This window comes from Burkholderia sp. A9, assembly GCF_000801975.1.
This window is the reverse complement of record NZ_JSZN01000016.1, coordinates 1-115,343: the sequence shown is the minus strand read 5'-3', so window position 1 is coordinate 115,343 and position 115,343 is coordinate 1. Positions and strand designations below refer to the sequence as shown.

The window sequence follows — 115,343 nt, the reverse complement described above, 5'->3', positions numbered from 1 at the left end:
GGGCGGCGGATGCCGGTCGTGAACAGGGTCCGGCTATTGTACTGAGGAACCTGTTCACGACCGCCGCGTCGCGCGGGCGCCGGCCATGCGAAAGAACAGGGCGGGCGGGAATTACCCGCGTGCCAGCCGTTTCGCGAGATCGGCGCTGAGGATCGCCATGCGCGCGGGTTTTTCGTAGCAGACGACGTCGAACGCGCGGATCACTTCGCTGATGTCGGCTTCGCTCGCGCGGCCGGTGAGCAGGTCGCCCGTCAGCACGAAGATCGGCGCGCCCGGATTGTCGGACGTGCGCACGGCCTTGATCGCCGTGGCGGCCGAGCTGTCGTCGAACAGCCATTCGGTGACGACCGCGTCGAACGCCTGGCCCTGCAGTGCATCGACGAACGGCGCGAGGCCGTCGAACGCGGCCGTCGCGAAACCCTGCCCTTCGAGATAGCGGCACAGCTCGGTCGCACTGACGCGATCGGGATCGATCACCGCGACGACGAGCTTGTCGCTCTCCGCGCGGCGCGGATAGATCTCGATCTTGTGCACGTCGTACGCGTTTTGATACAGCACGCCCGTGTGGCGCAGTACGCGCCAGCGGCCGTTCTGTTCATACGCGACGAACTCGGGACGCGCGCCGGCTTCGAGCGGCGCACCGATCCATGCGGTGCACGGAATTTCGGCGACGCCGGCATACAGGACGGCCTCCTGGGAATAGGCGCCGACCATGCCGGGGTCGAGCGTCTGCGCGCCGAACAGTTGAGCGGCGGGCTCGCCGTACGCTTCGGCGACCTTCTTGATCTGCGCGAGCGTCCAGGGGCTGCTGCCACGCAGTTTGCGGTGACCTTGCGAAAAGCTCAGGTCGAGGATGCGGCACAGCTCGGTGGTCTGCTGGCGCTTGCCGATGCCGTTGCGAGTCATTAGCTCGCGCACGCGCTCGGCAACCGCGAGGGAATCCGTGGTGATTGCTTCAGTGGTCATGCTACGGGAACGGATCGTGACGTTCAGAACGACGCCTTGCGGCAGTCTCGGCGGACAGTCTTGACGACGTCCAGTGGCGAGCCGACCGGCCACGCGCGGAAAAGATAACTTTACCGCAAAACGGCGGTCATTCCATGATGCGCAAGGTGCGATTGTGTGAAAAGGTGTGTCACGACGTAACGCTCGCCCGTGCGGTAGCCCGGCGCGAAAACGGGCGTTGAAAACCTTCAGGCGCGGATTCCGATGACAGGGAGGCGATTCCGTTCCGAGCGGCATGTAATCGCGCTGCGCGGCCGACGCGATGCACCAGACAAGGGCGCATCGTCGTTCCACGACGGCGGCATCGTGCCACCGCGCCAGTGACAAATATTCACAGGAACATCGAGCAACGACCGGACGAAGGTCTCGATCTTGTACACGGAGGATTCGACGTTTTCTTCTAGCGTAACTAACGCAGGTACATTTATTGACGGATAGCCGCCAATTCGCACCTGTGAGTTGCGAATGTTGGCGGAAGTTTGTAGATTGATGCGTCACGTTGTGCGGTATCGATCGTTCAGGCAACGCAACCGGAGACCGCGAATGTCCACCTTGTTCATGCAGACCGTCGTTCACGGCAAGACTGTTCAGGTCATGTTGTCGCCCGAGAGTCGTACAGCCAGGATTGACATCGTCGACGACGAATCGGGCGGCTATCCGCCCCGCACGATGCGCATCGATCAGTACGTCAACGCCGGCATGGCGGACGACGAAATCGTCCGGCATGTTCTCGAGGTCGCCGCGATGTCGGTCGAACAGCTCGCGAGGCTCCGGTCATTCGAGCGTTCGACACGCGCTCAAACGCGCTATTCGTACTGATCGTACTGCTTCCGGGTGTGCTTGGATCGCCCCGTCGTCGACCACGAATTCCGGCTATCCGGATCGGACTGCGATTCAGTAGTCCGAAGTTCATTCGCCCGCGCCGGGACACCGGCGCCATTTCCTGTCCTTCGATCAGGTATCAATGGGTGGAGCAACGTAACGTCGTCGAATACATCGCGAGCAGCATGTTTTTATGCGTTGGCACGTAGAAATGCTAACAATACCCGACGAACTCCACCGTGAATGTCGCGATGATCGAGAAGACGTGCGGCGCGGAAGTGCGCGATGTTGCTGCCGACGGACCACGGCCTTTGTCGCGATCGACAAGCGTCGCGGCCGGCGCGCAATCGCCTTAAGCCGGCATGTACGTGAACGGCTCGCCGTCCTCGCGCTCGACCGACAGGAGCCGCTTGAGCTGATCGAGCGCGAACAGCTGCTTCCCATCTGCCGCCGCTTCCGCGATCGCTGCATCGACCAGTTTCCTCGCGCGCGCGAGGATCACGGACCGCTGGCGCGCAATCTCGAGCACCATCCGTTGCTCGACATTCTGCCGAATCGATGGCTTGTCGCTCAGGTGGCGCCAGCGATCGCGAAGCTCGGCCCACGTGACGCGCTGAAATTCCGGGATCGTGCGCGGGAGCGTTCCCGCTTCGGCCGGCTCGGGCTGCGCGCGCAGTGCACGGCGCAGTGCCTCGCGGGCGCGCCACTCGTCTGAAAACGGCGCATAGACGTCACGCGAGCGCCCGATCGGATTCGCGCGTTCGATTTCCTTGTCGAGCAGGTAGGCGAGCCGCCGAAGCGCGGAGCCATGCGCGAGCATGTCCGGATCGAGCATGCGGATCCGGCGCGACGCATCCGCGACGTGGGACTTCAGCTCCCACAGCGTTAACCGGAGGTGCTGCACTTCGAGGATCAGGCGCTGCACGTCCGCATAGGTGCACTTCGTCCACCATTCGGTGAGGTCGTTCAGCTTCGGAGGATCGAATGGGGGGAGGATCATTTTGCCGCAGCAACACTGTATGGATATACAGTTTATCGCGCGGTAACATAGCGCCGTCAAGGCGAAAAAATGGGGCCGGCCGGTGGGCAAGAATGACCGGCGGCGGGGCCCGCGGGCAGCGGACCGGATCGTGCATCGATTCTCCCGCGCGTTCGCCATCGAGCGCCCGAACCTGACAGCATGATCCGGTGCCCGCCATCGCGAACGTCGATGGATGTGCCGGATGTATCGACGCCAACATAGAACAATGACGACAACCTATCCGCTTCACGACACATTGACGCGCGCCGGCACGGCGTTGCCTGACGAAGCCGACGTCGTGATCGCCGGCGCCGGCATCATGGGCTGCGCGGCCGCGTATTACCTCGGCCTGCGCGGGCTGAAAGCCGTCGTGCTCGACAAGTCGCGCATCGCCGGCCAGCAATCGACCCGCGCCTGGGGCTTCGTGCGGCAGCAGGGCCGCGAATCCGCCGAGGTGCCGCTGATGATGGCCGGCATGCGGATCTGGGAAGGGCTCGAGCAGGCGCTCGGCTTCGATCTCGAATGGCGGCAGGGCGGCTGCCTCTACATGGCGGACAACGAAGACGACTGGGCCTCGTTCCAGGCGTGGCTCGCCGTCGCGCGCGAACACGGGCTTGACACCCGTACGCTGACGCGCGCGCAGATCGACGAGCGCGTGAGCGGCCTGTCGACGCAGGCGCGCACGCTCGGCGGGCTGTATACCGCGACCGACGGGCAGGCCGAGCCGCGTCGTGTGGCGGCCGCGTTCGCGGCGCGCGCGACCGAAGCCGGCGCGCGTTTCTTCGAAGGCTGCGGCGTGAGCGCGATCGAGACGGCCGGCGGCGCGGTCGTCGGCGTCGCGACCGAGCGCGGCACGATCCGCACGCGGCGCGTGATCTGCGCGGCCGGCGCGACCAGTTTCAGGCTGCTCGACGGGGTTGGCATCCGGCTGCCGCAGCAGGCCGTGCGCGGCACCTGCATGCGCACCAACGTGCTGCCCGACGTGTCCGCGTCGACGATCTGGGGGCATGGCCTCGGCATTCGGCAACGCAAGAACGGTGCGATCAATCTTGCTGACGACATGCAGGTCGACGTCGACCTGACGCTCGGCCACTTGCGCGGGTTGAGCGTGTTCTGGCCGGCGTTCTGGTCGCAGCGCGAGAAATTCCGGCTGCATTTGAATGCGGCGGCGTGGCGCGACGCATGGGCTCGCATCGGTGGCGGAAGCGGGCCGATCGAGCCGCGCGATCCGCAGCCGCAGCCGAATCGCGCGCATGCGCCGCGTGCGCTCGCGAAGCTCAAGGCGATCTTCCCCGTGCTGAAGGACGCGCAGATCGTCGAGGCGTGGGCCGGCCTGATCGACGTGCTGCCCGACGGGATCCCGGTGATCGATGCGCCCGGCACGCCGTCCGGGCTCGCGATCGCGACCGGGTTCTGCGGACATGGCTTCGCGATGGGGCCGATCGTCGGCCGGCTGCTGGCCGAGTGGGTCGACACGGGCGAGCCGTCGCTCGACCTGTCGGCGTTTCGTGCGCAGCGTTTCGTCGACGGGACGATGGTGCGGCCGCGCAGCATGCTGTGACGGACAGGCTCGCGTGTTCCCGTCGTAGAATCGGGCCCGCATCCTTCAGGAGATTCACCGTTGGCAACGCCTTCCGACCAGCGCCGCTCGTTGCGCTCACGCCTGCGCCGTGCCCGCGATCCATGGCAGGCGCCGCGTGCGCGCACGCTGTTCACGCGTCCCGCGACGTCGCCGCGGCGCACGCTGCTGTTCCGCCTCGGCGCGGTCGTGCTGTTGTGCGTGCTCGCGTTCCTCGTGCTGTATCTCGATCGCGACGGCCTGCGCGATTCGACCAAGAGCACGCCGATGAACGTCGCCGATCTCGTGTACTTCACGATGGTGACGGTCGCGACGGTCGGCTACGGTGACATCGTGCCGGTCACGGCGCGCGCGCGCCTGATCGATGCGTTCTTCATCGTGCCGATCCGCATCGGCATCTGGTTCATTTTCCTGGGCACGGCGTATCAGTTCGTGATCCAGCGCGTCATCGAGGAATTCCGCATGAAACGCCTGCAGAAGCAACTGTCCGATCACATCGTCGTGTGCGGCTACGGCCTGTCAGGGTCGATCGCCGTGCGCGAGCTGCTCGAAAGCGGTGTCGATCCGTCGACGGTCATCGTGATCGATGCGCAGCAGCAGGCGCTTGAAGCCGCGACGTCGCTCGGCGTGACGGGGCTGCTCGGCGATCCCGCGCACGAGGATCTGTTGCAGCAGGCGCAGGTGCGCGCGGCGAAGGCCGTGATCATCTCGGTGACCGACGATCCGACCGCGATCCTGCTGACGTTGTCGGTGCGCAGCATCGCGCCCGAGACGAAGATCGTCGTGCGGATCCAGGAGAACCTGTATCAGCGGCAGTTGCGGCAGGCGGGGGCGGACGTGATCGTGTCGTCGACGAAGATCGGCGCGCTGCTGCTCGCGGATGCGGTGCATAGCCGCTACATCGTGCCGTTCGTGAACGACATGCTGTCGACGCGCGGGCGCGCGACGCTGCTGGAGCGCGAGGCGATGCCGCACGAGATCGGCTGCATGACGAACGTCGTGCCGGGCGCGATCGTCATCGGGCTCGATCGCTGCGGGAAGATTCATTCGTTCTACGAGGATCCGCCGTGCCGGATCGAGGCGGGGGATACGCTGGTCGTGATTCAGTCGGCGAGGATTCCGGATCCGGATGTTTGAGGGTGTTTTGTTTTCGGAAAGTGCAAGTAATTCAATCGGTTGTGTCTGAGCGTTTCAGTTGAATCGTTGTCTCTTTCTCGACGTGCAGGCGCCATGCAGGGGCCTGGAAGCAACCTCGATCCACGTCGATCGTCGTTGGAAATTCTAGCGGCGTCGTTGCGATATTCAGAAGCGGCTGCCGTTTTGGAGCGGCACTTGCTGGTCATGTGAATGTGTTCGCGCAGAACGTTCGAAGCGGCGATGGCCTGGCCGATCGCCGCTTCGTCGTCGTACGCGGCCGCGGTTTCGATATGCCGATAACCCGGCGCGAGCGCGTGCCGCGCCGGCGCGTTCGTCAGCGGTGGGCGCTGTCGCAGGTCGAGCGGTGGATCGCGTCCGAGGACGATGTGCCTGTCGACGCCACATCGCGTTGTGCGACGAACTTCGCGATGCGCCAGCCGAATACGATGGCGGGGCCGAGCGTCGTTCCGGGGCCCGGATAGGTACCGCGGAAGATCGACGCGAGATCGTTGCCGCACGCGAACAGGCCCGGGATCACGCGCCCTTCGACATCGACCACCTCGCCGTTCGCCGTGCCGCTCAGCCCCGCGCTGCACGCGAGATCGGCGGGCCATACGGTCACAGCATAGTAGGGGCCGGCGCCGATGGGCCGGATGCACGGATTCGGTTGTTGCGCCGGATCGCCGTTGAAGCGGCTCATCGGGCTGCTGCCGCGCTGGAACGCCGGATCCTTGCCCTCGGCGGCATCGCGGTTGTAGGTCGCGACGGTGCGCTCCAGACCGTTCGCATCCACCTGCAACTTCGCGGCCAGCTCGGCCAGCGTCGTCCCCCTGGCCAGATAGCCGGCACGCTCGAACGCCGCGATGCGCGCAGCGCTGCGCGCCGGCATCAGCAGGCCGAGGCCATAGGTCCGGATGAACGCCGCATCGACGATCAGATGGGCCGGCACGCTCGGTCCGTTGCCGCTGTCGTGCAGCATCCCCATCACGAAGTCGTGGTACGAGTTCGACTCGTTGACGAAGCGCTCACCGCGGCCGTTGACCGCGATGAGGCCGGGCTTCGCGCGATCGAGAATGATGTGCGGCCAGACGCTGTCGCCGTCGCTGCCCGCGGCTGCGCCCGATGCGCGACGGATCGAGCACGGCATCCACAGCCCCGGGCTATCGCCGCCGTTTTCAACCCGCGCATTGACGCGCTGCGCGCGATCGACGCCGTCGCCGGTATGCGTATCAGGTGACAGCGACAGCGGCCGGGCCGCGGCAGGAAAGAACTGCGGGCGCAGCGACGGATGGCGCGTGATGCCGCCGGTCGCGAGGACCACGCCGCGCCGCGCGCCGATCCGCTTGCGGCCGCCGTCAGGCGTCGTGACGACGGCGCCGGTGACGCGGCCCTGGTCGCGCACCAGTTCGAGCAGCGGCGTGTCGAAGCGAATCTCGACCTGGCGTTTGAGCAGGCTGTAATAGAGCCGGGCGGCGAGCGCATTACCCATTACGAGCTGCGTGCCGCGCGGAAAACGCAGGCGGTCGATCGCATAGCGACCCACGACCGCGATCGTGCGTTTGAAGTTCGCGACCGACGCGAACGGTGCGAGCAGCGCATTGAGGTCGGCGCGTGCGACCATCATCCCGCCGAGGCCCATGAACTCCTTGCGCGGCGGGCGCACGCGCGCGAACGCGCGGCCGAGCACGTGCGCATCGAACGGCGCGGGCACGAGCGCCCGCCCGCCGTACGCCGCGCCTGGGCCGTTCACGTAATCGGGATGCGCGGTGGCGGCGACGAACTTCACGTCGCTGATGCGCGCGAGCTCGTCGATCGCGTCCGGGCCGCTTTGGAGGAATGCTTCGCGTGCGTCGTCGCCGCCGCGCGCGCCGACCACCGACTGCAGGAAGCGGCGCGCATCGTCGACGCTGTCGGGCACGCCTGCGTCGACGCTCAAGCGTGTGCCCGGCACCCACGTCGTGCCGCCCGACGTGGACGTGATGCCGCCCACCGAAGCGGTTTTTTCACATACGAGGACGGCGAGCCCCTCGTGATGCGCGACGAGCGCGGCGGTCATGCCCGCCGCACCCGCGCCGAATACCAGCAGGTCCACTTCTTCGTCCCAGCCCTGTTGCACCGCACTCATGTCCACGTCTCCTCCGTTTCGTTCCGCCGCACGTCCGAATTCGACGTGCGGTGGAAGATGCTCCGATGATTGTGGAATGTTATTCCAATAAATAACAAAGTGGAACAGTGTTCTACAAATTGTGGCGAGACGAACCGCGAGGGTGTTCGGAAGCGGTGCACGATGCCGACGCCGGCCGCGAACGGGCTGCGCGTGGACGACGGCGCCGAATTGAAGCCGTCGCCGCGCATGACGATCGCGACCCGCGAGCGCGCTCAGGCGGCGCTATCGATCAGGAACGCGACCATGCGATCGCAGACTCGCGCGAACATCTGCGTGCCCGTGACGGTTCGGCAGCCGCGGGCGCGCGCGGCTTCGATGAACGGCGTGAGCGGCGGCTTCGTGACGACGTCGCCGACGAACGTGGTGGCCGGCACGCGCGAGACGTCGACGGGCAGCGGATCGTTTGCCCGCATGCCCATCGGCGACGCATTGACGATCACGTCGAACGACTCGGGTGCGACATCCGCGTCGGCGACGCGCACCGTGCCGCGCTGCAGCGTCGCCAGCCGCTCGACCAACGAGGCGGTGCGGGCGGCATCGTTGTCGCGCACGTCGAGCGACGCGACGCCCGCGGTGACCAGCGCATGGCCGATCGCGGAGCCTGCGCCGCCGGCGCCGACCAGCAGCGCGCGCTTGCCGCGCAGGTCGCAGCCTTCGTCGCCGAGCGCGGCAACGAAGCCGGTGCCGTCGAACATGCCCCCGTGCCAGCCGCCGTCTGCGGTGCGGCGCAGGGTATTTGCCGCGCCGAGGAACGCGGCTTCATCGGACAGGCTCGTGCAGAACGCGGCGGCGCTGAATTTGTGCGGCACGGTGATGATCACGCCGTCGACGTTGCGCATCGGCGTCACGCCCGCGAAGAACGCCGCGAGATCGTCCGGTGCGACGTGAGCGGGGACGACCAGCGCGTCGAGTCCGGCCTCGCGCAGCGCGGCCGTCACGCCTTTCGGCGAACGGACCTGCGCGATCGGATCGCCGACGATGAAGTGGATGCGGGTCGCACCGCTCAGGCCTTCGTCGAGCGAAATCGGGGTGGTTGGGGTCAAGTGGGCAGTCATGCTGTTTTCATCTCCTGGGTGGAACCGGCCTCGTTGGGTACGATGCCGAGCAATTTCGCCTGGGTGGCGGTATCTCGTTCGAGCGCGACCGCGCTGCTTTCATGCGCAACGCGTCCGTTGACGAGCACGTACGCGCGATCGGCGATCGGCAGCACCATGTCGGCCTGGTGCTCGACGATCACGACGCTCGCACGCTCGCGCAGCTTGACGACCGCGTCGAGCACTTCCTGCACGACGGCGGGCGCGAGTCCCTCGAACGGTTCGTCGAGCAGGATTGCCTTCGCTGGCGCCATGAGCGCGCGCGCGATTGCCACCATCTGCCGTTCGCCGCCGGACAGATGTTCGGCGCGCGCATCCTTGCGCGTCGCGAGGCGCGGGAACAGCGCGAACATCTCGTCGACGCTCGCGCCGCCCTTGCGTGTGGCGAGCCGCAGGTTCTCGGCGACCGTGAGGTTGGGGAACAGGCGGCGGCCCTCGGGCACCATCGCGAGGCCGAGACGATTGATCTCGTGTGCGGGGCGCCCGGTGATGTCGTGGCCGTCGAACACGATGCGCCCGGTCGTGACGTCGGCGACCCCGGTCGCGGCGCGCAACGTCGTGGTCTTGCCGACGCCGTTGCGGCCGAGGATCGCGATCACTTCGCCTTCGTGGAGCGTGAGGTCGATGCCGTCGAGGATCGTGTTGCCGGTGTAACCGGCCTTCACGCCTTCGAGGCGCAGCAGCGGGCGTCGCGTCGGCGCGGCATCTTCGTGCTGCGCGCCACGCCGTGCGGCCAGCCGCGCATCGACCGGCCGCTCGCCCTTCGCGTGGCCCAGGTAGGCTTCGACCACTTCGGGATGGCGCGCGACGTCGGCCGGCGAGCCGTCCGCGATCAGCCTGCCGCGATGCAGCACGCTGACGCGATCCGAAATCGTCAGCACGCGATCGATGTCGTGCTCGATCAGCAATACTGCATGATGGTTCGCCAGCTCGCGGATGATCGCCGCCACGCGCACGCGATCGGCTTCGGCGAGACCCGCGAGCGGCTCGTCGAGCAGCAGCAGGCGCGCGCGGGTCGCGAGCGACAGCGCGATTTCGAGCAGGCGCTGCTCGCCGTGCGACAGGCTTTCGCATCCGTGCGCCGCGCGGTCTTCCAGCCCGACCGCCGCGAGCAGCGACCAGGTCAGCGCATTCTGTTCGCCGAGCGTATGCGCGTCGCGCCAGAGGCCGAGGCGATCGTGCTGCGCGGCCTGCACCGCGACGCGCACGTTCTCGAACACGGTGAGATTGCGAAACACGCTGAGGATCTGGAACGAGCGGCTCATGCCGAGCCGCACGCGGCGGAACATGGCGAGTTTCGTCACGTCCTTGCCGTCGAACGTGATCGTGCCGGCCGTCGGCGACAGCACGCCCGTCAGCATGTTGAAGAACGTCGTCTTGCCCGCACCGTTCGGGCCGATGAAGCTGTGCAGCCGGCACGGATGGACGTCGAGGTCGATCTGTTCGGCGGTCACGAGCGAGCCGAAGCGCTTCGACAACCCGCGTACGCTCAGCACGGGCGTATCGGGATCGGTGTCGATGCCGCCTGCGCGATACGGCGCGATCGCGTCGGGGCGCGCGGGAATCGTGTCGCGCACGAGGGTCCAGCGCGGGCGTCGCAGCAACCGCTGCACGATGCCATGTATACCTTCGGGCGAGAAGAACGCGAACCCGATGATGACCGGTGCGAAGATCAGCCACCAGTGCTCGGTCAGGCTGCTGAGCTTGTCCTCGAGCAGGATGAACGCAATTGCGCCCCACAGCGGCCCGAGAAACTGGTGGACGCCGCCGAGTACGGTCATCAGCAGGCTGTCGCCCGCGTGCTCCCAGCTCAGGTTGTTCGCATACGCGCCTTGCAGCATCAGGCACAGCAGGCCGCCCGCGTAGCCGATCACGGCAGCCGAGATCACGAACGCGCGCAGCTTGAGCCGATACGTGTCGTAGCCGAGGCTCGCCGCGCGCTGCTCGTTGTCGCGCAGCGCCTGCAGCGCCCGCCCGAACGGCGCGTGCACGAGGCGCCACAGCAGATAGGCAATGCCGATCACCGTCACGCACGCGAACACGTGGAAGCTGACGGTCGTCGGGAAGGTCGGGCGCGGCACGTTCTGCAGGCCGTTTTCACCGCCGGTCACATCGGTCCACTTGAACGCGATCTCGAATGCGATCTGCGAACAGGCGAGGGTGAGCAGCGAGAAGTACAGCCCGCGCCGGCGCAACACGATCGCGCCGATCAGCGCGGCCAGCACGGCCGTCACGATCACGCTGGCCGCCAGCGCGAGCAATTCGTTGCCCAGCACGCGCAGCAGCGACACGGCGACCAGGTACGTGGCCGTGCCGAAGAACACCGATGCGCCGAACGGCACGAGCCCGGTATAGGCGACCAGCAGGTTCACGCCCATCCCGTAGAGCGTGTAGATCGCGATCTGGGTCGCGCGCTCGAGCGGCGTGCCGGTCGCGGTGAGCGCGAGCGATACGAGGACGAGGGCGGTGGTCAGCACCGCAACGGGGTGGCGGGTCAGATAGTCGAGTTTCATTCGAAGCGCTCCCAGTGTTCACCAAACAGCCCGCGAGGGCGCACGAGAAGGACGAGTGCCATCAGCACGTACATCGCGACCGACGAGCCCGCCGGAAAGAACTGGACGGCCAGCGCGGTCACGATGCCGACCAGCAGGCCTGCGACCACGGCGCCGGCGAACGAGCCGAGGCCGCCGATCGTCACGATCACGAACGCGGGCATCACGGCGGTCGTCGCCATCCCGGGCGTGACCGTGACGAGCGGCGCCGCGAGCACGCCGGCGGCGCCCGCGAGCAGCGCACCGAGCGCGAAGGCGCCGGTCAGCACGCGCGGCAGGTTGATGCCGAGCAGGCCCACCATTTCCGGATCGCGGCTGCCGGCGCGCAGGATCCGCCCGTACGGCGTGTAGTTCATGAACCACCACAGCACGCCGAGGATCGCGACCGTTGCGGCGAGCACGAACAGCCGGTACTTCGTGATCAGCAACGGCCCATACACGAGAAAGCCGTTGAGCGTCCCGGGCGGACTGAACGGCAGGCCGCCCGCACCCCACACGAGGCGAACCAGCGCGGTGAGCAGCAGCGACAGCGCGAACGTGACGATCAGGCTGAGCAACGGCTCCTTGCCGTACAGGCGCCGGATGAACACCACTTCGATCAGCACGCCCACCGCCGCGACGAACGCCGGTGCAAGCACGACGGCGGCCCATCCGAACTGCGTCGACAGCGCGATCGCGAAATACGCACCGAGCGCGAAGAGCGCGCCATGCGCGAAATTCACGATGCCGAGCAGCCCGCAAATGATCGACAGTCCAATCGCGAGCAATACATAGAGGAATCCCAGCACCAGTCCGTTGGCGACCTGGGACAACAACATTTCAGCCATGCCCTTACTCCAGAGTGCGGCCCGCCGCCGCTGCGCCGCGGCCCGTCGTGACGGGCGAACGGCGGGCGGCGATGCGCGCGGGATACGCTTTCGTGTCGGTTCGTGCGCCGCCGCAGCGGCGACGCACGGCGTCAGCGCGCGGCCATCTTGCAGCCGATCTCCTGGCGCGTGCCGAAGAGATGGTCGAGGTCGGCGGGGTTCTGCGGCACGGCGGAGATCGGGTCGAGCCAGTCCCATTTGTCGGTGATCCGGTCCTTCACCTTGAACACGCTCCAGCGCCGCAACAGCTGGTGGTCCCACGGGCGGAAGTAGGCGGCGCCGCTGCCGTCGGTGAGTTGAATGGTCTCCAGGCTCTGCACGATGTCCGCGCCGGACGTGCTCTTTGCGTGGTCGATCGCCTGCAGCAGTGCACGCGCCGTAAACCAGCCGATCCAGGCCTTGTCGGCCGGCGGCTTGCCGTGCTTCGCCGTGTATTTCCTGACGAACGCGACTTCTTCCGGCGAATGGCCTGGCGAGCTGAAATGCCAGGGCTTGCCGTAGTAGCCGGTCGCGGCATCGGCGTTGATCGACCACAGGTCCGAGTCGCCGATGATCGGGCACGCCACCGGGATCCGGCCTTTCATGCCCATTTCCGCGTATTGCTTCAGGAACGTCGACAGGTCGCCGCCGGGCAGCCCGAGCAGCACGACGTCAGGTTTCGACTGGCGGATCTTCAGGATGAACGAGCTGAAGTCGGTGGTGTTGAGCGGCGTGACGTCGGCGCCGGTAATCGAGCCGCCCGACTGCTTCAGCAAGTCGGACATCGCCCGCTGGATGTCCTGCCCGTACGCATAGTTCGCGACGAGAAAGTGCCATTTCTTGCCGATCGCGAGCATCGACGGCGCGAGCGCGCGGCATGCCACGGGCGTCGGGCTCAGCACGCGGAACGTGTACGGGTTGCAACTGCTGCCGGTCAGTTCGCGCGCGGCGGCGTTCGGCGCGATGTACGGCGTTCTGGTGCGCCACGCGACCGACGACATCGCCAGCGACGTGCCGCTGTTCGTGCCGCCGATCACCGCGATCGCCTTGTCCTGCTCGACGAGCTTCTGCATGTTCTGCTGCGCCGACTGCGGATTGGGTTCGTCGTACCAGACGAGATCGACACGCCGGCCGCGCGCCTGGTTGCCCGCATCGTCGAGCGCGAGCTTGACGCCGTTCGCGATCACTTCGCCCTGTTCGGTCCACACGCCCTGCTTGGCCATCAGCAGGCCCAGCTTCAGCGGTTGCTCGCCTTGCGCGCGCACGATCGCCGGCGCGGCGAGCGCTGCCGCACCGCCCGCGAGCGCCTTGCCCGCGGTGACGAGCCACGCGCGGCGCGACAACGCCGGGCTGTCGGGCGCGTCTGCCGGGTGGCTGGAAAGGTTGTCGTCCTGCTCGTGCTGGTCAGTCATGTGTCTGGGCTCCTGTTTCCGGTCAAGGGGCGATTCCGCGTGGTCCGGGGGCGGACCGCGCGACACGTGTCGAAATTTTCGTGAATTCTAGTTAGAAGTGGAATAGCATTCAACATTCAAAGATGGTTTCAATAAATCGGGGTATTCACTTGGTCGGTCCGGAATACGAGCGACTCGACTCGACGTGTACGCCCCGAACACCGGAGATGAAGAAATGGCGAGAAAACGGCTGGCAGTGATCGGTGCAGGCGCAATCGGGCGGATGCACGTGGAGCGCGCACGCACGCATGCGCAGGCGGAAGTCGTGGCGATCGCGGACCCATCGCCCGCGGCCGGGCAGTTCGCGCGTGCCGAGGGGCTGCGCTGGTTCGCCGATTACGCGACGATGCTCGACGCGATGCGCCCGGATGGCGCAATCGTCGCGACGCCGAATGCGACGCATGTCGAGGTCGGCCTTGCATGCATCGCGCGCGGGGTGCCGGCGCTGATCGAGAAGCCGGTCTCGGACAGCGTCGCAGCGGCGGCCGGCCTCAGTCGGGCCGCGTGCGAAGCCGGCGTGCCGCTGCTGGTCGGCCACCATCGCCGTCACAATCCGATCCTGCGGCGCGCGCGCGAGATCGTGCAGTCGGGGCGGCTCGGCCAGCCGGTCGCGGCCAATGCGCTCGCGACGTTCTACAAGCCCGACGCGTATTTCGACGTCGAATGGCGCCGTCGTGCGGGCGGCGGCCCCGTGTTGATCAACCTGATTCACGACATCGACATCATGCGGTTCCTGCTCGGCGAGATCGTCGAGGTGCAGGCACAGGCGTCGAATCGCGTGCGCGGCTTCGACGTGGAAGACACGGCTGCCGTGCTGCTGCGTTTCGACAGCGGCGCGCTCGGCACGCTGGCCGTGTCCGACTGCGCAGCATCGCCGTGGAACTGGGATCTCGCGGCGGGCGAAGCCGCGCACTATCCGCGCCAGCAGGTGAACACGCATTTCCTGATCGGCACGGATGCATCGCTCACGCTGCCGCAACTCGACCTGTGGGAATACCGCAGCGGGAAGGGCTGGCACGATCCGTTGACGGTCGAGCGTTGCACGCCGCATGGCGCCGATCCGTATCACGAGCAGTTGCGCCACTTCGCGGCCGTGATCGCGGGCGACGAGGCGCCGCTGTGTTCGGCCGACGATGCCGCGCGCACACTCGCGGCGACGCTCGCCGTGCATCGCGCGGCCGCGACGCGCACGGGCGTGGCGCCCGCGGACGTCGAGGCGTAGCCGCAGGGGTGGGGCGCCGGCCTAGCGCTGGCGCCGGTAGAACGCCACCGTCTGCCGCAGGCCGTCGTCGAGCGCGGTCCGCGGCAGGCCGGGCAGCAGGCGCTCGAGCGCGGGGTCGTCGGGAAAGGCCGTCGCGATCGGCAGCGGTGGCCCGCCGGCGTCGAGGTGCGCGCCCGGCACGATGGCCGCGATCCGCTCGATCAGCGTGTTCACCGCGGTGATCTCGCCAGCCAGCGTGAATGCGTGCGCGCCGTCGATGTCGGCCAGCAGCGCGGCCTCGTAGGCGGCGGCGACGTCGTCGGCGAACACCAGGCCCGTCGTGCCGGTAAACGGAATCGTGTAGCGCTCGCCGCGCGCGGCCGCCCGGCATGCCAGGCTCGGCCCCGCGCTCGATCCCGTCTCGCGCCCGGCACCGTAGACCACGAGCGGACGGAAGCCGACGCTCGCGATCCCGTGGTCGTGCCAGTACGCGCGCGCCGATCCTTCGCACGCCAGCTTGAACGCACCGTAGTGGGTTTGCGGCAGCGGCACGACGCCGTCGTCGGGGCCGAACACGCCGGCGCTGCTCGAATAGAGCACGCGTCGCAGCCCGGCCGAGCGGGCGGCCTCGAATACGTTCAGCGTGCCGATCAGGTTGACCTGCGCGCCGCGCACGGGATCGGCCGCGCAGTCCGTCGTGAGGATGCCCGCGAGATGGATCGCCGCGTCGCAGCCGTCAAATGCGCGCGCCGTGGCGACCGCGTCGGCGATGTCGCCGGTGCGCCAGTGCACGGCCGCGGCCCGTTCGGGCGCAAGCGCCTCGACGAGGCGCGGGTTCGTGCGCACGTCGAAGCTCACGCATTCCATGCCGCGCGCCAGCAGCCTCCTGATGATCCATGTGCCGAGAAAACCGCTGCCGCCCGTTACCAGTACTCGCATTGCGTTGCCTCCCTGTCGTCACAAAGTCTTTGCTAAACCAGATATTGTGGAATAGTATTCCACATCGAAAGAACATTCCATAGGCGTCGCGATCGTGTCGCATCCGGCGTTGGAGACACTGAACGGGCAAGACTGAACATGAAGCGTGAACCGATACTCGATTGCGACGTGCTGGTACTGGGCTCCGGCGCGGGCGGCCTCGCGGCGGCGGTCACGGCGGCGGCGCAGGGGCTGCGCGTGATCGTCGCCGAGAAGGAGGCCGTGTTTGGCGGCACGACCGCGTGGTCGGGCGGATGGATGTGGATTCCGCGTAATCCGCTCGCGACGCGTGCCGGTATTCGCGAAGACATCGATGCGCCGCGCGCGTATCTGAAGAACGAACTGGGCGCACAGTTCGATGCGGTGAAGGCCGATGCGCTGCTCGAACGCGGTCCGGAAATGGTCGAATTCTTCGAGCGGAACACGGCGGTACGCTTCGTCGACGGCAACCGCATTCCCGATTTCCACACTACGCCGGGCGCCGGCACGGGCGGGCGCTCGGTCTGCGCGATGCCGTTCGACGGCCGCGAACTGGGTCCGCTGATCGACAGGTTGCGCGAGCCGCTGTCGGTGACGACGCTCAAGGGGATGGCGCTCGCGTCCGGGCAGGATCTCGCGCATTTCTATCGCGCGACACGCTCGCTGACATCCGCCCTGCATGTCGGCCGCCGGCTGGCCGCGTTCGCGTGGCACAAGCTGCGTTACGGGCGCTCGATGCATCTCGTCAACGGCAATGCGCTCGTCGCACGCCTGCTGAAGTCGGCCGCCGATCGCGGGGTCGACTTGCGTACGAATGCGAAGGCGATCGGCCTGCTGCGCGACGACACCCGCGTGACCGGCGCACGCGTGGCGATCGACGGCATCGTGCACGAGGTGCGCGCGGCGCGCGGCGTCGTGCTGGCCTGCGGCGGGTTCCCGCACGACCAGGCGCGGCGCGCGCAGACGTTCGCCTATACGCCGTCGGGCCGCGAACACTGGTCGGCGGCGCCGCTCTGCAATACCGGCGACGGGATCCGGCTCGGCGAATCGATCGGCGCGCATTTCGATCGGTCGCTCGATGCGCCGGCCGCGTGGGCGCCCGTTTCGCTGGTGCCGCAACCGGGTGGCGGCGCCGTCGCGTTTCCGCATCTGATCGAGCGTGCGAAGCCGGGCGTGATTGCGGTGACGCGCACGGGCAAGCGCTTCGTGAACGAGGCATCGTCGTATCACGACTTCATTTCCGCACTGCTCGACACGACGCCGGCCGGCGAAGAAGTGTGCGCGTGGCTCGTCTGCGACCATCGCTTTCAGCGGCGCTACGGGCTCGGTTTCTCGAAGCCGTTTCCGTTCCCGACCGGCCCGTACCTGCGCTCGGCCTATCTGAAGCGCGGCGCGACGCTCGACGCACTCGCGCGCGAATGCGGGATCGATGCGGCCAGGCTGGTGGACACGGTATCCGCCTACAACCAGTACGCGAAGCAAGGCTGCGATCCGGCGTTTCACAAGGGCTCGACACCGTATAACCGCGTGCAGGGCGATGCCGATCGGCAGCCGAACCCGTGTCTCGCGCCGATCGAAGCGGGGCCGTTCTATGCGGTGAAGCTGTTGCCGGGCAGCCTCGGCACGTTCGCGGGCCTGGCCACCGACGCCGACGCACGCGTGCTCGACCACGCCGGCCGTGCGATCGCCGGCCTCTACGCGGTCGGCAACGATTCGGCCAGCATGATGGGTGGTTGTTATCCCAGCGGCGGCATCACACTCGGCCCGGCGATGACGTTCGGTTATCTCGCCGGCCTTTCTCTCGCCGACGCCGCGCCTGAACCCGCGCGTGCCGGTATCGATTCATCCTCGAGGACAATGCAATGACACTGTATGACGTAGTGACGCTCACGGTGAAGATCGGCGCGAACGCGCAGGTCTTCGAAGGGATTCAGGCCAGCGGCGATCCGCAAGGCGGCAAGCTGCTCGGCGCGTGGTACTCGGATATCGGCACGCTCGGCCAGGTGCTGGTACTGCGCGGCTATGACTCGGAGGGCGCGCTCGTCGCCGAGCGCAAGCGGATGCTGCTCGAAGGCAACCCGTTCGGCTGCGGCGAATGCATCATCGACGTGAAGACGGCCAGCTATGCGCTGTTCCCGTTCCTGCCGCCGATCGAACCGGCCGTGCATGGCGGCATCTACGAGATGCGCGTGTACGGCACGAAGCTCGGCAGCCTGCAGCACACGATCGACGTGTGGGAACAGGCGGTGCCGGAACGCACCAAGCGCTCACCGCTGGTCGGCGCGATGTATGCGCTCGACGGCGACACGCCGCGGTTCCTGAACATCTGGCCGTATGCGAGCGTGGACGAGCGTTCGCGCATTCGCGCCGAAGCGGTCAAGGACGGCATCTGGCCGCCGAAGGGCGGCCCGGCCCATCTCACGACCATGGAATCGACGATCTGCGTGCCCGCGCCGTTCTCGCCGTTGCGCTGAGCGGGCCGCGTGTTGCGCCATGACGCTCAAGGAGACGATATGACCCAGCCTCAATCCCGCGCGCTGTCGCTGTCGGCGCTGACCGTGCTCGAACTGAATCCGCCGCAGATGGTGCAATGCGCCGTCGACGCGGGCTACGACTACGTCGGCCTGCGACTGCTCCCGGCCACCGACACAGAGGTTCGCCACGAGATCGTCGGCGATACGCCGCTCAAGCGCGAAACGCTGGCGATCCTGCGCGATACGGGCATGCGCGTGCTCGACGTCGAGATCGCGCGCCTGAAGCCCGATACCGACGTGACGCACTACCTGCCGATGCTCGAAACGGCGGCGGAGCTCGGCGCGCGCTACGTCCTCGTGGCCGGCAACGATCCCGACGAGGCGCGCACCGTCGACCGGCTCGGCCGGCTGTGCGACCTGGCCGCGCCGCTCGGCCTGTCGCCGTCGCTGGAGCCGATGCCGTGGACCGACGTGAAGGACATCGGCGCCGGCGCGCGCATCGTCGATGCGTGCGGCCGGCGCAACACCGGGCTGATCGTCGACCCGATCCACTTCGATCGTGCAGGCTCGTCGCTCGACTCGTTGCGTGCGTTGCCGCACACGTACTTCGGCTACGTGCAGTTCTGCGATGCGCCGGCCGAGCGGCCGACCGACGTCGACACGCTGCTGTTCCAGGCACGCTGCGCGCGGATGGTGCCGGGCGATGGCGGTCTCGACCTCGCGGGCATCCTGCGCGCGCTGCCCGCTCACTTGCCGGTGAGCGTCGAGGTGCCGAACGAAGCGTGGGCGACGACGACGTCCGCCGTCGAGCGGGCGCACCGCCTGCGCGAGGCTACGCTTGCCGTGATCGACGCGGCGGCCGTGCCGGCCTGATCGCGCGGCGGCCGCCTTCGCGACCCAACGGCCCGATCGGCGCCAGGCATCGCGCCGGCACGCGAATCGGGCATTCAACAAGACAACAAGAACAAAACTCTCGGAGACATCAGCATGACTTCCTCGCAGACGGCCCGACGGCCGAAGCATCATATTCAGGATCGCGAATCGAAAGACGCGCGCTCGCTCGACGTTCAACAGTTTCTCGATACGCGGCCGGTAGGTCGGTTCCAGTGGTTCGTGCTGTTGTTGTGCATGCTGATCGTGATGCTCGACGGGCTCGACACGGTGATGATCGGCTTCATCGCGCCGTCGATTTCCAGCGCCTGGTCGATTCCGCGTGACGCGCTGGGCCCGGTGATGAGCGGTGGCCTGCTCGGTCTCGCATTCGGCGCGCTCACGGCCGGCCCGATGTCCGATCGCTTCGGCCGCAAGACGGTGATGGTCAGCGCGGTGATGTTCTTCGGTCTGTGGAGCATTGCGTCGGCATTCGCGACCGGGGTGGTGTCGCTGACGGTGCTGCGCTTCCTGACCGGAATCGGCCTGGGCGCGTCGATGCCGAATGCGGCCACCCTGATGGCGGAGTATGCGCCGCCGCGGCGGCGCGCGTTGATGGTGACGGCCGTGTTCTGCGGCTTCACGTTCGGTGCGGCAGGCGGCGGCTTCGTGAGCGCGTGGCTGATCGAAACGTGGGGCTGGCATTCGGTCCTGCTGCTCGGCGGCGTGCTGCCGATCGCGTATGTGCCCGTCCTCGTCAAATGGCTGCCCGAATCCGCGCGGTATCTCGCGCTGTCGGAGCGGCGCCGCGCACGGCTCATCGGCGTGCTGAATCGCGTGCAACCTGCGGTCGCTGACGAACGGACGCGTTTCGTGTCGGCCGAACCGGCACGCGACGCGCGCAGCCCCGTCCGCGCCATTCTGTCGCGCGAACACGTGTTCGGCACGGTGATGCTGTGGATCTGCTACTTCGCGGGGTTGCTGACCGTCTATCTGCTCGGCAACTGGCTGCCGACGCTGATTCGCGGCCTCGGGTTTTCGCTGGCCGAAGCGGCGATCGTCGGCGCGTTGTTCCAGGCGGGCGGGACGGTCGGCTCGCTGCTGATCGGCTGGCAGATGGACCGGTTCAACCCGCACGCCGCGCTCGGCGCGACCGTGCTGGCCGGCGGTGCGCTGGCCTGGTACATGGGCGTGTCGGCGCACCCGTTCAGCGTGATCTGCGTGCTGGCGTTCGGCATCGGTTACTGCATGAACGGTTCGAATACGGGCTTCTGCGCGCTGGCGGCTGGCTCCTATCCGACCGAGATGCGGGCCACCGGGACGAGCTGGATGCTCGGGATCGGCCGCTTCGGCGGCATTGCGGGCGCGATGTTGGGCGCGGCCATGCTCCATGCGAACTGGAGCTTCGGCCAGGTCTTCGCGGCGCTTGCGGTGCCCGCGGCCGTGGGCGGAGCAGCGGTGCTGCTCAAGGGCGCGCGCCATCGTGGGACGTTCGTGGCCGTGAGCGGGGCGGCCGGCCATTGACGGCGAGCGTGGCGCGCAAATTCGCTTGAATTCCAGTGTGGAATTATGTTCTTATTTGACATTCACCATACGGACGAGAAGGCGCCATGGCAGGAAATCTCGAGCGTGCGCTCGCAGTGCTGGAATTGCTGGCAAAGAACGGCGGACGCATGCCGTTGGCCACCATTGCCGATACGCTGAACATTCCCCGCAGCGGCACGCATCGCCTGCTGTCGATGCTGATCGACGAGGGGTTCGTGCGTCAGGACGAGGAACACGGCGAGTATATGCTGGCGCTGAAGCTGGTGTCGCTTGCGCTGATCTACTTGTCGACGAGCGGGGTGTTCGACATATCCCAGCCGGTGCTCGATCGCCTGGCCGAGTCGTCCGGCGAACTTGCACGGCTCGGCGTGGTCGAGGGCGATCACATCACGTTCGTCGGCAAGGCGCAGGGCGCGAAGTCCGGGCTGCGTTACGACCCGGACATGGGAAGCCAGCCGCCGCTGCATTGCACCGCGAGCGGCCAGGCGTGGCTTGCGACACTGCCCGACGAACGCGCGATCGAACTGGTGTCGAGGCAGGGTGGACTCAGTGCGAAGGCACAGAGTGTGCCTCGCGCGCCGAAGACGATCCAGCAGTTCCTGAAAGATCTGAGCGGCGCGCGCACGCGCGGTTACGGGATGGCGATCGAGACGTACGAGGTCGGCATGACATCGATCGCGGCAGCGGTGCGCAATCCGGTCACGAACGAAGTGGTCGGTATCGTGAGCCTCGCCGGCCCGACGAGCCGCTTGCCGGAATCGCGACTGAAGGAACTCGCGCCGCTATTGCTCGCGGCCGCGTCGGACATGAGCGCGGCCACGCTGGGTTCGCCGTGGTTCAAGCGGACGGCCGTGGCAGGCGTGTCGGCGCAAGCGGAGCCGATTCCAGCAGCGAAAGCGGCGACACGCGGGCGCTCGTCGAAGCGATAGGGCTTCGCACGACAACGTTGAGGTGGCGGGTTGGGTGTGAAGGGCTGCCAGGGCGCTCGACCGAATAGGCTCCCCGTCGGCGTATCAATGTGGCGCGGGTAAAGGTACGCGTGAGCTGGTTGGAAACGCAATGGTCCAGCCAGGTCCGTCGCACTCGCTATTCGCTTTCGCCATTCGAATCGCCTCGTCGAAGGTGCGTTGGGTAGCGACGTGCCGATTATCGACGCTCACCAGCCAATTTCCGGTGGTTTGGCACCAGCGGATGCGCCGCTCATCCAGTAACGCGGAGAGCCATCGCCACAACGCCGCATCGACCGCATTTGCTGCTGCTGCCGCCTCAGCTCGTACCAATTGCATTTGGTTCATAAGAATGTACCCGGCATGTCGGCGCCGGCACCTCGCAACACGAGTGCGCAGGACCGATTTCTTCCCTGCGCACGCGAAATGCCATCTGCGAAATCGGCGCCGACCAGAGAACACCGTAAGCGCCGGGCATGACCGGCGCTCGCACTTTGCGACCTTTCCCGCCATCAGCTTCGTGGGATTCGGCTACTTCCTGTACGCGATGATCGGCAACGTCTCGCTGATGGCCGGCACGTCTTCGGTCGTCGTGTCGATCCTGCCATGGTCGACGCCGGCGATTGCCGTCGCCGGTGCGATATTCGCGGCGTGGCTGCGGCATGTGCGGCCGGCAGTCTATGCGCGGCTCGGGCGGTTCCTGAGCGATAGCTGACCATGCGAAATACTTCCGAAATTGGCCTGCTTAGCTTGATTAGGTATACGTATCAATTGGGTGGGTTGGAAGATTCTTGGGCTGACAGGTTTCTGGGGGGGCGCTGCCGCGTTGTTGACGTGTGACGCGGCGGCACCAGATCGCGTCACCCGGTTGGCAATGGGGGTATGGCGAAATAGGTGAGGCTCGATGACGCGGCCTCCTGCTTCAGCCTGACGGGCTTCAAGGGTAACGAAGGTCTTGGGGTGGCCCGACCAACGAGTTGGTCTACCAGTGCGACGTTCCGTACAGGATGGAGCAGGGTACACCTTCACGCCGGCGCTGATCCTTGACGGCGGCGCTCGGCATACGCGCTTCGAAGGACGCTCGGATTGCGAGTCCGGTCGCGGAATCTCGCGGCCACTCGAATAATCGTTCGAGAGCGTACGGATTCAACATACTGTTCGGTTTGATAGGTCGGGTCGATCTCGAACGCGTCGGCTTGGGTTAACCACGGCAAATGAAGAAAAACGAAAAAATGCCTCGGTTGGAGTGAATAGAGAATCAGAACGATTCGCGGATACGGACTGTTGCCTCAATACGGCACTGCTCGCAGCGGACGAAAACCTCGCGCTCGAGGAAAGCTGGAACGGAATCTTTCAATTTTATTTCAGTAGTTGCTTCCATCATGTCGCGCGTCCTGACAGGTTGTAAGAATCCTTCCAAAAGCGACACCAAGGATGTACTACATTGAGAAAGCACTGCATGCCGTGCCGGCGGAACAGGGCCGAGTTTGCCGGTCCGGCGCGGATCGAAATGCAAGCTTTCTGCTGCACGTGTCGGATGAAAAGTCCCTTGGAAGCTCAAATCCGCAAGAGCCTTTATACTCGCGTCCGAGCGCTATAGCCGTGATGTCGGCAGCTCAGGACAGCATGAAGCGAGCCAGATTCCGCATCGGAGATGAGAGATCTGATTCATGGAACGCCCGGGTTTTTCGCGGGCGCTGGTACGTACTTCCGCTTCGCTCGAATTCGATCCTGACTCAATCCGGTATCACAGGGCAGGGTGTCAAAGCCGAAGCCTGTCATGCCAAAAAATCATCGATATAACCATGAACGTGAACCCCCACGCCCCAACCGAAACTTCGGACGTCAAGCGAAGATCGGTATTGAAAACGATGGTGGCCGTCCTGGCGCAAGCCGGCCTGCTCGCTGTGTTTCCAACGCACTCGATTGCCGAGCAATCGATCAATGCCTCCGACTTCCTGGCGTTGTCGAAGGCGCTGACCGGGCATCCGGGCCTGAACGACACGATGGCCACGCGCCTGTACGACGCGTTGCGCAAGGCCGACAGCGGCTTCATCGCGCGTGCGTTCGCGCTTGCGAAGCTCGTGCACGCAGGCCAGACCCCGCAGCAACTTCTCGCCGACGCCGACAAGGCCGGCCTGCAGGACACGGTCCATGCGATCGTTGCCGCGTGGTACACCGGCACCGTCGGTCACGGGCAGCATGCCGTGATGGTCGCGTACGCCGATGCGTTGATGTACGGCACGGTTGGCGACGGGATGAGCCCGCCGACCTACTGCGCAAACGGGCCGCTCTGGTGGGTTGCCGAGCCGCCACCTGCGAACGTGGCGCCGCCGCGCGCGCGAACCGCATCCGAAGCCCGTCCTCACCAGCAAGCCTAAGTCATGAAAACTCCTGTATTTGAATCGAATGGCGACGTGTCGGCCGACGCGGTGATCGTCGGCTCCGGCGTGGTCGGCGGCTTGATCGCCGATCAACTGGTGAGCCAGGGTTACTCGGTGCTGATTCTCGAAGCCGGGCTGCGCATCGAGCGTGGCCAAGCCGTCGAAAACTGGCGCAACATGCCGTTCGACAATCGTGTCGGCTCGGACTTCCAGGGCCTCTATCCGCAAGCGCCGAATGCCCCGGCGCCGCTTTACTTCCCGAAGAACGACTACGTCGGGCTGAGCGGCCCGGATGGCCAGAGCTTCCAGCAAGGCTATCTGCGCACGGTGGGCGGCACGACGTGGCACTGGGCGGCGTCGAGCTGGCGGCACCTGCCGGTGGACTTCAAGATGAAGTCGACCTATGGCGTCGGCCGCGACTGGCCGATCTCGTATGAGGATCTCGAGCCGTACTATTGCCGCGCCGAGGAGGAAATGGGCGTCGCGGGTCCGAGCGATCCGGCGATGCAGTCGCCTTCGCAGCGCAGCCGTCCGTATCCGATGGACATGGTGCCGTGGGGTCACGGCGACAAGTACTTCGCCGAAGTCGTGAACGCGCACGGCTACCGGTCGATTCCGATTCCGCAGGCACGCAGCACGCGGCCGTGGAACGGCCGCCCGACCTGCTGCGGCAACAACAACTGCCAGCCGATCTGCCCGATCGGCGCGATGTACAACGGCATTCACCACATCGAGCGCGCCGAGCGCAAGGGTGCGAAGGTGCTCGCCGAGTCCGTCGTCTACAAGATCGACACTGACGAGAACAACCGCGTGACCGCGGTGCACTGGTACGACTCGAACCGCAAGTCGCACAAGGCGAGCGGCAAGGTATTCGTGCTCGCATGCAACGGCATCGAGACGCCGCGCCTGTTGCTGCTCGCCGCGAACTCGCGCAACCCGAACGGCATCGCGAACGCGTCCGATCAGGTCGGCCGCAACATGATGGATCACTCGGGCTTCCACTGTACGTTCCTCGCGGACAAGCCGATGTGGCTCGGCCGCGGCCCCGCGCAGAGCAGCTGCATCGTCGGCCCGCGCGACGGCGAGTTCCGCTCGAAGTACTCGGCGAACAAGATGATCCTGAACAACATTTCGCGCGTCGGTCCCGCGACCAAGCAGGCACTGGCCCTTGGTCTCGTCGGTCAGGAGCTCGACGAGGAAATCCGCCGCCGCTCGATCTACGGCGTCGATCTGTCGATCAGTCTCGAGCCGCTGCCGGAGGCGAGCAACCGGCTGACGCTCAGCAAGACGCGCGTCGACCCGCTCGGCCTCGCATGCCCGGACATCCACTACGACGTGGGCGACTATGTGCGTGACGGCTATGTCGCCGCGCACAAGCAGCTCGAGCACATCGCCAGCCTGTTCAACGCGGTCGAGCTCGATATCACGAAGACGCTGAACGCGAACAACCACATCATGGGCGGCACGATCATGGGTTCGAATCCGAAGGACTCGGTCGTCGACGGCGATTGCCGCACGCACGACCACCCGAACCTGTGGCTGCCCGGCGGTGGCGCGATGCCGTCTGCCTCCGTCGTCAACACGACGCTGTCGATGGCCGCGCTCGGCGTGAAGGCGGCGGATTCGATTTCTGCGAGCCTCGCGAAGGGTTAAACCGATGAAAGACCGAGTTCAACGGCAGCGCCACGGCGTGCGCAGCGGGTGGCGTCGTATCGCGACAGCATTGCTGGCGGTGGGGATCCTCGGCACCGGCCAGCTTGCGTTCGCGCAAGCGGGGCAGGGTGCAGGCGCGGCGCCGACGGCGTCCGGATCGGCCGATGCCGCACTGATCGAGAAGGGCCACCAGCTTGCGGTGGCGGCCGACTGCATGGCATGCCACACCGCAGTGGGCAGCGGCGAGCCATTCGCGGGCGGCTACGGGATCGCGTCCCCGATGGGCACGATTTATTCGAGCAACATCACGCCGTCGAAGACGGCGGGGATCGGCGACTACACGGAAGCGCAGTTCGGCAAGGCGCTGCGCGAGGGTATCCGCGCGGATGGCCAGCACCTGTACCCGGCGATGCCGTATACGTCGTACAGCGGCCTGACCGACGCAGACGTGCACGCGCTCTACGCGTACTTCATGCAGGGCGTGAAGCCCGTCGACAAGCGTGCGCCGGTCACGGATCTGCCGTTCCCGTTCGGCATCCGCACGTCGATGTCGGTGTGGAACATGATGTTCCTGAAGGACACCCGCTTCGTGCCGGATCCGGCGCATGACGCAGAGTGGAACCACGGTGCGTATCTGTCGAACGTGCTCGCGCACTGCAGCGCGTGCCACACGCCGCGCAACTTCCTGATGGCCGAGGATTTCAGCCGTAACCTGGGCGGGGCGCAGCTCGGCTCGTGGTACGCGCCGAACATCACGTCCGATCCGGTGAGCGGGATCGGCGCGTGGACCGACGCGGAGCTGGTTTCGTATCTGAAGACGGGCCGCGCGCCCGGCAAGAACCAGGCCGCTGGCCCGATGGCGGAAGCGGTGCAGAACAGCCTGCAGTATCTGCCGGACGCGGATCTGAAGGCGATCGTCACCTATCTGCGCAGCACGAAGCCGATTCGCGACGCAGCGGAGCAGAAGCCGGCGTTCAGCCATGGCACGGCGGTCAGCGCCGAGGAGACGCTGCGCGGCACGTCGGCGCTCAATTCGAACGGCACGCTGACGTCCGGCGAAGCGCTCTTCAGCGGCTACTGCGCGAGCTGTCACCGCGTCGACGGCTCGGGCAGCCCGAGCCAGGCGTATCCGTCGCTGTCGAGCAACACCGCAACGGGCGCGCGCAATCCGTCGAACCTGATCTCGGCGATCCTGTACGGCGTCGATCGCGAAGCCGGCGGTGAGCACGTGCTGATGCCGAGCTTTGGCGAGGGCTCGTACGTGCAGTCGCTGAAGGACGACCAGATCGCCGCGATCGCGAACTACGTGCTCACGCAGTACGGTAACGCGGATGCGAAGGTGACGGCCGACGACGTGGCGGTCGCGCGCCGCGGCGGTCCGCAGCCGCTGCTCGCGCGGATGCAGCCGCTGATGCTGCCGGGCATCGTGATCGGCGTGCTCGTGGTCGTGCTGCTGATCGTGTTCGGCCTGTCGCGGCGTCGCGCCGGCGGCAACGCGAAGCGCGCATGACGATGGTGACGGCGGGTGGGGAGCGCGTGCCTGTTGGCGGCACGCGCGTCCGAAGGGCGCTTCATGCGCTTTCTTCGACGCCCGCCAGCCGTCGCCATGTTCCGAACAAGCTTTACGTTTTCAGGATTGCTATCGTGCTAGTGCGATCGTTCAAACTCATTCTGCTCAGTGCAACGATGGCCGTTGCAGCGGGCGCGCAAGCCCAATCAAGCGCTCCGCCCAACGTCCCGGAAAATCTTCCTTACAGCACGCCCTATGGCGCGCCGATCACCCTGGCTCAGGCGCGCCGGGCCATCGATGCTGCCGAGGCGGAAGCACGGCGGCGAAACTGGCAGTACGCCGTTGCTGTCGTCGATAGCGGCGGCAACCTTGTATCGTGCGACAAGATGGACGATACACAACTGGCGTCGCTTCAAATTGCAGAGGCGAAGGCGCAGGCTTCAGTGCGGTTTCGACGGGCAACCAAGGCCATGCAGGATGCCGTCAACGGTGGTTCACCCGGGACGCTGAGCATTCCGGGCATCCTCGCCGGCGAAGGGGGCGTGCCGATTATCGTTGGCGGGAAACTGATCGGCGCAATCGGCACGAGTGGCGGTGCAGGCGTCCAGGATAGCGTTATCGCGGCAGCAGGCGCGGCAGCGATAAAGTGAGCGGGTGTCGTATCGCAGTGGAAAGGCGGTAACGATAAGCCTGACCTGGTACGACCGTGTCGTGCAGCGCGGTGCTGTACGACTTTGGCGGCAGGGCGGCCGCGCTGCGCAACGCAAGCTGACTGTTGACTGCTGTACCGGTCAATCAGCAGGCAACGCCGCAAACGTTTGCGGATTGGTTGCCGAGAACTTTGATATGTCCCCGTCCATATTTTAGTATTCGGTAATCGCGCCGCGCACGTGCGCCCAAGCTTGGATACCAAGGAGACACATGCAACCCAGGTCGGCTGCTCCCTATACCATCGTGGTGATCGGCATCGCGATCGCCTGCGCACTAGTGGGTCTGTGCGTGCTGCAGCTGTTCCAGAGCCGCCACGACGCGCTCGAGCGCGCCAGCGAAGCCTCCCGCAATCTCGGCCTGATTGCCGAGCGCGACATCGAACGCAATTTCGAGCTGTACGACCTGTCCTTGCAGGCGGTAATCAAAGGTCTGCAACGCCATGACGTCATGGCTGCCGAGCCGGCCATGCGGCGCGCCGTGCTGTTCGACAATGCGATGACGGCGCAATTTCTCGGCTCGATGCTGGTGCTCGATGCCGACGGCAATATCATCCTGGATTCGGCCAGCGACGTGCCGCGCCACGGCAATTTCGGCGATCGCAAGTACTTCACCGTCCACCGCGACAATCCGGATGCGGGGCTCTATATGAGTGCCCCGTTCCCGTCGCGCCTGCGCGGCGGTTCGCTGAGCATCGCGCTCACCCGGCGCCTCTCGAACCCGGACGGTTCGTTTGCCGGCATCGCGCTTTTTGCGATCAACCTCGAGTATTTCCATCAGCTGTTTGCCGGCCTGTCACTGGGGCAGCACGGTTCGATTTCGCTGATCGGCAACGACGGCATCATGGTGATGCGCCAGCCGTACGATATCCACACCATTAGTCGCGACATCAGCCGGGCCGCGACCTTCCGGCGCTTCCAGGCCGCGCCGGAGGGGACGTTCTCGGAAACGGCGTCGATCGACGGGGTGCGCCGTCTCTATTACTTCAGGCACCTGCCGAAGCTGCCGCTGATCATCATGGTCGCCAAAGCGGAGGAGGACATCTATGCCGCGTGGCGGCACCGCGCCGTGACGATCGGCGCGCTGGTGGCGACGTTCGGCGCCGCGTTCATTGCGGTGTCCGTCATGCTTGGCTCGCAACTCCGGCGTCGGATGCGCGCCGAGTCGGAACTGGAGTTGCTGGCACGCACCGACGGTCTCACTGGCCTGAACAATCGCCGCAGCTTCGGCGAAGTGCTGGATCGAGAATGGCGTCGTGCACGGCGCGCGCGATCGGTTTTCTCGTTGTTGTTCGTCGATGTCGATCGCTTCAAGGCCTACAACGATACCTACGGTCACCAGGCCGGAGACGACGCGCTGACCGCGGTCGCACGCTGCATCGGCGAGAACATCCGCCGGCCGGTCGATACCGCGGCCCGTTACGGCGGCGAGGAGTTCGTCGTGCTGCTTCCCGACACACCGCAGACCGGAGCCGCCCAGATCGCCGAGCGAATTCGCGCGGCGATCGACGAACTCGCGCTTGAGCACGCCGGCAGCGAGTACGGGCGTGTGACAGCCAGTATCGGCCTGGCGAGCTGGACGCCCGACCAGGATGGAGAGGCGGGCGCCGTGATCAAGGCTGCCGACGAGGCGCTGTACTACGCGAAGGCGACCGGCCGGAACAAGGTCGCCACCGTTCAGGCCCCGGCGTGACGCCGGTCACAGAACGTCATCGCAGGTCGCGCGCCTGGCCCGGGGCTCCGATGGGGACGTGTCGCGAACAGACAGGTTGACCGTCCGCTGTACCGAGGCGCCGGTGAATCGACAACGCAGAAATCCGCGATTGCCATGCGCGCTGCTGTCAAGCGAATGCGGCCGGCAACTTTATGACGCACAACGCATAATTTGTCGATTTATATCGTTTGGGATAACCGGATCGAGAGAACAGAACGATCGCATTTTTCCTGCCGTCGATCCTGTCGCAGTTTCTCGGCGCGGGCGTGTTCGAGACGATCGCGGCGTCGCTCGCGCTGAACGTGCTGTTCGCGTTCCGCGGCGGTCTGCTCGGCATGCGTCGCGCGTATCGATACCCGTCGCGCCATGTCGCGATCGCCGGTTTCGCGCTGCAATTCGTCGCGCTCGTCGCACTCGCGCTGGCGGGGCATCCGCACGGTGCGCTCGCGGTCGGCGTCGTGCTGTTGATGCTCGGCACCTGGTTGTTCGCTGAAGGCTTCGGACCGGGCGCGCAGATGATGATCTATCCGACGTTGTCTTACCCGGCGGCAATCCGCGGCACCGGCGTCGGCTTCGGGCGCTCGCTGTGCGGCATCGGCCAGGCGCTTGCGCTGTTCGTGCTGCCGATCCTGCAAGCGCGCCTCGGCACCGGCATGTTCTGGGTCGTCGCGGTCAGTGCGGCCACGCCGATCGTGTTTCTGTTGATCGTGCGTCATGAACCGACGGCGCGCGATATCGATGACGAGGCGGCCGCGTGAGCGTGGGTCCAGCCGGAACCCGCAAACAAGTTCGCCGCGATGCCGGCCTTCGCGCTACAGTGGTCGACATCCGCCTTCAGACGAAGGCCGACCCGAGGCCGAACCATGCAACTGCAAACCGGCAACCTGTTCAGTATCGAAGGCGCGCGCGGCGCCGACGAGCGAATCGACGTGCTCGTTGCGGGGGCGCACCTGAACGTCGAGCGGATCGTGTCGCTGGGGCACACGAGTCCCGACGGGTTCTGGTATGACGACTCGCGCGCCGAATGGGTGGTGCTGCTGTCTGGCGCGGCGGTGCTCGAGTTCGAAGCGGACGCGACGCTGCACGACATGCGTCCCGGCGACTACGTTCTGATCGAACGGCATTGCCGGCATCGTGTCGCGTGGACGCATCCCGACGAGCCGAGCGTCTGGCTCGCGATCTATTACGATCGCTGAATTGCGCGGGGCACCGGTCTATCCACGCCCCACGCAAGGCATCGTGGTCGCCATGGCGTAGCAGGGGGCGGAGGTGGCGCTCGCCGATCTGGCCGTTACCGCCGCGTCGTCGCGGCGGTCCGCGCGGCGCGCTTGCCCGACTCGTGCCGCTGTCGACGGTCCGTGCAGGCCGGTTGCGCGCAATCCGGCCCCATCGCAGAGCCGCTCAATCCTTTCGCACCCGCGACCTCACCGGTCAACGCACGGGCTTCGCCGAGGCCAGCAAGCTGCGCAGGAACACCATGATCATGTGCCCGATCGGCACCTCGGACAGGATCGACTGTTGCAGCGACAGCCCTTGCGAGAGCCCCATGAACGACACGGCCAGGACGGTCGGCGATTCGGGCGGCGCTTTCTTGCATCGGGCGAAAATCTGTTCGATGCAATAGGCGAGGCCGTCGCGGTGGGTGTCCAGCAACGCCTGCGATGCACGCGCAAAAGCGGGATTGCGACGCCCCTGAAGCTTGAACTCGACGCCTAGCACCGACCACTCGGGCTCGGCATCGACCGTCCGCGACCACGCTTCCAGCGCATCCAGTATGTCGTCCCCGGACGCGGACGGGTCGCTCAGCGCCCGGGCGATGTCGGCCACCTGCGTCGTCGAGCGCTCCCGCATCAGTTCGACGAACAACGCTTCCTTGCTCGCGAAATTCGAATAGAACGCGCCCTGCGTGTAGCCGGCCTCGGCCGCGATATCCCTGAGCGACGTGGCGCCGAAACCGCGCTCGACAAACAGCCGCTTCGCCGCGGCAAGCAAATGTGCGCGGGTCTGCAGTCGACTTTCTTCGCGGGTCAGCCGCGGGGGACGGGGCGCCATGTTCATGGGTGGAAGGATATCAGTTGATATTTGAGATGGATACCATTACGATTGCGTTTCAAATATCACTTGATATGTGAAACGTGTCCGCGATTGTGCCGCTGAATGCCCGCAATGGGCGGGCGCCGGGCAGGCGATCGTATTCGCGCGGGGTCGTCGTTTCGGCGTCGATGTGCCGCGCATGAATGGCATCCGGTACACCGGGTTGACCGCGTGCCGATCAAGTGAATGTGCCCGCATGGGGCGTGGTGAAACAGTCTATTAGTCATGCGAATCATGTCGATTCGCATGCGGGTGCGTGGCGGGAAGCAGAAGATGAGCGTGAGCAAGACCTACGCGCAGCTCGTTGTGGAGCTGGCCGAACTGGACGAGGAAATCGAGCGTGCCCGCGCACGCGAACGCATCGAAGCGATCGCGAAGGTTCACGCGCTGATGGACACCTATGCGATCAAGCATCGCGACCTGGTCGGCCGCAACGGCCGCCGGGGCTCGTACGTCGTGAAAGCCCTGCCGGTGCGCTATCGCGATCCGGCGAGCGGCAAGGAATGGAGCGGGCGCGGCAACGCGCCGCTCTGGATCCGGGGCAAGGACCGCCGTCAGTTCGTCGTATGCAAGCCCCCGTCGATCGGCAAGAAGACCAGAAGGGGTTGACGGAGCATGGGGCGCGCGGCGCGCGGCGCGCGGCGCCGCCAGGTGCGCGGGTTTATCCACGCCCGACGAACGGCATCGTGGTCGCCATGATCGTCATGTTCAGGATGTTGGTATCCAGCGGAAGATTCGCCATCTGCACGACCGCGTTCGCGACATGCGTGACGTCCATGCGTGCCTCGGGGGCCATCCGCCCGTCGGCCTGCAGCACGCCGTCCGTCATCCGGTCCGTCAGCGAGGTCGCCGCATTGCCGATGTCGATCTGGCTGCACGCGATGTTGTAGGTACGGCCGTCGAGCGCGAGCGACTTGGTAATGCCGGCCACCGCATGCTTGGTGGCCGTGTACGCGATCGTATTCGGGCGCGGCGTATAGGCGGAGATCGAGCCGTTGTTGATGATGCGGCCACCTTGCGGCGTTTGCGCTTTCATCAGGCGCCACGCTGCCCGCGCACACAGAAAGACGCCCGTCAGGTTCGTCGCGACGACGTCGTTCCACACGCCGAATTCGTATTCGTCGAGCGGAACGGCCGGCGCATTGCGGCCGGCATTGTTGAAGAGGACATCCAGCCGGCCGAACTGCTCGGCGATCCGCGAGAATGCGTGTTCGACCGACGCTTCGTCGGTGACGTCAGCCCGGAACGTGTGCGCGTCGCCGTGGGCCGTGGTGATCGCCTCGCGGGTTTCACGCAACGATGCTTCGTTGCGCCCGATCAGCGCGACGGTAAATCCCGCGTTGGCGAGTGCGATGGCCGCGGCACGACCGATGCCGGAGCCGGCGCCCGTGACGGCTGCGAATTTCTGCGAGACAGACATGGCTTGATTCCCTGCTGGTTGGATGAGGGGATGAGGCAAGAGGACGGGTTCGACGTACGTCGTGCGCCGGTTCACGCGACATCGTACCGCGCCCCCCGGGCTTGGCGACGCGCGCGACTATTTCTTCCGCCCGGGCGCGGGCTTCCGTCCGCGTGTCTCCGTCTCCGCGAACAGGTCGACCACGACCTCCCGCAACCATCGATTCCCTTCGTCCTGGTTGACCCGCGTATGCCACAGCATATGAATCGGCGCGCCCGGCAGCGTGACCGGCAACGCCCGCCAGCTCAGTGAAAACGGCGCGGCAAGTTGCAGCGCGAGATGCTCCGGCACGGTCGCGATCAGGTCGGTGCGCTGCAGGATATAGCCGACGCTGATGAAATGCGGCACCGTCAGCCGCACCCGGCGCTTCACGCGGCGCCGCTTCAGCCACTCGTCCACCTGCCCGTGACCGGTGCCGGCCGACACCACGACCAGGTGTTCGGCCTCCCGCCATGCGTCGACCGTCAGCGGCGCCTCCTCGAGCGGATGCCCGCGCCGGAACAGGCACACGTAGCGCTGATCGAACAGCCGGCGTTGATAGAACCCGCCCTGCAGCTGCGGCAGCAGCCCGATCGCGAGATCGACGCGGCCGCCGGCCATCTCGTCGGCGAGGTTGACGCTCGTGTTGCGCACCGTGTTGAGCGCGATGCCCGGCGCCGCGCGCGACAGGTGTTCGAGCAGCGCGGGCAGGAACACGACTTCGCCGATATCGGTCATCCCGATCGTCATCGTGCGGGTGGCGCGCAGCGGATCGAAACCGGTCGCGGGATTGAGCGCGGCATGCAGCGTCGACAGCGCCTGCGCAACCGGTTCGGCCAGCCGCAATGCGAACGGCGTCGGGACCACGCCGCCCGGCCCGCGCACGAACAGCGGATCGCCGAGCCGGCGGCGCAGCTTCGCCAGCGCGTTGCTGACGCCCGGCTGGCTCATGTTCATCTGCTCGGCGACGGTCGACACGCGCCGCTCCTGCATCAGCCGCTGGAACAGCAGCAACAGGTTGAGGTCGATTTCGCTCAGTTCCATGGTTCGGCGGTGCCTCCGATCATTCCATTCCGTGATGAAGCAGATTCCACTCATTTTATTGTGGGATGACGGTCCGCTGCTGACAATACCGATACGGCGCAGGCATTCGACAGGCGCGCTGAGCAGGCCACGCGCGCCGCGGCCTCGATTACTCAAGATCTGAACCTCGGAGACACATTCATCATGCAGACGAATCTGAAGATTGCGATCGTCGGTGCCGGCATCGGCGGCCTGACGCTGGCGCTCGCATTGCGCGAGCGCGGCATCGACGCGCAGTTGTACGAGCAGACCGACGTGCTGCGCGAAGTAGGGGCGGCCGTTGCGCTGTCGGCCAATGCGACGCGCTTCTACGAACGGATGGGATTGCGCCCGGCCTTCGACGCCGTGTGCGCGGAGATCCCGGCCCTCGTCTATCGAGACGGTCGCAGCGGCGCGGTGATCGGCCATCATCGCGGCGAGCCCGACTATCGCCGGCAATTCGGCGGATCGTACTGGGGCGTGCACCGTGCCGACCTGCAGGCAATCCTGTCGAAGGCGGTCGGCATGGAGCAGATTCATCTCGGCCATCGGCTGGTCGATCTCGCGCAGCATCCGGATCGGGTCACGCTGACCTTCGACAACGGCGCACGCGTCGACGCCGATCTCGTGATCGGCGCGGACGGCGCGCGTTCGATCACGCGGCGCTGGATGCTCGGCTACGACGACGTGTTGTATTCAGGGTGTTCGGGCTTTCGCGGCGTGGTGCCGGCCGAGCGGATGGACCTGCTGCCCGATCCCGAGACGATTCAATTCTGGGTCGGGCCGCACGGGCATCTGCTGCACTATCCGATCGGCGACAACGGCGATCAGAACTTCCTGCTGGTCGAGCGTCATCCGTCGCCGTGGCCATCGCGCGACTGGGTCATGCCGGCGGAAGAAGGCGAGCAGTTGCGCCTGTTCAAGGACTGGCATCCGGCGGTGGTGCAGATGATCAGCGCGGTACCGATCAGCCAGCGCTGGGGGCTGTTCCACCGGCCGCCGCTCGGCCGCTGGAGCCGCGGGCGCGTGACGCTGATCGGCGACGCCGCGCACGCGCTGGTGCCGCATCACGGGCAGGGCGCGAATCAGTCGATCGAGGACGCGGTGGTGCTGGCCGCGCAACTGGCGATGGCGGGGCCCGGCAACTGGCGTGAGGCGCAGGAAGCCTACGAGCGGCTGCGGCGCGGCCGCACGCGCAAGGTGCAGTACGCGTCGATCTCCGCGGCCGACGTGCTGCATCTGCCCGACGGGCCGGCCGCGCAGGCGCGCAATGCGCGTCTGGGCGAGCGCGACAGCGTGCTGCATCACCTGGACTGGATTCACGATTTCGACGCGCTCGCCGACGAGCCGAACGAGCGGCAGGGCGGTACGTGGCTTTGAGCGGCAGGGGCCGGTGCGATCTGCAGGTGCCGGTCGGGGCGGCCGGCGCGGCATTCACGTAGCCGCGCGCCGGCCAGCGTGGATGGCCGTCACGCGTAGTCGGCAACCTGTTCCGTATCGCGCTTGACCTGCTCGATGTCGCGAAACCGCGCGGCCGGATGCGCGTCCGGCAATCGCGCCGAGCCGCCGAACAGCTTCTCGCGCAGCGTGCCCGGCGCATATTCGGTCGGATAGACGCCGCGCCGCTGCAATTCCGGCACGAGGTGGCGCACGATGTCCTCGAACGTTTCGTGCGCAACGGCATACGCGAGATTGAAGCCGTCGACGTCGGTCGCCTCGACCCATTCCTGCAGGATGTCCGCGACGGTCTGCGCCGAGCCGACGAACACCGGCCCCATCCCGCCGATGCCGCCCCAGGCCGCCAGTTCCTCGATCGTCCACGCGGTATCGCAGCCCGCCAGATGCTCGACCGCCGAGACGATCGCATTCGTTTCGACACGCCTGACGGGATCGGTCGGCGCATACTGGCCGAAATCGATGCCGGTCCAGCCGGACATGAACACGAGCGAGCCGTCGTACGACACGTAGCGGCGATACTCGTCGAACTTCGCCTGCGCCTTCTCGTCGGTCTCGTCGACGATCACCGTGACGAGGTTGTAGATCAGCACGTCGCGCCGATCGCGACCCGCGGCCGCGGCCTGCGCGCGCACGTCGGCGACATAGCGCGCGAGCTGCGGGCGGGTCGGCGCGGCGACGAACACGCATTCGGCGTGCTGCGCGGCGAACGCCTTGCCGGGGCCGGACGCGCCGGCCTGGAACAGCACCGGCGTGCGCTGCGGCGACGGCTCGCACAGGTGATAGCCGGGCACGTCGAAGAAGCGCCCCTTGTGGCCGATCTCGTGCACTTTCTCCGGATGCGTGAACACGCGGCCGTCGCGATCGCGCACCACCGCGCCATCTTCCCAGCTGCCTTCGAACAGCTTGTACAGCACCTCGACGTATTCGGCCGCGACCGCATAGCGGTCATCATGCGTGCGCAGCCCGTTGTCGCCGACGTTCTTCGCACCGCTTTCCAGGTACGACGTGACGATATTCCACGCGAGCCGGCCCTTGGTGTGATGGTCGGCGGTCGACAGCCGGCGCGCGAACGTGTACGGATGCTCGAACGTCGTCGATGCGGTGATGCCGATGCCGAGATGCTCGGTCGCCATCGCGATCGGCGCGGCGAGCTGCAGCGGATCGTTGACCGGGATCTGCGCGGCCTGGTGCAGCGCGTGGTAGTTGCTGCCCTGGTAGACGTCGTAATAGCCGATTACGTCCGCGATGAAGATTGCGTCGAAGATCCCGCGTTCGAGCACGCGGGCGAGATCGGTCCAGTAGTCGAGATCCTTGTACTGCCACGAGCGATCGCGCGGATGCGCCCACAGCCCCGGCGATTGATGGCCGACGCAGTTCATCTCGAACGCGTTGAAGCGGATGGTCTTGCTCATCGGGCGGCTCCGGTTTCCGTGCCGGCGGCTGCATCTGCACCGTTGCCGACGCGCCAGACGAACGGCGGCGTGCGGCCGTTGATCACCCAGTCGCCGACGATGCGCGCCTTGTAGACGAGCGGATTGTGCGACGACACCGTGCGCGCGTTGCGCCAGTGACGGTCGAGCGCGGTCGGGCTGCGCGTCGCGGATGCGCCGAGTGCGTCGAACAGGCGCGTCGCCGCGCGCAGTACGAGTTCCGACACGACGAGCTGGCTTTGCGCGGATTCGATTTCGGCCGCGACGTTCGCGGCGTGCTCGGCTTCGTCGTCGTTACCGAAGCGTGCGAGGTACGCGTGCTGCAGCGGTTGCGCGGCACGCAGCGCGAGTGCGTCGGCCGCATAGGCCCACGACGCGATTTCGCCGATCACCTGCTGGAGTTGCGCATCGTCGCCGGCGCGCGCTGCGTTGCCATGGCTGTACACGCGTGTGCGGCCGCGCACGAGTTCGCCCGCGTCGCGCACGATCGCACGGCCGATGCCGGCCAGCGTGGCCACGTGGAACAGCTGGTAGAACGCGGTCTGATATTTGAAGCGGCGCGCGAAATCGGTCACGTGGTCGGCGTCGACCGCCGCATCCTCGAAGCGCGTCGTGCCGCTGCCGGTCGTCGTCTGGCCGAAGCCGTCCCAGTCGTCTTCGCGGATCACGCCGGGCTGCGCGGTGGCGACCGCGACGATCACGTCGCCGCCGTCATGCGCGCGCTGCGCAAACACGTCGATCCAGTCCGCGAACAGGCTGCCGGTGCTGTAGAACTTCCGGCCGTTCAGCACGAGCCGGCCGTTCTGCTCCGACACCTTCGTGATGGTCTGGCCGAGCGGAACGTCGCCGGCCTCCGACCACGCGTTGCCGACGAGCTGGCCGCTCGCGAAGCGGTCGAACCATATCGTGCGCTGCGGCCCGGGCGGCGCGTTCAGCCAGTCCTCGACGAACGCGAAGTGTCCGCGCAGCGCCTGCGGCAGATTGGAATCGGCGGCGGCGAGTTCGGTCAGCAGCTGGAACAGCTGCGGCAGCGATGCGCCGGCGCCGCCGTCGCGCACCGGCAGCCGTACCGCGCCGAAGCCGGCGGCTTTCAGCCAGCCGATCGCTTCATGCGGCAGTTCACGGCGGCGCTCGCGCTCGGCGGTGCCGGCGGCGATGCGCTCGAAGATCGGCCGGAACCGGCTGGCGAGTGCGTCATAGTCGGTGCCGGTGGAAAGATCGGTATCTGCGTGCGACGAAGTCATGCGGTGTTCCTCGAAGGGCGGGGCCGTTTGCACCGGGAGGCCAGTATAGGAAGCGCGGCGCGAGCGTTCCAATAACGGATTCGCAGATCGTTATCGTCGCTGCGCATTACGCGGATCGGCACGCGCAGGGTCGACGCCTGGGCAGCGATTGCGGCGTCGAAGCGCGGGATCGAACGCTGTTCCTGGCGATGTCGTTTGTTATCCGAAGGAATATCGTTACGAGAATCGCTCGGTTTGCCGGCCCGCGACGCACTGCTAGATTGAATGCTTTCGTCATTCGACAGGAGAGCCCGATGTCCGATACGAGCGCCACGATTCAGGAACGGCAGGCCGATGTGAAACCGCAGGTGGCCCGCGTGATCGCCGACGACACACAGGCGATCGCGGTCGCGCATACGCTCGCGCAGCGGCTCGCGGAAGGGGCGGCCGAGCGGGATCGGGAGCGCCGGCTGCCGCACGACGAGATCGAATGGTTCTCGCAGTCCGGGCTGTGGGCGATCACGGTGCCGAAGGCCTACGGCGGCGCGGGTGTATCGCATGTGACGCTCACCGAGGTGATCAAGATCGTCGCGGCGGCCGATGCGTCGCTCGGGCAGTTGCCGCAGAACCACTTCGGGCTGGTCGACGTGATCACGCTGACCGGTACCGACGCGCAGAAGCGCCATTTCTTCGCGGAAATCCTGAGCGGCAAGCGCTTCGGCAACGGCTTTTCGGAGAAGGGCACGAAGCACGTGCTCGACCTGAAGACGCGCGTGCGCCGCAATGGCGACGAGTATGTCGTCGACGGCACGAAGTTCTATTCGACCGGCGCGCTGTTCGCGCACTATGTGCCGGTGCTCGGCCTCGACGATGCGCAACGCGCGTGGCTCGCCTATGTCCCTCAGCCGACGCCGGGGCTGACCGTGATCGACGACTGGTCGGGCTTCGGGCAGCGCACGACCGCGAGCGGCACGGTGGTGCTCGACAGCGTGCGCGTGCCGGCTTCGCATGTGCTGAACGCGCAGCGCGTATCGGACGAGCCGACGCTCAACGGCCCGCTGTCGCAGATCATTCAGGCGGCGATCGATGCCGGCATCGCGAAGGCCGCGATCGCCGATACCGAGGCGTTCGTGCGCACCCGCACGCGGCCGTGGGTCGACAGCGGCGTGGAGCGGGCGGCCGACGATCCGTTGATCGTCCGCGAGATCGGCCGTCTGCATATCGGGCTGCATGCGGCGGAAGCGCTGCTCGAACGCGCGGCGCGCACGCTCGACGAGATCGGCGCGCGCGGCACCGTGACCGACGACGATGTCGCGCGCGCATCGGTCGCGGTCGGCGAAGCGAAGGTGCTGACGACCGAGATCGCGCTGCTCGCGGGCGAGAAGCTGTTCGAGCTGGCCGGCACGCAGTCGACGCTCGCCGAACACAATCTCGACCGGCACTGGCGCAATGCGCGCACGCATACGCTGCACGATCCGGTGCGGTGGAAGTACCACCTCGTCGGCAACTACTACCTGAATGGGGTGCGGCCAGCGCGCCATGCGTGGAACTGAATCGCGCGCGATCCGGCCGGGCAGCCGCAGGCTGCGACGGCGGATGAAGCGTCAGGCCGCCGGCAAGCGGTCGCCTGATGCGTGATCCGGCTTCGTCACTTCACGCACTCCAGCGCGTACTTCAACCCCTGCCCGAGCACCCCGCGCCACACGTCCCACGTATGTCCGCCGTCGACGATGCGTAGCTCCGCGGGGTTCTGCGCGCGGCGCAGCTGCGTGTACAGCACGCTCGATTCCGCCTGGATCGTCAGGTCGTCGTCGCCGGCCGCGATGAACATCGGCACGCGCCAGCTTCGCGCGAAATAACCGCGCATCAGCGTCGGGTAGTTGAGCTCGTGCCACACGCGCGAGTCGAACTGCCGGTCGCCGAACACGCCGACATAGCGCGCGGCGGAATTCAGCGGCGGCTCGTTCGCGTAGATCGCGGGGCTCAGCAGCATCGCGCCGCAGAACAGGCCCGGTTCGAGCAGCGAGAAGCGCAGCGCGCCGAAGCCGCCCATCGACACGCCGCCGATCGCGCGTCCCGCGCGCTGGTTCGACACCGCGAAGTGCGCTTCGACTTCCGGCAGCAGGTCGTTGAGGAACGCGCTCTGCATCTTCTCCTTGCGATCGACGTACCAGTCGGTGCCGCCTTGAGGCATCACGATCACGACGGGCGGGATCTCGTGGCGCTCGATCAGTGTGTCGGCGGTGGCCTGCAGGCGGCCCTGCGTGATCCAGTCGTTCGCGTTGCCGGCATTGCCGTGCAGCAGGTACATCACCGGATAGCGCGCGCCTTCCGGGTTGTAGCCGGGCGGCATGTACACCGTGTATGACCAGTCGCGCTTGAGGGACGCCGAACGGAACGAGCGCAGCACGATGCTGCTGCCCGGATTGACCGGCGCCTCCTGGGCGGCCGGCCCGAGCGTGGCGGGCGGGACGAGCGCGGTCGCCGTCGGCGAAACCGGCGGCGCGCCCGGCGTGGCGTGGGCTGTGGCGAGGGAGCCGGCGATCAGGGCGACGGCGAACGGAAGGGCGAGTCGGCGCATGGCGAATCGTTTCAGGAAAGGCGCACGCTATCGTAGCAGCGGCGCATGACGGCGCGGCGCGTCATCGCCGCGAACGGAACGGCAGCCGCGACATGAGCGGCGCATACAGCTTGGCGACGAGATACAGCAGGCCCATCGCGACGACGTCGGCGGTCAGGCCGAGCGGCACGTCGATATAGCCTTCGGTCGCCTGGTAAAGCAGCGAATCGACCGCGAGCGAGATGCCGGTGCCGGCCACGAAGCACAGCAGCCCCTGGCGGCCGATCGTGCCGATCCACGGCATCGCGTGCGCGACCTTCTTCATCCACCCGAGGTGCACGAGCTTGGCCGCGAGCCACGCGATCGCGAGGAAGTTCGCGAGCCGCAGCGCGCCGAGGTTCTGCTTGATCGACGGATCGGTCGGGAACGGCTCGATGCGCAGCCGGTAGTACGCGCCGGCCGCGACGATCGCGAGCGCCGCGGCCGTCAGCAGCCAGCCCTGCGGCTTCGGCGCGAGCGTCTGGTAGACGGGCTGGCAGCGCGCGATCACGCCGAGCACGAACAGGAACTGCCACGCGAACGGGTTGAAGTCCCACGGCGCGCCTTCGACGGTCGGCAGGAAGCGCGCGACGTGCGGTGCCGCGTACCAGAGCGAGCCGCTGAACGCGAGCATCAGCCACGGCTGGGTGCGCGCAAGCGGCAGCGCGAGCGGGACGAGCAGCGCGAAGAACGCGTACATAGGCAGCACCGACGCCAGATACGGCTGGCGGCGGAACAGCAGGATATCGCGCAGCGCGGCGAGCGGCTTGTGGAGCAGGCCGTCGAGATCGTTGGTCGGCATGTTCGGACCGTCGATCGAGAACGCGTTCAGCACGGCCGTGATCAGCAGCATCAGGCCGGCCGTCACAAGGAATGCGCGGTAGATCTCGAACGCACGGCGGATGAAGCGCTGGCGCGCGGCGGCCTCGTCGTGCCGCTCGGCGAGCGAGTTGTATGCGATGGCGGTCGCGAAGCCGCCGAGGAACACGAACACCTCGGCCGCGTCGCACAGCGCGTACGCATGCAGCGTCACGCGCGACAGGATGCTGCCGCCGATGTGGTCGACGACGATCACGAGCAGCACGAGGCCGCGGAAGAAATCGAGCTCGGCGTAGCGGCCGGCCCGGGCGGCGGCGGTCATCGGGCCGCCTCCTGGCGCGCGCCGCGTGCGCGGCCGGCACCTGCCGCGCGTGAATCGGGGTGAAGCATGACTTCGTGAAAAAATGACGAACGGATGCGCATTGTGCCACCGATGCGACGCCGCCCGGGTTTACGCGGATGGCGGGCCGGCTCGCGGCTGCCGATAAGCCTGGTCAGGCAATCGGACGAACGGGGCCAGTTGGACGAGCGCAACGCTTTGTGCGCCGCTCCCACGCCTCGATAGACGGGCGGTTTGCGACGTGACACCATTTTGTCGGCGCGGCCGCACACCGCGCAGTCCGCCCTGCGGGCCACTCATATAACAGACCAAACAATCGTCGGGCGAAAGGCCTGCCCGACCCCGGCTCCGGAGATCCGTCATGAAGAAGCACGTCATTTTTGCCGCCGCGCTGGCAGCCTTCGCCGCGCCGGCCTTCGCGCAGGACAGCGTGACGCTGTACGGCCTGATCGACGAGGGCTTCAACTACACGAACAACGTGAACGTGAACGGGGTCGGAAAAGCGAATTACCAGCTCGCGAGCGGCTATGCGCAGGGCAGCCGCTGGGGTCTGAAGGGTAGCGAGGATCTGGGCGGCGGGCTGAAGGCGATCTTCACGCTGGAAAACGGCTTCGACGTGAACAACGGCCGGTTCAACCAGGGCGGCCGGATGTTCGGCCGCCAGGCGTTCGTCGGCCTGAGCGCGTCGCGATTCGGCACGCTGACTTTCGGCCGCCAGTACGATTCCGTCGTCGACTATCTCGCGCCGCTGACCGCGAACGGCAACTGGGGCGGCACGCTGTTCTCGCACCCGTTCGACAACGACAACACCGACAACTCGTTCCGCGTCAACAACACGGTCAAGTACTCGAGCCCCGACTGGAACGGGCTGTCGTTCGGCGGCACCTACAGCTTCAGCAACGGCACGGGCTTCTCGACCAACCGCCAGTACAGTGTCGGCGCGCAGTATTCGCTGGCCGGGCTGCAGGTCGCGGCCGCGTATCTGCAGGCGAACAGCCCGGGCGTCGGCAGCGCGGGCGCGATCGCGGCCGACGACGCGAACTTCATCGCGGACCGCCTGCGTATCTTCGGCGGCGGCGTCAACTACACGTTCGGCCCGGCGACGGTCGGCTTCGTCTATACGAAGACGGACGTGAAGAACCCGGTGTCGACCGTCTACCTGCCGGCGTCGACATTTTCGGGCCTCGGATTGACCGCGACCAAGTTCCAGAACTTCGAGATCAACGGCAAGTACCAGCTCACACCCGATTTCTATCTCGGCGCGCAGTACGTGTACACCGACGGCAAGTTCGACGGCGCAGCCGGCTCGATCAAGCCGAAATACCACACGGTCGGGCTGATGGCCGACTACAGCCTGTCCAAGCGCACCGACGTCTACCTGCAGGGTGCATGGCAGAAGGTCGGCGGCGACAAGACGGGCACCGCGGCGGACGGCGGCTACGTGGTCGGGACGGATGGCCCGTCGTCGTCGTCGAACCAGTTCGCGGTGCGCGCCGCGATCCGCCACAAGTTCTGATGATCTGATCGGGCGGCGCCGGGGCCCGCTTGCTCCGGCGCCGGCCGCCGTCACGCCACCCGGTGCGCGTCGCCGAGCGTGTGCGCGAGCCAGTCGACGAAGATCCGTACGCGCGGTGCCAGGTGCCGGCCGTTCGGAAACACGACCGACACCGGCAGCGGCGCGGCATGCCATTCCGGCAGCACCTCCACCAGCGAGCCGTCTTCGAGCAGCGGCGCGAGCCCGTCGCGCGGCGCCTGGATCAGGCCGAGGCCGGCGATGCAGCACGCGAGATACGCCTGCGAGCTGTTCACCGCGACCACGCTGCGCATCCTGATCGTTTGCAGCGCGCCCGTATCCATGTCCGTATATTCCCAGTCGAGTTCGCGGCCCGTGCGGCTCGAGAAATAGCCGACCGCGACGTGGTCGGGCAAATCGTCCGGCGAGCGCGGTGTGCCGTGCCGCGCGAGATACGCGGGCGACGCGCAGTTGATCTGCGCCATCTCGCCGACGCGCCGCGCGACCAGCGACGTGTCGGACAGCACGCCGACCCGTACCGCGCAGTCGATCCCGTCGGCGACGAGATCGACGAAGCGGTCGGTCGTGCTGAGTACGACGCGCAGGTCGGGATATCGCGCGTGGAAATCCGGCAGCGCCGGAATCACCTTGTTCAGCGCGAAGCGCTCGGGCAGGTCGATGCGAATCAGGCCGCGCGGCGACGCACCGGCGGCGTCGAACAGCGTCTCCGCATCGTCGAGATCGGCCAGCAGCCGCATGCAGCGCTCGTAGTAGGTCGCGCCTTCCGCGGTCAGCGCGACTCGCCGCGTGGTCCGCTGCAGCAGGCGCACCTTCAGGTGTTTCTCCAGATACTGGACGGCATTGCTGACCGTCGGGCGCGGCAATTGCAACTGCTCGGCCGCTTTCGTGAAACTGCCGAGGTGGGCGACGCGCGCAAAGATGCGCATTGCATGCAGATGATCCATGCGGGGCGTTGGTGGATTGGAACAGGCTCCATTGTTAATCAGCGTCGAATGATTTGGTTGGGCGTTTCGCGTTTATCGCGCGCCGCAATGCGTCCAGAATCCGCTTCATCCACTCACCACCGCAAGGAAACGGACATGGACACGCGTCAACTGGGCCGCACGGGCCCGCAGGTTTCGGCGATCGGGCTTGGCTGCATGGGAATGTCGGATCTCTACGGGCCGGCGGATCGCGACGAAAGCATCGCGACGCTGCACGCGGCGCTCGACCACGGGATCACGCTGCTCGATACGGGCGACTTCTACGGGATGGGCGACAACGAGATGCTGATCCGCGACGCGCTGCGCGGCCGGACGCGCGACCAGGTGCTGATCAGCGTGAAGTTCGGCGCGCTGCGCGACCCGGCCGGCGCGTTCGTCGGCTATGACGCACGGCCGGCGGCGATCCGCAACTTCGTCGCCTATTCGCTGAAGCGGCTCGGCACCGACCACATCGACATCTACCGGCCGGCGCGGGTCGATCCGGCGGTGCCGATCGAGGAGACGGTCGGTGCGATCGCCGATCTGGTGAAGGCCGGCTACGTGCGCCAGATCGGCCTGTCGGAGGTCGGTGCCGACACGATCCGCCGCGCGGCGGCCGTCGCGCCGATCGCGGATTTGCAGATCGAGTACTCGCTGCTGTCGCGCGGGATCGAGGCGGACATCCTGCCCGTCTGCCGCGAACTCGGGATCGGTGTGACGGCCTACGGCGTGCTGTCGCGCGGGCTGCTCGGCGGCGGCTGGAGCGCGGCACGGCAGGGCGAGCGCGATTTCCGCGCAGCCAGCCCGCGCTTCCAGGGCGAGAACCTCGCGCACAACCTCGCGCTGGTCGACGCGCTGCGCGCGATCGCCGACGAGAAGGGCAGCAATCCGGCGCAGATTGCGATTGCGTGGGCGCTGTCGCGCGGCGATGACATCGTGCCGCTGATCGGCGCACGCAAGCGCACGCAACTCCAGGACGCGCTTCAGGCGTCTAAATTGCAACTAACGGTCAATGATCTCGCTCGCATCGAAGCGGCGGTTCCCGCCGGGGCGGCTGCCGGTGAACGTTATCCCGCCGCACAGATGGCGCACCTCGACAGCGAGCAGGGACGCGGGCCGGCGCACGGGGCCTGAACGGCGGGCATCGCGGGGTGACAGGGCGACGGGCCCCGCCGGGCGGGCCCTAGCCAGCCTCAGGCAAAACCAGATGGCGGGCGGCGTGGCGGTGGTTCACCATCGGCGCCGTACTCAACCGGACGGAACGCCCGCCATGCAAATTCATACGCTGACGATCATCGTGCTGGTCTTTCTGCTGGCCGGCGCGGTCAAGGGGATGATCGGCCTCGGGCTGCCGACGATCGCGATGGGGCTGCTGACGCTCGCGATGCCGCCGTCGGCCGCCGCGAGCCTGCTGCTCGTGCCGTCGTTCATCACCAATGTATGGCAATTGTGGCTCGGCCCGTCGTTCGGGCCGCTGCTGCGACGCCTGTGGCCGCTGCTCGCCGGTCTCGCGATCGGCACGCTGACGGGCGGGCTGCCCGCGCTTGCGGCCGGCAGCGCATGGACGCACGCGGCGCTCGGCGTCGTGCTGGTCGCGTACGGGTGCTGGGGGCTCGCCGCCGCCCGGCTGCCCGCGCCGGGGCGTCACGAACCGTGGCTGTCGGCCGCGGTCGGCTACCTGACGGGCGTCGTGACGGCCGCGACCGGCGTGTTCGTCGTGCCGGCCGTGCCGTACCTGCAGGCGCTGCGGCTGTCGAAGGACGACCTGATCCAGGCGCTCGGGCTGTCGTTTACCGCGTCGACGATCGCGCTCGGCCTGCAGTTGCGCGTGACGGGCGCGCTGCAGACGGTCGATCTCGGCGTGTCGGCGCTGGCGCTGGTGCCGGCGCTCGCGGGCATGGCGGGCGGCCAGTATGCGCGGCGCGTGATGAGCGAGCAGGCGTTCAAGCGCTGCTTCTTCGTCGGGATGATCGCGCTGGGCGCGTACATGGCCGCGTCCGGGCTTCGGTGAGCGGCGCGGCGGCCCGCATCGTCAAAGCTGCGCTTCGATCGCGGCCTTGTCGATCACCGACCAGACCTGGCGGATCTTGCCGTCGTGAAATTCGTAGAACACGTTCTCGGCGAACGTGACGCGCGTACCGTCGACGGCGAGCCCCATGAACCTGCCTTTCGGCGAACACGCGAAGCGAAGCCGGCACGCGACGCGCGGCGGCTCGCACGCGAGCAGCCGGATGTCGAAACGGAGATCCGGGATGTCGCGGAAATCCTGCTCCAGCATCGCGCGGTAACCAGCCAGCCCGAGCGGCCGATCGTTGTGGATCACGTTGTCGGCGACGTACTCGCCGAGCGCCGGCCAGTCCTGCCGGTTCAGGCAGTCGATGTATGCGCGGTAGCGCACGGCGAGATCGGGTGCGGTCATGGCTGCGGTGCCTCCTCGTGCATTCCGTTCAAAGCGGCGGTGACTCGCCGGACAGGTACGACACGAACGCATGCGTGTATTTCGGCAGCGCATCGAACGACCGCGCGCAGAGCGTCAGCTTCCGGTGGCTCCACGCGTCGGACAGCTCGACGAGCCGCACGTCCATCGTCTGCATCGCCCGCTCGGCTGCGTGGCGTGACACGATGCCGATCCCCACGCCGCTTTCGATCACGCGGCAGATTGCATCGAAACTCTTCAACTGCACACGGTAGCGGATTCGCTTGCCGAGTGCGCGCGCCTGGTCGGCGAGATGGACCTGCAGCGCGCTGCCGTCGGTGAGCCCGATGAAGTCCGCATCGGCGATCTCGTCGAACGTGACCTGGCCGCGCGCAGCGAGCGGATGCCCGGCCGGCACCACCACGATCAGCCAGTCCTCGCGGAACGGCTTCTGTTCGAGCCCGCCGAGCCCGACCGAATCGGCGACGATGCCGACCTCGGCCGTCTTGTTGCGGATCGCATGCACGATCTCCTGGCTCGCGCGTTCCTCGACGCTGATCGACAGTTTAGGGTGATGCGGCAGGTAGGCGGCCAGCGCGTCCGGCAAGTATTCGCTCAGCGATGCCGTGTTGCACAGCAGCCGGATATGCCCGCGCAATCCCTGCCCGTATTGCTGCAACTCGCCACGCATGTGGTCGATCTGCTGCAGCACGGTGCGCGCATGGTGCTCGAGCGCACGGCCGGCGTCCGTCGCCTGCGCGCCCGACTTGGTCCGGTGCAGCAGCGGCACGCCGAGTTCGTCCTCCATCCCGCGAATGCGCTCGCTCGCGGCCTGCAGCGTGATGTGGGTCCGCTCGGCGCCGCTCGTGATCGTGCCGGCCTCGCAGATGTTCAGGAAGAGCCGCAGGTCGGTCAGGTCGAAACGCATGGTTGGGGCGCGGCGCGTGAAGGTTGGAATGGCCGATAAGTTAGCAGGAACCGCCGCGCCGGTCTCAGGCGCAGCCTGAGGCCCCGTTCGCCGCTTCCGCATTTTCGGGGCGGGATCGATGCCGGATCATGGCCGCATATCAACCGGGGGAGACGGTCATGCGGGTCGATTCGTCGTGGGGTGTGTCGTTCAAGATCGCGCTGCATCTGCTGTTCCTGTGCATCGGCATCGCATGGGCCTGCGCGGAGCTGGTCGACTGGCTGCGTTGAGCGGGTGGCCGACGCCGGGCGCGCGTTGGTCTCGCGTCCATTGAAAGCGATTCGAAATATCGCCGGGAGGTGAAATTTCTTCCGCTTCAGGCGGCGGGAACCGTCAAGTTTTTCCGAATTCGGCCGTTTTACCGGTAGCAAATGTGCGCCGGCGTCCGGTTCGTGATGGTTTGTCATCATTGTTTGCATCCGGTTACACGTGTGCCGTTCCGTTTTTGAGATGCTTGAAAGATTGTCAAACCGGAGTCGATCGTCCATGAAACAGCACGAGATTTGCCGCAACGCGGCGCGGCTATCGGGCCTGGCCGCCGTGCTCGTCATGGCCGGTTGTGCCAGCACGCAGTCCGTTCCGCCGAGCGACACGCTGGCGGGATCGCCGTCGGGCCGCCCCGACGCGTCGTCGGCCGCCACGTCCGCCGTACCGCCGGCGCCGATTTTCGTCGCGCAGAATTACGTCGTGAAGCGCGGCGACACGCTCTTGGGCATCGCGTCCGCGAACGACTGCAGCGTCGCCGATCTGCGCACCTGGAACAAGCTCGATGCGCGCGGCAAGCTGCGCATGGGGCAGGTGCTGCGCATCGTCCGGCAGCAACCGTTGCAGGCGCCGGGCGCGACGGTTGGCGCGCCGGCTGCCGCGAGCACGGCGACAGGTGCCACGCAGGCGAGCGCATCGACGGCAAGCGACCGGCAGGTCGTGAAGGAAACCAAGCGGCATGCGGGCGGGGTGTCGCTCACCTGGCCCGCACAGGGCAGGATCGTCGATGCGTTCCGGCCGGGGCAGAACCGCGGCATCCAGATCGCCGGCCGGCCGGGCGACCCGGTCCGCGCGGCGGCCGCCGGCCGCGTGATGTACGCGGGCACGGGCCTGAACGATTACGGCAGCCTGATCATCGTCCAGCACAACGCGGATTTCCTGACCGCTTATGCGCACAACCGCAAGCTGCTCGTGAAGACGGGCGACATCGTGCGCCAGGGCGACGAGATCGCCGAGATGGGCGACCTCGACAACGCGCGCGTCGCGCTGCTGTTCGAAGTGCGGCGCGACGGCAAGCCCGTCAATCCGATACCGTACCTGCCTTCGTCGCAAGGCTGAAGCAGGCCGCGTCGCTGGAACGCGGCCGCGGTCGCTGCTACGCTAGGGTCTGTTCATGCGAGTCCCGCCGACTGCGGGGCCGACGGATGTCTTTCGGGGATGCGCGGTGAATGCCGTCGCGAGCCGGCCGTCGGCGTGAACGCGCGCGCATCGACGCTGCGCGCGTGCGTTGCTCCGTGCCACCGCTTCCGACAGAACACCCTTCATCCATGGATCACTCTCCGACACGCCGTTCGCTGTTGCTCGCCGCCGTCGCCGCGCCGTTCGTTGCCGCGTGCTCGTCGGCACCCGTCGCCGACCAGGCGCGCGCCCGTGCCGCCCAAGCCGAACTCGCCGCACTCGAAAAAGCGTCGAACGGCCGGCTCGGCGTCGCCGCGCTCGATACGTCGAACGGCACGCGCATCGCGCATCATGCGCGCGAGCGCTTCCCGCTGTGCGGCACCTATGCGGTCGTCGCCGCCGCCGCGATACTCGCGCGCGGTTCGCTCGACGCGTCGCTGCTGCCGCGCCGCATCCTGTATCGCCGCTATGAAGTCGTGGCGGGCTCGCCGGTGACGGAAAGCCATGTCGACACGGGCATGACGATCGCGCAGCTTTGCATGGCGCTGCTGCAGTCGAACGACAAGGGCGCGGGGAACCTGCTGATGGGCGTGCTCGGCGGCCCGCAGGCCGTCACGTCGTTCGCGCACGAGAGCGGCGACCCCGCGTTCCGCCTCGATCGCTGGGAACCCGAACTGAACCAGGCCGCACCCGGCGACCTGCGCGATACGTCGACGCCGGTCGCGATGGTCGACACGCTGCAGCGGCTGCTGCTCGGCGACACGCTACGCGAACCGCAGCGTGCGCAGCTGACGGAATGGATGACCGGCGGCGCGCGCGGCGCGACCGGGATCGCGGCCGGCGTGCCACCCGGCTGGCGTGTCGCCGACAAAACCGGCACCGGAGGCTACGGTACGACGACCGACGTCGCGGTGCTGTGGCCGCCGTCGCGCGCGCCGATCGTGCTGGCGGTGTCGTTCACGCAGCCGAGTGCCGACGCGGCGGCCCGCGCGGACGTCGTCGCGTCGGCGGCGCACATCGCGACGGGTGCGCTCGTCGCGCCGGCCTGAGCGAGCGGCGCACCTCGCGCAAAGCCGGCGTTTGGCTTATCGTGTCGGTCAGCGCGCGCCGGTGTCGGCGCGCGGTCTTGCCGCGCCGTCGTTCGGCGCGGCCGTTCCGTTTACCCGCTTCGTCATGCGCCGACTTCCGCCCCTGCACGCGCTGCAGATCTTCTCGACGGTGGCTCGCCACCGCAGCTTCACGCGCGCTGCCGAACAGCTGTGCCTCACGCAGGGCGCGGTGAGCCGGCAGATCCAGACGCTCGAGGCGCATTACGGTTTCCCGTTGTTCAAGCGGCACGCGAAGGGTCTCACGCTGACGGCGGAGGGCGAGCAATTGCTGCCGGTCGTCAACGAGAGTTTCGCGCGGATCGAGGACATCTCGATGAAGCTCACGCGGCAGCGCACCGATCTCGCGCTGAAGGTGCCGACCTGCGTGATGCGCTGGATGCTGCCGCGCATCATGCGTTTCCAGGGCGAGCACCCCGATCTCCATGTGCAGATCACGACCGCATGGCAGCACGTCGTCGATTTCTCGACCGAGCCGTTCGATGCGGCGATCGTCTACGGCACGTCGCCGGGCGCTGGCGTGTTCGCGCTGCCGCTGTTCGACGAACGGCTGACGCCGGTGTGCGCACCCGAGCTGCGGCAGGCCGCACCGCTCGATGCGGTCGGCGATCTCGCGCGCCATACGCTGCTGCATCCCACGCGCGACCATCGCGACTGGCGCGCGTGGCTCGACCACGCGGGCGAGCGCGCCGTCGATGCGGAGCGCGGGCCGACCTTCGACACGCTCGATCTCGCGACGAACGCGGCCATGCAGGGCTTCGGCGTTGCCATCGGCGACGTGACGCTCGTCGACGACGACGTCAGCGCGCGCCGGCTCGAACGGCCGTTCGACATCGTGCTCGAGACCGGCGCCCGCTATTTCTTCGTCTATCCCGAGAACATCGGCAGCCAGCAGAAGATCCGCGCGTTCAGCGACTGGATCGCGTGCCATCGCGACTGACGCACGGCATTTCCGGCGGCGGGCTCTACTGGTAGGTTACGACGGCGATCATCGGCGCATGCGCGTTGCCCGCGCCGTCCGGTAAAACGATTGCGCGCGAAGCCTGCGTAAAGGTGGTGGTCTTGATCGTGCGCAGGCTGGCCGCGTCGACGAAGGCGACTTGCCCGCGGGCCGGGCGCGGGCAGTCGGGACGGACGTGCGCATGCGCGGCGTCGGTCGTATCGAGCGCGAACGAGCACGGCGGCTCGACGATCATGCCGGTGAAGTGAATGACGCCGGACGTGCCGGCGGCAAATGCAGAGGACGAGGCCAGAAGCGAGGCAGCCAGGGCAAACGAGGCGGCAAACAGGCGATGCTTCATGACAGGCTCCAGAGAGGAAGCGCGTCGCAGCGGGGCCGCTCGAGTGGCAGTCCGTCAACGCTGCGGTGCTGTATGCGTAAACGGCAACTTCATCGAACCTCTTGAATGAAAATCCGGAAATAGCGGCAATCAGCAAATGACGCCGTATTTCTTCAATCAATTTATCTCAAATTTGTGGAGCCGCAAGTCAGGGTATTGCCGGTGGCGTAAGCTCGCGGAAGAGGGCGTCGATGGATGCGGCGTTTGCAGGTGAGTCGTTGAGGACTCAACGAGTCGGCAATCCCGCGCATCGCGGTGCGCCCAAAGAAAACAGCCGCTCGTGACGAGCGGCTGTTTTGCATTGAAGCGGGTGATGCGGCGGTCAGCCCGCGCGCTTGCGCACGGCGCCGACGATCACGAGCAGCACGATCGCACCGATGATCGACGCGATCCAGCCGGCGCCCTGGCCCGGTCCATACCAGCCGGCGGCACGGCCGACGTAACCCGCCACGAGCGAGCCGACGACGCCGAGCACGATGGTCATCAGGATGCCCATCTTGTCGTCGCCGGGCTTGAGCGCACGGGCGAGGAGGCCGACGATGAGCCCGACCACCAGGGTTTCGATGAATTGCAGCATGAACGCCTCCCTATAGCTGTTGAGCTGTTGACGAAAGGGAATGGACTCGTGTGGCGCACCGAGGTTCCCGGTGGCGGGAGCCGAGTATCGCGCGGCGCCGTGTCGCGCGGATGTCGGCGTCGCCGGTAACGCATGCCGTTCATTGATAGTCGAGCAGGACCTGCGCCGCGGCATGAACGGAACCGCCGCCGATCTTCGCTCCCGTTTGCAGGTAGGACGCGCGGAGCGGAATCGACGGCGATCCGCCGGTGGCCCGGTTGTAGTTCGTCACCGTGTGCGATGTTCGCAGCGTCAGCGGCTGACCGGTCGCGGCATCGGCGATATGGATGCCGATACCGGTCGCCTTGGCATCCGGACGCAACTGCATCCCGCCGGGCGTGCCGACGACCACGTCGTCCAGCGGGGCCAACTGGTAGCCGATTCGGTTGTAGCCTGCCGGGCAGTTGTTCAGCTGCACCTGGAAATCGGTCGCGCCGGCGGTCGAACCCACGCCGTTGAAGTCGCGTTGCTGCACGGGCGGCAGCGTGACGTTCTGGTCGGGAATCGAGCACGTTCCGTTGATGAAGCTGACTTTCGCGGCGAGGAAGACCGTTGCCGTTTGACCCAAGATGCCGGACTTGTAATTGACGAGGAAATACCCGTTGAAGGAACCTGAATTGAGCGAACCGTCCCGCGGCTGACGGCTGTCGCGAAACAACTGTACCTCGACCGCATTGCTCAGTATTCCTTTCGTCGTCGAGACGGCCACCTTGCCGTCGATCAGTATCCGCGTCGACAGACCGGACACGTTGGTTTCGAGGTCGGGGCCGTCGGTGCTACCCCACACGCTGCCCTTCGAGTACATCAGGATGTTCGTGATCTGGCAGGTGCTTGCGCCGCAAACTTCCTGCGGTGTGAAGTATTGACGGGCGACGACCGTTCCGGGCGTCGCGTTCGACGGGCTCGAAACCGTTGCCTGCCCGAATGCATAGAGGGCCGCCGCAGCCGCGTCGGTCGCGAATGCGGCGCATGCCAGCAGCAAGGTCGACGCAACCCCGATCATGCGGGCCGTGCATCGGGCGACGCCGCCGCGTGCGTCGCGCGTGTGCGCCATGCCTGCCAGGCTCGTAAACCGGGGCGATTCGGACGATGAATAAAAGTATGTCATCTGAATTCCTTATTGAATGGCAGCGGTCGTCGAATCGGCCTGGCAGACGCTCGTGACGGTCTGTACGCCGGGCGATCGCCCGCGACGTTGCGCGACGGGAAGCTCGTATGCGATGCGGCAGACCGATCGACCGTCGGTGCCCCATTGAACCGTCAGCGAGCCACGGTCGTTGAGTCCGCGCGCGAAGATCTTGCTCGCCTGGGAGACGACGCCGACTTCCTTGCCGGTCTCGTCGTGCACGACGGCGCCGAACGGCAGCGGCGTACCGTTGGCCTGCGGTGCCCGGACGAGCGCGGCGCGGCCGGTGTCGGTCGCAAACCGGATGAGCGGCACCGCACCGGCGCGCGGCGCGATCTGGCGGCTGGTTTCCTTCAGCTCGACGTCCATCGAGATTCCCTTCGGATCGAGCGCGACCGTATTGAGGCTGTATGGCGTCAGGTAGGGCACGACCGCGTAACCGTTGCCGTCGACCTTGACGCCTGTCGCGTTCGTGATGCGCGCGCCGGCCGCACCCGGCGCCTCGACGATCGCGAACGTCTCGGATAACGGCTGCGAAAACGTGATGCCGCCGCGGTGCGCGACCAGCGCGCCGCGCACGCCGAGCGAGCCCTGCTGGAAGTCCGTGCTGGCGCCCGCGCTGGCATTGATTTCGGCCATGCGTGTGCGGTACGTGACGTTGGCGCTGCCGTCCGTGGCCGAGTTCGACCCGGACGAATGGTTCGCGCTGACGCTGTACGACAGCGCGTGATCGTCGCCGAGCGATCCGGACAGCGTCGACTGCAGCCGGGTGCGGCCGAGCGTGTCGCGCGACACGTTGCCGGTGACGGTCATCGGGCGCTCGCGGCCGAACGGGATCGTGACGCTCGCGTAATAGAGCGTGCTCATGTCGCCGCCCGCATTGCGCTGCCGCGTGGCCGTCAGGCTATAGGACAGGTTGCGGAACTGGTTCGTATAGCCGATCGAATAGTTGACGTCCGAGCCGGACCGATTCCAGTAGTTCACGGCCGATGCCGTGGCGTTGATGCGCCCGCCGGTCGCGCCGAGGCGCTGCGTCAACGCGAGCGACGCGCGCTGGCGTTGACGCCAGATCGAGCTGGCCAGGCGGCCGTCACGTACGGCATCGCGCGCCTGCGTCGCGTCGTTGAGGCCGAAATAGCCATCCGTCGAATAACGATACGCGGCAAGGGCGATGTCGGTGCCGGTCGCCTCGACGGACTTCGCATAGCTGACGCGCACGCTCGAACCGCTGTAGCGCTTCGTGCCCGGAATCGAGGTCATGGCATGCGTCACGTCCGCGCCGAATGCGCCGAACGACGTATTGAAGGCGGCACCCAGCATCGCGGATGCGTAACCGGCGGAAAGCGTGACGCCGCCGTAGCCCGTCAGCAGGTTGGTCAGGCCGCGCTGGTACGTGGCCTGTGTGAACAGCGGCTGGCTCGATCCGTACGGATTGCGCAGCATGCCCGCGACGAAGCTGTAGCGGCTGATGCCCGGCCGCAGCGACATCGGCACGGCGGCGTAGGGCACGGAGAACGTATGCACGGAGCCGTCGGCCTCGGAGACCGACACCACCAGGTCGCCGCCATAGCCGGTCGGGTACAGGTCGTCGATTTCGAAATTGCCGGGCGCGACCGTCGTCTCGTAGATCGTCACGTCGTTCTGGCGGATCGTCACCTTCGCGTTGCTGTTCGCGATGCCGCGCACCACGGGCGCATAGCCGCGCAGCGAGTCGGGCAGCATCCGGTCGTCCGTCGACAGGCGCACGCCGCGGAACTGCGTCGAATCGAACAGCTCTCCCGACGTGTAGCTTTCGCCGATGACGAGTTGCGACGACAGCGACGGCAGGTCGCGCTGGAGATAGGTCGCGAGATCCTGATACCGGCTCTGACCGCGCGACGACCATGAAAAGGAGCCTTCGTGGCGAAAGCGCCAGCTGCCGAGGTTCACGCCGCCGTTCAGGCCGAGATAGCCTTGCGTCTGGGTCGTATGACCGCTGGCCTTCGACGTGTAGAGATTGAAGTTGTAGCCGAGCAGGCCGACGGTTTCGCCGGCGGTCCATTGATCGGGGTTCACGTAGCCGCGCGCCTTGCGCGCGAGCGATGCCTGCGGGATCGAGAGCCGCAGCACCTGGCGCGTGAAATCGAACGACGCGCTTGCATCCGGCACGACTTGCTCGATCCGCAGGCATGCGCGGTCGCCGTCAAGCTCCGCGACGACGTCCGGCGCGAGCTTGCTGAAATCGAGACCGACGCGTTCGAGCAGCGCGCGGTCGAAGCACGGCCGCGCGTCGCCCGAGTCCGGCGCGGCCGCGAAGCGTACGTCATAGCGGCCGATCCAGTCGGCGCCGACATGGATGTCCGCGGTGTACACGCCCGGCGCCGTCACGTTGCGCTGGGCGAAGCGCGACACGTCGAAATGCTTGCCCAGGCGATGCTGCATGAATGCGCCGTCGAACTCGACTTGTGCGAGCGTGCTTTCGGCGGGCGTTTGCGTCGTCGCGCGGCCATCGCTCGACCACGAGCCGACGCAAGCCACCACCATCAGATGGATCGGCTTGATGCGGGGCATGTCGGCCACGGCGTGGCGCAGCAGTCGAGTCGAGGTCATGAGCAGTACTCCGGAAAGTGTCGGATCGAACGGATGCATTGCGCCGACGCAGTCGCGCGGGCGCGTGCGTTGCTGCGTGGCGAATACCGGATCCGGGGATTCCTGGCCGTCTGGTCGGGACGGCAAAAAAGGGCGGCGGACGAAAGGAGATGAAGCGGTCGGCCGCGCTACGGGGCGACGCTGACCGGACGCTTGATGTCGATTGACCGGCCCCAGTCGTTGATGCTGCCGAACTCGACCGTTGCACCCGCGACCGGCGCTGCGGTGAGATTCTTGATCGGGAATCGTTGCGTGCCGTGGGGCAGCACGTAACCCATGCCGGCGTCATGCTTGCGGCCGGCGGCATTCAGCAGGACGTTGCCGAAATTGACGACGAACGGCGTCGGATTGCTTGCCTCGAGCGCGTAGCCGCCATCGACGCGAACCACACGCCAGTCGAGCTGCATCGGCGCATCGTCGGCGTTGCCGGCCAGCCCGTCGGGGCGATACATGATCTTGATGCGGGAGCGGAACGCGAGCTGGATGCGGTTCCGGTTGTCGTCCGCGGATGCCTTCGGCGGCACTTCGAGCACGTTCAGCCAGAACAGCGATTCCCGGTCGGCCGGCAGCGGTTCGCCGGTGTGCACGAGACGCAGCGTCTGGCCGTTGCCGGATTCCATCCGGAAGATCGACGGCGTCAGCGTGAACGGCACGTCGATGTTCTCGGGCAACGCGCCGCTATTGCCGTCGTCGAGCCACGCCTGCACCAGCGCCGGACGCTTGCTGTCGTTCGTGAGTTGGATCGTGACCTCGCGCTCGCTGGACGGGAAGATCACGCGCGTGCCGGCGATCACGACGCTTGCGTCGGCTTGCGACGCGAATGCGGTGACGGCCAGGGTCAGCGTACGGAAGAGCTTCAACAGTTTCATGGGCGTAGAGAGTCGGATCGTTGGAAGGACGCGGACGGAGCCGGGCTGAACCGGCGGTTTCCGCACCGCGCGGCGTGACGGGGCGGAGATCGCCGGGGCGGCGACCTCCACGTGCTCGCTCTTACTGGTAGATCAGCGAGTACTCGACGCGCGAGGTGACGTCGCCTGCCTTCACGGCGTCTGACGCGTAGTACTCGGCGAAGTAGTTGAGCTTCGCGTTGCCGTCGCTGTCGATATCGACGAGTTGCGTGTTGGCACCGGTTTGGGCGCCGATGGGGATCAGGTTCTGCTGATCATCCAGCACGTTGATCTGGACGCCTTCCGCGGCCATTTCACCCGAGTCGATCTTCAGACGGCCGCTCGACCCGTCAACGTTCGTGCCGTTCTCGAAGATGACGCCGACCTTCACCGGGTTTTCGTCGCCGACCGTGCAACCCTTGAGCGCCAGCGAGAATGCGCTGCGACCGGCGACGGAGCCGACGTCGGCAAGCGCCTTGGTGCTGACCGGCGGCAGCGGGACGGTGAGGTCCGATCCGCCTTCGACGCTGCAGGTCGACGCGATGATCTTGCCGTTGAAGTTGATGGTGCCTTCCGCCGCGTGGGCCGCGGACGAAAAGGCGGCGCCGGCTGCGACGAGGAGGAACGGGATTGCGCTGCGCTTGAGGTTCTTCATATTTAAAAACTCCAAATAAAGTTCGACTTTCGAAAGCGCGTATTGAATTTAAATCTCAGAATGGCGCGTTTCGGATTGAATTATGCTGACGATGTAATGATTTTGTAATTTGACGTGTACGAATCAAATCTCTTTTTGCGTAGTACAAGTACTAAGTTATTTGTCGCCGGTAGCGACATTCAGGCGGGGCGGTGCGAGGGAGCAGGCAGCAGGGGGCGGCGAGCGAGCGTGTTCGTCCCGCTACCGAAATCGGTCGAGATGCCGATTTCGTCGGTCGCGCTATTCGCTATTCGTTATTCGTTATTCGAAGCGGATCAACGCGGGAATGACCGGCCGACGGAACGTGGCGGCGGCCGGCATGCCGCATTGCGGGCGGCGTAGGTGATCCAGTGTTCGCGCGTGCGAACGGTCGCGATATCGTCGGGCGACGCGTATCAGGCCGCGATCAGGCCGCGGGCGCGTCGACTGCCGGATCGAGGCGGCGGTAGCCTTCGGTCGCGCGCAGCAGCGTGCGCGTGTAGTCGCGTGCGACCTGCCCGGCACGCACGTCCTCGATCCGCAGCTGTTCGACGATCTCGCCATGCTGCATCACGGCGATGCGCTGGCACAGGAAGCCGATCACCGCGAGGTTGTGGCTCACGAGGATCATCGTCAGGTTGCGTTCGCGATGCAGGCGCCGCAGCAGGTTCAGGATCTCGGCCTGCACCGATACGTCGAGCGCGGAGGTCGGCTCGTCGAGCAGCAGCACGCGCGGCTCGACGATCAGCGCGCGCGCGATCGCGACACGCTGGCGCTGGCCGCCCGACAACTGGTGCGGATAGCGGAAGCGGAACGCCGGGCCGAGCCCGACTTCGGACAGCGTGCGGGCGATGCGCGCGTCGGCGTCGTCGATGCGGTGGATCGACAGCGGCTCGCGCAGCGCCTGGTCGACGGTGAAGCGCGGATGCAGTGACGCGTACGGATCCTGGAACACCATCTGCACGTGGCGGCGGAATGCGCGATCCGGCGTGCCGCCGACGGGCCGGCCGTCGATCGACAGGCTGCCGCCCGCGAGCGGCACGAGGCCGGTCAGCGCGCGCAGCAGCGTCGACTTGCCGGAGCCCGACTCGCCGACGAGCCCGAACACTTCACCGTCGCGCACCGCAAGACTCGCATCGCGCACGGCATCGACATGACCCGTGCGGGTCGGAAAACGGATCGAGGCGTGATCGACGTCGATCATCGTGCGGGCTCCTGTGGTGGCAGTGCTGCGCCCGCGGGCGACGCGGCGTCGAGCCACGCCGGGTCGCGCCGCAGCACGGGCAGTTCGTCGGGCGGGTTCGCGAGCGGCGGGTTCGCCGCGAGCAAGCCGCGCGTGTACGGATGCGTCGCATCGCGCAGGTCGCGCGCCGCGCAGGTTTCGACGACGCGGCCTGCATACATCACGGCGACGCGATCGCAGAACGACATCACGAGCGGCAGGTCGTGGCTGATGAACATCAGCCCCGTGCCATGCCGCGCGATCATCGCGTCGAGCACCGCGAGCACCTGCATCGACACCGCGACGTCGAGCGCGGACGTCGGCTCGTCGGCGATCAAGAGGCGCGGGCCGGTCGACACCATCATCGCGATCATCACGCGCTGGCCCATGCCGCCCGACAGTTCGTGCGGATACGCGTCGGCGACGCGTGCCGGATCGCGGATCTGCACGGCCGCGAGCGCGTCGACGATCCGCTCGCGCAGCGCGCGGCCGCGCAAACCCGGCTCGTGCAACCGGAACGCTTCGCCCATCTGCTGCGCGACGGTCATCACCGGGTTCAGCGAATACTTCGGGTCCTGCAGGATCATCCCCATCTGGCTGCCGCACAGGCGCCGTCGTTCACGCGCCGACAGCGCGAGCAGGTCGTGGCCCGCGAAGCGCATCGTGCGGGCCGAGCAGTGCGCGGCTTCAGGCAGCAGGCCGAGCAGCGCGCGGCCCGTCAGCGATTTGCCGGAACCCGATTCGCCGACGATGCCGAGCCGTTCGCCGGGCGCGAGCGTCAGCGACAGGTCGCGCACCGCGTCGGTGACGACGCCGTCGTGCCCGCGAAAGCCGATCTTCAGGCCGTCGATCTCGCACAGCGGCGCGGGTGCGTTGACGGAATTCAGTGACATGTCACGCTCCATGACGCGGATCGAAGACGTCGCGCAGCCCGTCGCCGAGCAGGTTGAATGCGAGGCTGACGAGCAGGATCGCGATGCCGGGCAGCGTCGCAACCCACCAAGCGTCGAGTAGCACGTTGCGGCCCGACGCGACCATGAAGCCCCATTCGGGGCTCGGCGGCTGCGCGCCGAGGCCGAGGAAGCCGAGGCCCGCGACGGTCAGGATGATGCCGGCCATGTCGAGCGTCGCGCGCACGATCACCGACGACATGCACAGCGGCATGATGTAGCGCAGCAGGATCCGCGGGCCCGACGCGCCTTGCAGCCGTGCCGCGTGGATGAAATCGGCCTGCGCGATGCGGATCGTCTCCGCGCGTGCGAGCCGCGCGTATGCGGGCCACGCGGTGATCGAGATCGCGACGACCGCGTTGATCACGCCCGGCCCGAGCGCGGCCGCGAACGCGAGCGCGAGCACGATCTTCGGGAACGCGAGCGCGATGTCGGTGAAGCGCATCAGCACGCTGTCGACGAAGCCGCCGCAATAGCCGGCGGTCATGCCGATCAGCAGGCCGACCGGCACGACGATCACGACGACGAGCAGCGCGATGCCGAGCGTGAGGCGCGAACCGGCGATCATCCGCGCAAGGATGTCGCGGCCGAGCTGGTCGGTGCCGAACCAGTGCGATGCCGAACCGGGCGGCAGCAGGCGGTCGGGCAGCACCTGATGCAGCGGATCGTGCGGCATGATCAGCGGGCTGACGATCGCGACGACGATCAGCGCGACCAGGATCGCGAGCCCGAACAGGTTGAGCGGATTGCCGGCGAAGCGGCGCCAGCGGCGATACGCGAGGCCGAACGCGGCCTGCGAGCGCGACGCGGGCGCATCGGAAAGCAGCCACGCGCGCAGCGTGAGACGCTCGGCATTCATGATCGGACAGCCTTCGGCATGGACGGGGAAAGAAGCAGGGTGGAAGCAGTCATGGCGCAGCGGCCCTCAGCGCGCACGCGGATCGAACACGCGGTACAGCGCGTCGGTCAGCAGGTTGACGGTGATGAACATCGCGCCGATCACGAGCGTCGCGCCGAGCACCGCGTTCATGTCGGCGTTCAGCAGCGCACCCGTCAGATACGAGCCGAGCCCCGGCCACGCGAATACGATCTCGGTCAGCACCGAGCCTTCGAGCAGGTTGCTGTAGGTGAGCGCGATCACGGTCAGGAGCGGCACCGCGATGTTGCCGAACGCATGCCGCCAGATCACGCGGCGCTCCGACAAGCCCTTCGCGCGCGCGGTGACGATGTATTCCTGGCTCAGCTGGTCGAGCATGAACGAACGCGTCATCCGGCTCAGGTACGCAACCGAGTAGTAGCCGAGGATCGCCGCCGGCAGCGCGATGTGCGACACCGCGTTGCTGAACACGTCCCATTCGCCGGCGAGCGCCGAGTCGATCAGCAGGCTGCCCGTGCGCGGGTCGACCATGCCGTCGTACGCGGGATCGAGCCGGCCGGGCCCGCCGACCCAGTGCAGCCGGGCATAGAACAGCAGCAGCCCCATCAGCCCGAGCCAGAACACCGGCACCGAATTGCCGATCAGGCCGATGAAGCGCGCGATGTGGTCGATCGGCCGGTTGTGCTTTACCGCGGCCGCGACGCCGAGCGGCACGCCGATTGCGATGCCGATCAGCGTCGCGATCGTCGCGAGTTCGAGCGTGGCCGGGAACACGCGCTTGATGTCGTCGAGCACCGGGTTCGACGTCAGCAGCGACATGCCGAGATTGCCGTGCAGCACGTCGCGCGCGTAGATCAGGAACTGCGTGACGAGCGGCTTGTCGAGGCCGAGCGCGATGCGCTCGGCCGCATACGCCTCGGCCGACGCGCGATCGCCGAGGATCGCGAGCACGGGATCGATCGGCACCTTGCGGCCGATCACGAAGGTCAGCGCGAGCAGCCCCGCGAACGTGACGGCGAGCGTGAGCGCCCAGCGCAGCATGCGCAGCGCCCAGCGTACGGCCGGGCGCCGCGCGGGCAGCGTGCGCAGTGCTTCGAGGGAGGAGGCGGGAGTCGACATGCGGCGAATCTTATGGCTTCGCCAGCGTGCGGTACGACACGAGATCGTTGATCGGCCCGATCTCGGGCCCGGTGGTGCCGGGGCGCGTCGCGACCTGTACGACCTTCTCGAACATGATGACGAACGGCGAATTCGCGAGCACGGCCTTCTGCAGCGCCTCATAACGCTGTGCGCGCTTCGCGGGCGACGGCTCGACGAGTGCGGCCTCGGTGTCCTTCGTCAGTTGCGGGATGTCCCAGCTGTTGCGCCACGCGAGCATCTTCGTCTTCGACTGGTCGGAATTGTCCGGATTCCAGGCGAAGCCGCGCGCGTTGCTGTTCGGGTCCATGTAGTCGGGCGACCATTCGCCGATGAAGATGTCGTGCTGGCGCGCGCGGTACTTGCCGATCGCCTGCTTCGCGTCGCCCGGGATCAGCTTCACGCGGATGCCGCCTTGCGCGAAGTTCGCCTGCAGCGCCTGTGCGATCTCGATGAACGGATAGTCGTTGGGCATGTCCATCGTCACGTCGAAGCCGTTCGGCAAGCCGGCCTTCGCGAGCAGCGCCTTCGCCTTCGCGACGTTGAGCTTGTACGGATTCGCATTCAGCGTGCCGAGGAAGCCTTCGGGCAGGAAGGTCTCGTGCACCTTGTAGGTCGTGCTGACGATGTTGCGCTGGATGCCGTCGTAGTCGACCAGCCACTTCATCGCCTGCTGCACGTCCGGCTTCGCGAGGTTCGGGTTCTTCGTGTTCAGGCTCAGGTACAGCAGCGCGGACACGGGCCACGATGCGACCTTGATCTTGCCGGCCTTGGTCAGCGCGGCGAGGCTGTCGGGGCTCAGGTTGCGCGCCGCGTCGACGTCGCCGTTCTCGAGCAGCAGCCGCTGCGCGGACGCCTCGGGCACGTGGCGCAGCACGACGCGTTTCATCGGGTACGGCGCACGGTACTTGTCGAAGCGCTGCAGCACGATGCTCTCGTTCGGCGTCCACTTGACGAGCTGGTACGGGCCCGAGCCGGCATCGTTGGTCTTCAGCCAGCTGCCGCCGAGATCGTTGCCCTGCTGGTGCGACAGCAGCAGCTTCTTGTCGAGGACCGACGCCGGGCACGCGCTCAGCACGTTGAGCACGAAGCTCGGTGCGTACTTGCGGTCGGTTTCGAGCACGAAGGTCTGCGGATCGACCGCGCGCACCTTCTGCATCACGTTCGCCTTCGTGAGGCCGAGATCGGCCAGCACGCCGGCCGGACCCTTGTCGAGCAGGATGGTGCGCTGCAGGGACCACGCGACGTCGTCGGCGCTGACCGGGTTGCCGGAATGAAAGGCGAGGCCGGGGCGCAGCTTGAAGGTGTAGGTGACGCCGTCGGCGCCGACCGTCCACGCTTGCGCGATCTGCCCGTCGAAGCGCGTCGGGTCCTTCAGGTCGACCCGCACGAGCCGTTCATAGGTGTTCGCGACGTACTCGGACGGCACGAGCTCGTAGATTTCGCTCGGATCGAGGGTCGTGAATTCGCTGAGCTGCGTGGCGACGACGAAAATGCCGGGCGGCGTTGCGGCTTGTGCCGGCAGCGCCGGAACCAGTGCGACGAGCGCGGCGCTGACGAACAACCGGGACAGCAGATGCTTCATGCGGGCTCCGTGGGAAAGGAATCGTGGTGCGATTCTCTCATCGACGGCGGCCCGGATGAAAATATTCGATGGGCGCGCGGGACGGCGCCCAGGGCAAGCGGCGTGCGGGCCGGGCGAGGCGCCCGGCGCCGGCGCCGGTCAGATCACGCAGCGCGCGATCGCGAAGCGCATCGCTTCCTCGGCCGGCTCGCTGCCCGAACCGCGCACGACCTTGACGACCGAACCGTTGCCGGACGGCGTGAGCGTGACGAAGTACGAGCGCGACCCGACGGTGATGTCGGTCACGCCGTTGTGCTGCGACCGCTCGGTGCCGGACAGGCGGCTGTCGAGGCAATTGGCGATCGCGTGGGCCGGACGCGCCGACGACACGTAGATCATCGGCGCCGAACCGGACGCGGCGGAATCGGACGAGGGCGCCGAGCCGCAGGCGGCGAGCAGGGCGGCGGGAAGGAGCAACAGGAATCGTTTCATGATCGGGATCGTCGTGTGTCTCGTGTCGAGGCTGGGGCGCGGGGTACGCGAAACGCGGAGCTTCGCAACGACGCCGCCGAAATCGTGTCGTGATTGACGGTCGAGTCGATACGGGCGGCGAGTGACGTCGGAGTATACCCGCGGCACTTGACGCGAATGACCCGCTGAAACGATTCGATACAACAAGCGCCCGCTGTCGCACGGCGGCAGCGGGCGATTCAAGCGATGGCGAATTGACGCTTGCCGGCGTTACTGGCCGATCTTGTGGCTGACCGCATTTTCCTGCTGGTTCAGCACGTGCTTTTCGCTCTGCGTTATGTGGCCGCGATCCTGCGCGGCCATGTCCCGCTCTTCCTGGCGGATCTTGCGGTCGTCACGGTGCAGGCGCGTGGCCTGTGCGTGCGACATCTCGCCTTCCATCACTTCGTGATGGATCCGGCGATTCTGGTTGGCGAGACGCTGATTGACCTCTTCGCGGCGTGGATGCGCTTGCTGCCACGGCGTTTCGGCGAACGCGGTGCCGGTCAGCACCGACATCAGGGTGGCGGCGATCGCGAGATGGCGGGTAAGGGCTCGCATGACGTTTTCTCCTGTCGTTGCGCGCCCGAATCATGGGCGCTTGTCGAAAAAACGCGGCAGGTGTCCCGGCTGTTGACGTTTCCGCCTGTATCGATTGCAAGTCTTTATTACGTCCGCGAGCACCGGATCGGGGCTCAGGTGCAGCAGCGCACCTGCGGCGTCGATCTGCTGCGTGGCGTCGTGCTGCTGCGGCGGATCGCGGACGCGGCCGCCGGGGGGGCGGCTTCCTGCGCGGCCGTCGCGACTGAATGGCGCGGCGCGGGCGGCGCGTCAGGTGAGCCGGTATGCCGGGCCGGGCGTCACTTCCGCCGGCAGCGGTTCGCGGTTCAGTTCGAGCAGCGTACGCTCGATCATCCGCGTCATCGCATCGAGTGCGAGGTGGTTCGGCCCGTCGCCGAACGGCTCGGCGATCGCGTGCGCGATCGCATCGAGCGCGATCAGCGTATAGGCGACGAACACGGTGACGAACGGCGTCGCCGCGCCGATCGAATCGACGAGGCCGAACGGCAGCAGCACGCAGTATGCGTAGATGGTCCGGTGCAGCAGCACGTCGTACGAGAACGGGATCGGTGTCGACGCGATGCGTTCGCAGCCGCTCACCATCGACACGAGATCGTCGAGGCGCGCGTCGAGCATCCACAGCCGCGTATCGGCGAGATGGCCCGCATCGGCGCGCGCGGCGAATGCTTCGCGCAGTTCGTGCACGATCGCGATCGGCGCATAACGGGCGGCGACGATGCGCGCATAGGTACCGCTGTCGAGCAGCGTGCGCAGGTCGGCCGCCGGATCGGTGCCGCGCAGTTGATGCTTCAGCGCATAGACGAACGCGACGACCTTGCGGACGAACGCGCGGCGCGCCGCGTCGTCAGCGTCGATCGCGCCGTAGCAGAGCGCCTGCGACACCAGCGTGCGCGTGGCGGTCAGCACGCCGCCCCACAGCTGCCGCCCCTCGCGGTAGCGTTCGTAGCTCGCGTTGTTGCGGAACCCTGCGAAGATCGCGAGCGTGAGGCCGATCAGCGTGAACGGCGTCGGGTTCAGCGGCACCTTTTCGCCGAGCACGCGGCCGCCGCCCCAGACCGCGACGAGGCTGATCGCGAGCGTGACCACGAGCTGCGGCAGGATGGTCGGCAGCACCGAGCCGTTCCAGACCAGCAGCATCCGCAGCCAGTGCTCGCGCGGCCGAACGATCATCGCGGCGCTCCGTCAGGCGGCGGCCGCGGCCGGCGCGGCCGCGCGATGCAGCAGCACGGGCACCGACTTCGACGTCGGCGTGTTGCACACGTCGCCGACGCTGTCGAGCGGCACCAGCGGGTTCGTTTCCGGGTAGTACGCGCCGATGCAGCCGCGCGGGATGTCGTATTCGACCAGCAGGAAGCCGTCCGCGCGCCGCTCGATGCCGTCGTGCCACACGGTTTCCATGTCGACCCAGTCGCCGGCCTTCAGGCCGAGCATCGCGAGGTCGTCGCGGTTCGCGAACACCACGCGGCGCTGGCCGAACACGCCGCGATAGCGGTCGTCGAGCCCGTAGACGGTCGTGTTGTACTGGTCGTGCGAGCGCGTCGTCATCAGCGTCATCAGGCGCTCGCCGTGCAGCGCGCGGGCACGCTGGATCGGCGTGTCGGTCGGCAGTGCATGCGCGATGAAGTTCGCCTTGGCCGTCGGCGTCAGCCATTCGCGGTCGCGCGATGCGACGCGCAGGTGGAAGCCGCCCGGCCGCGCGATGCGCGTGTTGTAGTCGTAGAAACCGTCGAGCGTCGCCTCGATCGCGTCGCGGATCTTCGCGTAGTCGTCCTTGTACGCGAGCCAGTCGATCTTGCCGCTGCCGAACAGCGCATGACCCATGTGCGCGACGATCGCGGGCTCCGACATCAGGTTCGGCGATGCAGGCTTGTTCATCCCGTACGACACGTGAACCATGCTCATCGAATCCTCGACCGTCACGCCTTGCGCGACGTTGTCCTGCAGGTCGATCTCGGTGCGGCCGAGCGTCGGCAGGATCAGCGCGTCGCGGCCGTGGATCAGGTGGCTGCGGTTCAGCTTCGTCGTGATGTGAACCGACAGGTCGCAGCGGCGCATGCCTTCCCACGTGCGCGGCGTGTCGGGCGTCGCCATCGCGAAGTTGCCGCCGAGGCCGATCAGCACCTTCACGTGGCCTTCGAGCATGCCCTCGATCGTCTCGACGACGTCGTAGCCGTGGTGGCGCGGCGGCTCGAAGTCGAACACGTGGCCGAGCCGGTCGAGGAACGCCTGCGACGGCTTTTCCTCGATGCCGACCGTGCGGTTGCCCTGCACGTTCGAGTGGCCGCGCACCGGGCACAGGCCCGCGCCGGGGCGGCCGATGTTGCCGCGCATCAGCATCAGGTTCGTCAGCATCTGCACGGTCGCGACCGAATGCTTGTGCTGCGTGATGCCCATCCCCCAGGTCGCGATCACCCGCTCGCTGCGCGCATAGAGCTGCGCGAGGCCGTCGATCTGCTCGTACGGCACGCCGCTTTCGGCCGTCAGCGCGGACCAGCTTTCGTTGCGCAGATCGTCGGCGAACGCGTCGAAACCGGCCGTGTGCTCGCCGATGAACGCGGTGTCGAGCACGCGCGGCGCGCCGGCGGCGCGCGCGGCATCGTCGAGTTCGAGCACGCGCTTCGCCATCCCCTTGATCAGCGCGAAATCGCCGCCGATCGTCGGCTGGATGAAGGTCGACGCGATCTTGGTGCCCGACATCGTCAGCATCTCGAGCGGGCTTTGCGGATCGGCGAAGCGCTCCAGCCCGCGTTCCTTCAGCGGGTTGATCGACACGATCGTCGCGCCGCGCTTCGCGCATTCGCGCAGTTCGCCCATCATCCGCGGATGGTTGGTCGCCGGGTTCTGGCCGAAGATCAGCAGCGTGTCGGCATGCTCGAAGTCGTCGAGCGTGACGGTGCCCTTGCCGACGCCGACCGATCCCGGCAGCCCGCGGCTCGTCGCCTCGTGGCACATGTTCGAGCAGTCGGGGAAGTTGTTCGTGCCGTACAGCCGCACCAGCAGCTGGTACAGGAACGCCGCTTCGTTGCTCGCGCGGCCGGACGTGTAGAACGCGGCCTGGTTCGGGTCCGGCAGCGCGCGCAGGTGGCGCGCGATCAGCTCGAACGCGTCGTCCCACGCGATCGGCACGTAGCGGTCGGTTTGCGCGTCGTACGCCATCGGGTCGGTCAGGCGGCCGTGCTGTTCGAGTTCGAAATCCGTCTGTTCGAGCAGTTCGGTGACCGTGTGCGCGGCGAAGAATTCGGGCGTCACGCGCTTGCTCGTCGCTTCGGCTGCCACGGCCTTTACGCCGTTTTCGCAGAATTCGAACGTCGACGCGTGCTGGCGGTCGGGCCACGCGCAGCCCGGGCAGTCGAAGCCGTCCGGCTGGTTCTGGCGCAGCAGCGTGCGGTAGTTGCCGCCGGCGACCTTTTCCTTGATCAGGTTGATCGTGACGGCCTTCAGCGCCCCCCAGCCGGCGGCCGGGTGGGTGTACGGTTCGATGCGCGCGGCGGCGGATTTCTTTTTCATGATGCGGGTGTCAGGGGCGATGGGTGAAGCGTACGCGCGGCACCCCGGGCGCTGTGTGTACACCTGCTCGCTTCAAAAAAGAGTACAGTTTCGGCCATTCAGGCAGTGCGGACCGCAACTGTGTTGTTGAAGGGAAGTTGAAAGGGAGGCGCGTGAAGCGTTACGAACAACTGGCCGACGAGCTGCAGACCCAGATCGAGCGCGGCGTGTACCGGCCCGGCGAGCGGATTCCGTCGGTGCGGCAGGCGAGCCGGCAGCAGCAGCTCAGCGTCACGACCGTGCTGCGCGCGTACCTCGTGCTGGAAAGCCGCGGCCTGATCGAGAGCCGGCCGCAGTCGGGCTATTTCGTGCGGGCGCGCACGGCGGCGCCGGCCGCGGCGGAATTGCATACGTCCGCGCCGGCGGCCGAGCCGTCGGCGGTGGACGTGAGCCGGCTCGTGCTGTCGACGCTGCGCTCGATCGCGCGCGACGACGCGGTGCCGCTCGGCTCGCCGTATCCCGATGCATCGCAGTTTCCGGTGCAGCGTCTCGCGCGCTACGCGCAGGCGATCGGGCGGCGGCGCACGCGCTGGGGCGTGATCGACGACCTGCCGCCGGGCAACCAGGAGCTGATCCGCCAGATCGCGCGGCGCTACGCGGAGCGCGGGATCGCGGTCGAGCCGGGCGAGATCGTGATGACGATCGGCGCGACCGAGGCGATCAACCTGTGCCTGCAGGCCGTCGCCAAGCCTGGTGACACGATCGCGGTCGAGTCGCCGACGTTCTACGCGATGCTGCATGCGATCGAGCGGATGGGCATGCGCGCGCTGGAGGTGGCGACGCATCCGGGCGACGGCATCGATCTCGACGCGCTCGCACGGATCCTCGAGCGCGAGCGCATCGCCGCGTGCATGGTAATGCCCAATTTCCAGAATCCGCTCGGCTTCCAGATGCCCGATGCGCGCAAGCGCGCGCTCGTCGAGCTGCTGGCGAAGCACGGCGTGCCGGCGATCGAGAGTGACGTCTATCACGAGCTGCATTTCGGCGACACGGCGCCGAGCGCGCTGAAGTCGTACGACCGCGAGGGGCTCGTGCTGCATTGCGCATCGTTCACGAAGAGCCTGTCGCCGCGCTACCGGATCGGCTGGGCGATGCCGGGCCGCTATCGCGACCAGGTCGAGAAGCTGAAATTCCTGAACACGCTCGCGACGCCGGCGATCGAGCAGCTCGCGATCGCCGAATACCTGAAGTACGACGGCTACGATTTCCACCTGCGGCGGATGCGCAAGCAGTATGCGCAGCAGGCGAGCCTGATGAGCGCGATGGTGCGGCGCTTCTTCCCGGACGGCACGCGGCTGTCGCAGCCGCAGGGCGGGTATGTGCTGTGGGTCGAGCTGCCGCCGCAGGTCGATGCGATGAAGCTGTATGCGCTCGCGCTGGCGCAAGGGATCACGGTCGGGCCCGGCCACATGTTCTCGGCGACCGCCGATTACCGGCATTTCATCCGGCTCAACTACAGCTATCCGTGGTCGCGGCAGATCGAGGACGCGCTGAAGGTGCTGGGGCGGCTCGCGTCGGAGTGCGCGGGGCGGTGAGGGGGGCGCCGCGCTGCGCGGTTGCCGGCGGCGGCCCGTTGCAGGCCGCCGCGGTGACCATTACCGCGCGTGCGGCGCCTGCAGTTCGGCTTGCACTGCGCCGGCCATCCGGCGCATGTCGAAGCCCGACGGGTGCTGGTACACGCGCAATCCGAACTCCGGTAGCACCGCGATCAGGTGATCGAACAGGTCGGCCTGGATCGTCTCGTAGTCGACCCAGCTCGTCGTGTCGGTGAAGCAGTACAGTTCGAGCGGAATGCCTTCGGCCGTCAGCGGCAGCTGGCGCGCCATGCAGATCATGTCGCGGCGAATCCGCGGATGCCCCTTCAGGTAGTTCGCGACATACGCGCGGAACGTGCCGAGATTCGTCAGCTGGCGGCGGTTTGCCGGGCAGTCGCCGGCCGAGCCGAGCGTACCGTTCCATTGCGCGATCGCGTCGACCTTGTCTTCCAGGTAGTCCTTCAACAGCGTCAGGCGTTCGAGCCGTTCGATTTCGTCGTTGCCGAGAAAGCGCACGCTCGTCGCGTCGACGAACAGCGCGCGCTTGATGCGGCGCCCGCCGGCTTCGGTCATGCCGCGCCAGTTCTGGTAGCTCTCGGTGATCAGCTTCCACGTCGGCACCGTGATGATCGTGTGATCGAAGTTCGCGACCTTGACCGTGTTCAGCGTGATGTCGATGACCGTGCCGTCCGCGCCGGCCGACGGCATCGTGATCCAGTCGCCGATCCGCAGCATGTCGTTCGACGACAGCTGCACGCCTGCGACGAGGCCGAGCAGCGTGTCCTTGAAGATCAGCATCAGCACCGCGGACATCGCGCCGATGCCGGACAGCAGCAGGCCGATCTGCTTGCCGGTCGCATCGCCGATCACGACGAGCGCGGCCGTGATGAACATCACGAGCTTGACGAGCTGCATCGCGCCTTTCAGCGACAGGCGCGGCTGGTCGCGCTGGCTCGTGCGATGCGAGTGTTCGAGCGCGGACAACGTCGTGCTGATCGTCATCGACACCAGGAATACGATCAGCGCGAACAGCACCTTGTCGGCGGCCTGGGTGGCCGCGGTCGGGATGCCGGGCACCGCGCCGAGCCCGAGCTTGACCACGACGAACGGGACGATGCGGTTCAGCCACTTGAATGCGCCGAACTCGAACAGCGCGTCGTCGATGCGGGTGGCCGACAGCCGCGCGAGGCGCGCGACCACGCGGAACAGCAGGAAATGGACGGCGGCCGTGATCGCGCCGGCGGCGGCGAGCAGGATGAGGATGCCGACGAGCGGCGCAAACCAGGATTCGTTCAGGGTCATAGGGGCAGCCAGGGTCCTTCTCGTGCATTGAATCGGCGCCGCGGCGCGGCGCGCGCCCGGTGAAGGGCGCATGTAAGGGACCGTGATTGTGCCATCGGGTTCCTGGCGGGTGCCGAACATTCATGTCTTTAGGTTCCCGAACATGCTCACCATTGCGCGGATTTTCCGTGTGTCCTCGTGTTCACGTCGCGCAATACACTGTGTACTTGCCATGCGATGCCCGCTCGGGGCACGATGCGCGAACGACTTCGCGAACCCCGTTGCCACGTCATTCACGCATTTCACGCATGCAAGATTCCAACGAAACCCGGCCGTCACGCGTATGGCTGCTGAAGGGCATTCTGCCGATTCGTCGCGCGACGGCGATCCGCGATGTGTTCGCGGGCATCTCGCTCGCGTCGATGGATATCCCGCAGGTGCTCGGCTATGCACGCATCGCCGGCATGCCGGCCGTGACGGGCCTCTATACGGTGTTCCTGCCGCTCATCGCGTTCGCGTGCTTCGGCGCGTCGCGCCATCTCGTGGTCGCCGCCGACTCCGCAACCGCGACGATCTTCGCGAGCCGCCTGTCGTCGATGGCGCCGGCCGGCAGCGCCGAGTATGTCGCGCTGGCCGGCATGGTCGCGCTGCTGACCGCCGCGATGCTGCTGCTCGCGCGCATCTTCAAGCTCGGCTTTCTCGCCGATTTCCTGTCGCGCACGGTGCTGGTCGGCTTTCTCGCCGGCGTCGGCATGCAGGTGTCGATCGCGATGCTCGGTGACATGCTCGGCTTGTCCGTCCCGTATCCGGCGTCGCGCAGCGTCGCCCAGCTCGACTATGTCGTCACGCATGCCGTTCACGCGCATCGGCCGACGCTCGCGCTTGCGGCGCTCGTCGTCGTCGCGATTCTCGCGTGCAAGCGCTTCCTGCCGCGCGTGCCGATGCCGATGATCGCGGTCGCGGGCAGCATCGCCGCGAGTGCGGCGTTCGGCTTCGCCGCGCACGGCATCGCGGTGCTCGGGCCGGTCGCGGGCGGCTTGCCGCCGCTGCGCTGGCCGTCCGTCACGTGGCAGCAGTTCCTCGATCTCGTGCCGGTCGCCGCATCGTGTTTCGTGATGATCATCGCGCAGAGCGCGGCGGCTGCCCGCGTGTTCGCGCAGCAGTACGACGAGGATGTCGACACCAACGCCGACATCCTCGGCCTCGCGGCCGCCAACGCGGCGGCGGCGGTGGGCGGCGCGTTCGTCGTCAACGGCAGTCCGACGCAGACCGCGATGGCCGACGGCGCGGGCGTGCGCAGCCAGATCGGGCACCTGGCGTTCGCCGCGGTGGTCGCGGTGGTGCTGCTGTTCCTGAGTTCATATCTGCAGTACCTGCCGCATGCGGTGCTGGCCGGGATCGTGTTGACGATCGCGCTCGGGCTGATCAACGTGCGCAGCCTCGCGGCGATCCGCAAGGAAAGCCCCGGCGAATTCACGCTTGCGCTCGTCACCGCCGCCGCCGTCGTGACGGTGGGCGTCGAGCACGGCATCCTGCTCGCGGTCGCGTTGTCGCTGATGCGGCACGTGCGCCACAGTTACCAGCCGCATACGATGGTGCTCGAAGCCGCCGACGGCAGCGGGCGGTGGCAGCCGGTGCCCGCGCGGCCCGGCGCGATGACGGCGCCGGGGCTGATCGTGTACCGGTTCGGCTCCGACCTGTTCTTCGCGAACGATCATCTGTTCGCCGCCGAAGTGACCGAGCTCGTCGATGCGTCGCCGGTGCCGCTGAGCTGGTTCATCGTCGACGCGGGAGCGATCACCGATCTCGACTATTCGGCCGCGCGCACGATCACCGATCTCGTCAAGATGCTGCACGCGCGCCGAATCGGCGTGCTGTTCGGGCGAGTCAACCGCTACCTGCGCGCGGACATGGAGCGCCACCGGATCACGGAGATCGTCGGCGCGTCGTGCATCTTCCCGACGCTGCACCAGGCGCTGGAAGCGGCGGGCGTGACGCCGGCGCAGCAGGAGCCGGGAGTCGTGTAGCGGGAAGGCGAGAAGGCGAGAAGGCGGTAAGGCGGTAAGGCGAGAAGGCGAGAAGGCGAGAAGGCGAGAAGGCGAGAAGGCGAGAAGGCGGGAAGCGGGAAGCGGGAAGCGGGAAGGCGGGAAGGCGGGAAGGCGGGAAGCGGCTAGGCGGCTAGGCGGCTAGGCGGCAGCGCGCAGGCGCGCGAAGCCGTTGCGCAGGTGACGGGCCAGCTCCACGGCGGCTGGCGCGTGCTGGCCGCGCGGCAGATGAAGGTTGATCGTGAAGTTCGGCAGCGCGGGCAAGCCGCTGTCGGCGGGCAGGATGTCGAGGTCGGCCGGCACGGTGGACGCGAGCCAGACGGTCACCGCGAGATCGGAGCGTACGGTCGCGGCGGTCGCGTCGATACTGCCGTTCTCGAACACGGTGCGCCACGCACGATCGCACGCGCGCAGCGCGTCGAGCACGATCGGGCGGAACGCGCAGGTCTGCGCGACCATCGACACGGGCAGCGGCGAGTGCCGGTGCGCGGCGCCGCCTTTCGCACCGACCCAGACCAGACGGTCGACGGCGATGCATTCGCCGCGCGATGATCCGACCGGCGCCTCGATCAACGCAACGTCGATGTCGCCCTGCCTGAGCGCCCGGCGCAGTTCCGGCGACGCCGCGCACACGAGCGACAGCGCGACTTGCGGATGCGCCTGCGCATAGCCCTTCAGGATCGGCGCGAGACAGCTGCCGACGAGATCCTGCGGTGCGCCGACGCGCACCGATCCCTCCATCGCACCGGCCGTCATGTCGGTCAGCAGCGCATCGTGCGCGGCCAGCAGCCGGCGCGCCTGCCCGAGCAGCCGCTCGCCGTCCGCCGTGAGCAGCAGGTTGCGATGCTCGCGCACGAACAGCGGGCCGGACAGCGTTTCGAGCCGCGCGACCTGCTGGCTGATCGCGCCTTGGGTCAGGTGCAGCGCATGGCTCGCGGCCGTCATGCTGCCGTGATCGGCGACGGTGACGAACGCGCGAAGCAGGGCGATGTCGAGATTGCGTGTCATGAGTCGCATTATGGATGCTAATGACAGGCATAAAAATCTTTCGCTGTTGTAATGCCTGGATCGCGGGTAAAACGGGGCTTCGACGACACCAACCAGGAGCCCCCGCGTGCCGCTTCGAGACTACTTGCCGCTGATGCTGTTCGTGATCGTGTCGACGGTGACGCCGGGCGGTGCGACGACGCTCGCAACGGCGTCGGGCGCGCATTTCGGCTATCGGCGTTCGTTGCCGATGATGGCGGGCATCGCGGCTGGCCTGGCATCGATGGCGGCGGCCGCCGCGGCCGGGCTCGGCAGCGTGTTGCTTGCGCTGCCCGCGCTGCAGCTCGGGATGAAGGTGCTCGGCTCGCTGTACCTGTTGTGGCTGGCCACGCGGATCGCGCGCGGCGGCAAGCCCGGCGTCGATGCCGCCGGGCAGCGTCCGCAAGGGTTCGCCAGCGGCGTATGGATGCTGTGGCACAACCCGAAGGGCTGGGCGATGACGCTCGGCGCGGCCGCGTCGTTTGCCGCGCTCGCGTCCGGCCCCGTGCGGCTCGGCGCGTTGCTCGGGCTGGCGTTCGGCGTGGCGGCGATGGCGTCGCTGTCGCTCTGGTGTTGTGCGGGGCTGCTGTTCGCGCGCGTGCTGCGTACCGAGCGGCAGTGGCGGTGCGTGAATGCGGGGTTGGGCGTCTTGCTCGCGGCGTCGATCGTGCCGATGTGGTTGCAGTAGCGAGGCTGCGCGCGTGGCGCAGCCCCGCGGTTCAGCGCGAACCGGCCCGAGCGGACCCGGTCGGCCGTCCGCCCGCGCCGCTCGACCACCGCGGCAGCCGCAGCGTCGTCACGAAGCTCGCCGCATGCAGCGCGCACAGCAGGCCGAATGCCCACGCGTAGGCGGCGCCGTGCGTGCCGCCCGTCGACCCGGATTCGACCTGCAGCCGCCACGCGAGAAACAGCGTGCACATCGTCGTGAACGTCGGGCCGCCGAGGCGCTGGACGATATTGAGCGACGTCGTCGCCATCGGCAGGTTGCGCCGCTCGACCGACGCATACGCGGCGGAAATCGACGGCGCACCGATCGCGCTCTGGCCCATCCCGCGCAGAAACAGTGCGGGCACCAGCACGTAAGGATCGTAGCCGGCCAGCGCGAGATACACGAACGGCAGCGTTGCGAGGAGCGCGAGCAGCGCGCCCGCGGCAGCCAGTCGACGCACGCCGAACCGGCTCGTCAGCGCGCCCATCGACGGATAAGTGACGAGCATGCCGAGCCCGAGCGGCGCCAGCAGCCAGCCCATTTCGCCGGGCGAGCGGCTGCACGCATCGATCAGGAACACCGGAATCAGCATCTGGCCCGCGTAGATAGCGCCATTCGACAGAAACTGCGTGGCCGCGGCCGCGCCGAATACGCGCGAGCGAAACAGCGCGAGGTCGATCAGCGCGTGCTCGCCTTTGCGTTGCTCGACGCGCAGGAACGCAGCGAGCAGCAGCACCGAACCCGCGATCGCGGCGAGACCCGGTACCGCGTTGATCCGCTCCGCGCCATACAGGAACAGCACGAGGGCCGGCGACAGCAGCGCGAGGCCGCCCCAGTCGAGTTCGCGCCGCTGCGTTTTCTCGCGATCGCCGGGCAGGAGCCACACGGCCAGCGCAAGCGCCAGCGCGCCGACCGGCAGGTTCACGAGAAACAGCCAGCGCCACGACGCGTGCTGCAGGATCGCACCGGCGACGATCGGGCCCAGGATCGGCGCGATCAACACGGGCACCGCCGCGTAACCGATCACGCGCGCCATCTGCTGGCCGGCGACGCGCGCGATCATCATCTGCGCCATCGGCGCGAGCAGCCCGCCGCTGACGCCTTGCAGCACACGGAACGCGATCAGCGACGGCGCGGACCATGCGAGCCCGCACAGCGCCGAGGTCAGCGTGAACGCGGAGAAACACCACAGGTACAGCGCTTTCGCGCCGATCCGGTCGACCAGCCAGCCGTTCAGCGGCAACACCAGCGTGAGCGCGAGCAGGTAGCCGCTCGTCACCCACTGGATCGTCGACAGGCTCGCGTGCAGGTCGGCCGCGAGGCTCGACAGCGAAACGTTGACGATGGTTGCGTCGAGCTGCGACAGCAGCGAGCCGAGCGTCGCGACCGCGCTGACTTTCCAGATCGACGGATCGAGCTGGCCGGCGGCGCGGCCCGGTGCCGGCTGCGCGAGGTTGTCGCTCACGCGCCGCGCCGGTCGAGCAGCGCGAGGATCTCCTGCGTCGAGCCCGTTTCGCCGAGCCGCGGGAACAGCCGATCGACGCTGTTCGTGTGCGCGTCCGCGTTGAGGTCGGTCATCGCATCGACCGCGAGCGTCACGTTGTAGCCGAGTTCGTGCGCCTGGCGGGCTGTCGATTCGACACCGATGCTGGTCGCGATGCCGGCCAGCACGATCTGCGTGACGCTGGCCGCCTTCAGGTGCGCGTCGAGATCGGTGCCCGTGAACGCGCCCCAGGTTTTCTTCGTCACGGCGTGGTCGCCCGGCTGGCGGTTCAGTTCGGGCAGGAGGTCGGCCCAGTCGGCCGGCAGTGCATCCAGACGCACCTGCTGCTGCGTGCGGCCCGGCGCGCCGCCGGCGACGTTGACGAGCACGACCGGCAGGCCGCGGCTGCGGAAGGCGTCGAGCAGTTCGCGCGTGCGCTCGATCACCGGTGCGACCGGGTGGGCGGTGGGCAGCGCGACGATGCCCTTTTGCAGGTCGATGACGACGAGTGCCGTATGCGTGTCGAGACGGGTTGTGCTCATGATGCGGATGCTCCGTGCATGGGGAGAAGGGGCACGCGCCGCACGGATGCCGCGCGGCACGCGCGCGGGGTCACTGCTCGCCGATGCGCCGGATCAGCGGAATCGCGGCGGCGAGTGTGCGTATGTCTTCGGCGTCGAGCTTCTCGATCGCGGCGCCGAGCCACTTGTGCTTCGCGGTGTCGCGCTTGCGCCGTGCCGCCAGGCCGGCCGCGGTCAGCAGGAACAGGATCTGGCGGCCGTCGGTCGGATGCGGCTCGCGTTCGACGAGCCCGTCTTCTTCGAGACTCGCGAGAATCGCCTTCATCGACTGCGGCTTCATCGCCTCGGCGCGCGCGAGATCGGCGGTCGTCATGGGGCCCTGTCGTTCGAGCCGCGCGAGCGCACTCGTCTGCGACATGCCGAGCCCTTCGGACTCGATCTCGGCGCGCAGCCGTCGAATCAGCTGGCCGACTGCGAGTGTCAGATCGGCGGCGACGGTGTCGGCGGAAATGCGGGGTGTGCGTGGCGGAGTCATGCGGCGGATCATATAACACGACAGTTAAACTTGCAAGTTTAACTGTCTAGTTTGGCGGGCGTTCGCGATGCGCGGCGCACGACGTACGACGTAAGACGTAAGACGTAAGACGCACCGCGCACTGACGCACGATGCGTCGGCGAGGCCGGGGAGAGGAACAGTGGGCGGAGGCTCGGCAACCGCCGATTGTCGGACTGTGGGCGGTGTGCGGCCGGACGCTACGTTCGGCGCGGCAACGGAACCGGCACGACGTCGTTGTACTTCGGCGACGCATTTTCGTGCAGCAGGTCGCCGAGATATTGCGCGAGTTCGTCCGCGGCGAGCGCGGACGGAACGTGCAGGTTGGCCGGCCGCCGCTTGCCTTCAGTGCCGAGATCGAACACCGCCCAGCGGCCGTTTGAGCGCACGACGGCGAGCAGGCGTCCGAACGCGTTGAAACGGTATTCGTCCTGCATGGCATCGCTCCTTCGTGGATGAATGTGCCGGCCGCGCGCGTCGCGTTTACTGGATCGAGCAGGTCAGCCAGCGATGGATCTTCAGCGCATCGCTCGACACGCCGGCGCGGGTCGGCGCGCCGAGCAGCACGACCGTTTCGCGGCGGCCCTTCACGCGCATGCGCATCACGACGCCGTGCCCCGATTCGTTGATGAAGCCGGTTTTCTGCAGCCGGATCGGCAGGCGGCCGTTACGCACGAGCGGATCGGAGTTCACATACAGCAGCTCGCCGTCGCCCGCCTGCACGGTGGTCGACGTGTCCGTCGAGAAATAGCGGATCAGCGGATCCTGCGCGGCCGCGCCGACGAGCCGCGCGAGATCCTCGGCGGTCGACACGTTGTGCGGCGACAGGCCGGTCGGCTCGCGGAAATGCGTATGGCGCATCCCGAGCCGGCGCGCCTCGCGGTTCATCGCCTTCACGAACGCGGCACGGCCGCCCGGATAGTCGCGGCTCAGCGCGGCGGCCGCGCGATTTTCCGACGACATCAGCGCGATATGGAACATCTGGCGGCGCGACAGTTCGGCGCCGATCGGCAGCCGCGAACCGGTGAACTTGATCGTGTCGCGATCGCGAGAGGTGACGCGTAGCACGCCGTTCATCGGCCGGTCCGCGTCGCGTTCGACGACGGCGGTCATCAGCTTCGAGATCGACGCGATCGGCCGCACCGTGCGTGCGTTGCGGGCCAGCAGCGGCGTACCGGAGTCGACGTCGAGCACGTAGGCCGCGCGCGAATGTAGCGAGCTCACCGCGCGCGGGCTGTAGCCGCAGCTCGCGAGCAGGCGCGGCTGCGCGGCGGGGCGCGGGCGAACCGCGTTAGTGCGTTTCGCGCGCCGGTGCTGCGGTGCGGGCGCCGCGTGGCGCTTGACCGCATGATGCGTCACGCGCGGGCGGCGGTGCTTGACGGCCTTGTGCTTGCGGTGGGCGGGTTGCTTCTTGACGACTTTCGCATGCGCATGGGGCGCCGCCGTGCGATGCGGCTGCGCCGACGCGTTCGTTGCGAACGCAAGTGTCAGGAACGAGAGGGCGATGAGCAGGGTGGTCCGGGCACGAGGCAGGCGCGCGATGAGGCCGGTCAAGCGAAAGTCTCCTTTTCACGCGCGTTGCGGCGGCGCGAAATGCGTGGGCGGTCAGCGGGTGCGGGAAATTATAAGGTCGATCGCGTGGCGATGACGATGGATGAGCGCGCAATGATGCGTGATGCACGTGGATTCATGCTGTTACTTGGCTGTCAGCAGAGCAGCCGTATCCGGGCCATGCTCACGGAAATGATATGTGACTCAAAGTTATGGATTACACTGAATAGCAATAATTACCTAATTGGATTGTGTTGATAAATGTTACTTTTTTGGGAGGTAAATTTATTGAGATTAGTGGGTAGGCGCTCAGCACTGTCGTGTTGTTCGGAAAGACATTTATAATCGGCCCTCGGCAGAAACCCACCTGAATACCAAACCAAGGGCAAGCTGCATGGGCCACACCGCACTTTATAAGACGTTGCGTCTGGGCAACGCGCAATACAATCGTCTAGTCAAACTCGACACGCCGCTTGGCGTCGATTGGCTATTGCCGCTCTACGTAAAAGGAACGGCCAAGCTGGGCCGCGATTATGAATTCGTGGTTGATGCGGTTTCGCCGCGCGGCAGTCAGATCGAACTCAACGCGCTGCTTGGCAAACCCGTCACGCTTTGGATTCAACAGACCGACGGCACGTACATGCCGATCCACGGTTACGTTCACAGATTCAGCCGGTTGGGATTCGATGGGACGTTGACCTATTACAAGCTGGTATTCTCGTCCTGGCTCTATTTCTTGCGGCTGCGTCGCGATATGCGCGACTGGCAGGAGCAGAACGGCGAGCAAATTCTGACCGACGTCTTCAACGAGCATCCTCAAGCGCGCGGCGCGTTCCGCTACGATCTTCACAAGCCGCTGCCGTCTTATTCGAATCGAGTGCAGTGGGAATATGACCTGAACTTCGTCCACCGCAGCCTTGAAGAAGTAGGCGTGTTTCCGTACTTCGAGCAGGCGGACAACGGCCGGTCGCACATGATGGTCCTGACGGACGACGTCTATTTCGTCCCGCAACTGAGACAGTCCATTGTCGAGTTCAGTCACACGGGGTTCAGTGGTGAAATGGACGGATTCGTGCAGTGGAAGGAGCAGCTTCAGATCGAAAGTGCTCAACTGACATCGCGCTCGTTCGACTACAAGCGACCTGATCTTCCGCGGCAGGTTCAAGGCGTCACCGATACGCAGAGCGAGTTGCCGACGGATGGCGAGGTCTACGACTACCCGGGCGCATACATGTGGTCGGACCGTGAGCAGGGCGAGCGCCTCGCGCAGATCCGACTGGAGGAGAGGAAGTCGCGAATGAAGCGCTTCCACGGAGTGGGCGGCTTGCGCTGCGCGATGCCCGGGCGGCGCTTCGAATTGCAGGGCCATCCGGTCCATGACGCCGGAAGCCAGCCGGATCGTGAATTCGTGTTGCTCGGGGTGGACTGGCTGATTCGCAATAATCTGCCTGGTCTGGATGAGGTGGGGGATTTTCCCGACGGCCTGGCTGCGGAAATCGCGGAAGCGAAGGTGGGTGCGACGGTGAGCCACGCGGATGGTGGCGAAGGTTTCTTTCAGGTGACGGTTGAAGCGCAGCCCCGCAACGTGCCGTTCCGCAGCCCGTTCGAGCACAAGAAGCCGGTCATGCAGTTGCAGAACGCGATCGTCGCTGGGCCCGGCGGCGAAGAGGTTTATACGGATTCGCTGAACCGCGTGAAGGTGTGGTTCCACTGGAATCGCCGCAACGGTCAGGATGAACGTGCGTCGTGCTGGGTGCGTCCGACCTTCCTTGATGCAGGCTCGAATCGTGGCGGGATTCAGCCGTTACGCAGGGGCGACGAAGTGGTCGTCGGTTTCATGGAAGGCGACTGTGACAGGCCTGTCATTATCGCGAGGATGTACGGGGGTGCTACGCAGCCGGTATGGCATACGAACGGCTTGCTGTCCGGTCAACGCTCGCGCGAGTATGGCGGCACCGGCTACAACCAGCTCGTAATGGACGACTCGACGCAGCAGAATCGGGTTCACCTTTACTCGAGCAGTTATCAGTCTCACTTGCACCTCGGATACCTGATCCAGCAGACGGACAATACGCGCGGTGCGTTCCTCGGCAGTGGTTTCGATCTCAAATCGGACGCCTACGGTGCCATTCGGGCGGGGCAGGGCTTGTTCGTATCTACCCACCCGACAGCGACGAACCAGCCGTTGAACGTGACGGCTGCTTCCGAGCAGTTAGCCAGCGCGGAAACCGTTGTTGATTTGACGTCGCAGGCGAGTTCGGCGAATCAGGCGGAGAGCCTGCAAGAAGGGCAGGACGCGCTCAAGAAATTTACCGACGCGACGCACTATAGCGTGAGCGGCGGCGCTGGCAGCGGCGGTCGTACGGGCGGCGGCGGCACGGGCAATGCGAATGGCTTTTCGACGCCGATCATGCTGATGGCGAGTCCTGCGGGTGTGGGGCTGTCGACACAGGAGTCGGCGCAGGTCACGGCGAACCAGCAGGTCAATATCGTCAGTGGCAAGAGCGTGCACGTGGCGGCGGGCAAATCGCTGATCGCAAGCGTGATGGAGAAGATCAGTCTGTTCGCGCAGAACGCTGGAATCAAGCTGTTTGCAGCGAAGGGAAAGGTCGAGATCCAGGCGAAAAGCGACGAAATGAAACTCTCGGCGCTCAATGACGTGACGATTGCCAGTTCGAATGGGAAAGTTGTTATCTCGGCAGAAAAAGAAATCTGGATCGGTGCAGGCGGTTCGTATATCAAGATCACGCCTGACCTGATCGAGAACGGCACCAGTGGCCAGATTCTGGAAAAGTGTGCGTCGTGGGATAAGCCGGACGCATCGTCGATGCGTCTACCTTCGCCGATTGTCAGCGTGCCGAAGGGGTGTGCCTGGAAGACGGCTTCGGCGTCCGCAGATAGCGCATCGAGCGTTGTGCTGGAGTAATGGATATGGACAACTCAGACGCGCCAGGTGTCGACGAATCCCGGGAGGCCGCGGCGATAGCTGCGGCTGTCAGCAGCTTGCGCACATATTTCAGCAAGCAGCCGGAGATGCACTGCTATCTCGTCGTCGATCCGAGCCAGCGGGATTTCACAAATGACGACGAGGAAGCCGAGCGGTTCCGGGAATTGACGCGTGCGATCGTGGAGATCAGGCACGACGCGTTTCCCGACAGTCACCGGCCATATCTTGTCGACTTGGACCTTGCTACCCCCGAAGGGGCTGGAGTTTTGGCGGAGAGTGTGAAGATTGCCTTCGAGGATCGTCGCCCGATGTCAATGGCCGAAGGACTGGGGCAGCGTGTCGGTGGATGGCTCGCCAGTGAGGCATCGTTGGATGCGGTCGCCGAGCATTGGGGCCGCCACGTTCTACAGTACAACGAAGACGGGCTGCCGTCTGTGCTGCGCTTCTATGATACGCGAGCACTCAGTTTGATCTGGCCAGTGCTTTCCGAAGAGCAACAGCAGGCGCTGTTGGGGCCGGTAAAGGTCTGGCATGCGCTCGACGCGGGCGCCCAACCTCGCACGTACAGTGTGTCGGCAGGGTCACGTGCCGATCTTTCGTTGACGACGGAGCAATGGCAGCAGATTCACCGTCACGGATTGATCAATAGAGCGCTTGCGTTGTATGCCATGAAGGTTGAACGTCAACCGGAATCATCCGAAGTTGCTGCGGCAGTCGCTGCCGCCGAGCGTGCGGAGCACTATGGACTCTTTGACCGGGACGATCGCGTGGCATTCGTTGAGAATGCGCTGACATGGCATCCGCAGTTCGATCTACATCCGAAAGTGCTGCAGCTTTTGGGCGCAAGAGCGCCAGATAAGTTTTATACGGCAGCCGTTGGTGTATTGACAGAAGAAGATGTCGCGGAAATTCGAGACGGTGCCTGGTACGAGCGATTGAGCGCTTCGTCGTTCCGTTGATTGGTGTTGGCAAAATTGCCTGAATTCGATACGAAGAGAGCGTATGGCAGCAAATAACCAGAAATGTGCCAACTGTGAGAAAACGGGGCTGCCGATCTTGCCGGTGCGGTACACCGTCCTGCCCAAAACGGTAAAGGCCAAGATGCCAGCCGGCATCGTCGGCGACCGTGTGACGAACGTCAGCCTCACCGAGCATCAGTATGGCCTCCGGACTTTGCGCGACGGTTGGCTCTATCTCTTCTACCCGGTAGGTGCACGTGGTACCAATTACTGGGAGGCATACAAGGTGACTGAAGACGGTAGGTTATGGAAGCAGTCGCGACCGCTGCCGTCGGTTCCGACGACCCATCCACACTGTGCGCAGTGTGCCATCGCCGTACCGATGGATGTCATCGCGATCGAGCAACCCGAACTGTGTACGGGCAAGGTCTATATCGCGTTCTCGCAACTTGCATGGCATCCACGAACTTTCGATAAATACGAGGTTTACGTAGACTTGCGTGAACAACGCATGCAATGGATCGAGCCGTCAAAATGGATCGCTACCGGAAAGGATGGGACAGGCCATGCGGTCGTTGCAACGGAGTCGTCAGTTAACGATGTACTCGAGTACATGCCGGGCCTGGATGCAAAACAGATGGGCCTGTTTGATGGCAAGCAGCGCTTTACTGCAGACGATGGTAGCTATCGAGAAGATCTGCTTGCCCGTGAGGTGTCGCGTTATCCTTTGAACATTCGGCAGGCATCGCCAGCATCGGCGAGCCAGTCGCTTGTGAAAATGATGGGCCACGTTGGGAAAAAGGATGCCGGCGGTGGCGGGGCTGCTCCGTCGACCTATCCCCCAATGTTGTTCGCTTTGTGGGATGCGGTCGGCAACGTTCACGAACTGAACGGCTTTCGAAACGACCCGGTATCCTGGCTCGACCGATATGGGTCGCAGCAGGAGCTCGGCATGAAAGTGATGGCCCTGAACGACATCGACACGGCCAAACGTATCGTCGATTCGCGTACGAAACAGAACCTCGCCACTCAGGAGGCCATGGCGAAAGAGGCGCATGCGATGACACCGCTCGGCTCGGCGACAGCCCGCGCGGGTTTGGCCGCGCAACGCACCAGAGCGCTGGCGGGCGCGGATGCTGCGCGTGCCCAAGAGATCAATGCGTATTATGATGATCTCGACTGGATGGCTGCCAATAACATCCCGGGGAGCTATCAGACGCGTCTTATCCAGATTGGCCGATTTAGTCGCGCGGGCAGCGCGAGTTCAAGCGCGCCCTACCTTGGCAAGTACCGCGATGAGATCATGGACGAAGCGCGTGAGTATGCGAAAGCGCAACCCGGGTTCCATGATCGCAATCTGGACAGAATGCAGAAGTCCGAATGGTCTAGGTACGAAGCCCGGGTTCAGCGCAAGCGGATCGAGGACTTCCGCAAGCCATACAAGAAATTGCAAGACTCGGTGTTCCAATTGCAGGAAACGCGCAGCAACGATGTCGGAAAATGGTTGCGGGCGAAACTTCTTTCGGACACGCTGGAGGACTATTACTGCGACGATCTTAGTGACAGCTTCGAATTCGAGGTTGTGGTTGCAATGGCAATCGACGGGCTGGGGTCAACGCCCAAAGGGCTTACGATTCTCGATGATCTGGTCGGGCGCTGGAAGCCGACGGACAAGGAAAGCATAGTGTGGCGGGCGGTTGCCATGAACCATCCAGCTGGGCGCGAGGAGCTTGAGAAACTGCTCGCCAGCGCGTTGGAGCACAAGGATAAGCCGCTGGAGGACGATGGTGTCAAATATGTCGTAACGGCGGTGAAGTACATTGGCAAACTGACCGACTACTATAAGAAATATTCGAAATTGGCGCTCGAGACAAACCCGGCGAAGATTTCGTACTTGGGAGCAATGTACAAGGAGCAAGGGCGTGACGTTCTGCTCATGAATATTGGCGATCGAGTCTTCGAAAAACTTCGAATCAACAAGTTGGGCGATTTTGTCGGGGAGAAGATTGTTCAGACGCTGTTTCTCCAGCGAGCGGGCATACCTGTCGAAGACGCGCTGACACTCGTCCGCAAGCAAGCCCTGTATGACAAAGTGAGTCGAAGCGAAATTTTGCAGCGCTTTCGTACGGCGCGAACCGTGTTAACGGCGTCGACGAAGGCGGGGCCAAACCCGACCACCGAGTTGTATGAGGTGTGGGAAAAGTTGAAGGCCGACAAGGACGCGAACGCGATGAAGGAACTTCGTCTCGGTCGCATCGCGGTGATTGCTGCGCTGTGTGAGTTGGTGAATTTTTGGCATCTGTTGTCTGAGGCCAAGGATGAAGATACCAACGCTAAGCTGATCAAGTCGGGCGCGTCGCTCAGTGCGTCGATCATCACGATTACGATGACTCCGTACTACGGGGCGCTGAAGAAGGCTGTTCGGACGATGAGTTGGAAGATGGTGGGAGGCTTTTTGTCGGGAGCTGGGGCATTTGCTGCAGCATGGTTGGACTATGGAGCAACTCAAAAAAAGCTGAAGAGTGGTCAGTATGACGTCATGTGGGTCTTGGTCGCCAAAACGATGTTGGGGGTCGCCGCCGGTACGGCCTTTGTCATCGATGCCATCAGTACTGCTGCACCGTTATTCAAGAAGTTGGCAGCCCGCTCAGGGAATAGAGTTGTCATCATGGCGGTCGAGACTGTTGCATCGCGGGTGGCAATGGTTGCATCGCTCCGAGTGGTAAGCATGCTGATTACATGGGAAGCGACGATTGGGGTGCTTGCACTTCAAATACTCGCCGACGTCCTGACCCCGAACGAGTTGGAATCGTGGTGTTCTCGCTGTGCATTTGGCACCGGGCAAGAGGCTATTCTCCGTGTGAAAGATCACGGTGTCGAAAAATACGCGGATATGGCACAGCAGGAAAAAGCCTTCGATAAGGCAATGACGGAGATGGCATGAGCTTGGAGCGCGAATACCCAGTTCAGGTGTTGCGAGGCACGATCAGCAGGTTGAAGTCCCGACGGCGCCAGCAGGACTTTGTCTTGAATGAAACCGAGCATGCTTATATGCAGGCAACGGCCGCAGGTGCTGCGTTGGCCGGCATGGGGGCATTCGCGATCGGATTGGTCCAATCGTCTGCGAATTCCGAGGAGGAAGCGGACTGGGTGGAATTTGAACTCGACGGCAAGCAGATCGAGGGATGGCTCTGGAAGATGCCGATGAAAGAGGGTGACGAGGTGGAGATCGTAGCCGAACCGAGGCCGCGTGATCGGTACTTTGCGTATTCAATCCGGAGAGTCGGGGACGATACGGTGGCGGTGTATCCGCATGCGACGAGGGGAAGGACGGCCCTTTATCGATGGCTGATGAAGATCATGTTGTGGTTTTTTGTACCGATCTTCGCCCTAATGTGCTTCATGCTGTCACGTGATGCAGATGGTATCGACAGGACGACCCTCGTGATAGTCCTCGGCGGGGCAGGTGTCTTTTCTCTATTGATATTCTGGATCTTATTTTATCGCGCTTATCTGAAGATGAAGCGCTTTGCCAAATTGGCCGAAGTCATTTTTTCGTGTTATGGCTGGAGGGATGTACGTAAAATCAGCCTGATACATTCGTCGAAACAGATGAGGCCGGAGAATCGGGATCTTGACTACGGCATTCACTACTTTCGTTATCGGCCTTGAGGGGTGGATGGCGGAGATAGCATGAGTTCGGAGCGTGAATACGCAGTTCAGGTGCTGCGAGGCAGGATCAGCAAGCTGAAGTGCTGGCGTCGCCAGCAAGACTTCGTCTTAAGTGAAGCACAGCACGCCTACATACAAGCGACGGCGGCCGGTGCGGCGTTGGCTGGCATGGGTGCATATGTAATCGGGTTGATTCAGTCTTCAGCGAACTCCGAAGAAGAGGCGGACTGGGTGGAGTTTGAACTCGACGGCAAGCAGATCGAGGGATGGCTCTGGAAGATGCCAATGAAAGAGGGTGACGAGGTGGAGATCGTAGCCGAACCGAGGCCGCGTGATCGCTACTTCGCCTACTCGATCCGAAGGGTCAATGATGATGTTGTCGCGGTTTATCCGCACGCGACAAAAGGTAGGTCAGCACTCTATCGATGGCTGATGACGATCATGTTGACTACGTGGGTGTTTTGCAGTGGCATTGTAACGGTCCTGATGTCCCGCGATCACGCGGGAGTTGATTTAAATACGCATATCTTAGTAATGGCCGCCGCATGGATTTTTTCGTTACTTGTTTTTTGGATATTATTTCACCGTGACTATCTGAAGATGAAACGCTTTGCTAGGCTGGCTGAAGTCATTTTCTCGTGCTATGGCTGGAGCGATGTGCGCGGGATCAATCTTGTGCGCTCGTCGAAACAGATGAAGCCGGAGAAGCGAGATCTCGACTATGGCATTCACTACTTCCGCTATCGGCCTTGAGGTGCGGACGGCGGAGATGGCATGAGTTCTGAGCGAGAATATGCGGTCCAGGTGCTGCGAGGCACGATCAGCAAGCTGAAGTGCCGGCGTCGCCAGCAGGACTTCGTCTTGAATGAAGCACAGCACGCCTACATACAAGCGACGGCGGCCGGTGCGGCGTTGGCGGGCATGGGTGCATTTGCAATCGGGTTGATTCAGTCTTCAGCAGACTCTGAAGAAGAGGCGGACTGGGTGGAGTTTGAGCTGGACGGCAAGCTGGTCGAGGGATGGCTCTGGAAAATGCCGATGAAAGAGGGTGATGAGGTCGAAATTGTTGCTGAGCTGAGGCCACGGGATCGATACTTTGCCTACTCCGTCCGACGGATCAGTGATGATGTGGTGGCAGTGTATCCGCACGCAGCGAGAGGGAGGTCAGCACTTTATCGATGGCTGATGAAGATCATGCTGAGTCTATTTGTCCCTATTTTCGGGTTGTTGTGCATTCTACTATTCCGCGACGCCGATGGTGTTGAGCGAACGACGCTTGTAATATTCCTCGGCGTAACCGGCGCCGCCGCTCTAATGATCTTCTGGATACTATTTCACCGTGCTTACATGAAGATGAGGCACTTTGCTAAATTGGCTGAAGTCATTTTCTCGTGCTACGGCTGGAGCGATGCACGTAGGATCAATCTCGTGCGTTCGTCGAAGCAGATGAAGCCGGAGACTCGAGACCTCGAATATGGCATTCACTACTTTCGCTACCGCCCGTAAGGCAATCGACGATGATGAATCTCATCCGCATCGGTGACGACACCGACCACGGTGGCAAGGTGATCACAGGTTCGTCGACGATGCGTTTCGATGGCCGTTTCGTTGCTCGCAAGGGCGACGAGGTATCCTGCCCCCAACACCCAGACGTCAAACCGAATTTGATCGAGGAGGGCGACGAATCGATGACAGATAACGGTGTTCCGATTGCCCGGCACGGTCACCGGGCGACCTGTGGCTGTCACCCGATTTCGAGCCTTACGTGACCTGGACGAATTGCGGCGCGACTTGATCGAGGCTTCGGGGCAGGCAGTCAGGCGAGCATGATTGTGCCTGGCCGCGGCGTGCAACGTCGAATTTCCGCGCCTGTGTTGGCCGACATCACGACAAGTTGGACAAAACTCGTCACTGGCGCATGCGCGGCGAAGAAGTGATCCATCACGACGATGAATGTGCTGAGACTGACGGCGGCAAACGCTTGCTTGTCGACAGTCAACGTCACTTCGAGACCTCGCACGAAGCTCGGCATCGGCTCTCCCGGAAGCCAGAGCCGCTTGACGCGATGGCTCAGATTCGTCAGTCCGTCGAGCAGGTTCGCGTATCCCGCAGAGTGAGCAGCGAATTGGCGGAACAGGCGCTTTAGTTCCACGAGCCCGGTACGGGTCAATTCGATCGAGTGTGGGGCGAACTGTGTGATGAGCCGCCAAGCCGCATCGCCTTCCTTCGACAATCGTGCGACTTCCGTCGGTGCGTCCAGCATCACGGTGCGTGAAACCATCGTTCCTTGTTCGTTCACCAGATCGCCGTCCTCGGCTCCGGCCCGCATCGCGCGAGGGAGACTGCCATTCGAGCAGGAGACATCCGCCGTTATCTGTTCGATCCCGGTGTCGTTCGCCGGTCGGCCGTCGAGTTCGACCAGGCTCAGCGCGGTTTCCTTCTTTCCCGATGGCGAGGCGACGTTGTGTTGCTTGAGAACCCAATAGGGACCGGCCGGTTTGGCGGAACTGCCGTGCATGAGCGACGTGAACGGATGAATGATGTTCGCTCCGGATCGGCTCGTGGTGGTGCGGACCGCGTCGACGGACCAGATTTCGACGCCGGCGGCATCCGTATTCTGGGATTGCACGGGGTACGTGTCCGTGATCGGATTTCGCTTGACTGGCAGCGACGTAAGCCGGAACAGGTTGACGATCGGTGTGCAAAAGAGCTTCAGATTGTTCGCCGACAGATTCTTCAGTCGCTGTGCCGTCCACGAATCCGGATGAACGCCGCAAATGGCGAGATGCAATGTGAGCTGCTGGCCGGAACCTGCCGCATGCACGAGCGCAGCGAGGTCGACGTCAATGAAATCGAATTTCTTCGGAAACGCAAAATATTCGCTCAGTAGCCGCAGGGCCGGCGGCCCGTGATCTTCGTCGATCAGTTTCTCGGCGCCATCGAAGCCTACGGCGGTGAGCGGCGGTGTGGGCCGTTGACCAGCGACATTCGATGTTTTCGACGAAGGCCGCTGTTGTGCGCATCGTCATCGTGTCCATTACCGTACCGACGACTTCGCGGGTGCCATTGACATGGATGCGCAACGGGCTGGGGACGGCTTCGAGGCGAAAGTCGGGCCGCGCTACCTCGAAGGTGATGGAGAGCAGGCCGGTCGTACCGGGAGGCAGCACGACGTCGGCGGGCACAGCCGTAGCCGATGCGTAGCGCGCTGCCGAAATGCGCACAGGCGCCAGCGCTACGTCATATACGGTGCGGAAACGGCAGTCTTCTACCTTGCTTGCAAGTTCCGTGTGGCGGGCAATGACTGATGGCTCAGTGAGCTTTTCGAACATGTCCGAGACATCGAACTGGGCAACTGCGCATGCCGGAAGCGCTCGAAGATACTGGGGATACAGCATGCCGAGGAGCGCTTCGGCAAATTCAGGATAGTTGTCGTCGAGCCGATTGCCTATATCCGCGGCGAGGAGCGCGAACGACTGCAACATCCGTTCGATATGGGGATCTTCGGAATGGTCGCCGGAAATCCCCAGGCGAACGGCAATTTTGGGATAGCGTGTCGCAAAGGTTCCAATCGATCGGCGCAGTAGCGCAAGTTCTCGTTCGTAGTGCGGAAGCAGTTGATCCATTGCGTGAAGTGATGAACCTGCAAGGCGGCGAACCGATATATTCGCCGACTGTTTCGGTTGCGCTGAATGGTGTCGGGCACGCTAACGTCTGACGTTGCCATGATAACCGCTTGACGAAAAAACCGTCGATCGACTCGGGGAATTCCAAATCCACGACCGGCGCACCCGAAACGGCTATTTAAATTTCGTACTGGCGGCCGCATATCTTTGTCGTACATGTCCCAACATGACGAATTACATGCGGTGCTGCGCCGTAGTCGCGCTTTGCGCGACGCAGTCGGAAAACATGGACCGGTTTGCCGGGATTCGACCTTTCGCGGATTGAAGGCGAAGCACCGCTTCGCTTGTGACTACCGGTCGCGCGCAGGACGGCGCCCGAATTCACCGTTCGTGTCGACCGACGAGCAGATCAGCATCCATCAAGAAGAGAACCTTGAGGGGATCGCGATGCACGTGGCCGAATGTCGTCGTTGCCGCGCAACGCTGGAGATGGCGGTACGACGCTACAAACCGATGACGATGAATGTTCGACGGGGGCACACCGCAGCAGGTGGCGTGGTTCAGCGCGGCCAGTTCCGCCGCGACACGATCGCAAAGCTGATCGCGATCGAACCCGTCACGGTGCGTTCCGGCGCGTCTTCAATCGCATCGCCGAAGCGAAAACGGCGGCTGCGTCCGTCGCTGCGTCCAGCACGACGCTTCGTTGCGCGTGCATCGGCCGCGGCGACGGCATCGCACGATGTATCAGCCAAGCACTCGGCCGCTTGATCAACAGGCATGACAGTGAATTCCGCGAAGGGCATGCCCGTATTGAACGTCACGCCGTTCGATCAGTAAAATGAATGTTTCGATCGACATGATTCCTTTAAAGAATGGAATTGAAACTGCTGCGCACCTTCCTGACGGTCACCGAGCTCAGCCATTTCAGCCGCGCGGCCGACACGCTGCACATGAGCCAGCCGGCGCTGAGCAAGCAGATCGGCGCGCTCGAGGCGAGCCTCGGCGGCAAGCTGTTCGAACGCGGCAGGCATGGTGCGGAGCTGACCCCGTTCGGTGAACGCTTCCTGCCCGACGCGCAGGCGCTCGTGCGCGATGCCGACGAAATCCTCGCGCGTGCACGGGAGGCGACCAGCGGGCAACGCGGCCATCTGCGGCTCGGCATCTGCCTGTCCGTGCTGACGCTCGTGCCGAAACTCGTCGCGGAGTTCCGGCGCCGCAATCCGGGTGTCGCGGTCACGCTGAGCGACCTGTCGTCGTCCGAGCAAACCCGTCGGCTGCGTGCCGGCAAGCTCGACGCCGGGTTCCTGCGTTTGCCGTCGGATGAAGGGTTGTCGTCGTTCAAGGTGATCGACGAGGCGCTCGCGCTCGCGGTGCCGCCGCACCTCGGCTTCAAGCGCGTGCCGGCCGATCTCGACGTGCTCAACGAGATCGGCTTCATCGCGCTGCAGCGCGCACGCGGCCCCGGGCTCGCCGCGCAGATCGACCGGTGGTGCGTCGAGCGGCACTTCGTGCCGCAGGTCACGCAGCAGGCGGAGGACGTACAATCGGTGCTCACGTCGGTCGCGGCCGGGGGCGGCGTTGCGTTCATTCCGTCGCACGCGCAGTACCTGCTGCGCGACGCGACCGTGTTGCCGCTCGCCGGCAGGGACGCGAAATGGCGCGTCGGGCTCGCATGGCTGTCCGGCCGCGACGATCCCGTGACCACGCGTTTCGTGTCGTTCATGCGCGCCGCGATCAAGGGCGCATGACCGGGCGTATAGTGTCCGCGATCGCCTTCCGCCCGAATGCCGGCCCGGCGCCGGCTCACGAACCCGACCCGATGACTTCAGAACCCGACGACTCCCCGCTCGATCCCGCGCTCATTGCGACGCTCGCGACGCTGCATGAAGCCGCGACCGATCCGTCCGGCAAAACGTGGTCGCTGCCGAAGATCGCGAAGCGCACGCAATTGCCGATGAGCACGCTGCGCCGCGTGCTGACGCAGCTCGACGCCGCCGGCTTGAGCGCGACGACGCTGAACGACGACGGCACCGGCAGCGCCGCCTTGACCGAAGAGGGGCGCGCCGTGTGCGTGCAACTGTTCGGTGGGAACGACCGCGGATGAAAAAACGGGTCGCCCGAAGGCGACCCGTCATATTGCGGTTCGACATGCGGCGTCGGCCGCATCGACACGGCATCACCACCGCGCCGTCACCCCACCCATGACGGAATGACGGTAGGTCTGGTCGTTCAGCCCATGCCGGTAGCCGACGTCGAGATCGAGCCAGGGCTTCGGCGAGTAGATCGCGCCCGCGATTACGAACGCCGGATTCGCGCCGGCCGTGCTTTCGGTGTTGCGCGACAGGCCGATGTCGGCCACGAGCTGCACGTTGTCGGTCGCCTTGTAGAGCGCCGCGGCCGACACGGCCCAGACCGAGCGCAGGTCGCCCTGGCGGTTCGGCTGGTAGGCGAGGCCCGCATTCGCGAGCAGCGAGACGCGCGCGACGTCGGCTTGCGCGAGCAGCGTCGCGCCGGTGCCGACGCGGCCCGTGCCGAGCCCGCGATCGTCGTTGCCGGTCGGCATCGTCACCTGCGGTTTCAGCGCAAGCGACAGCGGCCCGCGTTCGACGAAGCGCCACTTCATGCCGATCTCGACATCGCCGATGCCTGCGCCGTGGTCGTCGGTGCGCGTTTGCAGATGCGTGTAAGGCGCGTTCACATAGAGATCGACGTGCTCGCCGAACCCGCGCGTGAGCGTCGCGTTCCACAATTGATGGCGGCCGTTTTCGTCCTGTTTCGAGGTTTGCTCGCCGTTGAACTCGAGCTGCCAGTTCGCGTTGCCCTGCGTACCCGTGTCGTCGCTGACGAGCGGATGGGCCGCATACGCGTCCAGCGGCGCGAAGAGGGCGCTCGCGGCGGCGAGCGGAAGCATGCTTCGTTTCATTATGTCACCCGTAGTGCATCGTGGGCGGCCGGCCGATGCGGGCCGGCACGCCACCGTTCGGAGGAAATCAGAACCACTGCTGGTAGCGACGCACGTAGATCGTCTTGACGATCTGCGCGAGCAGGATGTAGCCGACCATCGTCGCCGCGAGCCACAGCCAGTAGGTGCCCGGCAGGTGCATGAAGCCGAGCGAATCCGCGAACGGCGAGAACGGCAGCCAGCAGCCGATCGCGATCGCGGTGAACGTCGACAGCAGCACCGGCAGCGCGGCCGTGCTCTGCAGGAACGGGATCTTCTGCGTGCGCAACAGGTGCACGACGAGCGTCTGCGACACGAGGCTCTCGATGAACCAGCCCGAGTTCATCACGATCTGGCCGCCCGAACCGCCGTGCAGCTGATACATCGCGCCCGCGCCGAACACGGTCCACATCAGCACGTACGTGGTGATGTCGAACACCGACGAGGTCGGCCCGACCCACAGCATGAAGCGGCCGATGTTGCCGGCTTCCCACTTGCGCGGCTTCTTCACGAACTCGGGATCCATCTTGTCCCACGGCAGCAGCATCTGCGACGTGTCGTAGATCAGGTTCAGCACGAGCAGCTGGGTCGCGAGCATCGGCTCCCACGGCAGGAACGCGCTGGCGACGAGCACCGAGAACACGTTGCCGAAGTTCGAACTCGCGGTCATGTTCAGGTACTTGAGAATGTTGCCGAATGTCTCGCGGCCCTTGATCACGCCTTCCTCGAGCACCATCAGGCTCTTCTCGAGCAGGATGATGTCGGCGGTTTCCTTCGCGATGTCGGCGCCGCTGTCGACCGAAATGCCGACGTCGGCGTCGCGCAGCGCGGGCGCGTCGTTGATGCCGTCGCCGAGGAAGCCGACCGTGTGGCCGTTCGCCTGCAGCGCCTTGACGATGCGCGCCTTCTGCAGCGGCGTCAGCTTCGCGAATACGGTCGTGCGTTCGACGACCTGCGCGAGCGTCGCGTCGTCGATCGCCTCGATTTCGGCGCCGAGCATCGGCTTGCCAGGTTCGAGGCCGACCTGGCGGCACACCTTCATCGTGACGGTCGCGTTGTCGCCCGTCAGCACCTTCACCGCGACGCCGTTTTCGCGCAGCGCGGCGAGCGCCGGCGCGGCCGATTCCTTCGGCGGGTCGAGGAAGGTCAGGAAGCCGCGCACGACGAGATCGCGCTCGTCCGCGGTGCGGTACTGTTCGCGTTCGTCGCCGCGCGCAATGGTGCGCGTCGCGAGCACCAGCACGCGGAAGCCGTCCTCGTTGTACGCGTTCGCCTGTTCGAGCAGCCGCTTGCGCGCAACGAAGTCGAGCGGGCGCACGCCGTCCTCGTCCTGCACATGGGTCGACACCGCGAGCATTTCCTCGACCGCGCCCTTGCAGATCAGCAGGTGCGTGCCGTGCGTGTCCTCGACGACGACCGACAGGCGGCGGCGCACGAAGTCGAACGGCAGCTCGTCGATCTTCTTGTAGCCCTGCGGCTTCACGCGCTCGCCGATCTCGTCGGCGCGTGCGACGACGGCGATGTCGATCAGGTTCTTCTGGCCGCTCTGGTGGAAGCTGTTCAGCCAGCCGAGCCGCAGGATGTCCTCGTTCTTGTGGCCGGACAGATCGAGGTGGTGTTCGAGGATGATCTTGTCCTGCGTGAGCGTGCCGGTCTTGTCGGTGCACAGCACGTCCATCGCACCGAAGTTCTGCACGGAGTTCAGCCGCTTCACGACGACCTTGCGGCGCGCCATCGCGATCGCGCCGCGCGCGAGGTTCGCGCTGACGATCATCGGCAGCATCTCGGGCGTGAGGCCGACTGCCACCGCGAGCGCGAACGTGAGCGCGCTCAGCCAGTCGCCCTTGGTCAGGCCGTTGATCATGAACACGATCGGCACCATCACGAACATGAACTTGATCAGCAGCCAGCTCACGCTCGAGACGCCTCGGTCGAAGCTCGTCTCGATGCGCTTGTGGCTCACGACGTTGCGCGCGAGCGAACCGAAATAGGTGTCCTCGCCGGTCGCGACGACCACCGCCGTCGCGGTGCCGCTGACCACGTTGGTGCCCATGAAGCACACGTTCTCGAGATCGAGCAGCGACGTCGACGCGTCGTTCGCCGTGCCGGTCGCGCCTGCCGCACCGGCATGCGCCGACTTGCCGGCAACCGCGCCGAGCGTGTCGTACTTCTCGACCGGCAGTGCCTCGCCGGTCAGCACGGCCTGGCTGATGAACAGGTCGCGCGACGCGAGCAGGCGCACGTCGGCGGGGATCATGTCGCCGGCCGACAGATGCACGATGTCGCCAATCACCACTTCGCGCATCGGCACCTCGCGACGTGACGGTTCGGACGTGGCGGTCACCGCGCGCTGCACGGTCGCGGTCGTGCGGACCATCGCCTTGAGCTTCTCGGCCGCGCGCAGCGAACGGAATTCCTGCACGAAGCGCAGCAGCGCGCTGATCGTCACCATCGCCAGCAGGATCGTCATGCCGACGTAGTCGCGATCGTCGGGCGCCGCGAAGTAGACGTCGGTGCAGAAGCTGATCGCGGCCAGCACCAGCAGCACGTAGACGAACGGATTGTGGAACGCGTGCAGCAACTGGTGGGTCCAGTGTGGCGGCTTGTCGTGCGCGATTTCGTTAGGGCCGTTGTGCTGCAGGCGATCGGCGGCCTGGTCGTAGGTGAGGCCGCGCGTGCTGGTGCGCAGCGACTTGAAGGTTTCCTCGAGCGGGCGGGCCGCTTCCTGCGCGGCGCGCATGATGCGCGGTTCGTGCTGCTGACCCGGGCCGCCGCGGATGAAGCCGCGCTGTTTCTGTTGCGATGTGTTTCGTTGTGTCATGTGTCGCTCCTTGCGCACGAGGCGGCGGGCGGGGAGCGACCGTGACGCTATCGACGCACGAGCGCTCCCGGCCGCGTCGCGTCGGGCGCGATCGGCAGTGGATCGGTGAAGGGAGGAACGCTCGCCGGCGCGTGGAGTGCGGTCGGATGGCCGATGCGCAGCGTCGCACCGGCGAGCGGTAATCGACTACTGTCGTCTGAGTTCATCTGCACTCCTGTCGGTTGCGGGTAGACGGCGCGGGCGATCGGTGGCCGCGCACGCACGAGGGCGCACGGCCGAACGGCACGCGAACGGAAGACGCACGCAGCTCGCGCTGCGCGCGGCACGAACGCACGCGCGCGACGACGCAGCACGAGCATTCGGCGATATCGAAAGAAATTCGGCGGGGATTCTGGCCAGTCAGGCCGGAAGGGCGCCGCATCCTGCTTCCCGGGATGCGGCAGACGACGAGGCTCTGCGCGGTTTCCTCAGGCAGCAGTCAAGTTGGTCGAGGACCAACTACAACTCGCATCGGTGTTCACAGAACACTCCATGTAATTAGACGGGGCCGATGGTAATAGGTCGTCGTGCGAAGCGTCAACCCTTTCTCCGCCCTTTTTTCGGGCGATTCTTGCAGAACGTTAGCGAGGCGTTGCCGGCCGGACGGATAAAAAAAACCGCGCGCATGACAGGCAGGCATGCACGCGGTTGCGGAGAAGCAGGGCGCCGGCTATTGCGTGGCCGCCGTGACGGCAGCGCCTGCATCGGCAATCCCGGCACCGGCCGGCAGCGCGGTGCACGACGTGCTGGCCGGCAGCGTCGCCGCGCGCGCGCCGCCTTGCAGCTTCTGCTGGATCTGCGCGGGCGTGAGGTTGCCATTCACCGCCAGCATCAGCCCGACGATGCCCGTCACCTGCGGCGTCGCGAAGCTCGTGCCGCTCGCGGGGCCGTACGAATCGGTGCCCGGCGTCGTGGTGCCGCTGTTGGCCGTCGACAGGATGTTGACGCCCGGCGCGCTCAGTGCGACGTCGGCGCCGAAGTTGCTGAATGACGCGCGGCGACCGGTCGCGTCGGTCGCGCCGACGCTGATCACGCCGTGGCAGTTCGCGGGCTGGTCGAGCGCGGTCGACAGGCCGTCGTTGCCGGCGGCCACGACGACGGTCACGCCTTTCGCGTTCACGTCGTCGATTGCCTGCTGGAACGTCGCGCTGCATGCGCCCACGCCGCCCAGGCTCAGGTTGATGATCTTCGCGGGAGTTGGGTTCGTCGGCACGCCGACGACCGGAATGCCGGCCGCCCAGCGCATCGCATCGGCGATGTCGCTCGTCACGCCGCCGCACTTGCCAAGCACGCGCACCGGCAGGATCCGGCCGAGCCACGACACGCCGGCGACGCCGATGCCGTTGTTGGCGGTGGCGCCGATCACGCCCGTCACGCGCGTGCCGTGCCAGCTGCTGCTGCCCGGTTCGCTCGCGCAGTGGTAGAACGGGCCGCTGGCGTCGTCGAGTTCCTGCTGCGTGACCCAGTCGCCCGGATCGGTTGCGTCGATGCCGCGCGCCTGCCCGTTGTTGCTCGTGTTGACGTTCGAGATGAAGCTGTAGCCGGGCAGCAGGTTGCCGACGAGATCGGGGTGCGGCCGGTAGCCGGTGTCGAGCACCGCCGTGACGACGGTCGGCGAACCCTTGGTCCGCGTCCATGCGGGCGGCGCGTTGATGCCGACGCGCGCATCGGACAGATACCACTGCTGGCCGTAGGCGGGATCGCTCGGCGTATCGCGGACCCGCATCGGATGATCCGGTTCCGCGTAGTCGACGTCGGCGTCGGCCGCGAATGCCTGCGCGAGCGCCGCCGCGTCGCCGGACGCGAGGCGCTGGCCGATCGACAGCACGGCCGCGCCGTCCGACAGGGTCCGCTCGACCTGCACGTTCAGCGGCGCCTGCGACGTCGTCGCGGCGGCATACGCACGTGCGGCGCCGCTCGTCGTCGGTGCCGTCAAGCGCGCCATCGAGCGCTGGATCACGGCGTCGAGTCGCGTGCCGGTGTCGATGGCGGCCATCGCGCGCGCGGTTGTCACCGTCTTCAGTTTGACGATCAGGTGATCGACCGGCGGCTCGGCTGGCGCGCTCGTCTGGGCGGCCATCTGCACGGCGGCTTGCTGGGTCGTGCACGCGTTGCTGCCGCCGGTCGCGGGCGGGGTCGTCGGGTTCGGGGCGGGCGAAGGCGCGGGGGCGGGTGCTGCGTTGGAGGAAGACGGATTGCTGCCGTCGCCGCCACCGCCGCCGCACCGGCGAGCGGAAGGAGCGCGGCGGCGGACAGCATGCCGGCGAGCATGCGCGCATGAGCGGAGCGGGCCAGCGCGAAATTGAAACGTTTGGCTCTCATGGTGAAACTCGATCCTCGTAGCTAGCCGTCGTGCCGGCGGTGGCGCTGGGTCCCGGAACACCGGACCTTGTCGTTGTTGTCTGACGGTCGCGCCCAGGTTGCTGCGACGCGCCATGCACTGGGTAACGGCCGCCCCGGGCGCTTCTTGAGTGCGGTTCACGAGAAAAGGCCGGGTCGCCGCAAACGATTCCGTTGCTGCGTCACAGCGCGATTGCGGGACTGGAACGGACGACCGGGCAGGCGGGACGCGACCGGATGCGGCCGGCCGGGCGCAATGCGTGATGCACGCGCGTTTGCGCGCCACGGAAAATGGCCGCCTGCGCGCGGTCTTGACGGACGACTGCTTGCGCTTTTCCTGATGCGTCGCGAATTTTGTCGGGCGTACGATCGCGATTCGATCAACGTTTCGTCAGGAGAAAAGCATGGATCGCCGCTTCCGTTGGCTGGCCGTCGCGCTGACCTGCGCGCTGGCGGGCAGCGCGCACGCGCAGGCCCTCACCGGCACGCTGAAGAAGATCAAGGACACGGGCATCGTGTCGCTCGGTATCCGCGAGTCGTCGGTGCCGTTTTCATATTCGGACAACCAGCAGAAAAACATCGGCTACTCGCGCGACATCGCGGCGCGCATCATCGACCAGCTCAGGACGGAACTGAAGGCGCCGAACCTGACGGTGAAGGAAATTCCGATCACGTCGCAGAACCGGATTCCGCTGCTGCAGAACGGCACGATCGACTTCGAGTGCGGGTCGACGACGAACACGCTGGAGCGGCAGAGGCAGGCTGCGTTCTCGAACAGCATCTTCCTGTACGGGATCCGCTTCAGCACGCGCAAGGATTCGGGCGTAAAGGACTTCGCGGACCTGGCCGGCAAGACGGTCGCGACGACGGCCGGCACGTCGGACGAGCGCCTGCTGCGCAAGCTCAACGAAGAGAAGGGGATGAACATGACGATCATCAGCGCGAAGGACCACGCCGAAGCGTTCATGAACGTCACGACGGGGCGCGCGGTTGCGTTCGTGATGGACGAGCCGCTGCTGTACGGCGAAATTGCGAAGGACCGCAACCCGGGCGCGTATACGGTGGCGGGCACGCCGCTCGTTCACGAAAACTACGCGTGCATGATGCGCAAGGACGATCCGGCCTTCAAGCACGTGGTCGACGGCGTGATCGCGAAGATGCAGACGTCGGGCGCGGCCGAGAAGCTCTACGACCAGTGGTTCATGCAACCGATTCCGCCGAAGGGCGTGAGCCTCAACTATCCGTTGTCGCCGGAGATGAAGCAGCTGTTCAGGAATCCGACGGATCAGGCGCAGTACTGATCGTATCGTCGTGAGGGCGTGCGGTCCGACACGTTGCGTGTGCGGGCCTGCACGCTCGAATCCCGCCGCCCTTCGGGCCGGCGTCGCGGTGCGCATCCTGCCGCCGTGAAGGTCGTCCGGCGCGTTCACGCCGGATGCTGAACTCCGTCCTCTGACCCGTGGTCCATCCGGCGTCGCACCTCGCCGGGCATCCGTCAGGGCTCCGTCTACACCCGTCCTTTTCCCCTTTGCCTGAACCCGTGCCGCGCGCCGAAGCGCGGTCCGGGTCGCAGGTGTCCGGCTGTGCTGCAATCGGCATTTCAACCTCGCCGATTCCATGGGATTCCGGTCGCGCCGCGCAACAACAGGCACAATACGCAATTGGCCGCGCACGGCTGTTCGGGATTCGAACAGGCCGACGCGTGTCGCTGCCGTCAGATTCCTTTCCGGTTGTCATGAACGTCTCGCTCACTCCCGCGCGCGAATCGAACTCGCCGCGCTTCCTGCTGTTCCTGATCTGCCTGTTCGCGTCCGCCGGCCAGCTCGCGATCGACATCTACGTACCCGCGCTGCCCGACATGGCGCGCTCGTTCGCGACCACGCCGCAGGCGATCCAGTCGAGCGTGTCCGGCTACATGGCCGCGTATGCGCTCGGCCAGCTGATCTTCGGCCCGATCGCCGACGCTTACGGGCGCAAGCGCGTGCTCGCGTTCGGGCTGGTGATCTACACGATCGGCTGCCTGCTGTCGCTCGGTGCGCCGAACCTGGAGACGTTCGTGCTGGCGCGCTGCCTGCAGGGCTTCGGGATCGCGACCACGAACCTGCTCGCGAAGGCGATCATCACCGACTCGTTCTCGGGCCAGGCGCTGATGCATGCCTTTACGTACATGTCGATCGCGTGGGGGCTCGCACCGATCATCGCGCCGGTGATCGGCGCGCACCTGCAGGAATGGTTCGGCTGGCGCGCGTGCCTCGTGTTCCTGCTCGTGTACTCGCTGGTGATGTGGGCGCTGTTGTGGCACTACCGCGAAACCTTGCCGAAGCCGGTCCATCTCGAGCCGCGCACGCTGATGACGAACGCGGGCAAGGTGCTCGCGAGCCCGGTGTTCCAGAGCTGCTTCCTCGCGCAGGGGCTGTGCTACAGCATCCTGCTGGTGTTCAACATCGTCGGGCCGTTCATGGTGCAGACCACGCTGCACAAGCCGCCGACCTTCTTCGGCTATCTGGCGCTCGGGATCGGCCTGATGTATTTCCTCGGCGGGCTGTCAAACCGGATTCACGGGCACGGGCTGCCGAGCGCCGAGCAGCGGCTGCGCATCGGCGCGCGCGTGATGGCGCTGGCGGCGGTCGCGATGCTCGGGCTCGCGCTGACCGTCGGCCTGCGCGTATGGACGCTCGCGACACCGGTGCTCGTGATGGGTTTCTGCGCGGGCGCGATGTATCCGACGCTGATGGCCAAGGGCAATTCGCTGTTTCCGCATATCGCGGGGCTGACGAGCGCGATCCTCGGGTGTGCGCTGCTGCTCGTGTCGTCCGCGATGATGGGCGTGGCCGGCTTCGTGTCGGTGCAGGTGCTGACGCCGCTCGCGGCGTTCTTCGTCGTGCTGTCGTTCACCGTCGTGTGGATGGTGACCAAGCTGCTGCGCTACCTGTCGCAGCAGCAGGCCGAGCGCGTCGCGTGCGGGAGCGGCGAGGCCGCGTAAGCCGTATCGTTCGTCGCGGACGGCGGCAACGCGGCTGCGCGCGGTTGCTGCCGGCCCGCTCCACCACACGCCGCATTCGACCGAATCATGAGCCTGATCCTGCTGAACCGCGTCGCCCGAACCGACGCTCCCGACCTGATCACCGCCAACCGCGCGAGCCGCGGCCACCATCTGCCGTGGGTCGACTCGTTCACCGACCAGGCGGGATTCGACCAATGGTTCGCCCGCTGCCTGACTGGGCCGAACGTCGGCCTCGTCGCGCGCGAACGCGCGTCCGGAAAGGTCGTCGGCGTGGTGAACCTCAACGAGATCGTCGGCGGCCTGTTCCAGAGCGCGTATCTCGGCTACTACGGGATGGCGGAGTTCAGCCGGCAAGGGCTGATGACGGAAGCGCTGCGCGCGGCGACCGGTGTCGCGTTCGGCGAACTCGGGCTGCATCGGCTCGAAGCCAACATCCAGCCCGCCAACCACGCGTCGATCGCGCTGGTTCGGCGGCTCGGTTTCCGGAAAGAGGGTTTTTCACCGCGCTACCTGCGCATCGACGGCGCATGGCGCGACCACGAACGGTGGGCGCTGCTGGCCGACAGCGAGCCCGAAACGGGCGCCTGACGCCCGATCCTGGTCCCGCCGCGGGCTGGCTTACAGCGGGTGCGCAGCGCCCGCCTGCGTCAATAGCGTAACCGCGGCCGGATCCGGCATCCCGTTCGAATCGATCGCGCCGGCCTTGGCCAGCGCGCCGAGATCGCTGTCGACGCCCGCTTGCCCGACCACGAACGACGTCGTGAGGAACGCCGGCGTCGACAACGTGACCGCATAACGCTGCTGCAGGTTCGTGACCACCGCCGATTGCGCGGCCTGCACTGTGTTCGGGCTGCCCATCACCTGCTGGAAGTGCGCATTGCCCTGGAAATTGCCGATCAGCCCGGCTGTGTTCGTGCCGAGCTGCGCGGCAAGATAGACGAGCAGCAGCTCGGTCTCGGGCGTCGTGTTGAAGGTGCCGCCCGCATACGCGAGCGAATGCAGGCTCGTGCCGCCCGAGGCCACGGTCAGCACGCACGGCAGCACCGCGTTGACCGTCACCCGGTAGTTGCCGCCACCGTCGGTCAGCGTCGTCGCCGAGCCTTGCACGCAGCTGACCGTCACCGACGCGCTCGCGAGCGCGGTGCCCGTGGCGGCGGTGCCGGACAGTGCGACGGCCTGCGTGTTGTTGTTGTTGAAGCAGACATCGACGCCGAAACAGGCGTCGCCGTTGCAGGCCGCAAGCGAAGCGAGCGCGGCGACGCAGGCGGCGCCCAGCGCGGGGCGGATGAAGCGCGGATGGCGAAGGTTCATGGTCGCGGGCGATCGGGAGAAGGGACGCGGCAGGGCAACCGGCGCGCGCCGCAGCAACGGCACGCTGTTCATATTCTAGGTCTCCGATCCGGGGATTGCTTGCCTGGTCGTTCGCTGCGGCGCGGCCAGGGCCTGCTACGGCTTGCTAGGGCTTGCGGGCGGTCGCCTTCGCGAACGCGCCGCGCACCTCGAAGCCGATCGCATCCGCGACGTTGCCGCGCGCATCGACGAGTTCGAGCCGGTGCCGGCCCGGCCACGGCATCCAGGCGATGCGGTCGGCATGCCCGATCACCTTGTCGTCGAGCCGCCATGCGAACCGCGCGGCGTGTCCGGCCGACCGCTCGAACCAGATCCGCTGATTCCTCGGTGGAATGTCCGGATCGATCGCGAAGATCGTGCCGTCGGTCGGCGCGCCGATCGTCAGCGGCGCACGCGCGCCGTCCTTGCCTGGCGTGACGGGCGCCGCCAGCCGGATCGTGTCGAGCGCCGTGCCCGCGATGAACCATTCGTTGCGCGACGGCTCGACCTCGCGCTCGAACGTGATGCGGCGCGTTTCGACGCCGGCCGGCGGCTGCGGCGCGCGGCTCGGCAGGTCGCGGTGCAGATAGCCGACGACGGCCGACCACACCGGCGACGCGCCCGTCACCCCCGACACGTCCCACATCGGCGCGCCGTCCGCATTGCCGACCCACACGCCGACCGTATAGCGCGACGTGAAACCGACGGTCCAGTTGTCGCGCATGTCCTTGCTCGTGCCGGTCTTGACCGCGGAGAAGAAGCGCGTCGCGAGCGGGTTGTCGAAGCCGAACGTGCGCACGCGCGCGTTGTTGTCGGAGAGGATGTCGGTGACGACGAAGCTGGCCGCTTCGCTGAACACCCGCGTGCCGGTGTCGGTGCGTCCCGGTGTCGATGCGCCGGCGGCCGGCGCGGGCGCAGGCAGGTCGACGACCTTGCGCGCGACGCCGCCGTTTGCGAGCGCGCGATACGCATTGGCCAGCGACAGCAGCGTGACGTCCGCGCTGCCGAGCGCGAGGCTGAAGCCGTAGTAGTCGCCTTCCTGCGCGAGCGGCAGGCCCAGCGCGGTCAAGGTGCGCGCGAAGCGGTGCGGCGTGACGAGCACGAGCGTGCGTACGGCCGGCACGTTCAGCGAGCCGCCGAGCGCGCTGCGCACGCTCACCCAGCCCTTGAAATCCTTGTCGTAGTTCTGCGGAATGTAGAGGCCGCCGCCGGCGGCGAGGTTGACCGGCGCATCGTCGAGCAGCGACGCGGCGGTCAGCCGCTTCTCGTCGATCGCCTGCGCATAGAGGAACGGCTTGAGCGTCGAGCCGGCCTGGCGCGGCGCGAGCACGGCATCGACGTCGCGCGCGCTCGACAACGCGCCCGACGAGCCGACCCACGCGCGAATCTCGCCGCTCGCGTTGTCGATCACGACGACCGCGCCGTCGTTCACGTTGCGCCGATGCGCGGGCGCGTTGAGCTCGGTCAGCGCGCGCGTCAGCGTGTCGCGTGCGAAGCGCTGCAGCGGCGCGTCGAGCGTCGTGCGCACCTGCGCGCCGGCCGCCGGTCTGACCTCGGCCGCGATGCGCCGAGCGAAGTGCGGGGCCAGCGCCGCGCCGTCGTCGCGCACGGCGCTGGCGGGGCGTGCGATCACGAGCTGCACGTAGCCGTCGAGCGACGCACACGCCTGCTCGGCGCGCATCTCGCGCAGGATCCGGCACGCACGCTCGGCAACCTTCGCGGGCGCCGCGTTGGGCCCGCGCACCAGCGCCGCGGCGATCGCGGCCTCGCGTGCATCGAGGCCGGACGGCGCCTTGCCGAACAGGACCTGCGACAGCGCGGCGAGCCCGACCGTCTCGCCGCGGAACGGCACGAGATTCAGATAGGCCTCGAGGATCTGGTCCTTGCGCCAGCCGCGCTCGAGCAGCAGCGCGTTCATCGCCTGCGTGGCCTTCTGCGGCAGCGAACGTTGCCCCGAGCGGCGCGGCGCATCGCTGAGCAGCCCGGCGAGCTGCATCGTCATGGTCGACGCGCCGCGCGTGCGCTCGTTCCACAGGTTGCCCCAGGCCGCGCCGGCGATCCCGCGCCAGTCGACGCCACTGTGTTCGTAGAAGCGCTTGTCCTCCGATACGACGATCGCCTCGCGGAACGCAGGCGACACGTCGGCGAGCGACACCCAGTCGCCACGTCGTTCGGTGAGGTCGACACGCGTGCGCTGCAGCGGCGTGCCGTCGCGTGCGAGCAGCACCCAGTCGGAACTGCGCCAGTTGCGGCGCACGTCGTCGTAGCCGGGCAGCGCGTGCGCGACGAGCGGCGCAGCCAGCGCGACGGCGACGAATACGCGGCCGGCGAAACGGGCCGGCCGCGGCAATCCACGATCGATCATCACGGTCTCGTTACTTGCCCGCGTCGGCCGGTTTCACCGTCATCGGCGGGTTCGGCCACAGGCCGTACACGGACGGCGCGTACAGCGCCTCGACGCGCGTCGGCGGCAGCCCGAACGTGCCGACGTTGTTCAGCCGCACCGTGTATTCGACCGAGACCTTGCCCTTCCGCAGATAGTCGTAATACGCGCGGTAGCCGTCGAAGTCGCGCTCGATGAACGCCGGCCACGCACCGTCCGGGGTTTTCTCGCCCTGCGTCGCGGCCTCGGAGTCGCGGCCGAGGCCCGAACCGAGGATCGTCGCGCCGGACGGGATCGGATCGTTGACGACGACCCACGTCATGTCGCTCTGCGCATCGATGTCGAGATGCACGCGCACGACGTCGCCGCGCGTCAGCACGCCCTTGACGGCGGGCGACACGGGCGTGACGGTCTTGGTGATCCGGTAGCCGGCCGCGAACGGCGCGCGCAGTGGCACAGCTGCGAGGCTCTCGACGGTCGCCCACGGGCGGCCCGTGCCGTCCTGCGCGACGGACAGCGTGGCCGGCGCCTGCGACGCGCGCGGCCACGGCATCAGCACGCTGCGCGCGGCCGCGGCGCGGGTCGCGGCGGTGGCCGACGCGGGGGCGTCGGCGGGCGCCTGCGACCATGCGATTGCACGTGCGTTGCCGCCGAGCGCGACCTTCGTCGTGCCGGCCACCGGCGTGCTTTCATAGGTGCGCGAGAAGCGCTCGATGGCGAGCTGGCCGAGTGCGTTCGACGTCGTCGTCTGCCATGCGCCCTGGCGTTGCAGCGCGAGCAGGCCGGTCGCCACGCGCGGCATCTCGTCCTTCCACGCCGGGTCGCCCGCGAATTCCAGCGCGAGACGCGCGGCGTTGGTCTCGTTGCTCGTCATCAGCCACCACAGGTCGTCGTCGCGCGCGGTCGAGAACACGAGCTGCGTGCCCTGGTACGTCAGGCGCGCACGCAGGATCTGGTCGACCTGCGCGCGTTTCTCGTCGCGCTGCGGGATGTCCTTCACGCGGGTGAGGATCGCGTGATAGTCGATCACCGCTGACGTCGGCCACTGGTTCGGCGCGATCTCGATCGAGCCGAGCATGCGGCCTTGTGCGGCACCGTAACGCGACAGCGCCTCGATCGCGGCGAGCTTGCGCAGGTCGCGGTCCTGGCGCGGCGCCCATGCGTTGCGCTCGATGCGGCCGTCGACGAAACGCGCGAGCCCGGCTTCGAGCTGCGTGCGGAGGTCTTCCGGCAGCGCGAAGCGCGGGTCGAGGCGGCTGGCCTCGTCGGCCACCACGAGCAGGTACGACGACAGCGTCGGGCTGCCGTAGTGCGCATCGTCGGACGACGGCGGGAAGTAGCTCGCGAGCCCGTCGCTGTCGAGATAGACCGGCATGCGCGCAACCAGCGCCTGCCATTGTGCGGCGTCGTGCAGGCCGATCGCACGCGACGTCTGCTGTTCGAGGCAGCGATACGGATAGCGCTCGAACCAGCGCCGCACGCCGGGCAGGCCGTCCGCGAGCTTCGACTGCAGCGACACGGCGATGCCGCCGCGCGGCGTGCCCTGCGCGTTGCTGGCGGCGCCGGCCGGCGCCGACACCGGCACCGTCAGCGTGCCGTCGACCTGCGCGAGCGTGGCCTGCTGCACGGTCACCGGCAGCGCGGGCACGACCTTCTGCGCGACGGCCAGCGCGTCGGACGCACGCTTGCCGCCTTGCTCGGCCGCCTCGATGCGCCAGTTCAGCGCGCCGGCCGCGTCGAGCGCCTGCTCGGGCACGGTGATCGTCCACGCGACCTCGGTCGCCGCATTGGCCGCGAGCGAGACCGTTTGCGGCGCGACGTCGAGGCCCGTCACGCGCGGAGTCACGACGACCTGCATCGCGCGGTCGGTCGTGTTGCGCAGCGTGACCTGCGCGCGGAATGCATCGCCTTCGCGCACGAGCGGCGGCAGTCCGGAGATCAGTTGCAGGTCCTGCGTGCTGCGGATCGACGTGCTGCCGGTGCCGAAGCGGTCGGGGCCGACCGCCGCGATCGCGACGATCCGGAAGCGCGTGAGCGCGTCGTTCAGCGGCACCGCGACGGTCGCGCTGCCGTTCGCGTCGAGCGTGACGCGCGGATTCCACAGCAGCAGCGTGTCGAACAGCTCGCGCGTCGGCGCGCTGCCGCCGCCGCCGCCGGCCGGCACGGCCTTGCGGCCGAAGTGGCGGCGGCCGACGATTTCCATCTGCGCGGTGGCCGTCTCGACGCCGTATGCGCGCCGCTGCAGCATCGCGTCGAGCAGATCCCAGCTGTTGTTCGGCATCAGTTCGAGCAGCGCCTCGTCGACAGCCGCGACCGCGATCTGCGTGCCGGCCGGTGCGGGTTGCCCGTTCGGCAGCGTGACCTTCACGTGCGCCTGCGCCTTGCTGCGCACCGTGTAGCGCGTCGCGTCGGTCGTTACGGTCACGCCGAGACGATGCACGCCCGTGCCGACCTTGATCTCGCCGAGGCCGTAGCGGAACGCGGGCTTCGACAGGTCGACGAAGGCGGTCGGCGCTTCATGGTGACGGCCTTCGCGCCAGAACGCACGCGCCCATTCGACCGGCGCCTTCCAGCCCCACGTGAAGAACGAGTACCAAGGCACTTCGCGAATCCGGCCGCGCAGCGCGAGCACCGACACGTATACATTAGGACCCCACGATTCGCCGACCTTCAGGTCGACGGTCGGGTTCGTACCATTCAGTTCGACGATGTGCGTTTCCATCACGCCGCCGCGTTCGACCGCCACGAGTGCCGTTGCATGGCGGAACGGCATCCGCACCTGGAAGCGCGCCGTTTCGCCCGGTTCGTACGAAGTCTTCTCCGGGATCACGTCGATCCGGTCGGTGTTGTCGCCGCCGAACCAGAGTTGATCCTCGCGCGTGACCCACACCGACGTCGATGCGTTCGACGCGCGGCCGTCGCCGTCCTTCGCGACCGCGATCAACTGCACGTTGCCGGCCTGTTCGAGTGTCGCGTCGCAGGCCATGCGGCCCTTGTCGTCGGTCTTGCCCGAGCACAGCACGCCCAGGTCGCGCGTGTCGCTCTTGTTGTCGTACGCATAGAAGCCGCCGACCATCCGCTTGCGCGACGACGTCGTGATGTGCGCGACGCCCTTGATCTCGATCGGCACGGACGCGCGCGGCTTGCCCTGCAGGTCGACCGCGAGCGCCTGCACCGGCACGCGCTGCCCGACCGACACCCAGCGGCCGGCCTTGATGCCGGCCACCACCGCGGCCGGCCACAGGATCGTGTCGCCGCGGATCGTCTGCACTTCGCCGTTCGGGTCCGCGAACGTCGCTTCGAGCGCGATGCGCTTCGGTGCGTCGACGTCGGGCAGGCCCTTGAGCGTGACGGAACCTGCGCCGTTGCGGTCGAGCGTCAGCGGCAGCTTGTCCGCGATCAGCCTGGTCGCGTCGGGATCGTTGTGCGCGGCCGCTGCGTTGTCGCCGTCCTGCGCGTCGTCGTCGGCGTTGCCGTCGCTCCGGTCGGGGCGATAGGGCGTGAAGCTGAAGTCTTCGAAGCGCTCCGCGAACGGCGGCGACGCCCACTTCATCAGCGCCGACACCTGCACGGGCAGGTTCGATGCGCCGCCGCCCGACACGTAGTCGATCTGCACCGCGAGCGGCGCTTCCTTCACGGCGACGAGCGGGCTCTTCTGCGCGTCGCGCGCACTGATCGACCCCTTCAGCACCGGCAGGCGGAACGCCTCGACACGAAAGTTGCCGCTGTAGTAGCTGGCGGTCGGTGCATCGTCCGGGCCGCCTTCGAGCGTGACGCTGTATTCGCCCAGCTTCGCCGCGGGCGGCAGCGTGAACTGCGTGTCCGCGCTGTGGTCGGCCGACCACGTGAGCGGCAGCTTGTACGTCTGGTCCGAGCCGAGATGGCGGAGCGTCACGCGCGTCGGGTATTGCGACGGGAACGCGAGGCTCTGCAGCGTCTCGGTGCGCAGGAAGTGCTTCATCGACACGGTTTCGCCGGCCCGCAGCAGCGTGCGGTCGAACACGGTATGCGCGCGAACCGTCGGCGCACTGTCGGTGTCGGTCGGCACGTTGAAGCGCCACGATTCGATCCCGCGGTTCCAGTTCGAGCTGACGAACGCCATGTCGGGGCCCGTCTTCGGATCGTCGACGCGCGCCGACACGAAGTAGTCGTCGAAGCGTTCCGACTGGCTGCATTGGTGCTTCGGCTCGAATTGACCGTCGATCGTCAGCAGGCCCTGCGCGTCGGTCTTGCCGGCCGCGATCTCGTCGCCGTTGCAGTCCGACACGCGGATCTGCGCGTTCGGCACGGGCTTGCCCTTGTCGAGCGTCGTGACCCACACCAGGTTGTTCTCGCGGCCCTGTTTCAGGTGCACGCCGAGGTTCGTGACGAGCACCGTGGTGCGCACGTACATGCTCGACGGCTTCGCGAGCAGCGAGCGGCCGAGCGCGGGCGACGCGAGTTCGAGCACGTAGAAGCCGGGCTTGTCGATCGGCACGCCGACGACCTCGAACGGACGCAGTGTCTTCGGATCGGCCTTCGGCAGCGTCAGCGCCTGCGCACCGGGTTCGCCGGCGAGCAGCGACAGCGAGCGCACGTCGATGCGGCGGTTCTGCGGCGCGGGCATCTTCTCGCCGGCCACGAGCGGTACGTAGACGGGGTGCTGGCCCTTGCGCCTGAGCAGGCCCGGGATGCGCTCGTCGATCGTGCCGGCCGTCATCGACCAGTTGTCGAAGCGCTCGACGGTGCGCATCCATTGACGGATTGCGGTGTCGTTCTCGACCTTCAGGTTCGCGAATTGCGCACCGCCTGCATTGAGGCCGGCGATGTGGAGATCGGCCTCGACGTTGCGCAGCGTGACGGGCACGAGCGCGGGCGTATCGGGTTCGGCGAAGCGCTCGACGATCCCGAAGGTGCCCGACGAGAATTTGGCGAGCGGCGGCATCGGCGCGGTGCGCGTCGCGAGCGGGAACAGGTCGGCGTTCGCGAGCGAGCGATCGGTCACGTCGCGCAGGCCGGACGGCAGCTCGATCGTCAGGTTGGCCTGCGCGGGCAGCGGCGGGTTGAACGTGACGGTCGTCACTTCGTCGCTGTGGTCGTCGGCCGCGAAGGTCGGCGCAATCGAACCGTCAGGACCGCGCAGCTTGATCGCCTCGGCGTTCTTGCGCGAGATCGGCGCATTGAACGACAGCGTCAGCGGGCGCAGCGGCGTGCAGGGCGCCTTCGCGTTCTCGCGCTCGCACGAGAAACTCGCGGCGAACGGCGCACGCACGGTGAAGTCGAAGCGCCGCTCGGTGTCGTTCCCGATGCCGCTCGGGCTGGCCACGCCCTTGCCGTAGACGAGCTGCATCTTCGCGCTCGCCGGCAGCGCCTGCGCGCACGACAGCGTCAGCACGCGCGCGGCATCCTTCTTCAGGCCGAAGTGGTCGAGCAGCGCGTTGCGGGTGTCGTCGTCGGCGACGGTGACGGGGATGCGGTTGCCGATGCCGGCCGCTTCGCACCAGATGTTCGCAAGCGCCGAGCGCGGTTCGGCCGGGCCGTTCAGCTTCAGCACGAACACCTGGCGTTCCTCGATCTCGCGCGAGCCGGGGCGGACCGTCACCGGGAACGGGCCGCCGGTCTGAAACGTGAAGCGGCGCGGGCCGCTGACCGCATTGCCGGCGACCGAGCGCAGCGTGTCGTTGAGCGCGACCGAGCAGCGCACGCCCGGCGGCAGGTCGTTCTCGAAATCGTAGACCCACGTCTTGTCGTCGAGCCAGTGACCCTGGCCGCGCGCGGCGACGGAATCGTTGCAGGTCATGCGCGCGGGATTCGGCGCGGACGCCGAGCCGAACGCGACCATCGGTTCGTCGAACTTGACGACGCTCTGCCGGACTTCGGTGACGGTGCCTTGCGGCGACACGCTCACCGTGCGCGCCGCGCCCGCATGCAGCGAGAGTGCCGCGGCGGCGCCGAGCGCCGCGACCGCGCCGATGCGCCAGAGCAGCCGAGTGGTGTGACTGGTTTGATTCGTGTTGTTGTGTTGGTCGTGCTGCTTCATCGCTCGATGCCCTCGGAGGGAAGCTTTCTGTTTGATTGCGGCGATTCTAACCGACGCGCATGTGAGCGGATGACGGGAGGGGGCGTGTCGTCCGCTTGCGACATGCCGCATCCCGATGCAGAATTGTCGCGTCGACGACACAAAGATGCAGCGAAATGTCGATTGTGTCGGATTGCGGAACATTTAATGGACTATAAAGCCATTGTCGGTTCCGATTTGTGCACGTACATTTCATGGCCGCGCTAATGTTTGAGAAATATCAAGCGTGGTTTTCCCGAATCCGGTGTTCGAGAGAAGGAAACATGCACAACGACAACACTCCCCACTCGCGTCGCGATAACGACGCAGCCGCATCCGGCATCACGCGGCGTCAATGGCTGCAGGGCGCACTGGCGCTGACGGCGGCGGGCCTCACCGGCGCGCTGGCGTTGCGGGCCCTGGCCGATGCTCCCGGCACCGCGCCGCTCGATACGTTCATGACGCTCTCCGAAGCATTGACAGGCAAGAAAGGGCTGAGCCGCGTGCTCGGCGAACGCTTCCTGCAGGCCTTGCAGAAGGGCTCGTTCAAGACGGCCGACGGTCTGTCCCAGCTCGCCGGCGCACTCGCATCCGGCTCGTTGAATCCCGATCAGCAGGCATCCGCGCTGTCGATTCTCGAAGCGTGGTATCTCGGCATCGTCGACAACGTCGTGATTACGTACGAAGAAGCATTAATGTTCAGCGTCGTGTCCGATACGCTCGTGATCCCGTCGTATTGCCCCAACAAACCCGGCTTCTGGGCCGAAAAACCGATCGAGAGGCAAGCCTGATGGCCGATACCGATACGCAAAAGGCCGACGTCGTGGTCGTCGGGTCCGGTGTCGCGGGCGCGATCGTTGCGCACCAGCTCGCGATGGCGGGCAAGTCGGTGATCCTGCTCGAAGCCGGCCCGCGCATGCCGCGCTGGGAAATCGTCGAACGTTTCCGTAACCAGGCGGACAAGACCGATTTCATGGCGCCGTACCCGTCGAGCCCGTGGGCGCCGCATCCGGAATACGGCCCGCCGAACGACTACCTGGTGCTGAAGGGCGAGCACAAGTTCAACTCGCAGTACATCCGTGCGGTGGGCGGCACGACGTGGCACTGGGCCGCGTCGGCGTGGCGCTTCATCCCGAACGACTTCAAGATGAAGACCGTGTACGGCGTCGGCCGCGACTGGCCGATCCAGTACGACGATATCGAGCATTACTATCAGCGCGCGGAGGAAGAGCTCGGCGTGTGGGGCCCCGGCCCCGAGGAAGACCTGTACTCGCCGCGCAAGCAGCCGTACCCGATGCCGCCGCTGCCGTTGTCGTTCAACGAGCAGACGATCAAGAGCGCGCTCAACGGCTATGACCCGAAGTTCCACGTCGTGACCGAGCCGGTCGCGCGTAACAGCCGTCCGTACGACGGCCGGCCGACCTGTTGCGGCAACAACAACTGCATGCCGATCTGTCCGATCGGTGCGATGTACAACGGCATCGTGCACGTCGAGAAGGCCGAACAGGCCGGCGCGAAGCTGATCGACAGCGCGGTCGTCTACAAGCTCGAGACGGGCCCGGACAAGCGCATCGTCGCCGCGGTCTACAAGGACAAGACGGGCGCCGACCATCGCGTCGAAGGCAAGTACTTCGTGATCGCCGCGAACGGCATCGAGACGCCGAAGATCCTGCTGATGTCGGCGAACCGCGATTTCCCGCACGGTGTCGCGAACAGCTCCGACATGGTCGGGCGCAACCTGATGGACCATCCGGGCACGGGCGTGTCGTTCTACGCGAGCGAGAAGCTGTGGCCGGGCCGCGGCCCGCAGGAGATGACGTCGCTGATCGGTTTCCGCGACGGCCCGTTCCGCGCGACCGAAGCTGCGAAGAAGATCCACCTGTCGAACATGTCGCGCATCAACCAGGAGACGCAGAAGATCTTCAAGGCCGGCAAGCTGATGAAGGCCGGCGAGCTCGACGCTCAGATCCGCGATCGTTCCGCGCGCTACGTGCAGTTCGACTGCTTCCACGAGATCCTGCCGCAACCCGAGAACCGCATCGTGCCGAGCAAGACGGCCACCGACGCGGTCGGCATTCCGCGCCCGGAAATCACGTATGCGATCGACGACTACGTGAAGCGCGGCGCCGTGCATACGCGCGAGGTCTATGCGACGGCCGCGAAGGTGCTGGGCGGCACGGAGGTCGTGTTCAACGACGAGTTCGCGCCGAACAACCACATCACGGGCGCGACGATCATGGGCGCGGATGCACGCGACTCGGTCGTCGACAAGGACTGCCGCACGTTCGACCATCCGAACCTGTTCATCTCGAGCAGCTCGACGATGCCGACCGTCGGTACGGTGAACGTGACACTGACGATCGCGGCGCTGGCGCTGCGGATGTCGGACACGCTGAAGAAGGAAGTCTGACCGTGCGGATATCTACTCTCACCTTCCTGCTCGCCGGTTGCTTCGCGCTGCCGGGCCTCGTGCGCGCGGCCGACCCGGCCGATCCCGCGCAGATCAAGCGCGGCGAATACCTCGCGGTCGCGGGCGACTGCATGGCCTGCCACACCGCGAAAGGCGGCAAGCCGTTCGCGGGCGGCCTCGGGATGCCGGTGCCGCTGCTCGGCAAGATCTATACGAGCAACATCACACCGGACCCCGACACCGGCATCGGTAACTGGACGTTCGACGACTTCGAGCGCGCGGTACGCCACGGCGTGTCGAAGAACGGCGACAACCTGTATCCGGCGATGCCGTACGTGTCGTACGCGAAGGTCAACGACGACGACGTGCAGGCGTTGTACGCGTACTTCATGCACGGCGTCGAGCCGGTCAAGCAGGCGCCGCCGAAGAACGAGATTCCCGCGCTGCTGAGCATGCGCTGGCCGCTGAAGATCTGGAACTGGCTGTTCCTGAAGGACGGCGCGTACCAGCCGAAGCCGGCGCAGAGCGCCGAGTGGAACCGTGGCGCGTATCTGGTGCAGGGCCTCGCGCACTGCAGCACGTGCCACACGCCGCGCGGTATCGCGATGCAGGAGAAGTCGCTCGACGAGACGGGCGGCAGCTTCCTGTCGGGTTCGGTGCTGGCGGGCTGGGACGGCTACAACATCACGTCCGACCCGAACGCGGGGATCGGCGGCTGGACGCAGCAGCAACTCGCCCAGTACCTGCGTACCGGCAGCGTGCCGGGCGTCGCGCAGGCGGCCGGCCCGATGGCCGAGGCGGTCGAGCACAGCTTTTCGAAGATGACCGACGCCGACATCGGCGCGATCGCGACGTACGTCCGTACGGTGCCGGCCGTCGCCAACGGCGACGCGAAGCAGTCGCGCTCGTCGTGGGGCAAGCCGGCCGAGGACGGCCTGAAGCTGCGCGGCGTCGCGCTCGCGTCGTCGGGCATCGACCCGGCGCGGCTGTATCTCGGCAACTGCGCGACGTGTCACCAGATGCAGGGCAAGGGCACGCCGGACGGTTACTACCCGTCGCTGTTCCACAACTCGACGGTCGGTGCGTCGAATCCGGCGAACCTCGTGCAGGTGATCCTGAACGGCGTGCAGCGCAAGGCCGGCAGCGAGGACGTCGGGATGCCCGCGTTCCGCAACGAGCTGTCGGACGCGCAGATCGCCGCGCTGACGAACTACCTGACCGGGCAGTTCGGCAACCCGGACGCGAAGGTGACCGAGCAGGACGTCGCGAAGGCGCGTTGACGCCGGGCGCGGCGCAGTACGAAGCAGGGCAACGCTGACAAGAGGAGGCGCACAGCACATCGGGCGGGCCCCGATGCCGGTTGTTGCAGAGCGGGGCGGGTGGCGCTGGCGGCCGCCCGTCCTGGTTCATTGGCAATCCGGTGCGTGTCGTTCGCGCATCGTTTTCATTGATCGCACCATGACACCGAATCAACCGTTTCTCGCGTCCCAGCGCGATGTGCTGCTGCTGCTTTCCCGAATCCTGCTCGTGATCCTGTTCGTGATGTTCGGCTGGAAGAAGATCGCTGACTTCTCCGGGACGATCGCGTTCATGGGAAGCGAGGGCGCGCCGGCGCCGATCATTTCGGCGGCGATCGCCGTCGTGATGGAGCTGTTCGCCGGCATCGCGATCCTCGTCGGCTTCCAGACGCGGCCGCTCGCGCTGCTGCTTGCGCTGTATACGATCGGCACCGGCATCATCGGCCACCACTACTGGACGATGACGGGCGGCGAGCAGATCAACAACATGATTCATTTCTACAAGAACATCGCGATCTCGGGCGGCCTGCTTGCGCTCTGCGCGGCGGGCCCCGGTCGTTTTTCGATCGATCGCGGATGAACGGACCGCCGGCGCGCGCATGGGGCGCGTGTCGGACAGTCGAGACTCGGAGGGGGGCATCATTTTGCGACTCAAATACTTCGCATGGCTGATCGTGGCCGCCGCACCGGCGGCCGCGTTCGCACAGAC

At 66.3% G+C, this 115,343-nt stretch carries 94 protein-coding genes and 2 pseudogenes; 46 read left to right on the top strand and 50 right to left on the bottom strand.

The genetic code is table 11. From position 1 onward, the window contains the following. Positions 1 to 111: 111 nt before the first annotated feature. Positions 112 to 966: a helix-turn-helix domain-containing protein gene (locus PI86_RS08515; RefSeq protein WP_014898975.1), complete on the bottom strand. Its 855-nt coding sequence runs from the start codon at positions 964 to 966 to the stop codon at positions 112 to 114. Between the two features lie 582 nt (positions 967 to 1,548). Here PI86_RS08515 and PI86_RS08510 point away from each other — a divergent pair. Then, a complete protein-coding gene (locus tag PI86_RS08510) occupies positions 1,549 to 1,824 on the top strand; it encodes a hypothetical protein (protein WP_014898976.1) in 276 nt (91 codons plus the stop codon). 355 nt (positions 1,825 to 2,179) lie between these two features. Here PI86_RS08510 and PI86_RS08505 read toward each other — a convergent pair whose 3' ends face one another. Next, the gene (locus PI86_RS08505; RefSeq protein ID WP_039320951.1) at positions 2,180 to 2,827 is read right to left on the bottom strand and encodes a hypothetical protein; all 648 of its coding nucleotides are present in this window, start codon (positions 2,825 to 2,827) and stop codon (positions 2,180 to 2,182) included. Between the two features lie 247 nt (positions 2,828 to 3,074). On the opposite strand from PI86_RS08505, the gene PI86_RS08500 reads away from it, so the two are divergent. After that, on the top strand, positions 3,075 to 4,409 hold the full coding sequence (locus PI86_RS08500) for an NAD(P)/FAD-dependent oxidoreductase (RefSeq protein ID WP_039320948.1): 1,335 nt from the start codon (positions 3,075 to 3,077) through the stop codon (positions 4,407 to 4,409). A gap of 60 nt (positions 4,410 to 4,469) precedes the next feature. Next, a complete protein-coding gene (locus PI86_RS08495) occupies positions 4,470 to 5,564 on the top strand; it encodes a potassium channel family protein (RefSeq protein ID WP_039320946.1) in 1,095 nt (364 codons plus the stop codon). A 334-nt stretch (positions 5,565 to 5,898) separates the two neighbouring features. Here PI86_RS08495 and PI86_RS08490 read toward each other — a convergent pair whose 3' ends face one another. The 5 genes from PI86_RS08490 to PI86_RS08470 all read right to left on the bottom strand — a co-directional run bounded on the left by PI86_RS08490 (position 5,899) and on the right by PI86_RS08470 (position 13,634). Further along, positions 5,899 to 7,689, bottom strand: a complete 1,791-nt coding sequence (locus PI86_RS08490) for an FAD-binding protein (RefSeq protein WP_039320944.1) — start codon at positions 7,687 to 7,689, stop codon at positions 5,899 to 5,901. Between the two features lie 254 nt (positions 7,690 to 7,943). Beyond that, the gene (locus PI86_RS08485) at positions 7,944 to 8,786 is read right to left on the bottom strand and encodes a shikimate dehydrogenase family protein (protein ID WP_039320942.1); all 843 of its coding nucleotides are present in this window, start codon (positions 8,784 to 8,786) and stop codon (positions 7,944 to 7,946) included. Then, positions 8,783 to 11,338 carry a branched-chain amino acid ABC transporter ATP-binding protein/permease gene (locus PI86_RS08480; RefSeq protein WP_039320940.1) on the bottom strand — a complete coding sequence of 852 codons (2,556 nt, stop codon included), beginning with the start codon at positions 11,336 to 11,338 and terminating at the stop codon, positions 8,783 to 8,785. The genes PI86_RS08485 and PI86_RS08480 overlap by 4 nt, the downstream gene beginning before the upstream one ends. Continuing rightward, positions 11,335 to 12,204 (bottom strand): branched-chain amino acid ABC transporter permease, encoded by an 870-nt coding sequence (locus PI86_RS08475; RefSeq protein ID WP_039320938.1) that lies wholly within the window; start codon positions 12,202 to 12,204, stop codon positions 11,335 to 11,337. Before PI86_RS08475 ends, PI86_RS08480 begins: the two co-directional genes overlap by 4 nt. 131 nt (positions 12,205 to 12,335) lie before the next feature. Beyond that, positions 12,336 to 13,634 (bottom strand): ABC transporter substrate-binding protein, encoded by a 1,299-nt coding sequence (locus tag PI86_RS08470; protein WP_039320936.1) that lies wholly within the window; start codon positions 13,632 to 13,634, stop codon positions 12,336 to 12,338. Between the two features lie 214 nt (positions 13,635 to 13,848). Here PI86_RS08470 and PI86_RS08465 point away from each other — a divergent pair, with 214 nt between their 5' ends. Continuing rightward, the gene (locus tag PI86_RS08465; protein WP_039320932.1) at positions 13,849 to 14,895 is read left to right on the top strand and encodes a Gfo/Idh/MocA family oxidoreductase; all 1,047 of its coding nucleotides are present in this window, start codon (positions 13,849 to 13,851) and stop codon (positions 14,893 to 14,895) included. Positions 14,896 to 14,916: 21 nt separating this feature from the next. On the opposite strand, the gene PI86_RS08460 is transcribed toward PI86_RS08465, so the two are convergent. Beyond that, positions 14,917 to 15,813, bottom strand: coding sequence for an NAD-dependent epimerase/dehydratase family protein (locus PI86_RS08460; protein WP_039320929.1), 897 nt, complete (start codon positions 15,811 to 15,813; stop codon positions 14,917 to 14,919). 138 nt (positions 15,814 to 15,951) lie between these two features. Between PI86_RS08460 and PI86_RS08455 the strand changes: the two genes are divergently transcribed. The 5 genes from PI86_RS08455 (at position 15,952) to PI86_RS08435 (ending at position 21,649) form a co-directional block, all read left to right on the top strand. Then, positions 15,952 to 17,697, top strand: coding sequence for an FAD-dependent oxidoreductase (locus PI86_RS08455; RefSeq protein WP_039320925.1), 1,746 nt, complete (start codon positions 15,952 to 15,954; stop codon positions 17,695 to 17,697). Further along, positions 17,694 to 18,305, top strand: coding sequence for an NIPSNAP family protein (locus PI86_RS08450; RefSeq protein ID WP_039320924.1), 612 nt, complete (start codon positions 17,694 to 17,696; stop codon positions 18,303 to 18,305). The genes PI86_RS08455 and PI86_RS08450 overlap by 4 nt, the downstream gene beginning before the upstream one ends. Positions 18,306 to 18,344: 39 nt before the next feature. After that, positions 18,345 to 19,178: a sugar phosphate isomerase/epimerase family protein gene (locus PI86_RS08445; protein WP_039320922.1), complete on the top strand. Its 834-nt coding sequence runs from the start codon at positions 18,345 to 18,347 to the stop codon at positions 19,176 to 19,178. A 114-nt stretch (positions 19,179 to 19,292) separates the two neighbouring features. Then, a complete protein-coding gene (locus PI86_RS08440) occupies positions 19,293 to 20,699 on the top strand; it encodes an MFS transporter (protein ID WP_082012179.1) in 1,407 nt (468 codons plus the stop codon). An 86-nt stretch (positions 20,700 to 20,785) separates the two neighbouring features. Next, positions 20,786 to 21,649 (top strand): IclR family transcriptional regulator, encoded by an 864-nt coding sequence (locus tag PI86_RS08435; RefSeq protein ID WP_039320920.1) that lies wholly within the window; start codon positions 20,786 to 20,788, stop codon positions 21,647 to 21,649. An 84-nt stretch (positions 21,650 to 21,733) separates the two neighbouring features. On the opposite strand, the gene PI86_RS16295 is transcribed toward PI86_RS08435, so the two are convergent. Beyond that, complete coding sequence (locus PI86_RS16295; RefSeq protein WP_235362715.1) at positions 21,734 to 22,015, bottom strand: hypothetical protein; 282 nt, start codon at positions 22,013 to 22,015, stop codon at positions 21,734 to 21,736. A gap of 43 nt (positions 22,016 to 22,058) precedes the next feature. Here PI86_RS16295 and PI86_RS08430 point away from each other — a divergent pair, with 43 nt between their 5' ends. The 8 genes and pseudogenes from PI86_RS08430 to PI86_RS08395 all read left to right on the top strand — a co-directional run bounded on the left by PI86_RS08430 (position 22,059) and on the right by PI86_RS08395 (position 30,831). After that, positions 22,059 to 22,382: a hypothetical protein gene (locus tag PI86_RS08430; protein WP_235362714.1), complete on the top strand. Its 324-nt coding sequence runs from the start codon at positions 22,059 to 22,061 to the stop codon at positions 22,380 to 22,382. Positions 22,383 to 23,337: 955 nt separating this feature from the next. After that, positions 23,338 to 24,048: a sorbitol dehydrogenase family protein gene (locus PI86_RS08425; protein WP_235362713.1), complete on the top strand. Its 711-nt coding sequence runs from the start codon at positions 23,338 to 23,340 to the stop codon at positions 24,046 to 24,048. A 3-nt stretch (positions 24,049 to 24,051) separates the two neighbouring features. Then, entirely contained in the window at positions 24,052 to 25,704 is a 1,653-nt protein-coding gene (locus PI86_RS08420; RefSeq protein WP_039320914.1) for a GMC family oxidoreductase, read from the top strand. A gap of 4 nt (positions 25,705 to 25,708) precedes the next feature. Then, positions 25,709 to 27,214 (top strand): c-type cytochrome, encoded by a 1,506-nt coding sequence (locus PI86_RS08415; RefSeq protein ID WP_014898995.1) that lies wholly within the window; start codon positions 25,709 to 25,711, stop codon positions 27,212 to 27,214. Beyond that, the gene (locus tag PI86_RS08410; protein WP_235362712.1) at positions 27,211 to 27,864 is read left to right on the top strand and encodes a GlcG/HbpS family heme-binding protein; all 654 of its coding nucleotides are present in this window, start codon (positions 27,211 to 27,213) and stop codon (positions 27,862 to 27,864) included. Before PI86_RS08415 ends, PI86_RS08410 begins: the two co-directional genes overlap by 4 nt. 271 nt (positions 27,865 to 28,135) lie before the next feature. After that, positions 28,136 to 29,614: a sensor domain-containing diguanylate cyclase gene (locus PI86_RS08405; RefSeq protein ID WP_039320912.1), complete on the top strand. Its 1,479-nt coding sequence runs from the start codon at positions 28,136 to 28,138 to the stop codon at positions 29,612 to 29,614. A 227-nt stretch (positions 29,615 to 29,841) separates the two neighbouring features. Further along, positions 29,842 to 30,393: pseudogene (locus PI86_RS08400) on the top strand (MFS transporter); the annotation flags it as partial. 105 nt (positions 30,394 to 30,498) lie between these two features. Then, positions 30,499 to 30,831, top strand: a complete 333-nt coding sequence (locus PI86_RS08395) for a cupin domain-containing protein (RefSeq protein WP_014898999.1) — start codon at positions 30,499 to 30,501, stop codon at positions 30,829 to 30,831. A gap of 235 nt (positions 30,832 to 31,066) precedes the next feature. On the opposite strand, the gene PI86_RS08390 is transcribed toward PI86_RS08395, so the two are convergent. Then, complete coding sequence (locus tag PI86_RS08390; RefSeq protein WP_014899000.1) at positions 31,067 to 31,693, bottom strand: TetR/AcrR family transcriptional regulator; 627 nt, start codon at positions 31,691 to 31,693, stop codon at positions 31,067 to 31,069. 309 nt (positions 31,694 to 32,002) lie between these two features. Between PI86_RS08390 and PI86_RS08385 the strand changes: the two genes are divergently transcribed. After that, a complete protein-coding gene (locus PI86_RS08385; protein WP_039321327.1) occupies positions 32,003 to 32,338 on the top strand; it encodes an H-NS histone family protein in 336 nt (111 codons plus the stop codon). A gap of 52 nt (positions 32,339 to 32,390) precedes the next feature. Here the strand turns inward: PI86_RS08385 and PI86_RS08380 are convergent, their stop codons facing one another. Together PI86_RS08380 and PI86_RS08375 are read right to left on the bottom strand one after the other, a co-directional pair. Further along, the gene (locus PI86_RS08380) at positions 32,391 to 33,149 is read right to left on the bottom strand and encodes an SDR family oxidoreductase (protein ID WP_039320909.1); all 759 of its coding nucleotides are present in this window, start codon (positions 33,147 to 33,149) and stop codon (positions 32,391 to 32,393) included. Between the two features lie 117 nt (positions 33,150 to 33,266). Beyond that, positions 33,267 to 34,211, bottom strand: coding sequence for a LysR family transcriptional regulator (locus tag PI86_RS08375; protein WP_039320907.1), 945 nt, complete (start codon positions 34,209 to 34,211; stop codon positions 33,267 to 33,269). Between the two features lie 183 nt (positions 34,212 to 34,394). Here PI86_RS08375 and PI86_RS08370 point away from each other — a divergent pair, with 183 nt between their 5' ends. Then, positions 34,395 to 35,609: an FAD-dependent monooxygenase gene (locus PI86_RS08370; RefSeq protein WP_039320905.1), complete on the top strand. Its 1,215-nt coding sequence runs from the start codon at positions 34,395 to 34,397 to the stop codon at positions 35,607 to 35,609. Positions 35,610 to 35,698: 89 nt separating this feature from the next. On the opposite strand, the gene PI86_RS08365 is transcribed toward PI86_RS08370, so the two are convergent. Next, entirely contained in the window at positions 35,699 to 37,099 is a 1,401-nt protein-coding gene (locus PI86_RS08365) for an LLM class flavin-dependent oxidoreductase (protein WP_039320903.1), read from the bottom strand. Then, positions 37,096 to 38,361, bottom strand: a complete 1,266-nt coding sequence (locus tag PI86_RS08360) for an acyl-CoA dehydrogenase family protein (RefSeq protein WP_039320901.1) — start codon at positions 38,359 to 38,361, stop codon at positions 37,096 to 37,098. Before PI86_RS08360 ends, PI86_RS08365 begins: the two co-directional genes overlap by 4 nt. A gap of 293 nt (positions 38,362 to 38,654) precedes the next feature. On the opposite strand from PI86_RS08360, the gene PI86_RS08355 reads away from it, so the two are divergent. Beyond that, a complete protein-coding gene (locus PI86_RS08355; protein WP_039320899.1) occupies positions 38,655 to 39,893 on the top strand; it encodes an SfnB family sulfur acquisition oxidoreductase in 1,239 nt (412 codons plus the stop codon). Positions 39,894 to 39,988: 95 nt separating this feature from the next. On the opposite strand, the gene PI86_RS08350 is transcribed toward PI86_RS08355, so the two are convergent. Both PI86_RS08350 and PI86_RS08345 read right to left on the bottom strand, forming a co-directional pair. Beyond that, positions 39,989 to 40,921, bottom strand: a complete 933-nt coding sequence (locus tag PI86_RS08350) for an alpha/beta hydrolase (RefSeq protein ID WP_039320898.1) — start codon at positions 40,919 to 40,921, stop codon at positions 39,989 to 39,991. A 61-nt stretch (positions 40,922 to 40,982) separates the two neighbouring features. Then, entirely contained in the window at positions 40,983 to 42,080 is a 1,098-nt protein-coding gene (locus tag PI86_RS08345) for an OpgC domain-containing protein (protein WP_014899009.1), read from the bottom strand. 379 nt (positions 42,081 to 42,459) lie between these two features. Between PI86_RS08345 and PI86_RS08340 the strand changes: the two genes are divergently transcribed. Beyond that, positions 42,460 to 43,614 carry a porin gene (locus tag PI86_RS08340; RefSeq protein ID WP_039320897.1) on the top strand — a complete coding sequence of 385 codons (1,155 nt, stop codon included), beginning with the start codon at positions 42,460 to 42,462 and terminating at the stop codon, positions 43,612 to 43,614. Between the two features lie 50 nt (positions 43,615 to 43,664). Here PI86_RS08340 and PI86_RS08335 read toward each other — a convergent pair whose 3' ends face one another. After that, the gene (locus PI86_RS08335; RefSeq protein ID WP_014899011.1) at positions 43,665 to 44,576 is read right to left on the bottom strand and encodes a LysR family transcriptional regulator; all 912 of its coding nucleotides are present in this window, start codon (positions 44,574 to 44,576) and stop codon (positions 43,665 to 43,667) included. A gap of 135 nt (positions 44,577 to 44,711) precedes the next feature. Between PI86_RS08335 and PI86_RS08330 the strand changes: the two genes are divergently transcribed. Further along, positions 44,712 to 45,728, top strand: coding sequence for an aldo/keto reductase (locus PI86_RS08330; RefSeq protein WP_039320896.1), 1,017 nt, complete (start codon positions 44,712 to 44,714; stop codon positions 45,726 to 45,728). Between the two features lie 136 nt (positions 45,729 to 45,864). Next, complete coding sequence (locus tag PI86_RS08325; protein WP_039320895.1) at positions 45,865 to 46,605, top strand: sulfite exporter TauE/SafE family protein; 741 nt, start codon at positions 45,865 to 45,867, stop codon at positions 46,603 to 46,605. Between the two features lie 21 nt (positions 46,606 to 46,626). Here PI86_RS08325 and PI86_RS08320 read toward each other — a convergent pair whose 3' ends face one another. Together PI86_RS08320 and PI86_RS08315 are read right to left on the bottom strand one after the other, a co-directional pair. After that, entirely contained in the window at positions 46,627 to 47,013 is a 387-nt protein-coding gene (locus tag PI86_RS08320; protein WP_039320894.1) for an ester cyclase, read from the bottom strand. A 28-nt stretch (positions 47,014 to 47,041) separates the two neighbouring features. Then, a complete protein-coding gene (locus PI86_RS08315) occupies positions 47,042 to 47,938 on the bottom strand; it encodes a LysR family transcriptional regulator (RefSeq protein ID WP_039320891.1) in 897 nt (298 codons plus the stop codon). Positions 47,939 to 48,463: 525 nt separating this feature from the next. Here PI86_RS08315 and PI86_RS08310 point away from each other — a divergent pair. The 3 genes from PI86_RS08310 to PI86_RS08300 all read left to right on the top strand — a co-directional run bounded on the left by PI86_RS08310 (position 48,464) and on the right by PI86_RS08300 (position 51,406). Next, positions 48,464 to 49,300 (top strand): peptidoglycan DD-metalloendopeptidase family protein, encoded by an 837-nt coding sequence (locus PI86_RS08310; protein WP_039320889.1) that lies wholly within the window; start codon positions 48,464 to 48,466, stop codon positions 49,298 to 49,300. A gap of 209 nt (positions 49,301 to 49,509) precedes the next feature. After that, on the top strand, positions 49,510 to 50,409 hold the full coding sequence (bla, locus tag PI86_RS08305; RefSeq protein WP_039320885.1) for a class A beta-lactamase: 900 nt from the start codon (positions 49,510 to 49,512) through the stop codon (positions 50,407 to 50,409). A gap of 124 nt (positions 50,410 to 50,533) precedes the next feature. Then, a complete protein-coding gene (locus tag PI86_RS08300; RefSeq protein ID WP_014899019.1) occupies positions 50,534 to 51,406 on the top strand; it encodes a LysR substrate-binding domain-containing protein in 873 nt (290 codons plus the stop codon). A 25-nt stretch (positions 51,407 to 51,431) separates the two neighbouring features. On the opposite strand, the gene PI86_RS08295 is transcribed toward PI86_RS08300, so the two are convergent. The 15 genes from PI86_RS08295 to PI86_RS08225 form a co-directional block, all read right to left on the bottom strand. Beyond that, positions 51,432 to 51,767, bottom strand: coding sequence for a hypothetical protein (locus PI86_RS08295; protein WP_014899020.1), 336 nt, complete (start codon positions 51,765 to 51,767; stop codon positions 51,432 to 51,434). Between the two features lie 361 nt (positions 51,768 to 52,128). Then, positions 52,129 to 52,383, bottom strand: a complete 255-nt coding sequence (locus tag PI86_RS08290) for a GlsB/YeaQ/YmgE family stress response membrane protein (RefSeq protein ID WP_014899021.1) — start codon at positions 52,381 to 52,383, stop codon at positions 52,129 to 52,131. A gap of 139 nt (positions 52,384 to 52,522) precedes the next feature. Then, a complete protein-coding gene (locus tag PI86_RS08285; RefSeq protein WP_235362711.1) occupies positions 52,523 to 53,476 on the bottom strand; it encodes a fimbrial protein in 954 nt (317 codons plus the stop codon). 63 nt (positions 53,477 to 53,539) lie between these two features. Then, complete coding sequence (locus tag PI86_RS08280) at positions 53,540 to 56,137, bottom strand: fimbria/pilus outer membrane usher protein (RefSeq protein WP_039320880.1); 2,598 nt, start codon at positions 56,135 to 56,137, stop codon at positions 53,540 to 53,542. A gap of 167 nt (positions 56,138 to 56,304) precedes the next feature. Next, positions 56,305 to 57,045, bottom strand: coding sequence for a fimbrial biogenesis chaperone (locus PI86_RS08275; protein ID WP_039320878.1), 741 nt, complete (start codon positions 57,043 to 57,045; stop codon positions 56,305 to 56,307). Between the two features lie 121 nt (positions 57,046 to 57,166). Continuing rightward, entirely contained in the window at positions 57,167 to 57,718 is a 552-nt protein-coding gene (locus PI86_RS08270; RefSeq protein ID WP_039320875.1) for a fimbrial protein, read from the bottom strand. Between the two features lie 445 nt (positions 57,719 to 58,163). Then, positions 58,164 to 58,940 carry an ABC transporter ATP-binding protein gene (locus tag PI86_RS08265; protein WP_039320861.1) on the bottom strand — a complete coding sequence of 259 codons (777 nt, stop codon included), beginning with the start codon at positions 58,938 to 58,940 and terminating at the stop codon, positions 58,164 to 58,166. Then, on the bottom strand, positions 58,937 to 59,851 hold the full coding sequence (locus tag PI86_RS08260; RefSeq protein ID WP_039320859.1) for an ABC transporter ATP-binding protein: 915 nt from the start codon (positions 59,849 to 59,851) through the stop codon (positions 58,937 to 58,939). The genes PI86_RS08265 and PI86_RS08260 overlap by 4 nt, the downstream gene beginning before the upstream one ends. Position 59,852: 1 nt before the next feature. Further along, the gene (nikC, locus tag PI86_RS08255) at positions 59,853 to 60,767 is read right to left on the bottom strand and encodes a nickel transporter permease (RefSeq protein WP_039320857.1); all 915 of its coding nucleotides are present in this window, start codon (positions 60,765 to 60,767) and stop codon (positions 59,853 to 59,855) included. A 66-nt stretch (positions 60,768 to 60,833) separates the two neighbouring features. Further along, positions 60,834 to 61,904, bottom strand: a complete 1,071-nt coding sequence (locus PI86_RS08250) for an ABC transporter permease (RefSeq protein WP_039320855.1) — start codon at positions 61,902 to 61,904, stop codon at positions 60,834 to 60,836. 10 nt (positions 61,905 to 61,914) lie between these two features. Beyond that, complete coding sequence (locus PI86_RS08245) at positions 61,915 to 63,507, bottom strand: ABC transporter substrate-binding protein (RefSeq protein ID WP_039320853.1); 1,593 nt, start codon at positions 63,505 to 63,507, stop codon at positions 61,915 to 61,917. Between the two features lie 138 nt (positions 63,508 to 63,645). Then, complete coding sequence (locus PI86_RS08240; RefSeq protein ID WP_014899031.1) at positions 63,646 to 63,978, bottom strand: sugar ABC transporter ATPase; 333 nt, start codon at positions 63,976 to 63,978, stop codon at positions 63,646 to 63,648. Between the two features lie 249 nt (positions 63,979 to 64,227). Further along, positions 64,228 to 64,557 carry a hypothetical protein gene (locus tag PI86_RS08235; RefSeq protein WP_039320850.1) on the bottom strand — a complete coding sequence of 110 codons (330 nt, stop codon included), beginning with the start codon at positions 64,555 to 64,557 and terminating at the stop codon, positions 64,228 to 64,230. A gap of 270 nt (positions 64,558 to 64,827) precedes the next feature. Next, positions 64,828 to 65,748, bottom strand: coding sequence for a bestrophin family protein (locus tag PI86_RS08230; protein ID WP_039320848.1), 921 nt, complete (start codon positions 65,746 to 65,748; stop codon positions 64,828 to 64,830). Between the two features lie 12 nt (positions 65,749 to 65,760). Beyond that, on the bottom strand, positions 65,761 to 68,085 hold the full coding sequence (locus tag PI86_RS08225; protein WP_039320847.1) for an FdhF/YdeP family oxidoreductase: 2,325 nt from the start codon (positions 68,083 to 68,085) through the stop codon (positions 65,761 to 65,763). Between the two features lie 152 nt (positions 68,086 to 68,237). Here PI86_RS08225 and PI86_RS08220 point away from each other — a divergent pair, with 152 nt between their 5' ends. Beyond that, on the top strand, positions 68,238 to 69,659 hold the full coding sequence (locus PI86_RS08220; protein WP_039320844.1) for an aminotransferase-like domain-containing protein: 1,422 nt from the start codon (positions 68,238 to 68,240) through the stop codon (positions 69,657 to 69,659). A gap of 60 nt (positions 69,660 to 69,719) precedes the next feature. Here the strand turns inward: PI86_RS08220 and PI86_RS08215 are convergent, their stop codons facing one another. After that, on the bottom strand, positions 69,720 to 70,961 hold the full coding sequence (locus PI86_RS08215) for a mechanosensitive ion channel family protein (RefSeq protein WP_039320842.1): 1,242 nt from the start codon (positions 70,959 to 70,961) through the stop codon (positions 69,720 to 69,722). Positions 70,962 to 71,248: 287 nt separating this feature from the next. Here PI86_RS08215 and PI86_RS08210 point away from each other — a divergent pair, with 287 nt between their 5' ends. Further along, complete coding sequence (locus PI86_RS08210; RefSeq protein ID WP_039320828.1) at positions 71,249 to 72,967, top strand: SulP family inorganic anion transporter; 1,719 nt, start codon at positions 71,249 to 71,251, stop codon at positions 72,965 to 72,967. Positions 72,968 to 73,126: 159 nt separating this feature from the next. On the opposite strand, the gene PI86_RS08205 is transcribed toward PI86_RS08210, so the two are convergent. Continuing rightward, positions 73,127 to 74,002: a LysR substrate-binding domain-containing protein gene (locus PI86_RS08205; protein WP_039320826.1), complete on the bottom strand. Its 876-nt coding sequence runs from the start codon at positions 74,000 to 74,002 to the stop codon at positions 73,127 to 73,129. Positions 74,003 to 74,099: 97 nt separating this feature from the next. Between PI86_RS08205 and PI86_RS08200 the strand changes: the two genes are divergently transcribed. Beyond that, on the top strand, positions 74,100 to 74,699 hold the full coding sequence (locus PI86_RS08200) for a LysE family translocator (RefSeq protein ID WP_082012177.1): 600 nt from the start codon (positions 74,100 to 74,102) through the stop codon (positions 74,697 to 74,699). Positions 74,700 to 74,730: 31 nt separating this feature from the next. On the opposite strand, the gene PI86_RS08195 is transcribed toward PI86_RS08200, so the two are convergent. The 5 genes from PI86_RS08195 to PI86_RS08175 form a co-directional block, all read right to left on the bottom strand. Beyond that, positions 74,731 to 76,185: a DHA2 family efflux MFS transporter permease subunit gene (locus PI86_RS08195; RefSeq protein WP_039320823.1), complete on the bottom strand. Its 1,455-nt coding sequence runs from the start codon at positions 76,183 to 76,185 to the stop codon at positions 74,731 to 74,733. Then, a complete protein-coding gene (locus PI86_RS08190; RefSeq protein ID WP_039320821.1) occupies positions 76,182 to 76,745 on the bottom strand; it encodes an isochorismatase family protein in 564 nt (187 codons plus the stop codon). The genes PI86_RS08195 and PI86_RS08190 overlap by 4 nt, the downstream gene beginning before the upstream one ends. Before the next feature lie 70 nt (positions 76,746 to 76,815). Beyond that, complete coding sequence (locus PI86_RS08185) at positions 76,816 to 77,271, bottom strand: MarR family winged helix-turn-helix transcriptional regulator (protein ID WP_014899042.1); 456 nt, start codon at positions 77,269 to 77,271, stop codon at positions 76,816 to 76,818. Positions 77,272 to 77,477: 206 nt separating this feature from the next. Further along, positions 77,478 to 77,714 (bottom strand): DUF7661 family protein, encoded by a 237-nt coding sequence (locus PI86_RS08180; protein ID WP_039320818.1) that lies wholly within the window; start codon positions 77,712 to 77,714, stop codon positions 77,478 to 77,480. A 46-nt stretch (positions 77,715 to 77,760) separates the two neighbouring features. Then, positions 77,761 to 78,831 (bottom strand): serine hydrolase, encoded by a 1,071-nt coding sequence (locus tag PI86_RS08175; RefSeq protein ID WP_039320815.1) that lies wholly within the window; start codon positions 78,829 to 78,831, stop codon positions 77,761 to 77,763. Positions 78,832 to 79,222: 391 nt separating this feature from the next. Here PI86_RS08175 and PI86_RS08170 point away from each other — a divergent pair, with 391 nt between their 5' ends. The 7 genes from PI86_RS08170 to PI86_RS08140 are packed head-to-tail and all read left to right on the top strand — an operon-like array spanning position 79,223 to position 88,175. After that, positions 79,223 to 81,754 carry a type VI secretion system Vgr family protein gene (locus PI86_RS08170; RefSeq protein WP_039320813.1) on the top strand — a complete coding sequence of 844 codons (2,532 nt, stop codon included), beginning with the start codon at positions 79,223 to 79,225 and terminating at the stop codon, positions 81,752 to 81,754. A gap of 5 nt (positions 81,755 to 81,759) precedes the next feature. After that, entirely contained in the window at positions 81,760 to 82,734 is a 975-nt protein-coding gene (locus PI86_RS08165; protein WP_052319412.1) for a DUF4123 domain-containing protein, read from the top strand. Between the two features lie 43 nt (positions 82,735 to 82,777). Further along, positions 82,778 to 85,678 carry a T6SS effector BTH_I2691 family protein gene (locus PI86_RS08160; protein ID WP_039320807.1) on the top strand — a complete coding sequence of 967 codons (2,901 nt, stop codon included), beginning with the start codon at positions 82,778 to 82,780 and terminating at the stop codon, positions 85,676 to 85,678. After that, positions 85,675 to 86,406, top strand: a complete 732-nt coding sequence (locus PI86_RS08155) for a putative type VI secretion system effector (RefSeq protein ID WP_014899048.1) — start codon at positions 85,675 to 85,677, stop codon at positions 86,404 to 86,406. Before PI86_RS08160 ends, PI86_RS08155 begins: the two co-directional genes overlap by 4 nt. 21 nt (positions 86,407 to 86,427) lie before the next feature. Further along, a complete protein-coding gene (locus PI86_RS08150) occupies positions 86,428 to 87,159 on the top strand; it encodes a putative type VI secretion system effector (RefSeq protein ID WP_039320790.1) in 732 nt (243 codons plus the stop codon). Between the two features lie 21 nt (positions 87,160 to 87,180). Next, positions 87,181 to 87,912, top strand: coding sequence for a putative type VI secretion system effector (locus PI86_RS08145; protein ID WP_039320787.1), 732 nt, complete (start codon positions 87,181 to 87,183; stop codon positions 87,910 to 87,912). Between the two features lie 11 nt (positions 87,913 to 87,923). Beyond that, entirely contained in the window at positions 87,924 to 88,175 is a 252-nt protein-coding gene (locus tag PI86_RS08140; RefSeq protein ID WP_039320785.1) for a PAAR domain-containing protein, read from the top strand. A gap of 47 nt (positions 88,176 to 88,222) precedes the next feature. Here the strand turns inward: PI86_RS08140 and tssF are convergent, their stop codons facing one another. Further along, positions 88,223 to 89,329: a type VI secretion system baseplate subunit TssF gene (gene tssF, locus PI86_RS17855; RefSeq protein ID WP_268745899.1), complete on the bottom strand. Its 1,107-nt coding sequence runs from the start codon at positions 89,327 to 89,329 to the stop codon at positions 88,223 to 88,225. Beyond that, complete coding sequence (locus PI86_RS17850; RefSeq protein WP_268745895.1) at positions 89,250 to 90,032, bottom strand: type VI secretion system baseplate subunit TssF; 783 nt, start codon at positions 90,030 to 90,032, stop codon at positions 89,250 to 89,252. The genes tssF and PI86_RS17850 overlap by 80 nt, the downstream gene beginning before the upstream one ends. Positions 90,033 to 90,422: 390 nt before the next feature. Here PI86_RS17850 and PI86_RS17935 point away from each other — a divergent pair, with 390 nt between their 5' ends. The 3 genes from PI86_RS17935 (at position 90,423) to PI86_RS08120 (ending at position 92,136) form a co-directional block, all read left to right on the top strand. Next, positions 90,423 to 90,800, top strand: a complete 378-nt coding sequence (locus tag PI86_RS17935; protein ID WP_161792359.1) for a hypothetical protein — start codon at positions 90,423 to 90,425, stop codon at positions 90,798 to 90,800. Between the two features lie 104 nt (positions 90,801 to 90,904). Then, entirely contained in the window at positions 90,905 to 91,780 is an 876-nt protein-coding gene (locus PI86_RS08125; RefSeq protein ID WP_039320780.1) for a LysR family transcriptional regulator, read from the top strand. Between the two features lie 71 nt (positions 91,781 to 91,851). Continuing rightward, positions 91,852 to 92,136, top strand: a complete 285-nt coding sequence (locus tag PI86_RS08120; protein WP_039320778.1) for a transcriptional regulator — start codon at positions 91,852 to 91,854, stop codon at positions 92,134 to 92,136. 72 nt (positions 92,137 to 92,208) lie between these two features. Here the strand turns inward: PI86_RS08120 and PI86_RS08115 are convergent, their stop codons facing one another. The 4 genes and pseudogenes from PI86_RS08115 to PI86_RS08105 all read right to left on the bottom strand — a co-directional run bounded on the left by PI86_RS08115 (position 92,209) and on the right by PI86_RS08105 (position 98,155). Further along, on the bottom strand, positions 92,209 to 92,955 hold the full coding sequence (locus PI86_RS08115; protein WP_039320776.1) for a transporter: 747 nt from the start codon (positions 92,953 to 92,955) through the stop codon (positions 92,209 to 92,211). A 67-nt stretch (positions 92,956 to 93,022) separates the two neighbouring features. Then, positions 93,023 to 95,794, bottom strand: a complete 2,772-nt coding sequence (mgtA, locus tag PI86_RS08110; RefSeq protein ID WP_039320775.1) for a magnesium-translocating P-type ATPase — start codon at positions 95,792 to 95,794, stop codon at positions 93,023 to 93,025. A 47-nt stretch (positions 95,795 to 95,841) separates the two neighbouring features. Then, entirely contained in the window at positions 95,842 to 96,000 is a 159-nt protein-coding gene (locus PI86_RS17540; protein WP_014899057.1) for a hypothetical protein, read from the bottom strand. 503 nt (positions 96,001 to 96,503) lie between these two features. Beyond that, positions 96,504 to 98,155, bottom strand: a pseudogene (locus tag PI86_RS08105) (S8 family peptidase). A gap of 422 nt (positions 98,156 to 98,577) precedes the next feature. On the opposite strand from PI86_RS08105, the gene PI86_RS08100 reads away from it, so the two are divergent. The 3 genes from PI86_RS08100 (at position 98,578) to PI86_RS08090 (ending at position 101,765) form a co-directional block, all read left to right on the top strand. Beyond that, on the top strand, positions 98,578 to 99,474 hold the full coding sequence (locus PI86_RS08100) for a glutamate/aspartate ABC transporter substrate-binding protein (RefSeq protein WP_052319395.1): 897 nt from the start codon (positions 98,578 to 98,580) through the stop codon (positions 99,472 to 99,474). A gap of 434 nt (positions 99,475 to 99,908) precedes the next feature. After that, the gene (locus PI86_RS08095) at positions 99,909 to 101,156 is read left to right on the top strand and encodes a multidrug effflux MFS transporter (protein ID WP_039320770.1); all 1,248 of its coding nucleotides are present in this window, start codon (positions 99,909 to 99,911) and stop codon (positions 101,154 to 101,156) included. Positions 101,157 to 101,243: 87 nt separating this feature from the next. Beyond that, the gene (locus tag PI86_RS08090; protein ID WP_039320768.1) at positions 101,244 to 101,765 is read left to right on the top strand and encodes a GNAT family N-acetyltransferase; all 522 of its coding nucleotides are present in this window, start codon (positions 101,244 to 101,246) and stop codon (positions 101,763 to 101,765) included. A gap of 30 nt (positions 101,766 to 101,795) precedes the next feature. On the opposite strand, the gene PI86_RS08085 is transcribed toward PI86_RS08090, so the two are convergent. The 3 genes from PI86_RS08085 to PI86_RS08075 form a co-directional block, all read right to left on the bottom strand. Continuing rightward, entirely contained in the window at positions 101,796 to 102,488 is a 693-nt protein-coding gene (locus PI86_RS08085) for a hypothetical protein (protein WP_039320765.1), read from the bottom strand. Between the two features lie 145 nt (positions 102,489 to 102,633). After that, on the bottom strand, positions 102,634 to 104,871 hold the full coding sequence (gene pbpC / locus PI86_RS08080) for a penicillin-binding protein 1C (RefSeq protein ID WP_039320764.1): 2,238 nt from the start codon (positions 104,869 to 104,871) through the stop codon (positions 102,634 to 102,636). Between the two features lie 10 nt (positions 104,872 to 104,881). Beyond that, positions 104,882 to 110,908: an alpha-2-macroglobulin family protein gene (locus PI86_RS08075; RefSeq protein ID WP_039320761.1), complete on the bottom strand. Its 6,027-nt coding sequence runs from the start codon at positions 110,906 to 110,908 to the stop codon at positions 104,882 to 104,884. A gap of 302 nt (positions 110,909 to 111,210) precedes the next feature. Between PI86_RS08075 and PI86_RS08070 the strand changes: the two genes are divergently transcribed. From PI86_RS08070 to PI86_RS08055, 4 genes are all read left to right on the top strand, one after another. Then, on the top strand, positions 111,211 to 111,717 hold the full coding sequence (locus PI86_RS08070; protein WP_039320758.1) for a sugar dehydrogenase complex small subunit: 507 nt from the start codon (positions 111,211 to 111,213) through the stop codon (positions 111,715 to 111,717). Then, positions 111,717 to 113,336: a GMC family oxidoreductase gene (locus PI86_RS08065; RefSeq protein WP_039320756.1), complete on the top strand. Its 1,620-nt coding sequence runs from the start codon at positions 111,717 to 111,719 to the stop codon at positions 113,334 to 113,336. Before PI86_RS08070 ends, PI86_RS08065 begins: the two co-directional genes overlap by 1 nt. Positions 113,337 to 113,338: 2 nt before the next feature. Further along, complete coding sequence (locus tag PI86_RS08060) at positions 113,339 to 114,616, top strand: c-type cytochrome (RefSeq protein WP_039320755.1); 1,278 nt, start codon at positions 113,339 to 113,341, stop codon at positions 114,614 to 114,616. 178 nt (positions 114,617 to 114,794) lie between these two features. Further along, positions 114,795 to 115,214 (top strand): DoxX family protein, encoded by a 420-nt coding sequence (locus PI86_RS08055; protein ID WP_039320753.1) that lies wholly within the window; start codon positions 114,795 to 114,797, stop codon positions 115,212 to 115,214. Positions 115,215 to 115,343: the final 129 nt, after the last annotated feature.

What these genes read in the sequence shown, in the direction of transcription:
- PI86_RS08210 (WP_039320828.1), top strand. Translation starts at nt 71,249, where the DNA reads ATGCAAGATTCCAACGAAACCCGGCCGTCACGCGTATGGCTGCTGAAG.
- PI86_RS08410 (WP_235362712.1), top strand. Translation starts at nt 27,211, where the DNA reads ATGACGATGGTGACGGCGGGTGGGGAGCGCGTGCCTGTTGGCGGCACG.
- PI86_RS08315 (WP_039320891.1), bottom strand. Translation starts at nt 47,938, where the DNA reads ATGCGTTTCGACCTGACCGACCTGCGGCTCTTCCTGAACATCTGCGAG.
- PI86_RS08190 (WP_039320821.1), bottom strand. Translation starts at nt 76,745, where the DNA reads ATGAGCACAACCCGTCTCGACACGCATACGGCACTCGTCGTCATCGAC.
- PI86_RS08205 (WP_039320826.1), bottom strand. Translation starts at nt 74,002, where the DNA reads ATGCGACTCATGACACGCAATCTCGACATCGCCCTGCTTCGCGCGTTC.
- PI86_RS08370 (WP_039320905.1), top strand. Translation starts at nt 34,395, where the DNA reads ATGCAGACGAATCTGAAGATTGCGATCGTCGGTGCCGGCATCGGCGGC.
- PI86_RS08185 (WP_014899042.1), bottom strand. Translation starts at nt 77,271, where the DNA reads ATGATCCGCCGCATGACTCCGCCACGCACACCCCGCATTTCCGCCGAC.
- PI86_RS16295 (WP_235362715.1), bottom strand. Translation starts at nt 22,015, where the DNA reads ATGAACCAAATGCAATTGGTACGAGCTGAGGCGGCAGCAGCAGCAAAT.
- PI86_RS08440 (WP_082012179.1), top strand. Translation starts at nt 19,293, where the DNA reads ATGACTTCCTCGCAGACGGCCCGACGGCCGAAGCATCATATTCAGGAT.
- PI86_RS08465 (WP_039320932.1), top strand. Translation starts at nt 13,849, where the DNA reads ATGGCGAGAAAACGGCTGGCAGTGATCGGTGCAGGCGCAATCGGGCGG.
- PI86_RS08360 (WP_039320901.1), bottom strand. Translation starts at nt 38,361, where the DNA reads ATGACTTCGTCGCACGCAGATACCGATCTTTCCACCGGCACCGACTAT.
- PI86_RS08085 (WP_039320765.1), bottom strand. Translation starts at nt 102,488, where the DNA reads ATGAACCTTCGCCATCCGCGCTTCATCCGCCCCGCGCTGGGCGCCGCC.
- PI86_RS08090 (WP_039320768.1), top strand. Translation starts at nt 101,244, where the DNA reads ATGAGCCTGATCCTGCTGAACCGCGTCGCCCGAACCGACGCTCCCGAC.
- PI86_RS08510 (WP_014898976.1), top strand. Translation starts at nt 1,549, where the DNA reads ATGTCCACCTTGTTCATGCAGACCGTCGTTCACGGCAAGACTGTTCAG.
- pbpC (WP_039320764.1), bottom strand. Translation starts at nt 104,871, where the DNA reads ATGATCGATCGTGGATTGCCGCGGCCGGCCCGTTTCGCCGGCCGCGTA.
- PI86_RS08290 (WP_014899021.1), bottom strand. Translation starts at nt 52,383, where the DNA reads ATGCTGCAATTCATCGAAACCCTGGTGGTCGGGCTCATCGTCGGCCTC.
- PI86_RS08445 (WP_039320922.1), top strand. Translation starts at nt 18,345, where the DNA reads ATGACCCAGCCTCAATCCCGCGCGCTGTCGCTGTCGGCGCTGACCGTG.
- PI86_RS08270 (WP_039320875.1), bottom strand. Translation starts at nt 57,718, where the DNA reads ATGAAGAACCTCAAGCGCAGCGCAATCCCGTTCCTCCTCGTCGCAGCC.
- PI86_RS08250 (WP_039320855.1), bottom strand. Translation starts at nt 61,904, where the DNA reads ATGTCGACTCCCGCCTCCTCCCTCGAAGCACTGCGCACGCTGCCCGCG.
- PI86_RS08335 (WP_014899011.1), bottom strand. Translation starts at nt 44,576, where the DNA reads ATGGATCATCTGCATGCAATGCGCATCTTTGCGCGCGTCGCCCACCTC.
- PI86_RS08500 (WP_039320948.1), top strand. Translation starts at nt 3,075, where the DNA reads ATGACGACAACCTATCCGCTTCACGACACATTGACGCGCGCCGGCACG.
- PI86_RS08450 (WP_039320924.1), top strand. Translation starts at nt 17,694, where the DNA reads ATGACACTGTATGACGTAGTGACGCTCACGGTGAAGATCGGCGCGAAC.
- PI86_RS08180 (WP_039320818.1), bottom strand. Translation starts at nt 77,714, where the DNA reads ATGCAGGACGAATACCGTTTCAACGCGTTCGGACGCCTGCTCGCCGTC.
- PI86_RS08095 (WP_039320770.1), top strand. Translation starts at nt 99,909, where the DNA reads ATGAACGTCTCGCTCACTCCCGCGCGCGAATCGAACTCGCCGCGCTTC.
- PI86_RS08120 (WP_039320778.1), top strand. Translation starts at nt 91,852, where the DNA reads ATGACTTCAGAACCCGACGACTCCCCGCTCGATCCCGCGCTCATTGCG.
- PI86_RS08485 (WP_039320942.1), bottom strand. Translation starts at nt 8,786, where the DNA reads ATGACTGCCCACTTGACCCCAACCACCCCGATTTCGCTCGACGAAGGC.
- PI86_RS08490 (WP_039320944.1), bottom strand. Translation starts at nt 7,689, where the DNA reads ATGAGTGCGGTGCAACAGGGCTGGGACGAAGAAGTGGACCTGCTGGTA.
- PI86_RS08375 (WP_039320907.1), bottom strand. Translation starts at nt 34,211, where the DNA reads ATGGAACTGAGCGAAATCGACCTCAACCTGTTGCTGCTGTTCCAGCGG.
- PI86_RS08475 (WP_039320938.1), bottom strand. Translation starts at nt 12,204, where the DNA reads ATGGCTGAAATGTTGTTGTCCCAGGTCGCCAACGGACTGGTGCTGGGA.
- PI86_RS08245 (WP_039320853.1), bottom strand. Translation starts at nt 63,507, where the DNA reads ATGAAGCATCTGCTGTCCCGGTTGTTCGTCAGCGCCGCGCTCGTCGCA.
- PI86_RS08140 (WP_039320785.1), top strand. Translation starts at nt 87,924, where the DNA reads ATGATGAATCTCATCCGCATCGGTGACGACACCGACCACGGTGGCAAG.
- PI86_RS08295 (WP_014899020.1), bottom strand. Translation starts at nt 51,767, where the DNA reads ATGAAGCATCGCCTGTTTGCCGCCTCGTTTGCCCTGGCTGCCTCGCTT.
- PI86_RS17850 (WP_268745895.1), bottom strand. Translation starts at nt 90,032, where the DNA reads ATGGATCAACTGCTTCCGCACTACGAACGAGAACTTGCGCTACTGCGC.
- PI86_RS08300 (WP_014899019.1), top strand. Translation starts at nt 50,534, where the DNA reads ATGCGCCGACTTCCGCCCCTGCACGCGCTGCAGATCTTCTCGACGGTG.
- bla (WP_039320885.1), top strand. Translation starts at nt 49,510, where the DNA reads ATGGATCACTCTCCGACACGCCGTTCGCTGTTGCTCGCCGCCGTCGCC.
- PI86_RS08355 (WP_039320899.1), top strand. Translation starts at nt 38,655, where the DNA reads ATGTCCGATACGAGCGCCACGATTCAGGAACGGCAGGCCGATGTGAAA.
- PI86_RS08145 (WP_039320787.1), top strand. Translation starts at nt 87,181, where the DNA reads ATGAGTTCTGAGCGAGAATATGCGGTCCAGGTGCTGCGAGGCACGATC.
- PI86_RS08320 (WP_039320894.1), bottom strand. Translation starts at nt 47,013, where the DNA reads ATGACCGCACCCGATCTCGCCGTGCGCTACCGCGCATACATCGACTGC.
- PI86_RS08425 (WP_235362713.1), top strand. Translation starts at nt 23,338, where the DNA reads ATGGAACGCCCGGGTTTTTCGCGGGCGCTGGTACGTACTTCCGCTTCG.
- PI86_RS08405 (WP_039320912.1), top strand. Translation starts at nt 28,136, where the DNA reads ATGCAACCCAGGTCGGCTGCTCCCTATACCATCGTGGTGATCGGCATC.
- PI86_RS08325 (WP_039320895.1), top strand. Translation starts at nt 45,865, where the DNA reads ATGCAAATTCATACGCTGACGATCATCGTGCTGGTCTTTCTGCTGGCC.
- nikC (WP_039320857.1), bottom strand. Translation starts at nt 60,767, where the DNA reads ATGAATGCCGAGCGTCTCACGCTGCGCGCGTGGCTGCTTTCCGATGCG.
- PI86_RS08505 (WP_039320951.1), bottom strand. Translation starts at nt 2,827, where the DNA reads ATGATCCTCCCCCCATTCGATCCTCCGAAGCTGAACGACCTCACCGAA.
- PI86_RS08330 (WP_039320896.1), top strand. Translation starts at nt 44,712, where the DNA reads ATGGACACGCGTCAACTGGGCCGCACGGGCCCGCAGGTTTCGGCGATC.
- PI86_RS08075 (WP_039320761.1), bottom strand. Translation starts at nt 110,908, where the DNA reads ATGAAGCAGCACGACCAACACAACAACACGAATCAAACCAGTCACACC.
- PI86_RS08390 (WP_014899000.1), bottom strand. Translation starts at nt 31,693, where the DNA reads ATGAACATGGCGCCCCGTCCCCCGCGGCTGACCCGCGAAGAAAGTCGA.
- PI86_RS08215 (WP_039320842.1), bottom strand. Translation starts at nt 70,961, where the DNA reads ATGACCCTGAACGAATCCTGGTTTGCGCCGCTCGTCGGCATCCTCATC.
- PI86_RS08395 (WP_014898999.1), top strand. Translation starts at nt 30,499, where the DNA reads ATGCAACTGCAAACCGGCAACCTGTTCAGTATCGAAGGCGCGCGCGGC.
- PI86_RS08235 (WP_039320850.1), bottom strand. Translation starts at nt 64,557, where the DNA reads ATGCGAGCCCTTACCCGCCATCTCGCGATCGCCGCCACCCTGATGTCG.
- PI86_RS08230 (WP_039320848.1), bottom strand. Translation starts at nt 65,748, where the DNA reads ATGATCGTTCGGCCGCGCGAGCACTGGCTGCGGATGCTGCTGGTCTGG.
- PI86_RS08285 (WP_235362711.1), bottom strand. Translation starts at nt 53,476, where the DNA reads ATGGCGCACACGCGCGACGCACGCGGCGGCGTCGCCCGATGCACGGCC.
- PI86_RS08165 (WP_052319412.1), top strand. Translation starts at nt 81,760, where the DNA reads ATGGACAACTCAGACGCGCCAGGTGTCGACGAATCCCGGGAGGCCGCG.
- PI86_RS08160 (WP_039320807.1), top strand. Translation starts at nt 82,778, where the DNA reads ATGGCAGCAAATAACCAGAAATGTGCCAACTGTGAGAAAACGGGGCTG.
- mgtA (WP_039320775.1), bottom strand. Translation starts at nt 95,794, where the DNA reads ATGACACAACGAAACACATCGCAACAGAAACAGCGCGGCTTCATCCGC.
- PI86_RS08350 (WP_039320898.1), bottom strand. Translation starts at nt 40,921, where the DNA reads ATGCGCCGACTCGCCCTTCCGTTCGCCGTCGCCCTGATCGCCGGCTCC.
- PI86_RS08455 (WP_039320925.1), top strand. Translation starts at nt 15,952, where the DNA reads ATGAAGCGTGAACCGATACTCGATTGCGACGTGCTGGTACTGGGCTCC.
- PI86_RS17540 (WP_014899057.1), bottom strand. Translation starts at nt 96,000, where the DNA reads ATGAACTCAGACGACAGTAGTCGATTACCGCTCGCCGGTGCGACGCTG.
- PI86_RS08415 (WP_014898995.1), top strand. Translation starts at nt 25,709, where the DNA reads ATGAAAGACCGAGTTCAACGGCAGCGCCACGGCGTGCGCAGCGGGTGG.
- PI86_RS08240 (WP_014899031.1), bottom strand. Translation starts at nt 63,978, where the DNA reads ATGAAACGATTCCTGTTGCTCCTTCCCGCCGCCCTGCTCGCCGCCTGC.
- PI86_RS08125 (WP_039320780.1), top strand. Translation starts at nt 90,905, where the DNA reads ATGGAATTGAAACTGCTGCGCACCTTCCTGACGGTCACCGAGCTCAGC.
- PI86_RS08310 (WP_039320889.1), top strand. Translation starts at nt 48,464, where the DNA reads ATGAAACAGCACGAGATTTGCCGCAACGCGGCGCGGCTATCGGGCCTG.
- PI86_RS08460 (WP_039320929.1), bottom strand. Translation starts at nt 15,813, where the DNA reads ATGCGAGTACTGGTAACGGGCGGCAGCGGTTTTCTCGGCACATGGATC.
- PI86_RS08150 (WP_039320790.1), top strand. Translation starts at nt 86,428, where the DNA reads ATGAGTTCGGAGCGTGAATACGCAGTTCAGGTGCTGCGAGGCAGGATC.
- PI86_RS08365 (WP_039320903.1), bottom strand. Translation starts at nt 37,099, where the DNA reads ATGAGCAAGACCATCCGCTTCAACGCGTTCGAGATGAACTGCGTCGGC.
- PI86_RS08065 (WP_039320756.1), top strand. Translation starts at nt 111,717, where the DNA reads ATGGCCGATACCGATACGCAAAAGGCCGACGTCGTGGTCGTCGGGTCC.
- PI86_RS08260 (WP_039320859.1), bottom strand. Translation starts at nt 59,851, where the DNA reads ATGTCACTGAATTCCGTCAACGCACCCGCGCCGCTGTGCGAGATCGAC.
- PI86_RS08225 (WP_039320847.1), bottom strand. Translation starts at nt 68,085, where the DNA reads ATGAAAAAGAAATCCGCCGCCGCGCGCATCGAACCGTACACCCACCCG.
- PI86_RS08340 (WP_039320897.1), top strand. Translation starts at nt 42,460, where the DNA reads ATGAAGAAGCACGTCATTTTTGCCGCCGCGCTGGCAGCCTTCGCCGCG.
- PI86_RS08055 (WP_039320753.1), top strand. Translation starts at nt 114,795, where the DNA reads ATGACACCGAATCAACCGTTTCTCGCGTCCCAGCGCGATGTGCTGCTG.
- PI86_RS08480 (WP_039320940.1), bottom strand. Translation starts at nt 11,338, where the DNA reads ATGAAACTCGACTATCTGACCCGCCACCCCGTTGCGGTGCTGACCACC.
- PI86_RS08170 (WP_039320813.1), top strand. Translation starts at nt 79,223, where the DNA reads ATGGGCCACACCGCACTTTATAAGACGTTGCGTCTGGGCAACGCGCAA.
- PI86_RS08380 (WP_039320909.1), bottom strand. Translation starts at nt 33,149, where the DNA reads ATGTCTGTCTCGCAGAAATTCGCAGCCGTCACGGGCGCCGGCTCCGGC.
- PI86_RS08385 (WP_039321327.1), top strand. Translation starts at nt 32,003, where the DNA reads ATGAGCGTGAGCAAGACCTACGCGCAGCTCGTTGTGGAGCTGGCCGAA.
- PI86_RS08275 (WP_039320878.1), bottom strand. Translation starts at nt 57,045, where the DNA reads ATGAAACTGTTGAAGCTCTTCCGTACGCTGACCCTGGCCGTCACCGCA.
- PI86_RS08100 (WP_052319395.1), top strand. Translation starts at nt 98,578, where the DNA reads ATGGATCGCCGCTTCCGTTGGCTGGCCGTCGCGCTGACCTGCGCGCTG.
- PI86_RS08345 (WP_014899009.1), bottom strand. Translation starts at nt 42,080, where the DNA reads ATGACCGCCGCCGCCCGGGCCGGCCGCTACGCCGAGCTCGATTTCTTC.
- PI86_RS08470 (WP_039320936.1), bottom strand. Translation starts at nt 13,634, where the DNA reads ATGACTGACCAGCACGAGCAGGACGACAACCTTTCCAGCCACCCGGCA.
- PI86_RS08515 (WP_014898975.1), bottom strand. Translation starts at nt 966, where the DNA reads ATGACCACTGAAGCAATCACCACGGATTCCCTCGCGGTTGCCGAGCGC.
- PI86_RS08265 (WP_039320861.1), bottom strand. Translation starts at nt 58,940, where the DNA reads ATGATCGACGTCGATCACGCCTCGATCCGTTTTCCGACCCGCACGGGT.
- PI86_RS08115 (WP_039320776.1), bottom strand. Translation starts at nt 92,955, where the DNA reads ATGAAACGAAGCATGCTTCCGCTCGCCGCCGCGAGCGCCCTCTTCGCG.
- PI86_RS08155 (WP_014899048.1), top strand. Translation starts at nt 85,675, where the DNA reads ATGAGCTTGGAGCGCGAATACCCAGTTCAGGTGTTGCGAGGCACGATC.
- PI86_RS08435 (WP_039320920.1), top strand. Translation starts at nt 20,786, where the DNA reads ATGGCAGGAAATCTCGAGCGTGCGCTCGCAGTGCTGGAATTGCTGGCA.
- PI86_RS08420 (WP_039320914.1), top strand. Translation starts at nt 24,052, where the DNA reads ATGAAAACTCCTGTATTTGAATCGAATGGCGACGTGTCGGCCGACGCG.
- PI86_RS08070 (WP_039320758.1), top strand. Translation starts at nt 111,211, where the DNA reads ATGCACAACGACAACACTCCCCACTCGCGTCGCGATAACGACGCAGCC.
- PI86_RS08280 (WP_039320880.1), bottom strand. Translation starts at nt 56,137, where the DNA reads ATGACCTCGACTCGACTGCTGCGCCACGCCGTGGCCGACATGCCCCGC.